Annotated in this window: 112 protein-coding genes and 1 tRNA gene (2 of these 113 running past the window's edge); 40 read left to right on the top strand and 73 right to left on the bottom strand. The window is 61.3% G+C overall.

Translation table 11 applies throughout. The features are described from left to right. Positions 1–732, bottom strand: the start of a protein-coding gene (gene recJ, locus AC1M7R_RS16475) for a single-stranded-DNA-specific exonuclease RecJ (protein ID WP_076405385.1). It extends 978 nt beyond the left edge of the window; the window shows 732 of its 1710 coding nt (coding positions 1–732); it begins with the start codon at positions 730–732; its stop codon lies beyond the left edge, outside the window. A 95-nt stretch (positions 733–827) separates the two neighbouring features. Then, a complete protein-coding gene (locus AC1M7R_RS16470) occupies positions 828–1370 on the bottom strand; it encodes a YaeQ family protein (RefSeq protein ID WP_072388076.1) in 543 nt (180 codons plus the stop codon). 248 nt (positions 1371–1618) lie between these two features. Here AC1M7R_RS16470 and AC1M7R_RS16465 point away from each other — a divergent pair, with 248 nt between their 5' ends. Then, positions 1619–2818: a CaiB/BaiF CoA transferase family protein gene (locus AC1M7R_RS16465; RefSeq protein WP_072459260.1), complete on the top strand. Its 1200-nt coding sequence runs from the start codon at positions 1619–1621 to the stop codon at positions 2816–2818. 198 nt (positions 2819–3016) lie between these two features. Here AC1M7R_RS16465 and AC1M7R_RS16460 read toward each other — a convergent pair whose 3' ends face one another. From AC1M7R_RS16460 to ffh, 11 genes are all read right to left on the bottom strand, one after another. Next, positions 3017–3304, bottom strand: coding sequence for a DUF3509 domain-containing protein (locus AC1M7R_RS16460; protein WP_072388080.1), 288 nt, complete (start codon positions 3302–3304; stop codon positions 3017–3019). 185 nt (positions 3305–3489) lie between these two features. Continuing rightward, positions 3490–4848 (bottom strand): transporter substrate-binding domain-containing protein, encoded by a 1359-nt coding sequence (locus AC1M7R_RS16455; protein WP_072388082.1) that lies wholly within the window; start codon positions 4846–4848, stop codon positions 3490–3492. Between the two features lie 122 nt (positions 4849–4970). Then, positions 4971–6380, bottom strand: coding sequence for a threonine synthase (gene thrC / locus AC1M7R_RS16450; RefSeq protein WP_072388084.1), 1410 nt, complete (start codon positions 6378–6380; stop codon positions 4971–4973). A gap of 104 nt (positions 6381–6484) precedes the next feature. Then, on the bottom strand, positions 6485–7789 hold the full coding sequence (locus AC1M7R_RS16445) for a homoserine dehydrogenase (protein ID WP_072388086.1): 1305 nt from the start codon (positions 7787–7789) through the stop codon (positions 6485–6487). A 132-nt stretch (positions 7790–7921) separates the two neighbouring features. Further along, positions 7922–8653: a DsbC family protein gene (locus tag AC1M7R_RS16440; RefSeq protein WP_072388088.1), complete on the bottom strand. Its 732-nt coding sequence runs from the start codon at positions 8651–8653 to the stop codon at positions 7922–7924. Between the two features lie 169 nt (positions 8654–8822). Then, a complete protein-coding gene (gene xerD / locus AC1M7R_RS16435; protein WP_072388090.1) occupies positions 8823–9719 on the bottom strand; it encodes a site-specific tyrosine recombinase XerD in 897 nt (298 codons plus the stop codon). A 131-nt stretch (positions 9720–9850) separates the two neighbouring features. Further along, complete coding sequence (gene rplS / locus AC1M7R_RS16430) at positions 9851–10201, bottom strand: 50S ribosomal protein L19 (protein ID WP_003175895.1); 351 nt, start codon at positions 10199–10201, stop codon at positions 9851–9853. Positions 10202–10210: 9 nt separating this feature from the next. Then, positions 10211–11020, bottom strand: a complete 810-nt coding sequence (trmD, locus tag AC1M7R_RS16425) for a tRNA (guanosine(37)-N1)-methyltransferase TrmD (RefSeq protein WP_172834632.1) — start codon at positions 11018–11020, stop codon at positions 10211–10213. Then, a complete protein-coding gene (gene rimM / locus AC1M7R_RS16420; RefSeq protein WP_053152601.1) occupies positions 11002–11538 on the bottom strand; it encodes a ribosome maturation factor RimM in 537 nt (178 codons plus the stop codon). Before rimM ends, trmD begins: the two co-directional genes overlap by 19 nt. Before the next feature lie 5 nt (positions 11539–11543). Continuing rightward, positions 11544–11795: a 30S ribosomal protein S16 gene (gene rpsP / locus AC1M7R_RS16415; protein WP_007927680.1), complete on the bottom strand. Its 252-nt coding sequence runs from the start codon at positions 11793–11795 to the stop codon at positions 11544–11546. 228 nt (positions 11796–12023) lie between these two features. Next, on the bottom strand, positions 12024–13400 hold the full coding sequence (ffh, locus tag AC1M7R_RS16410) for a signal recognition particle protein (protein ID WP_072388092.1): 1377 nt from the start codon (positions 13398–13400) through the stop codon (positions 12024–12026). 203 nt (positions 13401–13603) lie between these two features. On the opposite strand from ffh, the gene AC1M7R_RS16405 reads away from it, so the two are divergent. The 8 genes from AC1M7R_RS16405 to cmoB all read left to right on the top strand — a co-directional run bounded on the left by AC1M7R_RS16405 (position 13604) and on the right by cmoB (position 22639). Then, positions 13604–14416 carry a cytochrome C assembly family protein gene (locus AC1M7R_RS16405; RefSeq protein WP_072388094.1) on the top strand — a complete coding sequence of 271 codons (813 nt, stop codon included), beginning with the start codon at positions 13604–13606 and terminating at the stop codon, positions 14414–14416. Positions 14417–14428: 12 nt separating this feature from the next. Then, positions 14429–15643 (top strand): CNNM domain-containing protein, encoded by a 1215-nt coding sequence (locus AC1M7R_RS16400; protein ID WP_072388096.1) that lies wholly within the window; start codon positions 14429–14431, stop codon positions 15641–15643. A gap of 76 nt (positions 15644–15719) precedes the next feature. After that, a complete protein-coding gene (locus AC1M7R_RS16395; protein WP_072388098.1) occupies positions 15720–17036 on the top strand; it encodes an MFS transporter in 1317 nt (438 codons plus the stop codon). A gap of 166 nt (positions 17037–17202) precedes the next feature. Further along, positions 17203–19617, top strand: coding sequence for an endopeptidase La (lon, locus tag AC1M7R_RS16390; protein WP_072388100.1), 2415 nt, complete (start codon positions 17203–17205; stop codon positions 19615–19617). A gap of 142 nt (positions 19618–19759) precedes the next feature. After that, positions 19760–20152: a protease inhibitor I42 family protein gene (locus tag AC1M7R_RS16385; RefSeq protein WP_072388102.1), complete on the top strand. Its 393-nt coding sequence runs from the start codon at positions 19760–19762 to the stop codon at positions 20150–20152. A 2-nt stretch (positions 20153–20154) separates the two neighbouring features. Beyond that, positions 20155–20790 carry a lysoplasmalogenase gene (locus tag AC1M7R_RS16380; RefSeq protein WP_072388104.1) on the top strand — a complete coding sequence of 212 codons (636 nt, stop codon included), beginning with the start codon at positions 20155–20157 and terminating at the stop codon, positions 20788–20790. A gap of 152 nt (positions 20791–20942) precedes the next feature. Further along, the gene (cmoA, locus tag AC1M7R_RS16375; protein WP_072388106.1) at positions 20943–21686 is read left to right on the top strand and encodes a carboxy-S-adenosyl-L-methionine synthase CmoA; all 744 of its coding nucleotides are present in this window, start codon (positions 20943–20945) and stop codon (positions 21684–21686) included. After that, entirely contained in the window at positions 21683–22639 is a 957-nt protein-coding gene (gene cmoB, locus AC1M7R_RS16370) for a tRNA 5-methoxyuridine(34)/uridine 5-oxyacetic acid(34) synthase CmoB (protein ID WP_072388108.1), read from the top strand. Before cmoA ends, cmoB begins: the two co-directional genes overlap by 4 nt. Positions 22640–22799: 160 nt before the next feature. Here the strand turns inward: cmoB and tadA are convergent, their stop codons facing one another. From tadA to AC1M7R_RS16345, 5 genes are all read right to left on the bottom strand, one after another. Then, on the bottom strand, positions 22800–23297 hold the full coding sequence (tadA, locus tag AC1M7R_RS16365; RefSeq protein ID WP_072388110.1) for a tRNA adenosine(34) deaminase TadA: 498 nt from the start codon (positions 23295–23297) through the stop codon (positions 22800–22802). Further along, positions 23297–24673 (bottom strand): multicopper oxidase family protein, encoded by a 1377-nt coding sequence (locus AC1M7R_RS16360; RefSeq protein ID WP_072388112.1) that lies wholly within the window; start codon positions 24671–24673, stop codon positions 23297–23299. Before AC1M7R_RS16360 ends, tadA begins: the two co-directional genes overlap by 1 nt. A gap of 111 nt (positions 24674–24784) precedes the next feature. Beyond that, positions 24785–25648: a class I SAM-dependent methyltransferase gene (locus AC1M7R_RS16355; RefSeq protein WP_490609758.1), complete on the bottom strand. Its 864-nt coding sequence runs from the start codon at positions 25646–25648 to the stop codon at positions 24785–24787. 26 nt (positions 25649–25674) lie between these two features. Then, positions 25675–26064, bottom strand: a complete 390-nt coding sequence (locus AC1M7R_RS16350; protein WP_072388117.1) for an antibiotic biosynthesis monooxygenase family protein — start codon at positions 26062–26064, stop codon at positions 25675–25677. Between the two features lie 91 nt (positions 26065–26155). Continuing rightward, on the bottom strand, positions 26156–27049 hold the full coding sequence (locus AC1M7R_RS16345; RefSeq protein ID WP_490609757.1) for an NAD(P)/FAD-dependent oxidoreductase: 894 nt from the start codon (positions 27047–27049) through the stop codon (positions 26156–26158). A gap of 106 nt (positions 27050–27155) precedes the next feature. Here AC1M7R_RS16345 and AC1M7R_RS16340 point away from each other — a divergent pair, with 106 nt between their 5' ends. After that, a complete protein-coding gene (locus tag AC1M7R_RS16340; protein WP_490609756.1) occupies positions 27156–27785 on the top strand; it encodes a TetR/AcrR family transcriptional regulator in 630 nt (209 codons plus the stop codon). A gap of 209 nt (positions 27786–27994) precedes the next feature. Here AC1M7R_RS16340 and guaA read toward each other — a convergent pair whose 3' ends face one another. The 4 genes from guaA to AC1M7R_RS16320 all read right to left on the bottom strand — a co-directional run bounded on the left by guaA (position 27995) and on the right by AC1M7R_RS16320 (position 32794). Next, on the bottom strand, positions 27995–29572 hold the full coding sequence (gene guaA / locus AC1M7R_RS16335) for a glutamine-hydrolyzing GMP synthase (RefSeq protein WP_072388122.1): 1578 nt from the start codon (positions 29570–29572) through the stop codon (positions 27995–27997). A 78-nt stretch (positions 29573–29650) separates the two neighbouring features. Further along, positions 29651–31120, bottom strand: coding sequence for an IMP dehydrogenase (gene guaB, locus AC1M7R_RS16330; protein ID WP_072388124.1), 1470 nt, complete (start codon positions 31118–31120; stop codon positions 29651–29653). 290 nt (positions 31121–31410) lie between these two features. Then, complete coding sequence (locus tag AC1M7R_RS16325; protein ID WP_072430818.1) at positions 31411–31959, bottom strand: sugar ABC transporter ATPase; 549 nt, start codon at positions 31957–31959, stop codon at positions 31411–31413. Between the two features lie 67 nt (positions 31960–32026). Next, positions 32027–32794 carry a sulfite exporter TauE/SafE family protein gene (locus AC1M7R_RS16320; RefSeq protein ID WP_072430817.1) on the bottom strand — a complete coding sequence of 256 codons (768 nt, stop codon included), beginning with the start codon at positions 32792–32794 and terminating at the stop codon, positions 32027–32029. 247 nt (positions 32795–33041) lie between these two features. Here AC1M7R_RS16320 and xseA point away from each other — a divergent pair, with 247 nt between their 5' ends. The 3 genes from xseA to leuA all read left to right on the top strand — a co-directional run bounded on the left by xseA (position 33042) and on the right by leuA (position 37286). Next, positions 33042–34421 (top strand): exodeoxyribonuclease VII large subunit, encoded by a 1380-nt coding sequence (gene xseA, locus AC1M7R_RS16315; protein WP_072388130.1) that lies wholly within the window; start codon positions 33042–33044, stop codon positions 34419–34421. 3 nt (positions 34422–34424) lie between these two features. After that, complete coding sequence (locus tag AC1M7R_RS16310; RefSeq protein ID WP_072388132.1) at positions 34425–35246, top strand: peptidoglycan DD-metalloendopeptidase family protein; 822 nt, start codon at positions 34425–34427, stop codon at positions 35244–35246. 360 nt (positions 35247–35606) lie between these two features. Continuing rightward, on the top strand, positions 35607–37286 hold the full coding sequence (gene leuA, locus AC1M7R_RS16305) for a 2-isopropylmalate synthase (protein WP_072388134.1): 1680 nt from the start codon (positions 35607–35609) through the stop codon (positions 37284–37286). Between the two features lie 120 nt (positions 37287–37406). Here leuA and AC1M7R_RS16300 read toward each other — a convergent pair whose 3' ends face one another. From AC1M7R_RS16300 to trmJ, 22 genes are all read right to left on the bottom strand, one after another. Next, positions 37407–37814, bottom strand: coding sequence for a hypothetical protein (locus tag AC1M7R_RS16300; RefSeq protein WP_072388136.1), 408 nt, complete (start codon positions 37812–37814; stop codon positions 37407–37409). Between the two features lie 67 nt (positions 37815–37881). After that, on the bottom strand, positions 37882–38673 hold the full coding sequence (locus AC1M7R_RS16295) for an amidohydrolase (RefSeq protein ID WP_072388138.1): 792 nt from the start codon (positions 38671–38673) through the stop codon (positions 37882–37884). Further along, complete coding sequence (locus AC1M7R_RS16290) at positions 38661–39809, bottom strand: pyridoxal phosphate-dependent aminotransferase (RefSeq protein WP_072388140.1); 1149 nt, start codon at positions 39807–39809, stop codon at positions 38661–38663. The genes AC1M7R_RS16295 and AC1M7R_RS16290 overlap by 13 nt, the downstream gene beginning before the upstream one ends. A gap of 174 nt (positions 39810–39983) precedes the next feature. Further along, positions 39984–41456, bottom strand: coding sequence for a ribosome biogenesis GTPase Der (gene der, locus AC1M7R_RS16285; protein WP_072388143.1), 1473 nt, complete (start codon positions 41454–41456; stop codon positions 39984–39986). Between the two features lie 204 nt (positions 41457–41660). Next, the gene (gene bamB, locus AC1M7R_RS16280) at positions 41661–42812 is read right to left on the bottom strand and encodes an outer membrane protein assembly factor BamB (RefSeq protein WP_072388146.1); all 1152 of its coding nucleotides are present in this window, start codon (positions 42810–42812) and stop codon (positions 41661–41663) included. Beyond that, the gene (locus AC1M7R_RS16275) at positions 42805–43446 is read right to left on the bottom strand and encodes a YfgM family protein (RefSeq protein WP_072388148.1); all 642 of its coding nucleotides are present in this window, start codon (positions 43444–43446) and stop codon (positions 42805–42807) included. The genes bamB and AC1M7R_RS16275 overlap by 8 nt, the downstream gene beginning before the upstream one ends. A 40-nt stretch (positions 43447–43486) precedes the next feature. Then, entirely contained in the window at positions 43487–44776 is a 1290-nt protein-coding gene (gene hisS / locus AC1M7R_RS16270) for a histidine--tRNA ligase (protein ID WP_072388150.1), read from the bottom strand. Positions 44777–44799: 23 nt separating this feature from the next. Next, on the bottom strand, positions 44800–45909 hold the full coding sequence (ispG, locus tag AC1M7R_RS16265) for a flavodoxin-dependent (E)-4-hydroxy-3-methylbut-2-enyl-diphosphate synthase (RefSeq protein ID WP_072388152.1): 1110 nt from the start codon (positions 45907–45909) through the stop codon (positions 44800–44802). 3 nt (positions 45910–45912) lie between these two features. Beyond that, positions 45913–46947: a RodZ domain-containing protein gene (locus AC1M7R_RS16260; RefSeq protein WP_072388154.1), complete on the bottom strand. Its 1035-nt coding sequence runs from the start codon at positions 46945–46947 to the stop codon at positions 45913–45915. Then, positions 46947–47705, bottom strand: coding sequence for a type IV pilus biogenesis/stability protein PilW (gene pilW, locus AC1M7R_RS16255; protein ID WP_072388156.1), 759 nt, complete (start codon positions 47703–47705; stop codon positions 46947–46949). The genes AC1M7R_RS16260 and pilW overlap by 1 nt, the downstream gene beginning before the upstream one ends. 12 nt (positions 47706–47717) lie before the next feature. After that, on the bottom strand, positions 47718–48866 hold the full coding sequence (rlmN, locus tag AC1M7R_RS16250; RefSeq protein ID WP_072388158.1) for a dual-specificity RNA methyltransferase RlmN: 1149 nt from the start codon (positions 48864–48866) through the stop codon (positions 47718–47720). Between the two features lie 27 nt (positions 48867–48893). Continuing rightward, positions 48894–49319, bottom strand: a complete 426-nt coding sequence (gene ndk / locus AC1M7R_RS16245; protein WP_072388160.1) for a nucleoside-diphosphate kinase — start codon at positions 49317–49319, stop codon at positions 48894–48896. Positions 49320–49411: 92 nt separating this feature from the next. After that, positions 49412–49612: a Fe-S cluster assembly protein IscX gene (gene iscX / locus AC1M7R_RS16240; RefSeq protein WP_072388162.1), complete on the bottom strand. Its 201-nt coding sequence runs from the start codon at positions 49610–49612 to the stop codon at positions 49412–49414. 14 nt (positions 49613–49626) lie between these two features. Then, positions 49627–49968 (bottom strand): ISC system 2Fe-2S type ferredoxin, encoded by a 342-nt coding sequence (gene fdx / locus AC1M7R_RS16235; RefSeq protein ID WP_008014719.1) that lies wholly within the window; start codon positions 49966–49968, stop codon positions 49627–49629. A gap of 3 nt (positions 49969–49971) precedes the next feature. Beyond that, entirely contained in the window at positions 49972–51834 is a 1863-nt protein-coding gene (hscA, locus tag AC1M7R_RS16230; protein WP_072430813.1) for a Fe-S protein assembly chaperone HscA, read from the bottom strand. 50 nt (positions 51835–51884) lie between these two features. After that, positions 51885–52406: a co-chaperone HscB gene (hscB, locus tag AC1M7R_RS16225; RefSeq protein ID WP_072388166.1), complete on the bottom strand. Its 522-nt coding sequence runs from the start codon at positions 52404–52406 to the stop codon at positions 51885–51887. A gap of 8 nt (positions 52407–52414) precedes the next feature. Next, complete coding sequence (gene iscA / locus AC1M7R_RS16220; protein WP_030139597.1) at positions 52415–52738, bottom strand: iron-sulfur cluster assembly protein IscA; 324 nt, start codon at positions 52736–52738, stop codon at positions 52415–52417. A 22-nt stretch (positions 52739–52760) separates the two neighbouring features. After that, on the bottom strand, positions 52761–53147 hold the full coding sequence (gene iscU, locus AC1M7R_RS16215; protein WP_003185157.1) for a Fe-S cluster assembly scaffold IscU: 387 nt from the start codon (positions 53145–53147) through the stop codon (positions 52761–52763). A gap of 43 nt (positions 53148–53190) precedes the next feature. After that, on the bottom strand, positions 53191–54405 hold the full coding sequence (locus tag AC1M7R_RS16210) for an IscS subfamily cysteine desulfurase (protein ID WP_072388168.1): 1215 nt from the start codon (positions 54403–54405) through the stop codon (positions 53191–53193). 50 nt (positions 54406–54455) lie between these two features. Further along, positions 54456–54947 carry a Fe-S cluster assembly transcriptional regulator IscR gene (gene iscR, locus AC1M7R_RS16205; protein WP_024777044.1) on the bottom strand — a complete coding sequence of 164 codons (492 nt, stop codon included), beginning with the start codon at positions 54945–54947 and terminating at the stop codon, positions 54456–54458. A 271-nt stretch (positions 54948–55218) separates the two neighbouring features. Further along, positions 55219–55995: a serine O-acetyltransferase gene (gene cysE, locus AC1M7R_RS16200; protein ID WP_072388170.1), complete on the bottom strand. Its 777-nt coding sequence runs from the start codon at positions 55993–55995 to the stop codon at positions 55219–55221. A 1-nt stretch (position 55996) separates the two neighbouring features. Further along, positions 55997–56767: a tRNA (cytosine(32)/uridine(32)-2'-O)-methyltransferase TrmJ gene (gene trmJ / locus AC1M7R_RS16195; RefSeq protein ID WP_072388172.1), complete on the bottom strand. Its 771-nt coding sequence runs from the start codon at positions 56765–56767 to the stop codon at positions 55997–55999. Between the two features lie 144 nt (positions 56768–56911). Between trmJ and suhB the strand changes: the two genes are divergently transcribed. Beyond that, positions 56912–57730 carry a type III secretion system regulator SuhB gene (gene suhB, locus AC1M7R_RS16190; protein WP_072388174.1) on the top strand — a complete coding sequence of 273 codons (819 nt, stop codon included), beginning with the start codon at positions 56912–56914 and terminating at the stop codon, positions 57728–57730. Between the two features lie 355 nt (positions 57731–58085). Here the strand turns inward: suhB and AC1M7R_RS16185 are convergent, their stop codons facing one another. From AC1M7R_RS16185 to queA, 6 genes are all read right to left on the bottom strand, one after another. Then, complete coding sequence (locus AC1M7R_RS16185) at positions 58086–58634, bottom strand: glycine zipper 2TM domain-containing protein (protein ID WP_072388176.1); 549 nt, start codon at positions 58632–58634, stop codon at positions 58086–58088. Positions 58635–58750: 116 nt separating this feature from the next. Next, complete coding sequence (gene secF, locus AC1M7R_RS16180) at positions 58751–59665, bottom strand: protein translocase subunit SecF (protein ID WP_072388178.1); 915 nt, start codon at positions 59663–59665, stop codon at positions 58751–58753. 9 nt (positions 59666–59674) lie between these two features. Next, a complete protein-coding gene (gene secD, locus AC1M7R_RS16175) occupies positions 59675–61543 on the bottom strand; it encodes a protein translocase subunit SecD (protein ID WP_072388180.1) in 1869 nt (622 codons plus the stop codon). Positions 61544–61606: 63 nt separating this feature from the next. Continuing rightward, positions 61607–61942 (bottom strand): preprotein translocase subunit YajC, encoded by a 336-nt coding sequence (yajC, locus tag AC1M7R_RS16170; protein ID WP_007956696.1) that lies wholly within the window; start codon positions 61940–61942, stop codon positions 61607–61609. Between the two features lie 43 nt (positions 61943–61985). Beyond that, positions 61986–63101, bottom strand: coding sequence for a tRNA guanosine(34) transglycosylase Tgt (tgt, locus tag AC1M7R_RS16165; protein ID WP_165887911.1), 1116 nt, complete (start codon positions 63099–63101; stop codon positions 61986–61988). A 14-nt stretch (positions 63102–63115) separates the two neighbouring features. Then, complete coding sequence (gene queA, locus AC1M7R_RS16160) at positions 63116–64165, bottom strand: tRNA preQ1(34) S-adenosylmethionine ribosyltransferase-isomerase QueA (RefSeq protein WP_490609755.1); 1050 nt, start codon at positions 64163–64165, stop codon at positions 63116–63118. Positions 64166–64273: 108 nt separating this feature from the next. On the opposite strand from queA, the gene AC1M7R_RS16155 reads away from it, so the two are divergent. From AC1M7R_RS16155 to AC1M7R_RS16130, 6 genes are all read left to right on the top strand, one after another. Next, a tRNA-Leu gene (locus tag AC1M7R_RS16155) sits at positions 64274–64358 on the top strand. A 287-nt stretch (positions 64359–64645) separates the two neighbouring features. Further along, positions 64646–64975, top strand: a complete 330-nt coding sequence (locus AC1M7R_RS16150) for a hypothetical protein (protein ID WP_490609754.1) — start codon at positions 64646–64648, stop codon at positions 64973–64975. Positions 64976–65017: 42 nt separating this feature from the next. Next, positions 65018–65314, top strand: coding sequence for a hypothetical protein (locus AC1M7R_RS16145; RefSeq protein WP_490609753.1), 297 nt, complete (start codon positions 65018–65020; stop codon positions 65312–65314). Positions 65315–65354: 40 nt separating this feature from the next. Then, the gene (locus AC1M7R_RS16140; RefSeq protein WP_490609752.1) at positions 65355–65642 is read left to right on the top strand and encodes a barstar family protein; all 288 of its coding nucleotides are present in this window, start codon (positions 65355–65357) and stop codon (positions 65640–65642) included. 71 nt (positions 65643–65713) lie between these two features. Then, positions 65714–67051 (top strand): hypothetical protein, encoded by a 1338-nt coding sequence (locus AC1M7R_RS16135; protein WP_490609751.1) that lies wholly within the window; start codon positions 65714–65716, stop codon positions 67049–67051. 201 nt (positions 67052–67252) lie between these two features. Continuing rightward, positions 67253–69295, top strand: a complete 2043-nt coding sequence (locus AC1M7R_RS16130) for a DUF4238 domain-containing protein (RefSeq protein ID WP_490609750.1) — start codon at positions 67253–67255, stop codon at positions 69293–69295. 284 nt (positions 69296–69579) lie between these two features. Here the strand turns inward: AC1M7R_RS16130 and AC1M7R_RS16125 are convergent, their stop codons facing one another. The 6 genes from AC1M7R_RS16125 to AC1M7R_RS16100 all read right to left on the bottom strand — a co-directional run bounded on the left by AC1M7R_RS16125 (position 69580) and on the right by AC1M7R_RS16100 (position 74346). Then, positions 69580–70251: a uracil-DNA glycosylase gene (locus AC1M7R_RS16125; protein ID WP_490609749.1), complete on the bottom strand. Its 672-nt coding sequence runs from the start codon at positions 70249–70251 to the stop codon at positions 69580–69582. Then, complete coding sequence (locus tag AC1M7R_RS16120) at positions 70248–71462, bottom strand: nucleoside triphosphate pyrophosphohydrolase family protein (protein WP_490609748.1); 1215 nt, start codon at positions 71460–71462, stop codon at positions 70248–70250. The genes AC1M7R_RS16125 and AC1M7R_RS16120 overlap by 4 nt, the downstream gene beginning before the upstream one ends. A 61-nt stretch (positions 71463–71523) precedes the next feature. Next, positions 71524–72135, bottom strand: coding sequence for an Nmad2 family putative nucleotide modification protein (locus AC1M7R_RS16115; protein ID WP_490609747.1), 612 nt, complete (start codon positions 72133–72135; stop codon positions 71524–71526). After that, positions 72132–72578 (bottom strand): hypothetical protein, encoded by a 447-nt coding sequence (locus tag AC1M7R_RS16110; RefSeq protein ID WP_490609746.1) that lies wholly within the window; start codon positions 72576–72578, stop codon positions 72132–72134. The genes AC1M7R_RS16115 and AC1M7R_RS16110 overlap by 4 nt, the downstream gene beginning before the upstream one ends. Positions 72579–72915: 337 nt before the next feature. Further along, the gene (locus tag AC1M7R_RS16105; RefSeq protein ID WP_165887789.1) at positions 72916–73281 is read right to left on the bottom strand and encodes a DUF6124 family protein; all 366 of its coding nucleotides are present in this window, start codon (positions 73279–73281) and stop codon (positions 72916–72918) included. A 498-nt stretch (positions 73282–73779) separates the two neighbouring features. Beyond that, entirely contained in the window at positions 73780–74346 is a 567-nt protein-coding gene (locus AC1M7R_RS16100; RefSeq protein ID WP_490609745.1) for a helix-turn-helix domain-containing protein, read from the bottom strand. 150 nt (positions 74347–74496) lie between these two features. On the opposite strand from AC1M7R_RS16100, the gene AC1M7R_RS16095 reads away from it, so the two are divergent. The 5 genes from AC1M7R_RS16095 (at position 74497) to AC1M7R_RS16075 (ending at position 78094) form a co-directional block, all read left to right on the top strand. Further along, on the top strand, positions 74497–75279 hold the full coding sequence (locus AC1M7R_RS16095) for an aldolase (RefSeq protein WP_490609744.1): 783 nt from the start codon (positions 74497–74499) through the stop codon (positions 75277–75279). Between the two features lie 19 nt (positions 75280–75298). Beyond that, positions 75299–76186 (top strand): dihydrodipicolinate synthase family protein, encoded by an 888-nt coding sequence (locus tag AC1M7R_RS16090; RefSeq protein ID WP_072388211.1) that lies wholly within the window; start codon positions 75299–75301, stop codon positions 76184–76186. Between the two features lie 77 nt (positions 76187–76263). Continuing rightward, positions 76264–76524: a DUF2024 family protein gene (locus tag AC1M7R_RS16085; RefSeq protein WP_490609743.1), complete on the top strand. Its 261-nt coding sequence runs from the start codon at positions 76264–76266 to the stop codon at positions 76522–76524. A gap of 1 nt (position 76525) precedes the next feature. Continuing rightward, on the top strand, positions 76526–76792 hold the full coding sequence (locus tag AC1M7R_RS16080; protein ID WP_072388215.1) for a Rho-binding antiterminator: 267 nt from the start codon (positions 76526–76528) through the stop codon (positions 76790–76792). Between the two features lie 216 nt (positions 76793–77008). Further along, on the top strand, positions 77009–78094 hold the full coding sequence (locus AC1M7R_RS16075) for a sensor domain-containing diguanylate cyclase (protein WP_072388217.1): 1086 nt from the start codon (positions 77009–77011) through the stop codon (positions 78092–78094). Here AC1M7R_RS16075 and AC1M7R_RS16070 read toward each other — a convergent pair. From AC1M7R_RS16070 to AC1M7R_RS16060, 3 genes are read right to left on the bottom strand one after another with little or no spacing between them, the layout of a single operon-like run. Continuing rightward, a complete protein-coding gene (locus AC1M7R_RS16070) occupies positions 78078–80447 on the bottom strand; it encodes a TonB-dependent receptor (protein ID WP_072388219.1) in 2370 nt (789 codons plus the stop codon). The genes AC1M7R_RS16075 and AC1M7R_RS16070 overlap by 17 nt on opposite strands. Before the next feature lies 1 nt (position 80448). Then, on the bottom strand, positions 80449–82851 hold the full coding sequence (locus AC1M7R_RS16065; RefSeq protein WP_083714526.1) for a hybrid sensor histidine kinase/response regulator: 2403 nt from the start codon (positions 82849–82851) through the stop codon (positions 80449–80451). Further along, the gene (locus AC1M7R_RS16060; RefSeq protein ID WP_123595499.1) at positions 82851–83639 is read right to left on the bottom strand and encodes a response regulator transcription factor; all 789 of its coding nucleotides are present in this window, start codon (positions 83637–83639) and stop codon (positions 82851–82853) included. The genes AC1M7R_RS16065 and AC1M7R_RS16060 overlap by 1 nt, the downstream gene beginning before the upstream one ends. 211 nt (positions 83640–83850) lie before the next feature. Here AC1M7R_RS16060 and AC1M7R_RS16055 point away from each other — a divergent pair, with 211 nt between their 5' ends. Next, positions 83851–84996: a hypothetical protein gene (locus AC1M7R_RS16055; protein ID WP_148049140.1), complete on the top strand. Its 1146-nt coding sequence runs from the start codon at positions 83851–83853 to the stop codon at positions 84994–84996. A gap of 16 nt (positions 84997–85012) precedes the next feature. Here the strand turns inward: AC1M7R_RS16055 and AC1M7R_RS16050 are convergent, their stop codons facing one another. Both AC1M7R_RS16050 and AC1M7R_RS16045 read right to left on the bottom strand, forming a co-directional pair. After that, a complete protein-coding gene (locus AC1M7R_RS16050) occupies positions 85013–85558 on the bottom strand; it encodes a DUF4256 domain-containing protein (protein WP_072388222.1) in 546 nt (181 codons plus the stop codon). Between the two features lie 59 nt (positions 85559–85617). Further along, positions 85618–86820, bottom strand: coding sequence for a hypothetical protein (locus tag AC1M7R_RS16045; RefSeq protein WP_072388224.1), 1203 nt, complete (start codon positions 86818–86820; stop codon positions 85618–85620). 149 nt (positions 86821–86969) lie between these two features. Here AC1M7R_RS16045 and AC1M7R_RS16040 point away from each other — a divergent pair, with 149 nt between their 5' ends. Next, entirely contained in the window at positions 86970–87374 is a 405-nt protein-coding gene (locus AC1M7R_RS16040) for a DUF488 domain-containing protein (protein ID WP_072458669.1), read from the top strand. Positions 87375–87455: 81 nt separating this feature from the next. On the opposite strand, the gene AC1M7R_RS16035 is transcribed toward AC1M7R_RS16040, so the two are convergent. Further along, positions 87456–87827: a PH domain-containing protein gene (locus AC1M7R_RS16035; RefSeq protein WP_072388228.1), complete on the bottom strand. Its 372-nt coding sequence runs from the start codon at positions 87825–87827 to the stop codon at positions 87456–87458. Positions 87828–88002: 175 nt separating this feature from the next. Between AC1M7R_RS16035 and AC1M7R_RS16030 the strand changes: the two genes are divergently transcribed. Both AC1M7R_RS16030 and AC1M7R_RS16025 read left to right on the top strand, forming a co-directional pair. Further along, complete coding sequence (locus tag AC1M7R_RS16030; protein WP_443201150.1) at positions 88003–88998, top strand: TRAP transporter substrate-binding protein; 996 nt, start codon at positions 88003–88005, stop codon at positions 88996–88998. A gap of 252 nt (positions 88999–89250) precedes the next feature. Further along, positions 89251–91158, top strand: a complete 1908-nt coding sequence (locus tag AC1M7R_RS16025) for an alkaline phosphatase D family protein (protein WP_072388232.1) — start codon at positions 89251–89253, stop codon at positions 91156–91158. Positions 91159–91342: 184 nt separating this feature from the next. On the opposite strand, the gene AC1M7R_RS16020 is transcribed toward AC1M7R_RS16025, so the two are convergent. Both AC1M7R_RS16020 and AC1M7R_RS16015 read right to left on the bottom strand, forming a co-directional pair. Beyond that, entirely contained in the window at positions 91343–92077 is a 735-nt protein-coding gene (locus AC1M7R_RS16020; RefSeq protein WP_072388234.1) for a YiaD family glycine zipper/OmpA-like lipoprotein, read from the bottom strand. Positions 92078–92219: 142 nt separating this feature from the next. Beyond that, the gene (locus tag AC1M7R_RS16015; protein WP_072458671.1) at positions 92220–92672 is read right to left on the bottom strand and encodes a winged helix-turn-helix transcriptional regulator; all 453 of its coding nucleotides are present in this window, start codon (positions 92670–92672) and stop codon (positions 92220–92222) included. Positions 92673–92776: 104 nt separating this feature from the next. Here AC1M7R_RS16015 and AC1M7R_RS16010 point away from each other — a divergent pair, with 104 nt between their 5' ends. After that, complete coding sequence (locus AC1M7R_RS16010) at positions 92777–94009, top strand: MFS transporter (protein ID WP_092180179.1); 1233 nt, start codon at positions 92777–92779, stop codon at positions 94007–94009. Here AC1M7R_RS16010 and AC1M7R_RS16005 read toward each other — a convergent pair. Beyond that, positions 93975–95150, bottom strand: coding sequence for an aspartate aminotransferase family protein (locus AC1M7R_RS16005; protein ID WP_072388743.1), 1176 nt, complete (start codon positions 95148–95150; stop codon positions 93975–93977). The genes AC1M7R_RS16010 and AC1M7R_RS16005 overlap by 35 nt on opposite strands. A 99-nt stretch (positions 95151–95249) precedes the next feature. On the opposite strand from AC1M7R_RS16005, the gene AC1M7R_RS16000 reads away from it, so the two are divergent. The 5 genes from AC1M7R_RS16000 to AC1M7R_RS15980 all read left to right on the top strand — a co-directional run bounded on the left by AC1M7R_RS16000 (position 95250) and on the right by AC1M7R_RS15980 (position 99304). Next, positions 95250–96176, top strand: a complete 927-nt coding sequence (locus AC1M7R_RS16000; protein ID WP_072388240.1) for a LysR family transcriptional regulator — start codon at positions 95250–95252, stop codon at positions 96174–96176. 84 nt (positions 96177–96260) lie between these two features. Next, positions 96261–96860, top strand: coding sequence for a hypothetical protein (locus tag AC1M7R_RS15995; protein ID WP_243750414.1), 600 nt, complete (start codon positions 96261–96263; stop codon positions 96858–96860). A 10-nt stretch (positions 96861–96870) separates the two neighbouring features. Further along, complete coding sequence (locus AC1M7R_RS15990; protein ID WP_143147026.1) at positions 96871–97593, top strand: hypothetical protein; 723 nt, start codon at positions 96871–96873, stop codon at positions 97591–97593. Between the two features lie 124 nt (positions 97594–97717). Next, on the top strand, positions 97718–98461 hold the full coding sequence (locus AC1M7R_RS15985; RefSeq protein ID WP_072388745.1) for a DUF72 domain-containing protein: 744 nt from the start codon (positions 97718–97720) through the stop codon (positions 98459–98461). A gap of 138 nt (positions 98462–98599) precedes the next feature. Next, complete coding sequence (locus AC1M7R_RS15980) at positions 98600–99304, top strand: hypothetical protein (protein ID WP_072388246.1); 705 nt, start codon at positions 98600–98602, stop codon at positions 99302–99304. Between the two features lie 178 nt (positions 99305–99482). On the opposite strand, the gene cyoE is transcribed toward AC1M7R_RS15980, so the two are convergent. From cyoE to hmpA, 7 genes are all read right to left on the bottom strand, one after another. Beyond that, positions 99483–100370 carry a heme o synthase gene (gene cyoE / locus AC1M7R_RS15975; RefSeq protein WP_003178131.1) on the bottom strand — a complete coding sequence of 296 codons (888 nt, stop codon included), beginning with the start codon at positions 100368–100370 and terminating at the stop codon, positions 99483–99485. 11 nt (positions 100371–100381) lie between these two features. Then, positions 100382–100717 carry a cytochrome o ubiquinol oxidase subunit IV gene (gene cyoD, locus AC1M7R_RS15970; RefSeq protein WP_072388248.1) on the bottom strand — a complete coding sequence of 112 codons (336 nt, stop codon included), beginning with the start codon at positions 100715–100717 and terminating at the stop codon, positions 100382–100384. Next, positions 100718–101344, bottom strand: coding sequence for a cytochrome o ubiquinol oxidase subunit III (locus AC1M7R_RS15965; protein ID WP_072388250.1), 627 nt, complete (start codon positions 101342–101344; stop codon positions 100718–100720). A 3-nt stretch (positions 101345–101347) separates the two neighbouring features. Beyond that, the gene (gene cyoB / locus AC1M7R_RS15960) at positions 101348–103378 is read right to left on the bottom strand and encodes a cytochrome o ubiquinol oxidase subunit I (RefSeq protein WP_072388252.1); all 2031 of its coding nucleotides are present in this window, start codon (positions 103376–103378) and stop codon (positions 101348–101350) included. 3 nt (positions 103379–103381) lie between these two features. Then, entirely contained in the window at positions 103382–104329 is a 948-nt protein-coding gene (gene cyoA / locus AC1M7R_RS15955) for a ubiquinol oxidase subunit II (protein ID WP_072388254.1), read from the bottom strand. Positions 104330–105124: 795 nt separating this feature from the next. Continuing rightward, the gene (locus tag AC1M7R_RS15950; protein ID WP_072388256.1) at positions 105125–105634 is read right to left on the bottom strand and encodes a disulfide bond formation protein B; all 510 of its coding nucleotides are present in this window, start codon (positions 105632–105634) and stop codon (positions 105125–105127) included. Between the two features lie 329 nt (positions 105635–105963). Then, positions 105964–107145: an NO-inducible flavohemoprotein gene (gene hmpA / locus AC1M7R_RS15945; RefSeq protein ID WP_072388258.1), complete on the bottom strand. Its 1182-nt coding sequence runs from the start codon at positions 107143–107145 to the stop codon at positions 105964–105966. A 151-nt stretch (positions 107146–107296) separates the two neighbouring features. Between hmpA and norR the strand changes: the two genes are divergently transcribed. The 5 genes from norR to AC1M7R_RS15920 all read left to right on the top strand — a co-directional run bounded on the left by norR (position 107297) and on the right by AC1M7R_RS15920 (position 112423). Continuing rightward, the gene (gene norR, locus AC1M7R_RS15940; protein ID WP_076405527.1) at positions 107297–108853 is read left to right on the top strand and encodes a nitric oxide reductase transcriptional regulator NorR; all 1557 of its coding nucleotides are present in this window, start codon (positions 107297–107299) and stop codon (positions 108851–108853) included. 237 nt (positions 108854–109090) lie between these two features. Then, the gene (locus AC1M7R_RS15935) at positions 109091–109993 is read left to right on the top strand and encodes a chemotaxis protein CheV (RefSeq protein ID WP_072388262.1); all 903 of its coding nucleotides are present in this window, start codon (positions 109091–109093) and stop codon (positions 109991–109993) included. A gap of 148 nt (positions 109994–110141) precedes the next feature. Then, entirely contained in the window at positions 110142–110477 is a 336-nt protein-coding gene (locus tag AC1M7R_RS15930; protein ID WP_072388264.1) for a hypothetical protein, read from the top strand. A gap of 77 nt (positions 110478–110554) precedes the next feature. Beyond that, a complete protein-coding gene (locus tag AC1M7R_RS15925) occupies positions 110555–111304 on the top strand; it encodes a YkgJ family cysteine cluster protein (protein WP_072388747.1) in 750 nt (249 codons plus the stop codon). 147 nt (positions 111305–111451) lie between these two features. Continuing rightward, a complete protein-coding gene (locus AC1M7R_RS15920) occupies positions 111452–112423 on the top strand; it encodes a 2-hydroxyacid dehydrogenase (protein WP_072388266.1) in 972 nt (323 codons plus the stop codon). A 76-nt stretch (positions 112424–112499) separates the two neighbouring features. On the opposite strand, the gene AC1M7R_RS15915 is transcribed toward AC1M7R_RS15920, so the two are convergent. Further along, positions 112500–113325, bottom strand: partial view of a DMT family transporter gene (locus AC1M7R_RS15915; RefSeq protein ID WP_072388268.1) — the 3' portion only. It continues 77 nt past the right edge of the window; the window shows 826 of its 903 coding nt (coding positions 78–903); its start codon lies off the right edge, out of view — the gene reads right to left on this strand; the stop codon is at positions 112500–112502.

The following is a 113325-nucleotide window of genomic DNA, read 5'->3' as shown; positions in this document are numbered from 1 at the left end:
CTGGTGCACCAGGATCCGGTTATTGGCGTCCAGGGGCACCACGTCGGCGACGCTGCCCAGGGCCACCAGGTCCAGCAGCTCGCCGATGTTCGGCTGCGGTGTGTCGGCGTATCGGCCGAGGCTGCGCAGGCGCGCTCGCAGGGCCATCAGCACATAGAAAATGACGCCCACGCCAGCCAGCGCCTTGCTCGGGAATTGGCAGCCCGGCTGGTTCGGGTTGACGATGGCGTCGGCCGCCGGCAGTTCGGGCCCGGGCAAGTGGTGATCGGTGACCAGCACCTTGAGCCCCGCCGCTTTCGCCGCCGCCACGCCTTCCACGCTGGAAATGCCGTTATCCACGGTGATCAGCAATTGCGGCTCGCGGGCCAGGGCGACCTGGACGATTTCCGGGGTCAGCCCGTAGCCGTATTCGAAGCGGTTGGGAACCAGGTAATCGACATGAGCCGCCCCCAGCAGGCGCAGCCCCAGCATGCCCACCGTGCTGGCCGTCGCGCCGTCGGCATCGAAGTCGCCGACGATCAGGATCCGTTGGCGCTGCTCCAGGGCCGCCACCAGCAGGTCCACCGCGGCATCGATGCCCTTGAGCTGCTGGAAAGGGATCAGGCGCGCCAGGCTCTTGTCCAGTTCAGCCTCGGACTGTACGCCACGCGCCGCGTACAGGCGGGTCAGCAAGGGTGGCAGGTCACCAAGGAACGGCAGGGTGTCGGGCAGCGGGCGGGGTTCTATGCGCATGGGGTAGCAGACATTCTTCTGTAGATCATGGGGTCAATTGTGTCGCAGAGGGAGCGGTGCGGGAGCAAGCGCGCCCCCTACACGGTGTCATTCGCTCAACCGCGCTCGCCCAGCAACCATTGCAACTGCACTTCATGCTGCCCACGGTCGTCGGTGACGAAAATCGTCCCTTCGCTGATCATCACATCCCACTTGATCACGCGGGGCATGTCCTGGGCCAGGGTTTCCAGTACCTCTTGCGGAACGGCGGCGATATTGACGTTCTTCAGGCCCTTGACGGCCGGCACAACCTTGCCTTCCCACACCCGCAGGCTGCCATACGCCAGCAGGCTGGTGCGTTCGGTACGACGCGAGCACCAGGTCAGGCGCTCGGCATCGGGCTGGCCGACTTCGATCCAGTGCAGCACCCGATCATCCAGGCTTTTTTCCCACAGTGCGGGTTCGTCGACATCTGACAGACCCCGGCCAAATGACAGCTGCTCGTTGTACCAGAAGGCGTAGGCCAACAGGCGCACGGTCATGCGCTCTTCGGTTTCCGAAGGATGGCGGGCGATGGTCTGCTTCACGTTCTCGTAGATACCGCGATCGAGGTCGGTGAGGTTCAGTTCAAACTTGTAGGTCGTGGACGGCTGGGCCATGAACGGGCTTCTTGAGACGGGGAAAGTCGGCAAGTCTAACCGATGACGCGGGCATTCCGAGAATTGCCGACCATCGACTTGCGCCAGCGAGTGGCCTGCTTGACCCGGTGCGCGCGAAAGGCCCAGGGCGAGTAACCGCCATGGATTGGACGCGAGACATGCCAATGAGCCTGACAGAACATGCCATATAGGCGGCTGGCCTATGATAAAACCTCTATCCGTTCTGCCTTTGTCCTACAGGATCGCTCATGTCGCTCACTGCCAAACCCCTCGCCGGCGTCAAAGTCATCGAACTCGGCACCCTGATCGCCGGCCCTTTCGCTTCGCGGATCTGCGCCGAATTCGGCGCAGAGGTGATCAAGATCGAATCGCCGGACGGCGGCGATCCGCTGCGCAAGTGGCGCAAATTGTATGAAGGCACGTCCCTGTGGTGGTTCGTCCAGGCCCGCAACAAGAAGTCCCTCACCCTGAACCTCAAGCACCCCGAAGGCCTGGACATCCTCAAGAAGCTGATCGGCGACGCCGACATCCTGATCGAGAATTTTCGCCCCGGCGTGCTGGAAAAACTTGGCCTGGGCTGGGACGTGTTGCACGCGCTGAACCCGAAACTGGTCATGGTGCGCCTGTCAGGCTTCGGCCAGACCGGCCCGATGAAGGATCAACCGGGGTTTGGCGCGGTGGGAGAATCCATGGGCGGCCTGCGCTACATCACCGGGTTCGAGGATCGCCCGCCGGTGCGCACCGGGATCTCCATCGGCGACTCCATCGCGGCCCTCTGGGGCGTGATCGGTGCGCTGATGGCCCTGCGTCACCGCGAAGTCAACGGTGGCACCGGGCAAGTGGTGGACGTGGCCTTGTACGAAGCGATCTTCGCCATGATGGAGAGCATGGTCCCGGAATTCGACGTGTTCGGTTTCATTCGCGAACGCACCGGCAACATCATGCCGGGTATCACCCCGTCATCCATCCACACCAGCGCCGACGGCAAGCATGTGCAGATCGGCGCCAACGGCGATGCGATCTTCAGGCGCTTCATGCAGGTCATCGGGCGTGACGACCTGGCCAACGACCCGCAACTGGCCAGCAATGACGGCCGGGACAGCCGCCGCGACGAGTTGTATGGGGTCATCGACCGCTGGGTCAATTCCCTGCCCCTGGACGTCGTCATGGAGCGACTGAACAACGCCGACGTGCCGGCCAGTCGGATCTTCAGCGCCGAAGACATGTTCAGCGACCCACAATTCCTGGCCCGGGAGATGTTCCTGCAGGCCCGGCTGCCGGATGGCAAGCCGTTCAAGATGCCGGGTATCGTACCGAAACTCTCCGACACACCGGGCAGCAGCGAGTGGGTCGGCCCGGCCCTCGGCGAACACAATGCCCAGGTCCTCGGCGAACTGGGCTTCGATGCGCAGCAGATCGCTCGCCTGCGGTCGGAGGGGGCCATCTGAAGGCACTCGGCACCCGAAACGGGTGCCCCCCTTTTCAGCAGGCAAAAAGAAACCCCGAGAAGTGGGGAGACAACTCGAGGTTAAACGTGACCATTCAAGGTCCGTACAACAAGCGACAAGCACCGGAGCACAATGCTCGCTCTTGTTGGTAAAGGGTCTGACTCGTAAGGACGTAGGAAGGTTCCCACGACCTATCATTCAATTCGTTACGGGGATCACCTTGTCACGCGCCAGATTACGCAGTGCCGCAATCACACAGGGCTCCAGGCGCCCCTCGGCAATCATCACATCGCGATGCAGGCCATCGACCACGTCGGTCAGTTGACGTTTGTCGGTCAATTGCGCCTGGTTGAACATCCGCTCAACCATGATGGCCCCGGAGGCATTCCTGAGCGTCACCAGGCATTCACCCTTGGCGCCGGAAGGCGTCAGTGTGACCTGATAGGGGCTCAAGGCCTCACCCAGCAATAGGCTGATACTTTCCATTCGATCACCCTTCAATAGTCCGAAAACAACTGCATGTGCACAGTAAGTGACCGTGAGCCGCAGCAGAAAGTTCTTCAGCGCACCGAAACGGCTTGCTTCCAACCTGTTCGACCGAGCATGCGCGCCCAATATGACAGGCAAACAACAGTCCTGCCGGGACACGACCGCTTGGTGTCGCGACGCCTTCACTCAGCACGACGCCAGCGCCGCCCCGCATCGCTCCAGCCACCCAGGAGGCCGCGCAACTGCCCATCGGCGCCGTAGAACGGCACCGACCAATGGTAGATATCCCTCAGGCCGCCGTTGAACATCAGTTGGCGATCGATGAACCGAGACTGCCCCGTTCGCAGCTGCTGCATCATTTCCCCATGCAGCAGCTCGGCAGTGGCCGGGGGAAACGCCGTGGAGTCGGTCAGGCGCGTCCCACGCAGCTTTTCGAAGCGGATCGCGAAGTGCTCCTCATAGCTCCTGTTGCACATGAGCAGGCGCCCTTCCAGGTCACGGATGAAGATCGGATCGGGGATGGCATCCATCAACGCCCGCTGGAGCAGCAACTGGTCGTTGAGAATGGCCTCGGCCTTCAGCCGCTGGTCGATCTGTGCCTGCAGGCGCCGGTTCCACAGCAGCGACAGCAGGCCGAACACGCCAATCGCCACCACGCACCAGTAGCCCCATCGGGACACACGCAGCCAGAGCGATGGGGCCTGGCTGGGCACCACACCCGCCATCCATTTGCTGCGCAGGGCACGCATCTCTTCGGCCGGAAACGCTTCCAGAGCCTTATTCAGAATACTCAACAGTGGCAGCAGGTCCTGGCGGACAGCCAGATAATCCGGTTCCCACTTGCCCTCAAGGCTGTTTCCTACCTTCAACTGCCCGGCAGGATACAGGTGGACCCCGGTTTCATTCTCGATGGTGGCGTGAGCCTCACGGCTCTCCACCAGCGCCCTCGCCTCGCCGTAGGTCTTGACCGTGCGCAGTTCGATACTGGGGTAGTCGCGCCTGATCTCCGCCTCCAGGGCGTGCCGGGCCGGCAGCGCCAGGATCTTGCCCTTGAGCTGCTCCAGCGAATGGAGCGCCGAGTCCCCGTCACGCCCGACGAAGACCCAGCCCGAACCGCCGAATGCATGGCTGAAGGCAAGGAAGTCCCGGCGCTCGTCATTCATCGCCAGGGTGGTGGTCATGTCGGCTTGGCGGCCCTCCAGCATCGCCAGCAACTGGTCCGGAGAGAATGACTCCCGGTACACGAATTCCAGACCGGTCATTTGTGCGATGCGCTGGAGAATATCGTGGTTCAACCCATTCCACTGCCCCAGCTCATTCTTGAACAGGTACAGGGGAAACTGCATCGACGCCACGACGACCCTGGGGTGCTCCTCGATCCACTTGAGTTCCTGCGTGTCCAGCGCCAGCCCTTGGCCCGCCTTGAACGGTCGTGATTCCAGGGCCGCCAGTTGCGCCGTGCTCGCCCACTGCATCCAGCACATCAGGGCCAGACCTGTCGCCCAGCTCAGCGCTGGTTTGCATTTGATAAAAAACAACATCTGCATTTCCTTCGAGATGGCTCGCCCCGTCCCTCCAAGGGGCGAAAACCCGACCAGTTTGGCATGCAGAAACAAGAAAGCCCGTCAGGAGACGGGCTTCAAAATGTGACAGGTTTCAGCGGTCAGAGCGGCTTGCCGCGGTTGCCATGCTGGCTGACAAAGGCCTGTACGGCTTTCAAGTCATTAGGCAGCACGGTGCAGCGCTCTTCTCGCTCAAACAAATCAGAAAGGTGTGCAGGTAGTTCAAGCGCTTTTCCTACGCCTGCTTTCTCCACCGCGTCCGGGAACTTGACCGGGTGAGCGGTGCCCAGCACCACCATCGGAATGTCCAGGCTGCGACGGCACTCGCGGGCAGCCTTCACGCCGATGGCCGTGTGCGGATCGAGCAGTTCGCCGGATTGCTCGAATACCTCGGCGATGGTTTCGCAGGTCTGCGCATCATCCACGGCCAGGGAGTCGAACAGCTTGCGGGCCTCGGTCCAGCGCTCGGGCTCGACGCTGAAGCCGCCGCCCTGCCTGAAGCTGTCCATGAGGCCGGCAATCGCCGCACCGTTGCGCCCATGCAGGTCGAACAGCAGGCGTTCGAAGTTCGACGACACCATGATGTCCATGGATGGCGACAGCGTGGCGTGCAGGGTTTCCTTGACGTACTGGTTGCCGCTCATGAAGCGGTGCAGGATGTCGTTGCGGTTGGTGGCGACGATCAGCTGATTGATCGGCAGGCCCATGTTGCGCGCCAGGTAGCCAGCGAAGATATCACCGAAGTTGCCAGTGGGCACCGAGAACGCTACCGAGCGGGCCGGGCCGCCCAACTGCAGGGCCGCGTGGAAGTAATAGACGATCTGGGCCATGATCCGCGCCCAGTTGATCGAGTTTACCGCCACCAGGCGTGTGCCCTTGAGGAAGCCCTGGTCGGCGAAGCTGGCCTTGACCATTTCCTGGCAATCGTCGAAGTTGCCTTCGATGGCGATGTTGTGGATGTTTTCGCCGAAAATCGTCGTCATCTGCCGGCGCTGCACTTCCGAAACACGGTTGTGCGGGTGCAGGATGAAGATATCGACGTTCTCGCAGTGCTTGCAGCCTTCGATGGCGGCCGAACCGGTATCGCCGGAGGTCGCGCCGATGATCACCACACGCTCGCCACGCTTTTGCAGCACGTAGTCCAGCAGGCGACCCAGCAGCTGCAGGGCGAAATCCTTGAACGCCAGGGTCGGGCCGTGGAACAGCTCCATCACCCACTCGTTACCGTTGAGCTGACGCAGCGGTGCGATGGCATTGTGGGAAAAGACGCCGTAGGTTTCTTCCAGGATCTTCTTGAAATCGGCATCCGGGATGCTGCCGGTGACGAACGGGCGCATGACCCGGAACGCCAGCTCGTGATACGGCAGGCCGGCCCAGGAAGCGATTTGCTCCTGGGTGAAACGCGGCAGGTTTTCCGGCACGTAGAGGCCGCCGTCCGTGGCCAGGCCGGCCAGCAGGACATCTTCGAAATTCAGGGCCGGTGCCTGGCCGCGGGTGCTGATATAGCGCATAGGGGCAAACCTTTGGTTTGAGCCTCAAGCTTCAAGCGGCAAGCCTCAAGTGAGAGCAGATCTGCTTTTACCTGGAGCTTGCAGCGTGCTGCTTGCAGCCTTGATTAATTCAAATGCTCGACGCGGATACGGACCACGGGGCCCACCACGCCCTGGAGCGCTTCCAGCGCGGTGATCGCGTCGTTGATGCGCTGCTCGACCACACGGTGGGTCAGCAGGATCATCGGCACCAGGCCATCGTGCTCTTCGACTTCCTTCTGCATGATCGACTCGATGTTGATGCCACGCTCCGAAAGAATACTCGCCACTTGGGCCAACACGCCCGGGTGATCCTTGGCCTGGATACGCAAGTAGTAGGAGCTTTCGCACGCTTCGATCGGAAGAATCGGGTGAGCCGACAACGAGTCTGGCTGGAAGGCCAGGTGAGGCACACGGTTTTCCGGGTCTGAAGTCATGGCGCGAACCACGTCCACCAGGTCGGCCACCACCGAAGAGGCCGTCGGCTCCATGCCTGCGCCAGCGCCGTAGAACAGCGTAGAACCGGAGGCATCGCCGTTGACCATCACCGCGTTCATCACCCCGTTGACGTTGGCGATCAGGCGGTCGGCCGGAATCAGCGTCGGGTGCACGCGCAGTTCGATGCCACTGACGGTGCTGCGTGCCACGCCCAGGTGCTTGATGCGATAGCCCAGGGCTTCGGCATAGTTCACATCGGCGGTGGTCAGTTGGGTGATGCCCTCGGTGTAGGCCTTGTCGAACTGCAACGGAATGCCGAACGCGATGGAAGCCAGGATCGTCAGCTTGTGGGCCGCGTCGATGCCTTCCACATCGAATGTCGGGTCGGCCTCTGCGTAGCCCAGGGCCTGGGCTTCGGCGAGTACGTCCTCGAAGGTACGACCCTTCTCGCGCATTTCGGTGAGGATGAAGTTACCGGTACCGTTGATGATGCCGGCGACCCAGTTGATACGGTTGGCCGAGAGGCCTTCGCGAATCGCCTTGATCACCGGGATGCCACCGGCCACGGCGGCTTCGAAAGCCACGATCACGCCCTTCTCCCGGGCCTTGGCGAAAATTTCATTACCGTGAACAGCGATGAGCGCCTTGTTCGCGGTGACCACATGCTTGCCATTGTCGATGGCCTTGAGTACCAGCTCGCGGGCAACGGTATAGCCGCCCACCAGCTCTATGACGATGTCGATCTCAGGGTTCGTGGCCACTTCGAAGACATCGTTGGTAATCGCAATACCGGTCGTCTGGAACTGAGGCTTTGGCGTGCGCGTGGCAATCTGTGCCACCTGGATCCCACGCCCGGCACGACGAGCAATTTCCTCGGCGTTGCGCTGAAGTACGTTGAAGGTGCCGCCACCGACGGTACCTAACCCACAGATGCCTACTTTGACCGGATTCACTCTTGACTCCCCATGAAACGGCCGACACAAGGTCGGCCGTGAAATACAGCCGCGCAGCTACGCGACTTTGTGTTTAACGGCCCGACGAAGGTTTTCGCCGAGCCGTGATCTTCAACAGCGGATCATTCATGCTCATTTCGCGCCAAGGGCCAGTTTGGCGACTTGTGGCGCCGGCTGGTAGCCCGGAATTACCTGACCATCGGCCAAAACAATTGCCGGTGTACCGTTCACACCTATTGACTGACCGAGGGCAAACTGCTTGGAGACCGGGTTCTCGCATTTGGCGGACTTGATTTCCTTGCCATCGACCATCTTGTCCATGGCCGCTTTCTTGTCCTTGGAACACCATACCGCCTGCAACTGCTCATCGCCCGGCGATCCCAGGCCCTGGCGCGGGAACGCCACATAGCGCACTTCGATGCCGCGCTTGTTCAGCTCCGGCACTTCGGCGTGCAGCTTGTGGCAATACGGGCAGGTGGTGTCGGTGAACACGGTGATGTGGGACTTGGTCTCGCCCACCGCCGGATACACCACGGTTTCGGCCACCGGGATACCGTTGATCAGCTTGGAAATGCCCTGGCGCTCGGTGAGCTCGGTCAGGTTGACCGGCTTGCCGTCCTTGAGCTCGAACAGGTTGCCCTGGACGATGTACTGGCCATCGGCGCTGGCGTAGAGCACACGACTGCCCTTGAGCTTGACTTCATACAGGCCGGACATGGGGCTGGCGGAGATGGCTTCGATCGGCACTTCGATCTGGAGGTTTTCCAGGCTCTTGCGAATAGCCTTGTCGGCCGCGTCGTCGGCGATGGCAAAGGTGCTGGCCAGCGCAAGGGCGGCGGCGGTGAACAACTGGGTCAAGCGCATGGGGACTCCTGAGGCGAACAAATGGGACGAGAAACGCCGACACGAATTCGGGTTCCAACCGCCCACTGTGCAAACCGCCCAAGCCTACCACATAAGGCTGGCGTGACCGAATGCCGCTGACGCACGACAACACGCAATGCATGAGGACAAGACTTGTGGCGAGGGGCGCTTATCCGCGTGGATGATGCTTCGCATGCAGGTCCTGCAGCCGTGCCCGGGCCACATGGGTATAGATCTGGGTGGTGGACAGGTCGCTATGACCCAACAGCATCTGCACCACCCGCAGGTCGGCACCGTGGTTGAGCAGATGCGTGGCGAAAGCATGGCGCAGGGTGTGGGGCGAAAGGGACTTGCCGATCCCGGCCACCTTGGCCTGATGCTTGATACGGTGCCAGAAGGTCTGGCGGGTCATCTGCTCGCCGTTGCGGCTGGGGAACAGGACATCGCTGGGGCGCCCGGCCAGCAGCTCGTTGCGGCCATCGCGCAGGTAACGCTCCACCCATACAATCGCCTCTTCACCCATCGGCACCAGGCGCTCCTTGCTGCCCTTGCCCATCACCCGCAGTACCCCCTGGCGCAGGTTGACCTGTTCCAGGGTGAGGCTGACCAGCTCGGTGACCCGCAGGCCGCAGGCATACAACACCTCCAGCATGGCACGGTCGCGCTGGCCGATGGCTTCACTGAGGTCCGGCGCTGCCAGCAGGGCCTCCACGTCGGCTTCGGACAAGGATTTAGGCAACGGACGGCCCAGTTGCGGCATTTCCACCCGCAGGGTCGGGTCCACCGCGATGAGCTTTTCCCGCAGCAGGTAGCGATAGAACCCACGCAGCCCGGAGAGAAACCGTGCGGTCGAGCGGGGTTTGTAGTTTTGCTCCAGGCGCCACGACAAATGATCGAGGATCAGCTCCCGCCCGGCATGGGCCAGCTCCAGGTCTCTTTCCTGCAACCAGCCATTGAACAGCGCCAGGTCGCTGCGATAGGCGTCTCGAGTGTTATCCGAGAGGCCCTTCTCCAGCCACAGGGCATCGAGAAACTGGTCTATCAGGGGATGATCGATGGCAGGCATAAAGACTCATCAAGGGTGTCGGGGGCACGACATCGAAATGGGAAACGAAAGTAGGCAGGGTGCGCAAAGACCACATTCCAGGCAACAAAAAAGCAGCCCGCAGGCTGCTTTTTTTGCATCGGAAGCTGGACTTAAGCCAGTTTTTCCTTGATGCGTGCTGCTTTACCAGACAGGTCGCGCAGGTAGTACAGCTTGGCTTTACGCACGTCACCGCGACGCTTGACAGCCATGCTGTCGATTTGCGGGCTGTAGGTCTGGAAAGTACGCTCTACGCCAACACCGTTGGAGATTTTACGAACGGTGAAAGCACTGTTCACGCCACGGTTGCGCTTGGCGATAACGACGCCTTCGAATGCCTGCAGACGGGAACGGTCACCTTCCTTCACTTTCACCTGGACGACGATGGTGTCGCCTGGGGCAAAGGTAGGGATTTCTTTGGTCATCTGCTCTGCTTCGAGTGCAAGAATGATTTTGTTGGTCATGCTGTGCTCCTAAGGCAAGTCTTTGGACTTACCATCGATACGTTGTGAACTATCGTCCCGCTCGTGGATATATTCCTCGAGCAGCTTCTTCTCTTCTCCAGAAAGCGAGCGGCTTTCCAGAAGATCGGCGCGTCGTTCCCAGGTCCGACCAAGGGACTGCTGTAAACGCCAACGCCGGATGTGCGCGTGGTTGCCACTCAGCAACACGTCGGGAACACGCTGATCCGCATACACCTCCGGTCGGGTGTAGTGCGGGCAATCCAGCAGACCATCCGTAAAGGAATCTTCCTCAGCGGAATCTGCATGCCCTAAAGCTCCAGGCAGCAGTCGTGTAACCGCATCGATCAGGACCATCGCCGGCAGCTCGCCGCCAGACAGTACATAGTCGCCAATCGACCACTCTTCATCGACATGAGCTTCAATGAAACGCTCGTCAATGCCTTCATAACGGCCGGCAATCAGGATCAATGCATCCGAATTCGCCAGCTCGCGTACCGCCGACTGAGTCAGCTGACGGCCTTGGGGCGACAGGTAGATCACCTTCGCACCCTCCCCGGCTGCCGCCCTGGCCTGAACCAGTGCATCTTCCAGGGGCTTGATCTTCATCACCATGCCCGGACCACCGCCAAACGGGCGATCGTCCACAGTGTGATGCCGATCCGTGGTGTAGTCCCGCGGATTCCAACAGGTCAGCTGCAAGAGCTCCTGTTTCACCGCGCGGCTGGTTATGCCGTACTCGCTGATGGCGGAAAACATCTCGGGAAACAGCGTGATGACTTCAACGCGCAAATTGGCCACGTTCAGAAATCCGCATCCCATTCCACCTTCATCTCGCCTGCCTCCAGGTCGACGGCCAACACGCACTGCCCGGTATAGGGCAACAGGCGCTCGCGATCATCCAGGCTGCCGACGCAAGGCTTTACCACCATGACATCGTTCGAACCGGTCTCGAGCAGGTGATCGATTTTCCCGAGCAGTTGCCCGAGTTGGTCGATGACCTTCAGACCAACCAGCTGGTACCAGTAGTACTCGCCGTCGGTCAGTTCAGGGAACAGGTTGCGCGGCACGCAGATCTCATAACCGGCCAGAAGACGTGCTTCTTCACGATCGTCGAGACCCTTGAGCTTCGCGACCAGGAACTTGTCGTTCCCGCGTCCGCTGACCAGCTCAACCTGCTTCACGCTGCCTTCGCGCTTTAGCGTCCAGGCCTTGTAGTTCAACAGGTTCTTGATCGGATCAGTAAAGGAATAAACCTTCACTTCGCCGCGAACGCCATGTACAGAATAGATTTTGCCGACAACGATCAGATCATCAGCATCTTTTGGCGTCGCGTTCATATTGCTCAGGCCGCAGCCTTAGCCGATTCCTTCAACAACTGAGCAACACGCTCAGAAGGTTGTGCACCAACGCTCAGCCAGTAGGCAACGCGCTCTTGGTTCACGGACAGACGAACTTCCTGACCACGGGCGATAGGGTTGAAGAAACCAACCTGCTCTTTGTGGGAACCGTCACGCGGGTTGCGGCTGTCGGTTACGGTCAGGTGGTAAAACGGGCGCTTTTTGGAGCCGCCAAGGGCAAGACGGATTGTTAGCATGTGAACATCGTTCCTGTAGTCGGTGCTGCAAATCTAAATGCACAGCGGGCATGGGTGCCCGAAAGGCCGCATATTCTAAGGAATATCCAGACTTTTGCAAATGACTTTTTCCGGCGAGTGCCGGCCTGCCATTCAGATCTGCGACGTTCAGCGCCCGCCGGAGACGGGTTGGCTGGAGATCCCGCGTCCCCGCGGGTAACGCCGGCATGAAGCCGGCGGCTGGATTCTTTACAGCTTGGGCATGCCGCCGCCGGGCAACATACCGCCCATGCCGCGCATCATCTTGGCCATCCCGCCCTTGGCGGAGAATTTCTTCATCATCTTCTGCATCTGCTTGTGCTGCTTGATCAAGCGCCCGATGTCCTGCACCTGGGTGCCGGAACCCATGGCGATCCGACGCTTGCGCGAACCGCTGATCAGGTCAGGGTCGCGGCGCTCGGCCGGGGTCATGGAGTTGATGATGGCTTCCATCTGCTTGAACTGTTTTTCAGCCGCGCTCTGGGCATTGCCCATCTGCGCCAGGTTCACGCCACCGATGCTCGGCAGCTTGTCCATGAGGCCGCCGAGGCCGCCCATGTTCTTCATCTGTTGCAGCTGGTCGCGGAAATCCTCCAGGTCGAAGCCCTTGCCCTTCTTCAGCTTCTTGGCCAGTTTGTCGGCCTTTTCCTTGTCGAGGGTCTGTTCGGCCTGCTCGATCAGGCTGAGCACGTCGCCCATGCCCAGGATGCGCGACGCGATACGCTCGGGGTGGAACGGTTCGAGCGCTTCGCTCTTCTCGCCCATACCGATGAACTTGATCGGTTTGCCGGTGATGGCGCGCACCGACAGCGCGGCACCGCCACGGGCGTCACCGTCGACCTTGGTCAGGATCACACCGGTGAGCGGCAGCGCGTCACCGAACGCCTTGGCGGTGTTGGCCGCATCCTGGCCGGTCATGGCGTCGACCACGAAGAGGGTTTCCACCGGGTTGACCGCGGCGTGCAACGCCTTGATCTCGCCCATCATCTCTTCGTCGATGTGCAGGCGACCGGCGGTGTCGACAATGACCACGTCGATGAACTTGAGCTTCGCTTCCCGGATGGCCGCCTGGGCGATATCCACCGGCTTCTGGCTCAGGTCGGAGGGGAAGAACGTCACGCCGATGTCGTTGGCCAGGGTTTCCAGCTGCTTGATCGCTGCAGGGCGGTAGACGTCCGCGGACACCACCATCACCGACTTCTTCTTGCGCTCCTTGAGCAGGCGCGCCAGCTTGCCGGCAGTGGTGGTCTTGCCCGCGCCCTGCAGGCCGGCCATCAACACCACCGCTGGCGGCACGGCGCTCAGGTTCAGGTCCTCGTTGGCAGCGCCCATCAGGCTTTCGAGTTCGGCCTGGACGATCTTCACGAACGCCTGGCCCGGCGTCAGGCTGCGCGACACCTCGGTGCCGACGGCGCGTTCCTTGACCGAATTGACGAAGTCCTTGACCACTGGCAGGGCGACGTCGGCCTCAAGCAACGCCATGCGCACTTCGCGCAGGGTGTCTTTGATGTTGTCCTCGGTCAGTTTCGCCTTGCCGGTGACATGGCGCAGCGTCTGCGAGAGACGGTCGGTTAGGTTTTCAAACATGCGCGATCCTTTCGGGCCCGGATGGGGCCGGGATAATGGCGGCCCAGACCGTGAAGAAATGTGCTCGGCGAGCCTGCGGCGTGGGCAGGTCGCGGATTATAGCGAAGAAGCGTGCGGCGTACACCTGGTGACTCCGGTGGTCTTTCGTACGGTATGGGTTCTATGCCAAACTCAGCGCCTTTCGGGCCTGCCTAACAGGATTTATGCTCCCCTTGTCACCCAGTTTGCTTGCCTCCCTCGCCGCCGCCTGCCTTTATGCCGCTGCGACCCTCTATCAAGGCACCCGCCTGGCCTCCGGTGCCAGGGCGAACAAGCGCCTGCTGGTCACGCTCGGCGTGCTGGCGGTGCTCGGCCACGCGGCCAGCCTTTATACCCACCTGATGACGCCGATCGGCCTGGGCCTGGACTTCTTCAATGCCGCCAGCCTGATCGCCGTGGCCGTGATCGGCCTGACGCTGCTGGCCTGCTCGCGCATCCCGGTGGAAAACCTCCTCGTGCTGCTGTTCCCACTGGGATTGGCCACGGTGCTGCTGGCGCAGTTCGCACCATCGGGTACGGTCCAGATCATCGATGAGGAACCGGGGATCCTGGCCCACATCCTGCTATCGATCCTGGCCTACGGGCTATTCACCATCGCCGTGTTCCAGGCCCTGCTGCTGCTGGTGCAGGACCACCAGCTCAAGCACAAGCACCCTTCCGGGCTGATCCGCAACTTCCCGCCGCTGCAGACCATGGAGAGCCTGCTGTTCGGTTTCCTCTGGGCCGGCTGGACCCTGCTGTCGCTGTCGCTGATCTCCGGCTGGCTGTTCGTCGAGAACCTGTTCGCCCAGCACCTGGTGCACAAGACTCTGCTGGCCTGCCTGGCATGGGTGGTGTTCAGCGTGCTGCTCTGGGGCCGCAACCGTCTCGGCTGGCGCGGCCATAAAGCCATTCGCTGGACCCTGGCCGGCTTCTGCCTGCTGATGCTGGCTTATTTCGGCAGCAAACTGGTCCGCGAATACATCCTGCATATCTGACGGACGGCACTGATGGATAGGTTGCCCGCGGGGCCGCTGCTCGCTGTACTGGTGGTGCTGATCCTCTGGGCGGGGCTGTTCACAGCCATAGAAGCCGCTCGCTCGCACCTGTTGACGCTGCGCCAGGCCTCCCGGAGCGGCGACAAACCCCTGGCGAAGCTGCATTTTCCCCTGACCAGCCTGATCCTGGGCAACACCCTGTGCCGCACCCTAGCGGTGGTGATCGCCACGCTGCTGAGCCTCTTCACCTGGCTGGACAACGGCCCGTGGATCGCCTGGCTCGCCACTGGCGCGGCGTTGCTGGTCCTGGCCGACTACCTGCCTCGCACCCTGGCCCAGCGCTATCCCGATGCGGTGCTGGCGCTGGGCAACGCCCTGCTTGCCGTCCCCTTGAAGCTGGTTTATCCACTGGCCTGGCTGCTGAACGGGCTCAGCGAGCTATTGCTGCGCCCCTTCGCCCGCAAGGCCAGCGCCGTGCAGCAGAGCGATGACGACATGCTCCTGCCCCGCGCCGAACATGACCCTGAACACAGCACCGGGCGTCCCCATCCGGTTTCCGGCATCCACGCCCTGGACAACATCACCGTCAACGACATCCTGGTCCCCCGCAGCGAAGTCGATGGAATCAATCTCGACGACCCCATCGGCGACATCATCGAGCAGTTGCGCCTGAACCGTCGTACCCGGCTGCCGGTTTTCCACAGCGATATCAACCAGGTCGAGGCGGTGCTCAACACCCGCCAGGTCCGCCACCTGCTGGCGGACGCCAGCCTGACCAAGGAAGCACTACTGGCCGCCTGCCACGACCCTTACTTCGTTCCCGAAAGCACACCGCTGCAACTGCAATTGCTGAATTTCCACAAGCAACAGCGCCGCCTGGGCATGGTGGTGGACGAATACGGCGAAGTACTGGGCATCGTCACCCTGGAAGACATCCTCGAGGAGATCGTCGGCGAGTTCGAAAGCGAGCACAGCCTCGACAACCCGCACGTTCATCCCCAGCCCGACGGACGCCTGATGATCGATGGTGCGGCGTCGATCCGCGAATTGAACAGGACCCTGGGCTGGCACTTGCCCTGCGACGGTCCCAAGACCCTCAACGGGCTGGTCACCGAAGCGCTGGAGACCATTCCCGAAAGCCCGGTGTGCCTGAAGATCGGCCGCTACCGGCTGGAGATCATCGAAACCGTGGACAACCGCGTCAGCCAGGTACTGGCCTGGCTGTAGAAACAAACGCTCACCGGTGTTCGACCCATAATAATAAATCGCTCCAACGGAGCACATGACTGTCAGGGATAACCGCATGACGACGACCACCACCTGCAACGACGCTGTGCCCGCCCAACCGACAAACTCCACTACCCGCGTGGCGACCGCGAGCTTCATCGGCACCGCCATCGAATTCTACGACTTCTACGTCTATGCCACGGCCGCCGCCCTGGTGATCGGACCGGTATTCTTCCCGCAGACATCCGGCACGGCACAGATGCTGTCGTCCTTCCTGACATTCGGTATCGCCTTCCTCGCCCGCCCGTTGGGTTCGGCGCTGTTCGGTCACTTCGGCGACCGGATCGGGCGCAAGTCCACCCTGGTGGCCTCCCTGCTGCTCATGGGCATCTGCACCACGCTTATCGGCGTGCTGCCCGGCTACGCCAGCATTGGCGCCTGGGCACCGTTGCTGCTCTGCCTGCTGCGCTTCGGCCAAGGCCTGGGGCTGGGAGGCGAATGGGGCGGGGCCGCACTGCTGGCCACGGAGAATGCGCCCAAAGGCAAGCGCGCCTGGTTCGGCATGTTCCCCCAACTGGGCCCCTCCATCGGTTTCCTGGCGGCCAACGGGCTGTTCCTGAGCCTGGCCATGGGCCTGGACGACGAGCAGTTTCGCTCCTGGGGCTGGCGGATCCCGTTCCTGCTCAGCGCCGTGCTGGTGATCGTCGGCCTCTATGTGCGCCTCAAGCTCCATGAAACGCCGGTCTTCGCCAATGCCGTGGCCCGTCAGGAGCGGGTGAAGGTGCCGCTGGTGGAGCTGTTCAGCCAGTATTGGGCACCGACGTTGCTGGGCGCGGCGGCGATGGTGGTGTGCTACGCGCTGTTCTACATTTCAACGGTGTTTTCCCTGAGCTACGGGGTCGCCACCCTCGGCTACAGCCGAGAGACATTCCTGGCCCTGCTGTGCTTCGCCGTGCTGTTCATGGCCGCCGCCACGCCCTTGTCGGCCTGGGCCAGCGATCGCTTCGGCCGCAAACCGGTGCTGATCGTTGGTGGCGTGCTGGCGATTGCCTCGGGCTTTCTCATGGAACCCCTGCTGACCCACGGCTCGACCTGGGCCGTGGCCCTGTTCCTGTGCGTCGAGCTGTTCCTGATGGGCGTGACCTTCGCGCCGATGGGCGCCTTGCTGCCGGAACTGTTCCCCACGCATGTGCGTTATACCGGCGCTTCGGCGGCTTATAACCTGGGAGGCATCGTCGGCGCCTCGGCTGCCCCGTTCTTCGCCCAGAAGCTGGTGGCAATGGGCGGCCTGGGCTATGTCGGTGGCTACGTATCCGCGGCTGCGGTACTGAGCGTGATCGCCGTGCTGTGCCTGAAGGAAACCCGTCATAACGACCTGAACCGGGTTGCCTGACCCTCATCGTGGCGAGGGGGTTCGCTCCCTCGTCCACCCGCCCATCGCCAAACCTGTCACAAAGCTGAACGCCTCCCAATGAAATAACCGCTAACAATCCCCCACCATTGAAACCGCCCCCCACCTGCCCCATCTAAGAGCCATACTCCATTGCGCAGGTGCCCCAATGAGCGACCAGCACTCTACTGAAGCCACGAACGACTACGCAGATTCCGAACACATCGAACATACCGTTTCCGGAACCGGCCTCGCCCTGCCCGGCCAAAGCCTGCCGGACAAGGTCTACATCATTCCCATCCACAATCGCCCGTTCTTCCCGGCCCAGGTGCTGCCGGTCATCGTCAATGAAGAACCCTGGGCCGAAACCCTGGAACTGGTAGCCAAGTCCGAACATCATTCCCTGGCCCTGTTCTTCATGGACACGCCCCAGGAAGACCCGCGCCATTTCGACACCTCGGCCCTGCCGCTATACGGCACGCTGGTCAAGGTCCATCACGCCAGCCGTGAAGCCGGCAAGCTGCAATTCGTCGCCCAGGGCCTGACCCGGGTGCGCATTCGCACCTGGCTCAAGCATCACCGCCCGCCGTACCTGGTGGAAGTCGAATACCCCCACCAGCCGAGCGAGCCGACCGACGAGGTCAAGGCCTATGGCATGGCGCTGATCAATGCGATCAAGGAACTGCTACCGCTCAATCCGCTGTACAGCGAAGAGCTGAAGAACTACCTCAACCGCTTCAGCCCCAACGACCCATCGCCGCTGACCGACTTCGCCGCCGCGCTCACCTCCGCCACCGGCAATGAGCTGCAGGAAGTACTCGACTGCGTGCCGATGCTCAAGCGCATGGAAAAAGTGCTGCCGATGCTGCGCAAGGAAGTGGAAGTGGTGCGCCTGCAGAAGGAGATTTCCGCCGAGGTCAACAGCAAGATCGGCGAACATCAGCGCCAGTTCTTCCTCAAGGAACAGCTCAAGGTCATCCAGCAGGAACTGGGGCTGACCAAGGACGACCGCAGCGCCGACCTCGAACAGTTCGAACAGCGGCTGGAGGGCAAGACACTGCCGGCCCAGGCCCGCAAGCGCATCGACGAGGAAATGAACAAGCTCTCCATCCTGGAGACCGGCTCGCCGGAATACGCCGTTACCCGCAATTACCTCGACTGGGCGACCTCGGTGCCATGGGGCGTGTACGGCCAGGACAAGCTCGACCTCAAGCATGCCCGCAAGGTGCTGGACCAGCACCACGCCGGCCTGGACGACATCAAGGACCGCATCCTGGAGTTCCTCGCCGTTGGCGCCTACAAAGGCGAGATCAGCGGCTCCATCGTACTGCTGGTGGGACCGCCCGGAGTGGGCAAGACCAGCGTGGGCAAGTCCATCGCCGAATCCCTCGGCCGGCCGTTCTACCGCTTCAGCGTCGGCGGCATGCGCGACGAAGCCGAGATCAAGGGCCACCGGCGCACCTACATCGGCGCCCAACCGGGCAAGCTGGTGCAGGCGCTCAAGGACGTCGAGGTGATGAACCCGGTGATCATGCTCGACGAGATCGACAAGATGGGCCAGAGCTACCAGGGCGACCCGGCCTCGGCCTTGCTGGAAACCCTCGACCCGGAACAGAACGTCGAATTCCTCGACCACTACCTGGACATGCGCCTGGACCTGTCGAAGGTGCTCTTCGTCTGCACCGCCAACACCCTGGATTCGATCCCCGGCCCGTTGCTGGACCGGATGGAAGTGATTCGCCTGTCGGGCTACATCACCGAAGAGAAGATCGCCATCGCCAAACGCCACCTGTGGCCCAAGCAGCTGGCCAAGGCCGGCGTGTCCAAGGGCAGCCTGAGCATCAGCGACAGCGCCCTCAAGGCGCTGATCGATGGTTATGCCCGAGAGGCCGGGGTGCGACAGTTGGAGAAACAGCTGGGCAAACTGGTACGCAAGGCCGTGATGAAGCTGATCGAGGACCCGAAGGCCGTGATCAAGCTCGGGCCGAAGGATCTCGAGGCCTCTCTGGGCAAACCGGTGTTCCGCAACGAGCAGGTGCTCTCGGGCGTCGGGGTGATCACCGGCCTGGCCTGGACCAGCATGGGCGGCGCCACCCTGCCGATCGAAGCGACCCGCATCCACACCCTGAATCGCGGTTTCAAGCTCACCGGACAGTTGGGGGAAGTCATGAAGGAGTCGGCGGAAATCGCCCACAGCTACGTCAGCTCACACCTGAAACAGTTCGGCGGCGATCCGAAATTCTTCGACGAGGCCTTCGTCCACCTGCATGTTCCCGAAGGCGCAACCCCCAAGGACGGCCCGAGCGCCGGGGTGACCATGGCCAGCGCCCTGCTGTCCCTGGCGCGCAACCAGCCACCGAAGAAAGCCGTCGCCATGACCGGCGAACTCACCCTGACCGGGCATGTGCTGCCGATCGGCGGCGTGCGGGAAAAAGTCATCGCGGCACGGCGGCAGAAAATCTTCGAACTGATCCTGCCGGAAGCCAACCGGGGCAACTTCGAGGAACTGCCGGACTACCTCAAGGAAGGCGTCACGGTGCACTTCGCCAAGCGGTTCGCGGATGTGGCGAAGGTGTTGTTCTGAGGGTTTTATAGACGCTGTACCGGCCTCATCGCGAGCCTGCTCGCGATGGCGCCATCAGCAACACCACATACCCGCCTGACACACCCGGTAGCATCTTCGGTTATGCTCGCCGTTCGTCGTGAATGCCGGAGCCCTTGCCCCTATGTCCCTCACTCGCCTGTTCGTACCTCTCAGCCTCGCCCTGCTGAGCGCCTGCGCCACGCAAACCAGCAACAACGTGACCGTGGAAAAACTGAGCCAGTGCCCGGTAAGGCTCAACAACGGACAGAACCTGATCCTGAGCCTGCCCAGCAATCCCAGCACCGGTTATCGCTGGGCGGTCCAGGATTCGGCCGGCGGTGTGCTGAAAGCACTGGGCCCCGAGGTGTACCGCAACCCGGAGGACGCCGGTATCGTCGGAGCTGCCGGGGTTTCGACCTGGCGCTTCCAGGCATTCAACCCGGGCACCGGCCGGCTGCGCCTGACTTATCAACAGCCCTGGGCCCCTGAAGTACCGCCCGTGGAGACCTTCGACTGCGCTATCGCGGTGAAATGAGCATGGGCTGGCTGATCCTCGCTCTGATGGGAGCGGCCACCTACCTGTATGGCCTGAGCGTGCATGCCTCGCTGCTGTGCCTGCTGGTCAAGCCGATGCCGGTGCTGGCGCTGCTGGGTTGGCTGCACGATGCGCCGCCCGGCGACTATCGACGCTGGATCAGTCTCGGGCTGATTTTTTCGCTGGCGGGCGACGTACTGCTGGCGTGGCCGGGCGACTTGTTCGTGTTCGGCCTTGGCGCGTTTCTCCTGGCGCACCTGGCCTACCTCAAAGCCTACCTCAGCGATTGCCGCCGACCGGCGCTGCTGCCCTTGGCCCTGGCCTTGGGCATCGGTGCGGTGCTCCTGGCAATCCTGGTGTCGAGCGGTCTCGGGCCGTTGCTGGTGCCAGTGGTGATCTACGGCCTAGTCATCAGCGCCATGCTCTGGCGGGCGTTGGCACGCCTGGGCACCAACGTGCCCAAGCGTTCGGCAGGGCTGGCCGCCGCCGGGGCGCTGGCGTTTGTGTTTTCCGACAGCCTCATCGGCATCAACCGGTTCGTGCACCCCTTCCATGCCGCGCCTTACCTGATCATCATCAGTTATTGGCTGGGCCAATGGGGCATTACAGCGTCGGCGTTCGCCCGAAAGCCACAGTGAGCCAGATAAGGTGGGAGCGAACTTGCTCGTGATAGCGGTCTGTCAGTCAACATTATGGCCGGCTGAACCATCGCCATCGCGAGCAAGCTCGCTCCCGCAGCATTTTTGGTTAAAATGCCGGCCTTTTCACCACCCATGCCGCTGGAATCGCCGTGAGCAAAGAGTCCGACCGCCTATTCGCCCAACCCCTGGCCCAAGTGCCTGACTTCGCGTTCAACGAGGACGTAGTGCGGGTGTTTCCGGACATGATCAAGCGTTCGGTGCCAGGCTACCCGACCATCGTCGAAAACCTCGGCGTGCTCGCCGCGCAATTCGCCCAGCCGGGCAGCGTGCTCTACGATCTCGGCTCTTCCTTGGGCGCGGTGACCCAGGCCCTGCGCCGTCATGTGCGCACTGATGGTTGCCGGGTGATCGCGGTGGACAACTCGGCGGCCATGGTGGAGCGCTGCCGCGAATACCTCAACGGCCAGGACTCGATGTTCCAGGAGCTGCTGCCGGTGGAAGTGATCGAAGGCGACATCCTGGCCCTGGACTTCCAGCCGGCTTCGGTGGTCGCGCTGAACTTCACCCTGCAATTCATTGCGCGGCCGCAGCGCACCGAGCTGCTGAGCCGAATCCGCCAATCCCTGTTGCCCGGTGGCGCCCTGATCCTCTCGGAAAAACTGCGTTTCAACGACCCCGAGGAACACGCCCTGCTCACCGACCTGCACGTGGCGTTCAAGCGCGCCAACGGCTACAGCGAGCTGGAGATTGCCCAGAAACGCAGCGCCATCGAAAACGTCATGAAGCCCGACAGCCTCGAAGAACACCGCGAACGCCTGCTGGCGGCCGGGTTCTCGAAAGTCGTGCCGTGGTTCCAGTGTCTTAACTTCGCCTCGTTGATTGCCCTGCCATGATCGATCTGTCTCCCCTCGCCCGCCGTCTGGCCGGTACACCCCTGGCCGACTGGGCCGCGACGCTGCAGTCGCAGCTCGATATCAAGATGCAGAAAGGCCACGGCGATCTCGAACGCTGGCAGAACGCCCTGGATGCCCTGCCGTCGCTGCAACCGACCCGGATAGACCTGCTGAACAGTCTGACGCTCGACACCGAGTGCAGCGATGAAACCCGCGCCCAGATGCGCACCGCCCTGATGGGCCTTTCCCCATGGCGCAAAGGCCCGTTCGATCTGTTCGGCGTGCACGTGGACACCGAATGGCGTTCGGACTGGAAGTGGTCACGGGTGGCACCGCACCTGGACCTCAAGGGCAAGCGCATCCTCGATGTGGGCTGCGGCAACGGCTACTACATGTGGCGAATGCTGGGGGCCGGGGCCGACACCGTGATCGGCGTCGACCCCAACTGGCTGTTCTTCTGCCAGTTCCAGGCGGTGCAGCGCTACCTTTCGCAGCCCAACGCCTGGCACCTGCCGTTCCCCTTCGAAGACCTGCCGCCGGACCTCGAAGGCTTCGACACGGTGTTTTCCATGGGCGTGTTCTACCACCGCCGCTCCCCCATCGAACACCTGCTGGCCTTGAAGGACTGTCTGGTGAAAGGCGGCGAACTGGTGTTGGAAACCCTGGTGATCGAGGGTAACGAGCATCAGGTGCTGGTCCCCGAGGACCGCTATGCGCAGATGCGCAACGTCTGGTTCCTGCCGTCGGTTCCAGCCCTGGAGCGCTGGCTGCGCCGGGCCGGGTTCAGCGATGTGCGGTGTGTGGACGTGAGCCTGACGACCGTGGAAGAACAGCGCAGCACCGAGTGGATGAAGTATCAGTCGCTGAGCGACTTCCTTGACCCTGCTGACCATGGCAAGACCATCGAAGGGCTACCGGCACCGATGCGGGCGGTGATCGTGGCGCGTAAATAAATCGCCCAACCACCACGAACCTCTGGAAGCGAGCCGGCTCGCGAAGGCAGTGGTTCAGTCACAGGGATGTCGGGCTTGCCGGCCTCATCGCGAGCAAGCTCGCTCCCACAGGTTTTTGTGTGGTGTGCGGATGCTGTGAATACACACAGCGGGCCGGTATCTAGTCTGTGGCCTTGGCTCTACGCGCCTTGAAGAACTCGCTCAGCACCGTGCTGCACTCCTCGGCCAGCACGCCGCCTTCGTACATCACGCGATGGTTCAGGAAACCCTGGCTGAAGAACTGCCCTTGGCTCTGCACGATGCCGGCCTTGGGCTCCAGGGCACCATAGACGACCCGGGCAATGCGCGAGTGAACGATCAGGCCGGCGCACATGCTGCACGGTTCCAGCGTGACGTAGAGGGTGCTGCCGGGCAGGCGATAGTTGCGCATGGCCTGGGCCGCGGCGCGGATGGCGACCATTTCCGCATGGGCACTGGGATCGTGACCGCTGATCGGGCAATTGAAGCCGCGTCCGATGATCTCGCCGTCCTGCACCAACACCGCTCCCACCGGCACCTCACCCAGGGCGGCACCCTGGGCGGCAAGGGCCAGGGCTTCGCGCATGAAATCCTGGTCACGGCTGCGGTCGATGATCCTGGCGGGACGAATCTGGCGCATCACGCCACCTCGATGGCGGCCATCAGGCCGGTTTCCATGTGATCAATCACATGGCAGTGGAACATCCACACCCCAGGGTTATCCGCCACCAGCGCCACCTGCGCCCGCTCGTTCTTGCCCAACAGGTAGGTGTCGGTGAAATACGGCACGACCTTGTGCCGGTTGGACGCGATCACCTTGAAGCTCATCCCGTGCAAATGGATCGGGTGCTGGTACTGGGTCATGTTCTTCAATTCGAAAATGTAGCTCTGGCCTTTCTTCAGGGTAGCGATCGGCCGATCGGCGCAGGTCTTGTCGGTGATGTCCCAGGCCTTGCCGTTGATCTGCCACAGGCTCGGCGGCTTGCCGTTGTCGACATTGACCGACACCGAACCGACCCACTCGAAATTGAAGTTGAGTTTCTCGGCATTGGCCAGGTCCGGCTCGGCCACCGGGTTGGCCGGCAATGCTGGCGGCCAGGCAGTGGGGGCATCGCTGTTGGCGACCGACCGCAAGGTGCCCAGGCGTACCGGGCCGTTGCGCAACGACAACTCTTCTCCGGCCGCCGGTGCCTTTATGGCCAGGCAGATGCGCATGCCCGGGCCCAGCCAGTACTCCTTGCCCAGCGGGCGCGGCTCGACGGGGTTGCCGTCCAGGGCGTAGATCTGCGCCTCGACGCCGGGAATGTTGATGCGATAGGTCAGGGTGTTATCCAGGTTGAGCAGGCGCACCCGGGTGATCTGCCCCGCCGGCAGGTCGATCACCGCCTGCGGCACGCCGTTGATGGTCGAAAGCCGTCCGGCCGTGCCGCCACGGGCGGCCTCGCGAGGGATGCTGAACTCCACGAACTGGCCTTGCTCGTCTACATGCCAGCTCTTGAGGCTCAGGGTCTGTTCGTACTTGAAGCCAGTCGGCTCACGCTCTTCGATGATCAACGGTCCCACCAACCCCCGTCCGAGCTCTTCGCTGCTGTTGACGTGAGGGTGATACCAATAGCTGCCGGCGTCCGGCACACGGAACTTGTAATCGAAGTATTCGCCCGGCAGCACCGGCAGTTGCGAAACGTACGGCACGCCATCCATTTCCAGCGGCAGACGGATTCCGTGCCAGTGGATCGTGGTGGCAACCGGCAGGCGATTGATGAAGCGCACGCGCAACCACTCGCCCTGACGTACCCGCAGCTCGGTGCCCGGGGCCGACGGACCGAACGCCCAGGCCTGGGTCTTGTGCCCGGCCACCAGCTCGACGTCCAGGGGCGCCGCGATCAGCTCATAGTCATGACCGGCCTGGGCATCGGCCATCCTGCCCAACCAATACCGCGAAGCCCCTCCCGCCCCGACGCCAACGACAACAAGACCGGCCAGGCCACCGAGTATTTGGCGACGGGTAAAGGACATGAACGCAACCACCTATTGAATCTGCGGCGAACCGGCAGGTCCGCAAAAGGCGAATACGATACACCCGCGATTGAGAAATATTAAGTGAAGGATTGTCGCGGATAAGTAATGTCAGCTAGCCGATTTGCGTGCCGTGACAATCCATGCCGCGCCGTCGATCATCACCGACCGCTCGCCGGGGAGACCCGCGAAGGCGGCGCGAACCGCGGCCCAGGCGTGGGCACGGATGTCGTCGGGCTGATCAGCGAGCACAAGCGACAGCGGGCCACCCTCGAATGCCATCTTCACGGCGTCGTCGATCGCCGCGTCCCAAGTCTCGCCTTGGCCGAACGAGATGGAAGCATCGAAGGGCGCGATAGTGATATCGGTGAAGCCGGCCGTTGTCAGGATGCGCTCCACGCGCCCCCGGTCGCCGAACGAGAATGGGCCGGGCACGTCGGGACCGGGCGGCGCGGGCAGCGGGACAATGTCCTTGATCGCGATCATGGGCAGACGCACCCAATCGTTCTCGGCCACGCCGCGCCAGCAGACGAAAGCGACCCGCCCGCCCGGTCGGAGCGCGCGTCGCATATGAGTGAACGCCGCTGTCGGATCGTCGAAAAACATCACGCCGAAACGCGAGAACAGCATATCGAACGCGCCCTCGGGCAGCTCGGCGCTGCTGGCGTCGGCCACTTGGAACAGGACCGGCGTATCCTGTGGCGCAAGCGCGCGCGCACGGCCAATCAACGGCTCGGATATGTCCACGCCCAGCACTTGGCCGCCCGCGCCGACGCGGGCGGCCAGATCCAGACTCGATGCGCCCGCGCCACAGCCGACGTCCAGCACCCGCTCACCCGTCGCGGGCGCGGCGGCTTCGATCGCGGCCTGGCCGAATACCGCAAACATGGCGTCGAGCCGGGCCTGGTTGACGGCCCAGTACTCCCCGCTTTGGCCATTCCAGTCGGCGACCTGATAGGTTTTTTGCTCTGTCATGACATTTCCTCATTTTGACGCATTCTTCAGGCCACGCAAAAGCCGGGGACGGCGACCTTCTGGAACAAGTGCGGGCTGCCTACGACGGATGACGGATAGGCCGAAAGCTTCGCGACGAACTCGGGATGAGTGAGACCGGCGCGGACCGTCTCGGTGGACTCCCACACCACATAGTTCAGGTAAGTCGGGCTATCGCCGATCGCTCGATGCAGCTGCATGGAAATGAAGCCCGGTTGCTTCGTTATGATCTCGGCAGCCACCTTGAAAGCGTCCAGGAAGCCCGCTTCGTCGGCATAATCGAGCGTGAAGAGGTTGATGAGCACAACTGGCGCGGCAGTGATGCCGAGTTGACGCTCAAGCGGGAATTTATCGTCTAGCGGTTTGAATTTACGCTCTTGCGGCTTTGGGTCGGCCATGGTGGCACTCCCGTCTAATGGGAAAATGAAACTACCGTAATCGATGCTGCTTCGAAGCAACCTTTAAAAGCCTGCGCCAACCGAAGTGCCCTCAAACCAGCATCGACTGCTGGGCGCAGATGCCCGCCGTCGAGCCTTGCCATGATGCCGTGGTGACCGAGGGCATTGCGGGGTTGGCGAGGTCGCCGGCGGCGTAGATGCCGGGTACGCTGGTTTCGCGGCGCTCGTCGACCTTGAGGACGATGCCCTGGGGCGTATCGACCGTGGCGAGCCCCAGCGATTCATGCAGGCGTGCGGACGGCTTGTTGCGCGGATGCGCGAACAGGATGTCGACCGCAACAGAGGGGCCGGCGTCGAGCCTGACGGTGGCGTTATGGCTCTCGTCATGGTCGATTTCGGTGACCCGGCCATCGACGACAGGGATGCCACGGCGAGCCAGATCGGCCCGGATCTCGGGTGGAATGTCGTGACCATTGGCGAAGACCGTCAATGTGTCAGTCCAATCGTGGTATAGCCTGACGTAGTTGTGCGACATTGGGCCGGACCAGACGAGGCCCCAATGCCGGCCGGCAACTTCAAAGCCGTCGCAATACGGGCAAGGCACGATGGAGCTGCCCCAGCCTTCGGCAAAGCCGGGAAGTTCAGGCATCTGGTCGGCGACGCCATAGCTCAGGATCAGGCGGCGCGCCCTCAGGGTTGCGCCCTCGCCAGTGAGGACGGAGAAATCGTCGAGGGCGTCGGAGACGCTCTCGGCCCGGGCATTGACCAGCTGGATCGTGGGATAGCGTGCCAGTTGCTGCCGCGCCTCGGCCAGTATCTCCAGCGGTGGCTTGTGGTCATGGCCGAGCAGGCCATGGGAGTGGTCGGCGAAACGATTGCGCGGCAGGCCGGTATCGAGAACCGTGACCTTGCGGCGGGCACGGCCGAGTTGCAGGGCGGCGGCAAGACCGGCAAAACTGCCGCCGATGATGATGACGTCATTCATGATGATGGGCTCCGCGCTGTGGATGAAGGGAGATCGGCTTGCAAAATTAAGATACTCACGGGTACCATAATTTACAAATTTAGATACTGTCAAGTACTGGAATTTTATGACCGAACACAGTCAGGCCCGACGCGGCCGGCCCGCCAACGATGCGCTAGGCCAGACGATCATTGACGCCGCGGGCGAACTTTTTGTGGAATTGGGTTTTCAAGCGGCGACAATGGACAAGGTCGCCCAGCGGGCGAAGATATCCAAGCTCAGCATCTACCGGCACTTCGAGAACAAGGAGGCGCTGTTCAGTGCGGCCATTGCGGCCCACTGCCATCAGTTTGCACCCCAAGCCCTTATTGAAGGCGTCGGCGGTTCGGCGGCAGATCAGCTCATGGCGGTGGGAACATCCCTGCTTCGCACGTTGCTGAGCCCCGACGTGCGCAGTGTCGAAGCCATGATCATGGCCGACAAGACGAATCAAAAATCGTTAAGCAAGCGCCATTACGAAGCCGGTCCCGCCTATGTCATTGCCCAGATCGAGGCCCTGTTGCGTCAGTTGCACGCGAAGGCGGTTCTGAACGTGCCCGATCCTCGCCAGTCCGCCCGTTTGTTTGCCGCGCTTTTCAAAGGGTCCGATCTGCTGATGATCGCGCGCTTCGATGAGGCCAGGGCAGAGGACGACAACGAAATCGAATCCTATTGCCGGGCAGCCGTCGCCATGTTCATCGCCGCGCACGAAAAATAAGACCGTGCCCGGAAAAGCACTCATGCATCACGAGAGAACCCAACGAAACCGGGCTGATCAACAGATTTGATCCCAGGCCCCTTCCCTGCCGAGGCGACAGGGTATCGAGCACCCCGCAGGGCATTTGCCCCAAAAAGCCAAAAGCCCGCAATTACGCGGGCTTCAGGGCATTTCCTGTTAATGGGTGCCGGACAACGCCGGACGCCCAATCATTCCCACTCAATCGTCGCCGGCGGCTTGCTCGACACGTCATACGTGACGCGAGAGATACCTTCGATCTCGTTGATGATCCGGCCGGAAACGGTTTCCAGCAGTTCGTAGGGCAGGTGCGCCCAACGAGCGGTCATGAAGTCGATGGTTTCCACGGCACGCAGGGCCACGACCCAGGCGTAACGACGACCATCGCCCACCACGCCCACCGATTTCACCGGCTGGAACACCACGAATGCCTGGCTGACCTTGTGGTACCAGTCGGCCTTGCGCAGTTCTTCGATGAAGATATGGTCGGCGCGACGCAGCAGGTCGGCGTATTCCTTCTTCACTTCACCGAGGATCCGCACGCCCAGGCCAGGGCCCGGGAATGGGTGGCGGTAGACCATGTCGTACGGCAGGCCCAGCTCCAGGCCAAGGCGACGTACCTCGTCCTTGAACAGTTCGCGCAGCGGCTCGACCAGCTTGAGGTTCATTTCCTCTGGCAGGCCGCCGACGTTGTGGTGAGACTTGATCACGTGGGCCTTGCCGCTCTTGGCACCGGCCGACTCGATCACGTCGGGGTAGATGGTGCCCTGGGCCAGGTACTTGATGTTTTCCAGCTTGCAGGACTCGGCGTCGAACACGTCGATGAAGGTACGGCCGATGATCTTGCGTTTCTTCTCGGGGTCGGATTCGCCGGCCAGGTTGGCCAGGAACTGATCCTCGGCGTTGGCGCGGATCACCTTGACGCCCATGTTCTCGGCGAACATCGCCATCACCTGCTCGCCTTCATGCAGGCGCAGCAGGCCGTTGTCGACGAAAACGCAGGTCAGTTGGTCGCCGATGGCCTTGTGCAGCAACGCAGCGACCACCGAGGAGTCCACGCCGCCGGACAGACCCAGCAGCACGTTATCGGTACCCACCTGCGCACGCACCTGGGCGATGGCGTCTTCGGCGATCTTCGACGGGGTCCACAGGGCCTCGCATTCGCAGATGTCGAGGATGAAGCGCGACAGGATACGACCGCCCTGCTTGGTGTGGGTCACTTCCGGGTGGAACTGGACGCCGTAATAGCGGCGATCGTCGCTGAACATGCCGGCAATCGGGCAGCTCGGAGTGCTAGCCAGGATATGGAAGTCTTCCGGCATGCGGGTGACCTTGTCACCGTGGCTCATCCACACGTCAAGGCCGAACAGGCCGTCGGCATCGATATGGTCTTCGATGCCGTCCAGCAGGCGGCTCTTGCCGACCACGTCCACACGGGCATAACCGAACTCGCGCAGATCGGAGCCTTCCACCTTGCCGCCCAGTTGCTCGGCCATGGTCTGCATGCCGTAGCAGATACCGAAGACCGGCACACCCAGGTCCCAGACCGCCTGGGGCGCCCGAGGGCTGTCGGCGACGTGCACGGACTCCGGGCCGCCGGCCAGGATGATCCCTTTTGGCGCGAATTCGCGAATCGCTTCGTCATCCATATCGAACGGATGCAATTCGCAATACACGCCGATTTCACGCACGCGGCGGGCGATCAGCTGGGTGTACTGGGAACCGAAGTCGAGAATCAGGATGCGGTGAGCGTGAATGTCGAGGGCCATGACTCATTCTCATATAGGGAATCAGAAACAACTCGGGGCTGAATGAACAGCCCCGGTGATTACGTTTGCAGGAAAGCCTTAACCTACGCGGTAGTTCGGCGCTTCCTTGGTGATCTGCACGTCGTGGACATGGGACTCGGCCATGCCCGCGCCGGTGATGCGGACAAATTCCGGCTTGGTGCGCATCTCTTCGATGTTGGCGCTGCCGGTGTAGCCCATGGAAGAACGCAGGCCGCCCATCAGTTGATGGATGATGGCGCTCAGGGTGCCCTTGTAGGGAACGCGACCTTCGATGCCTTCCGGCACCAGCTTCTCGGCACCTGCGGAGGAGTCCTGGAAGTAACGGTCGGACGAGCCCTGGGCCTGGGACATGGCGCCCAGCGAGCCCATGCCGCGATAAGCCTTGTAGCTACGGCCCTGGAACAGTTCGATCTCGCCCGGTGCCTCTTCGGTACCGGCGAACATCGAGCCCATCATCACGCAGGACGCACCGGCCACGATGGCCTTGGACAGGTCACCGGAGAAACGGATACCGCCGTCGGCGATCAGGGGAATGCCGGAGCCTTCGAGGGCTGCGGCGACGTTGGCGATGGCGCTGATCTGTGGAACACCGACACCGGCGACGATGCGGGTGGTGCAGATCGAGCCAGGGCCGATACCGACCTTGACCGCGTCGGCGCCGGCTTCGGCCAGGGCCTTGGCGGCAGCGCCGGTGGCAATGTTGCCGCCGATCACCTGGACGTCAGGGAAGTTCTGCTTGACCCAGCGAACGCGGTCGATCACGCCCTTGGAGTGACCGTGGGCGGTGTCGACCACCACCACGTCCACGCCGGCATTGACCAGGGCGGCGACGCGGTCACCGGTGTCCTTGCCGGTGCCGACCGCGGCACCGACGCGCAGACGACCCTGATCGTCCTTGCTGGCCAGCGGGTAGGCCTTGGCCTTTTCGATGTCGTTGACGGTCATCATGCCCTTGAGGGCGAACTTGTCGTCGACGATCAGCACGCGCTCGATGCGGTGCTTGTGCAGCAATTCGCGGACTTCGTCCTTGCTGGTGCCTTCCTTGACCGTGACCAGGCGCTCTTTAGGCGTCATTACCTGGCGCACGGTGGCATCCAGGCGGTTCTCGAAACGCACGTCGCGGGAAGTGACGATGCCGACCAGGTCGCCATCGTGCAGCACCGGAACGCCGGAGATGTTGTGCATGCGGGTCAGTTCGAACAGATCGCGCACCGTGGCATCGGCCTCGATGGTGATCGGGTCCTTGACCACGCCGGCCTCGAACCGCTTGACCTTGCGCACTTCGGCGGCCTGCTGTTCGATGGTCATGTTCTTGTGGATGATACCGATGCCGCCTTCCTGCGCCATGGCAATGGCCAGGCGGGCTTCGGTCACGGTGTCCATGGCGGCGGATACCAGCGGAATATTCAGCTCGATGCCACGGGTAAGACGGGTTTTGAGACTGACTTCGTTAGGCAGTACCTCGGAATAACCGGGCACAAGGAGAATGTCGTCGAATGTCAGGGCTTCTTGGCTGATACGCAGCATCGCGGGGGCTCCCGAGCGGGAAAATGGAAGCGCGCCATTATACTCATGGACCCCGTCTCGCTCAATGTAAAACTCTGCCTATTATTGCCGGGCAGATTGACGGGGCTGATCCCCTCACTGCGACTGTACATCGCCCCTGTGGCGAGGGGATTGATCCCCGCTGGACTGCGCAGCAGTCCCGAAGCGGCCGACTCGATATGCCAGATGACCGCATAGCCCGGTTCAGGGCCGCTTCGCGCCCCAGCGGGGATCAATCCCCTCGCCACAAAAACAGTCCGCCGTGTGCCTATTTACAACTCCACCTTCACCCAACTCACCGGCTGGTCCAGCCAATCGGCGAATTCATCGAGGAAATCCTGCTTGAACCCGGCCTCGAGCCAGTTGTTGAAGATGAACCCCAGGTTGGAAAAGGCGCAGGGCTGCAGGAACAGGAACCCGTTAATGTCATCTTCATGCCCGCATTCGGGACAGGTGAAATTGTCGGTGCGGCCTGGCATCCAGTCTTCCAGGCTTTCGAACAGCGCTTCGCCGATTTCCCTGCGGCACTCGGCGCAACCCGCCTCCTCGAGGAATCCCTTGGCCGGGGTATAGATACAGCGCCGGGTAATGATCTCCAGGCCGTTGACGGGCTCGCCGAACGGCAAGGCTTCGGGGTACAGGGCCACCTCCCGGGCGCCAGGGGCAATGGCGTGGCCCATGCGGTTGCCGGTGCGGCCGCAGGTGGTCAACTGTTCCTGGACAATATTCTTGCGTACCAGCCAGCGCACGATCGCACGGGCCCGGGGTTCGTGGACCGGCAGCGTGGAGATTTTCGGGACGATGATGCTTTGCGAATTCATGGCGAGGCCCGCTGTTTCCCTTGCTGAGCGAATGAAGGCCGGCAGCTTAATCCCTGGCCGGGTCAGGTCAAGCACTCAGGTAGCGCACGATCAACGCGATGCCGCTGGCGAGCACCAGCCAGGTGACCAGGCGCACGAATGCCTCGCGGGACATCCGCAGGGTCAGGCGACGCCCAACCCACAAGCCCAGCGCCATGGCCGGCAACAAGCACAGCGCCAGTACCAGCAAGGGTAGCTCGGCATATACCCCGGCGATGACGAACAGCGTCAAGCGCACCACGGTACTGCAACTGATCAGCGCGCTTTGCGTGGCGCGGGCCGGGTCCTTGGGCAAGCGGCTGTTCAGATAGATGGCGTATAAAAAGCCGCCACTGCCAAACAGCGCACCGAACATCCCGCCCACCGTCCCCATCGGCAGCGCCCACAGCGCCGACAGCTGCGCCGGCCGGGCCTTTACCCACAGGCTATAGATCGCATAGGCGCTGATGAACAGTCCCATCAATAACAGCAGCAGGTCGGATTTGAGGTTGAGCAGGAATATCACCCCCAAGGTGCAACCCAGGGCCATGCATGGCAGCAAGCGCAGCAGCTCCGACCGGGACACGTCCCGCCGCGACGGCAGCAGGTTGCCGAATGCGGCGACGAAATCCAGCAGCACCAGCAGCGGCACGATTTTCGACAGGGGCATGAACAGCAACAGAATCGGCGCGGCCACCAGCGCCGTCCCGAACCCGGCGATGCCGAACACGATGTAGGCCAGGGCTATGGCCGAGCCGATCACCAGCCATTCCAAGGGGGCAAATGCCCACTGGCCCAACCACGACAGCAGATTCATCCGACACTTCCTTGCTGAGGAGAGCGGGGACTTTAGCCAGTTGTGTCACGGCATATCCAGCATTTGTGGTGACAGGTGCACCGCTATCGCGAGCAAGCTCGCTCCCGCTAATGGCTCCCTGGTGTTCACAAAGCTTGCGACCACCCAAGATCCCTGTGGGAGCGAGCTTGCTCGCGATGAAGGCAACCCGGTCCGATTTGTCTTCACTCATGGAGATTCACCGACGAATGCCCTTATCATGCCGCCCATGATTAAAGATCCCTTTGCCCGACTGGGCCTGGACCGCGAGGTCCTGACTGTCAGCCAGCTCAACGGCCGTGCGCGGGTGTTGCTTGAAGACGTGTTCAGCAATATCTGGGTCGAGGGGGAAATTTCCAACCTGGCCCGGCCCGCCTCCGGCCATGTGTATTTCACCCTCAAGGACAGTGGCGCCCAGGTGCGTTGCGCGCTGTTCCGGCAGAACGCCGCGCGGGTGCGCCAGGCCCTGAAAGACGGGTTGGCGGTCAAGGTGCGCGGCAAGGTCTCGCTGTTCGAAGGGCGCGGCGACTATCAACTGATCCTCGACACCGTGGAGCCGGCCGGCGACGGCGCCCTGCGCCTGGCTTTCGATGCCCTCAAGGAAAAGCTCAGCGCCGAAGGCCTGTTCAGCGCCGAGCGCAAGGTGCCGCTGCCGGCCCATCCGCAACGCATCGGCATCATCAGTTCGCCCACCGGCGCGGTGATCCGCGACATCATCAGCGTGTTCCGCCGCCGGGCGCCGCAGATCGCCCTGACGTTGATTCCCACCGCCGTACAGGGTCGCGAAGCCACCGCGCAGATTGTCCGCGCCCTGAAACTGGCGGATACCCGCGGTTTCGACGCGCTGATCCTGGCCCGGGGCGGCGGTTCGCTGGAGGATCTGTGGTGCTTCAACGAAGAGGCCGTGGCCCGGGCGGTGGATGCCTGCGTCACGCCAATCGTCAGTGCCGTCGGCCATGAGACCGATGTGTCCATCAGCGATTTCGTCGCCGACGTGCGTGCCCCCACCCCCTCCGCCGCCGCCGAACTGCTGGCGCCGGATGCCGGCGAACTGGTGCGGCGGGTCGAAAGCCTGCACCGACGCCTGGTGATGCGCATTCGCGACCGCCTGATGCGCGACCAACTGCGCCTCGAAGGCCTGACCCGGCGCCTGCGTCATCCGGGCGAGCGCCTGCGTCAGCAGGCCCAGCGCCTGGACGACCTGGACATGCGTCTGCGCCGGGCCTTCGAACGCAGCCTCGATAACCGTCGCGAACGCCTGATTCGCCTGGAAACCCGCCTCACCGGACAGCATCCGGGCCGCCAGCTGGCTTTGTTGCGTCATCGCCTGGACAGCCTGGCCGAGCGCCTGCCCCGGGCCATGAACGAAGGCCTGAAGGCGCGTCGCCTGCAATTGCAGAACCAGATGCAGACCCTGCACATCGTCAGCCCCCTGGCGACCCTCGGCCGGGGCTATAGCATCCTTTTGGACGAACGCGGCCATGCGATCCGCAATGCCGGGCAGACCCACACCGGCCAGCGCCTGACCGCCCGGCTCGGCGAAGGCGAACTGCTGGTGCGGGTCGAAGACAACCACCTGACGCCGGTCACCCTTTCTCTACTGGATTGATTCATGCCGCGATCTATCGCCCCCCTGCTGTTGCTGTGCCTGACCATCAATGCCCACGCCGACAGCTACATCACCCGTCTGCTGAACAAACCGGTACCCGGCGGCGTGGCCGTGGTGGACCTGGGCAGCGCGACCCAGGCCCCCAAAGTCAGCTACCAGGGCAAACCGGTGCTGGTGGTCAAGGAACAGCAGAACTGGCTGGCGATCGTCGGCATCCCGCTGACGGTCAAGCCCGGCACCGAGCAGATCAAAAGTGGCGGCAGCACCCAGCCCTTCGTGGTCGGCTACAAGAAGTACCCCGAGCAACACATCACCTTGAAGAACAAGCGCCAGGTCAACCCGAACCCGGCGGACCTCAAGCGCATCGACGCCGAACTGGCCGTACAGTTGAAGGCCTACCGCACCTTCAGCCCGAACATTCCCAGCAACCTGTTGCTGGACAAGCCTGTCGATGGCCCACTGTCGAGCAAGTTCGGCGTGCGCCGCTTCTTCAATGGTGAAGAGCGCAACCCGCATTCGGGCCTGGACTTCGCCGTACCCGCCGGGACGCCCATCAAGACCCCGGCCGCAGGCAAGGTGATCCTCACCGGCAATTACTTCTTCAACGGCAATACGGTGTTCGTCGATCACGGCCAGGGCTTCATCAGCATGTTCTGTCATATGTCGAAAATCGATGTGAAGGTCGGCCAGCAGTTGGCCAGGGGAGCGGTCGTGGGCAAAGTGGGTGCAACCGGACGGGCAACAGGGCCGCACATGCACTGGAACATCAGCCTGAACGATGCGCGAGTGGATCCGGCGATTTTCATCGGGGCGTTCCAGCCCTGAGTTCATGGTGGGGCTACTGGCCTCAGACCCATCTTCCGTGAATTGCCAAGCTCAAAACATCGACGCAATTTCCAACATGGAAGCTCCAGATATTCGCGATTAAATCTCGCAAAATCGCTCGAAATCAGAACTTCTCTCAATTTTTTTCGATTGCTTGCGATCCTCTGCCCACCCGGTTAGGGTTGAGGGCATGAAAACCTCTCACACCCTCATCCAGCTTCGCCAGCACCGCAGCCTGTGCCTCGTCAGCGCACGACTGCCGGGCTGAATCGCGGCACCTCGTTCCGGCTGAGAAGCCACCCCGTTCGAACCACCGGCAGGCCGCCTTTTTTCGGCCACGACAATAAAAGGATTCCGCCCATGAGCATGCTCAAAGACCCGTCTTCCAAATACCGCGCCTTCCCGACCATCAACCTGCCGGATCGCACCTGGCCGTCGAAGACCATCACCACCGCGCCGATCTGGTGCAGCTCCGACCTGCGCGACGGCAACCAGTCGCTGATCGAACCGATGGACGCGGTCAAGAAACTGCGTTTCTGGAAAACCCTGGTCGCCGTCGGCGTCAAGGAAATCGAAGCTTCGTTCCCGGCCGCTTCCCAGACCGACTTCGACTTCGTGCGCACCCTCATCGAGGAAGGCCACATCCCGGACGATACCACCATCCAGGTGCTGACCCAGGCTCGTGAAGACCTGATCGCCCGCACGTTCGAATCCCTGCGCGGCGCGAAAAAAGCCATCGTCCACCTGTACAACGCCACCTGCCCATCGTTCCGCCGCATCGTGTTCAACCAGGACAAGGAAGGCGTGAAGGAAATCGCGGTGAACGCGGCCAAGCTGTTCGTCAAATACGCCGCCCAGCAGCCGCAAACCCAGTGGCAGTTCGAATACTCCCCGGAAACCTTCAGCGCCACCGAGCTCGAGTTCGCCAAGGAAGTCTGCGATGCGGTCATCGAAGTGTGGAACCCGACGCCCGAGCGCAAGGTGATCCTCAACCTGCCCGCCACCGTGGAAGTCGCCACGCCGAATGTCTATGCCGACCAGATCGAATGGTTCGGCCGCAACATCACCCGTCGCGACAGCGTGATCATCAGCCTGCACACCCACAACGACCGTGGCACCGGTGTGGCCGCCACCGAACTGGGCCTGATGGCCGGCGCCGACCGTGTCGAAGGCTGCCTGTTCGGCAACGGCGAGCGTACCGGCAACGTCGACCTGGTGACCGTGGCACTGAATCTCTACACCCAGGGCATCGACCCTGAACTGGACTTCTCCGACATCGACGGCGTGCGCAAGGTCGTCGAGGAATGCAACCAGATTCCGGTGCACCCACGCCATCCGTATGTCGGCGACCTGGTCCACACCGCATTCTCCGGCTCCCACCAGGATGCCATTCGCAAGGGCTTCGCCCAGCAGAAACCGGACGCCCTGTGGGAAGTGCCCTATCTGCCGATCGACCCGGCCGACATCGGCCGCAGCTACGAGGCGGTGATTCGTGTCAACAGCCAGTCGGGCAAGGGCGGCATCGCCTACCTGCTGGAACAGGAATACGGCATCAGCCTGCCCCGCCGCATGCAGATCGAATTCAGCCAGGTGGTGCAGCGCGAAACCGATCGCCTGGGCCTGGAAATGACCGCCCAGCAGATCCACAGCCTGCTGCAACGCGAATACCTGCAAGCCAACACCCCGTATGCGCTGGTCAGCCATCGCCTGCAGGAAGAAAACGGCCACAGCGCCGTGGAAGTGGAAGTGGCCAGCAAGGGCCAGGGCGAAACCAACCTGCACTGGCGCGGCAAGGGCAACGGCGCCCTGGAAGCGCTGGTGGCCGGCCTGCCGATTCCCGTGGAAATCATGGACTACAACGAACATGCCATCGGCGCCGGCACCAACGCCAAGGCCGCGGCCTATATCGAGCTGCGGGTCAACGGTGAGCGCGCGGTACACGGCGTAGGCATCGATGAGAACATCACCACCGCCAGCTTCAAGGCTTTGTTCAGTGCGCTGAACCGCTCCCTGAGCCAGCCGGAAGCCAAGGCGGCCTGATCCTGGGCTGACATGCAAAAAGGCCCCAGGGTGTGAATCCTGGGGCCTTTTTGTTTGACTTGGGATATGGGTTGCCGTCCGGGACCTGCTCGCGATAACGGCCCACCGGGCTACCCCCTCTCAGGCATGGGTATCGATCCCGACCGTCATGGCCTGCAATAGCGCCGCTCGAAGCGTCTGCAGGGCCGCCTGGGTCCCCATGATCTGGGTCTGGATGGCCATGGCCTGCTGAGCCTTCTGCTCTTCGCTGGCCTGGCTCTTCTGCACGCGAGCCAATTGCACCTGTTGCTGGGCCAGCAGTTTCTCGGTCTGCTCGATCTGCTTCTTGATCTGCTCGATCACATCCACACCCGTGCTGCTGGGTGCGCCGGCGACGTTAGCACCGCTGGTATCGACCTTCAGTGACTTTTCCTTCTCGCTGCCGGCGTCCGTGGTCGCGTCCGCAGTCTCCTCGGTCGTACCTTTGATCGACACCTTAGGGGCCGACATCGGATACGGGTTTACGGTCGTTGCGCTGATAGTGGTCATGAGCATTCTCCTTGGCTGACCGTTTATCGGCACGCAATAGCCGTTCTTGAGGGTTGAAACGATTCAATCAGATGAATTCGAAACGATCGGCATCCAGGTTCGCCGGAAACCGCGCACGATACGCCGCCAGGTCCGCCGCATTGAGATTCACCATGAACACGCCATCGGCCTCTCCCACGCTGAGCAAGGTCTCGCCCTGGAAGTCCAGCACCTGACTGTCCCCAGTGTAGGCAAAACCCTTGCCGTCGGTGCCGATGCGGTTCACTGCCGCTACGTAACACAGGTTCTCGATGGCCCGGGCCGGCAGCAGGCGGTTCCAGTGCAAGCGCCGGGCGCCAGGCCAGTTGGCGGTGTACAGCAGCAGGTCGGTGTCCTCGGCGTCGCGGCTCCAGGCCGGGAAACGCAGGTCGTAGCAAATCAACGGGCGCACCCGCCAGCCCTTGAGTTCGAAGAGCACCTGACGCTCACCCGGTGTGTAGTGGTTGTGCTCCCCGGCCATGCGAAACAGATGGCGCTTGTCATAGTGCAGCACCTCACCGTCCGGACGGGCCCAGAGCAGGCGGTTGCGATGGCTGCCGTCGGCGGCCTGGACAATCAGGCTGCCGGTGATCACCGCATCCAGCCTCGACGCCTGCGTCCTGAGCCAAACGCTGGTAGGCCCGTGCTCCGGTTCGGCCAGGGCCTGGGATTCCATGGAAAAGCCGGTGGTGAACATTTCCGGCAAAATCACCAGGTCGGCCCCGCGGGCCTGTTCCAGCAGACTTTCGAAATGCTCCAGGTTGGCCTCGCGGTCGTGCCACGCCAGGGTGGTCTGGATCAGGGCAACATTGAGATTGGGCAACATACTCAGATCACGCATAGCTTTTGCGCCGCTTCGCGCAGCGTCTCCTCGCGTTTGGCGAAGCACAGGCGCACCAGGCGCTGTCCCTCGGGAGGGGTCTGGTAGAACACCGACACCGGGATCGCCGCCACCCCGTGCTCACGGGTCATCCAGACCGCCATGTCGACGTCATTCAGGTCCGGGCGGATCCGGGAATAATCCACCAGTTGGAAATAGGTGCCGGCCACCCGCTTGAAGCTGAACCGCGACGGGGCCAGCAAGTCGCAGAACAGGTCGCGCTTGGCCTGGTAGAAATCGGGCAATTGCTCGACATGCTCCGGGTGGTCGGCCATGTAGTCGGCCAGGGCGTATTGCAGCGGTGTCACCCCGCAAAAGCTGACGTACTGATGCACCTTGCGCAGCTCGGCGGTGAGGGCCGGTGGCGCCACGACGTAGCCGGTCTTCCAACCGGTGACGTGGTAGGTCTTGCCGAAGGAGCTGACCACGAACGCGCGCCGATACAGCTCCTCATGGGCCAGGACACTGGCATGGGGCACGCCGTCGAAGACCAGGTGTTCATACACCTCGTCGCTGACCAGATAGATGTCGCGATCATGGATCAACGCCGCCAACTGATCCAGCTCGGCCCGGCTGATCAGGGCCCCACTGGGGTTGTGCGGTGTGTTGAGAATGATCATGCGCGTACGCGGCCCCAGGGCGTCACCGAGCTTCTGGAAGTCGATGGCAAAGTCATCCAGGCCCAGTTGCACGTGCACGCACCTCCCACCGGCCAACTGCACCGCTGGCTCGTAACTGTCGTAGCTGGGGTCGAACACAATCACTTCGTCGCCGCTTTGCACCACCGCCGCGATGGCGCAGAAAATCGCCTGGGTCGCGCCTGGGGTCACGGTGACCTCCTGGTCGGCGTCGACATCGACGCCATAGCTGCGGGCGATCTTCGCCGTGATCTGCTGACGCAACGCCGGCAGGCCGGTCATGGGCGAATACTGGTTATGGCCTTGGGCGATGTGCCGGCCGACCGCATCGCGCAGCGCCTGGGGGCCATCGAAATCGGGAAACCCCTGGGACAGGTTCAGCGCACCGGTCTGGGCGGCAAGCTGGGACATCTGGGTGAAGATGGTGATGCCGACATTCGGCAACTTGCTGGTGATCATCGAGGGTTCCCTGCTCTACACCCGGCTCTGGCGCGGCGCGGGAGAGTTCGAGGATAGCCCAATCGCCAGGTATGAAAAAGGGTGCCACCCAGGGCACCCTTTCTTATGCTGACACAACTCAAACCTTGTGGAGCGAGCTTGCTCGCTCCACAGTGGATCTGCGGTGACTATCAATCAGCGCTTGTCGCGGCGCTTCTTGTCGGCCTTCTTGTGGTGCGACATCAAGCGACGCTTCTTGTTGACCTGCCGGTCGGTGAGCGTGTTCTTGTTGCCTTCATACGGGTTCTCGCCGCCCTTGAACTCGATACGGATGGGCGTACCCACCAGCTTCAGGACGCGACGATAGGTGTTTTCCAGGTACCGAACGTAGGATTTGGGTACCTTCTCGATCTGGTTACCGTGGATCACGATGATCGGCGGGTTGGCGCCCCCCAGGTGAGCGTAACGCAGTTTGATCCGGCGGTTGTTGACCATCGGTGGCGCGTGCTCGCTGACGGCGTCTTCCAGGATCTGGGTCAGGCGGTTGGTCGGCCAGCGGGTGACCGCCGACTTGAACGAGTTCTGCACCGACGCGTAGAGGTTGCCCACGCCCGTGCCGTGCAAGGCCGAGATGAAGTGGATATCGGCGAAGTCGACGAAGAACAGCCGGCGCTGCAATTCCACCTTCACAAAATCCCGCTCGCTCGGGGTCATGCCGTCCCATTTGTTGATGGCGATGACCAGCGCACGTCCGGCCTCCAGGGCGAAGCCCAGCAGGTTCAGGTCGTGATCGACCACGCCTTCGCGAGCGTCCATCACGAAGATCACCACGTTGGCGTCCTTGATCGCCTGCAGCGTCTTGACCACGGAGAACTTCTCGACTTCCTCGTGGATCTTGCCGCGCTTGCGCACACCGGCGGTGTCGATCAGCGTGTACTTCTCGTCGTTACGTTCGAACGGGATGTAGATGCTGTCGCGAGTGGTACCGGGCTGGTCGTACACGATGACCCGGTCTTCGCCGAGCATGCGGTTGACCAGCGTCGACTTGCCCACGTTCGGGCGGCCGATGATGGCGATCTTGATCCCGTCCTTCTCGCTCGGGCCCGGAATGCGCTTGGCTTCCTCGCCTTCGGCAACGATCTCTTCCTCGCCTTCTTCCGGCTCGTCTTCATCGTCTTTCGGGAAATCCGCCAGGGCGACTTCCAGCAACTGGCTGATGCCGCGACCATGGGCGCCGGCAATCGGGATCGCCTGGCCCATGCCCAACGGCGCGAACTCGGCGCGGGCCATGTCCGGATCGATGTTGTCGACCTTGTTGGCGACCACATGGGAGCGCTTGTTACGCTTGCGCAAATGCTCGGCGATCATCTGGTCGGCGGCGGTAAAACCGGCCTTGGCGTCTACCAGGAACAGCACCACATCCGCTTCTTCGATGGCCAGCAGCGACTGCTCGGCCATTTTTTCGTCCATGCCGTGTTCGTCACCGGAGATGCCACCGGTGTCGATCAGGATGTAGGTACGCCCTTGCCACTTGGCCTCACCGTATTGGCGATCACGGGTCAGACCGGACAAGTCGCCGACAATGGCGTCGCGAGTCCTGGTCAGGCGATTGAACAAGGTGGACTTGCCGACGTTCGGTCGGCCCACCAGGGCGATTACGGGAACCATGCGGCTCTCCACTTCGTTATTTCAGAAAATACAAAAGCCGCTGCGAGGCAGCGGCTGGTGCTCGGAGGCAGTCCCGTGGGATCGGGCTTGCTCGCGAAAGCGGTGTGTTCAGTCGACAACAGTTTTCTTCTGATACACCGCATTCGCACGCAAGCCCGCTCCTGCACAGGACGGGCCGCTTGGGATCTAGCCCCAAGCATAGTCTTACTTAATGGTCAGGGCTTCCAGTTTGCCGCTGTTGCCATACACATAAATCATGCTGCCCACCACCAGCGGACGGGCACGCAGGCCATCGCTGTCGATACGCTCACGGCCGACGAAGCGACCGTCCACCTGGCTGAGCAGGTGCAGGTAACCTTCCAGGTCACCGACTGCGACGTAGCTGGAGAACACTTCCGGGGCCGACAGCTGACGACGGGCCAGGGAATCGTTGCTCCACAAGGCGGTGGTGGAACGCTCGTCGACGCCTTCGACCGTGCCCGAGGCCAGGCTTACGTAGACGCTGCCGAAACCCTGGGCGACACCCGCGTAGCTGGACGCGTCGCGCTGCCACAACGGACGGCCGGTTTCCAGGTCCAGTGCCGCGACGCGACCCTGGTAGCTGGCGACATACAGCGTGCCGCCGGACAGCAGCAGGCCGCCGTCGATGTCGACCACGCGCTCCAGTTCCGAACGGCCCTGGGGAATGGCGACACGCTGTTCCCACACCGGCACGCCGTTGGAAACATCCAGGGCAACCACTTTACCAGTGGACAACCCGGCCACCGCGAGGCGGTTGGTCACGATAGGGGCGCTGGTGCCGCGCAAGGTCAGCACCGCCGGGGTGCTGTCGTACAGCCAGCGCTGGCTGCCGGTGGCGGCATCCAAGCCGATCAAGCGGTCATCCTGGGTCTGGACCACAACCACGTCGCCATTGGTGGCGGGCGGTGCGAGCACTTCGCTGGTCACCCGGGCACGCCATTTCTCTTCGCCGCTGCTGGCGTCCAGGGCCACGATCTCGCCCTTGAGGGTACCGATCATGACCAGCCCGTAACCCACGCCAACGGCACCGGATACAGGCAGTTCGAGATCCTTTTCCCATTTGACGTCGCCGTTCATGCGATCCATCGCCATGACGACACCCGTCACGTCGCCGGCATAGATGGTATCGCCATCGATGGCCGGCACCAGCATGTTGTAGGTTTCGCCCTGGCCGTCACCGATGGAGCGGCTCCACTGCTTCTGCAGCACGACTTCTTCTTTGAAGTCGGTCAGCTCGGCCGGTGGCAGTTCTTTCTTGCTGTTGCTGCTGCAACCCGCGGCCAGAATGGCCAGAGCCAGCAATGCTGCATGTTTCCACTGGATCACGTCACGCATCCCCTTTGGCCAGGTCGTCCAGCTTGATTTGCAGGCCACCGACCGCGGCTTCATCCGACAGCGCAGCCTTGGCTTTTTGGTAGGCCGCGTGGGCCTCGTCGGCACGACCCAGCTGTACCAGCAGGTCGCCCTTGAGTTCTTCGCGGGTCGCCAGGAACGCCTTGTCGGCGTCGCCGGCCAGCAGCTTCAGCGCGTCTTCGACCTTGTTCTGTGCCGCCAGCACCTGGGCCAGGCGCTGACGTGCCACTTCGCCCAGGGTCGGGTTGGCCGGCTTGTCGACGATAGCCTTCAGCTCGGTGGCCGCGTCGTCCAGCTTGCCGCTGTCTACCGCTACCTTGGCCACGAACAAGCTGCCGTACTGGGCGTAGGCGGTGCCGCCGAATTCCTTGTTGAGCTTGCCGGCCAGGTCCGCCACGCGAGCAGCGTCAGGCTTGCCGTCCGGGGTCAGCGTGGTTTCCAGCAATTGCTGGTAGAGCACCGAGGCGCCTTGCGACTGGTTGCTCTGGTATTTCTGGTAGGCCTGCCAGCCGAACACGATGACCAGCGCCAACAGGCCGCCAGTGACCAGCGGCTTGCCGTTGCGCGTCCACCAGTCCTTCAAATCCGCCAGCTGTTCATCTTCGGTACTCGACACCCCAATACTCCTTAATCGCTAAATCGGCTGTTTGACAGCTTCAACCCTGCACGACGCAGGTGGCCAGGTGTGCAGCAAGCGCATCCCAGGCAATGCTTTGTTGTTCGCCCTGGCCACGCAGGGGTTTGAAACCTACCACTTGTTGGGCCAGTTCGTCGTCACCCAGGATCAGTGCGTACAGCGCACCGCTCTTGTCGGCCTTCTTGAACTGGCTCTTGAAACTGCCGGCGCCGGCATTGACCTGCAGGCGCAGGTTGGGCACCTGGTCGCGGATCCGCTCGCTCAGGGCCAGGGCCGCCAGCTCCGCCGCTTCGCCGAAGGCGCAGAGGTAGACGTCGACCTGGCGGGCCAGCTCTTCAGGCACTTTGTCCAACGCTTCGAGCATCAGCACCAGGCGCTCGATACCCATGGCAAAACCCACGCCGGGGGTGGGCTTGCCGCCCATCTGCTCCACCAGCCCGTCGTAGCGGCCGCCGGCGCATACGGTGCCCTGGGCGCCGAGCTTGTCGGTGACCCATTCGAAAACGGTCTTGCTGTAGTAATCCAGGCCACGCACCAGCTTGGGGTTGATCACGTAGGGAATGCCGACAGCGTCGAGACGCGCCTTCAGCCCTTCGAAATGCGCACGGGACTCGTCGTCGAGGTAATCGGCCATCTTCGGTGCATCGGCCAGGATCGCCTGGGTATCGGCGTTCTTGGTGTCCAGTACGCGCAGCGGGTTGGTCTTGAGGCGGCGCTGGCTGTCTTCGTCGAGCTTGTCCAGGTGGGCGGAGAGGAACTCCACCAGCGCTTCGCGATAGCGAGCGCGGGATTCACTGGTGCCCAGGCTGTTGAGCTCGAGCTTGACCGCATCACGCAGCCCCAGCTCGCCCCACAGGCGCCAGGTCAGCACGATCAGTTCGGCGTCGATGTCCGGCCCTTCGAGGTTGAACACCTCGAGACCGATCTGGTGGAACTGGCGATAGCGGCCTTTCTGCGGGCGCTCGTGACGGAACATCGGGCCGACGTACCAGAGCTTCTGCACCTGGCCACCGCCGGTGATGCCATGCTCCAGGACCGCGCGCACGCAGGCCGCCGTGCCTTCGGGGCGCAGGGTCAGCGAGTCGCCGTTGCGGTCCTCGAAGGTGTACATCTCTTTTTCGACGATATCGGTCACTTCACCGATGGAGCGCTTGAACAGCTCGGTGAACTCGACGATCGGCATGCGGATCTGCCGGTAACCGTAGTTATCCAGCAAACGCGCCACGGTGCCCTCGAAATAGCGCCACAGGGGCGTCTGTTCGGGCAGGATGTCGTTCATGCCACGGATGGCTTGCAGGGACTTGCTCACAGAATTTCCTTAAATTCGTTCGATCAGCCGCGTGCGATGACCGCTGCGTCGGCTTCGACCTTTTCGGCCGCCTTCTCGCGGATCAGCTTTTCCAGCTCGTCCACCAGATTGTCATTCGTCAGTTTCTGCGACGGCTTGCCGTCGATGTAAATCAGATTCGGGGTACCGCCGGTAAGGCCGATATGCGCCTCCTTGGCTTCGCCCGGCCCGTTGACCACGCAACCGATCACCGCGACATCCAGTGGCACCAGCAGGTCTTCCAGGCGCCCTTCCAGCTCGTTCATGGTCTTGACCACATCGAAGTTCTGCCGCGAGCAACTCGGGCAGGCAATGAAGTTGATCCCACGGGAACGCAGGTGCAGGGACTTGAGGATGTCGTAGCCGACTTTCACTTCCTCGACCGGATCGGCCGCCAACGAGATGCGGATGGTATCGCCAATCCCTTCGGCGAGCAGCATACCGAGGCCGACGGCGGATTTCACCGTGCCCGAACGCAACCCGCCGGCTTCGGTGATGCCCAGGTGCAGCGGCTGGACGATTTCCTTGGCCAGCAGACGGTAGGCCTCGACGGCCATGAACACGTCGGAGGCCTTCACGCTCACCTTGAAGTCCGGAAAATTAAGGCGCTCAAGGTGCTCCACATGACGCAGGGCCGACTCCACCAGCGCGGCCGGGGTCGGTTCGCCGTATTTCTTCTGCAGGTCTTTTTCCAGGGAACCGGCGTTGACGCCGATGCGGATCGGGATGCCCCGGTCGCGGGCCGCATCCACCACGGCGCGCACGCGGTCTTCGCGGCCGATGTTGCCCGGATTGATGCGCAGGCAATCGACGCCCAGCTCGGCCACGCGCAAGGCGATGCGGTAGTCGAAGTGGATGTCGGCCACCAGGGGCACCTTGACCAGTTGCTTGATCCTGCCGAACGCCTCGGCGGCGTCCATGTCCGGCACGGAAACCCGCACAATGTCGACGCCGGCGGCTTCCAGGCGATTGATCTGCGCGACCGTGGCGGCCACGTCGTTGGTGTCGCTGTTGGTCATGCTCTGCACAGCGATAGGCGCATCGCCGCCCACGGGCACGTTACCGACCCAGATCTTGCGGGATTCGCGACGTTTGATTGGAGATTCGCCGTGCATGACTTATTGACCCAGCTTCAGGCGAGCAGTCTCGCCAGTGGTGAACGGAGCCACGTCGACCGGCTGGCCGTTGTAGCTGACCTGCGCGCCACGGGCATAGCCCAGGCGTACGGCAAAGGGTGGCTTGCCATTGACTGAGGTGCTGTCGCCCTTGCGCTTGAGGCCGCTGAACAGCACCTTGCCGTTGCCGTCGGTGATCTGCGTCCAGCAATCGGCCGTGAATTGAATCTGTACCTGGCCTTCGCCGGCGGCAGGTGCCACGGGCGCAGCGGAAGGCGTAGCCGGCGCAGTCGGAGCCGCCACGGTCGGGGTCGGGGTGGCCGGTGCAGGAGCGGGCGCTGCAGGGGTGGCCGGGGCCGGGGCAACCGGCGCGCTGGTACCGGGTGCAGGCGTGGCTGGCGCGGCCGGAGCGGTTGGTGTCGCAGGAACGCTTGGCTCGGCGCCGGCCTCGGCATCGGCACCGTCCTGACCCTGCGGCAGCGCCAGGCTGGTTTCGCCCTCCGCCTGGCCCTCCAGCACGGCCTGGTCTTCCGGCTCGTCCAGCGGATGGATCCGGGTGGTGCCGTCGGCCCCCTCCACTTCCACATGCTCGGGGGCCATGGCCACCGGTTCCTTGGTGCGCAGGGAGGTCTGATCCTGCCACCAGACGAAACCGCCGCCGATCACCGCGATCAGCAACAACAGGCTGACGATTCGCAAAATAGTGTGGGAAACACGCACCGGCTCCTCGATGCGGCCCAGGCTGTGTACGCTGCTGCCTTGGGCGTCGGAACCGGTGTACTGGTCGAATTGCTGGACCAGTACGGTCTGGTCCATGTCGAGCAACTTGGCGTAGGCACGGATGTAGCCCCGGGCAAAGGTATGCCCTGGCAGCTTGTCGAACGCACCCGCTTCCAGGTTGCTCAGGGAAGCCACGGTGAGATTGAGCTTGAGGGCCACTTGGGCCAGCGACCAACCATTGCTTTCGCGGGCTTGACGCAGGGTCTCACCGGGATTTACGCGAGTCGCTGCTACAACTTCAGGATGCGCCGCTTTCATCATTGCTCCGACAGGTATTGCTGATATTCCGGCGTACCGGGATAGAGTCTTTTGAGTTGCAGGCCATAACTTGCGGCCTTGTCGCGATCTTCAAACACATGGGCCAGCCGAACGCCGAGCAATAGACTACGTGCATTTTGCTCGCTGAGCAGGCTAAAACGCTCGTAATAGTCGCGCGCCGGCACATAATGCCTGTCTTCGTAAGACAACTCAGCCATTTCCAGCAAGGCCCGGGGCTGCTGGCGGTTGAGCCGCAGCGCCTTTTCCAGCTGCTGGCGGGCCAGATCGCGCTGGCCGAGCTTGGCGGCCGTCATGCCAAGGTTCTCGAAAACCCGCGAACGCTCAGGATAAAGGGTATCGGCGGCGGCCTGCTCGAAGCGCTCGTAGGCCTCTTTGTAACGTTGCTGCTCGTAAAGGAAGCTGCCGTAGTTGTTCAGGATCCGAGCATCCTGAGGCCGGGCGGACAACGCCTTGCGAAAATGCTCGTCGGCCAGCTCGGGTTCCAGCTCGGCCTGGAATACCAGGGCCAGGGCCGCGTTGGCATCGGCATCGGAACTGTCCAGCTCCAGGGCCTTCTTGAGCGGAACCTTGGCCCGTTCGGTCATGCCCTGCTGCAGGTAGCCGATGCCCAGCTGCACATAGGCCTCGCGCGCCTCGTCGCGCCCCTTGCTGGTCTTCATCGGGTTGTAGTCGCCCGACAGGACACAACCGGAGCAAAGCCCGGCCAACAGCAACAGCAGCGCGAAGCGCAAGGACATAGAGTTCCTCTCTTAGTGGCTGTTCGCAGCGTTCTGCGCCACATCGTCGGCGGCGTTCAATTCGCGCACGGCAATGTAGCGTTCGCTGCGACGGGTGCGATCCAGCACCTGCCCTACCAATTGACCACACGCCGCATCGATGTCTTCGCCGCGGGTAGTGCGGACGGTGACGTTGAAGCCGGCGTGATGAAGCTGATCCTGGAAGCGACGAATCGCATTGTTGCTCGGACGCTCGTAACCGGAGTGCGGGAACGGGTTGAACGGGATCAGGTTGATCTTGCACGGAATATTCTTGAGCAGTTCGATCATCTCGACCGCGTGCTCGACTTTGTCGTTCACATCCTTGAGCAGGGTGTACTCAATGGTGAGCACACGCTTTTCACCCAAGGCCGACATGTAGCGCTGGCACGAGTCCAGCAGCATCTTAAGCGGATACTTCTTGTTGATCGGCACCAATTGGTTACGCAATGCGTCATTGGGTGCGTGCAGCGACAACGCCAGGGAAACGTCGATGTGCTTGGCCAGCTCATCGATCATCGGCACCACGCCGGAGGTGGACAGGGTCACGCGGCGCTTGGAGATGCCGTAGCCCAGGTCGTCCATCATCAGGTGCATGGCGGCAACGACGTTGTCGAAGTTCAGCAGCGGCTCACCCATGCCCATCATCACCACGTTGGTGATGGCACGGTCGACGGTCGCCGGGACGCTGCCAAAGGATTTGTTCGCGATCCACACCTGGCCGATCACTTCGGCGGCGGTGAGGTTGCTATTGAAGCCTTGCTTGCCGGTGGAGCAGAAACTACAGTCCAGGGCACAGCCTGCCTGGGACGAAACGCACAAGGTGCCGCGCTTGCCCTGGGGAATGTAGACGGTCTCGACGCAGCTGCCGGACGCCACGCGCACGACCCACTTGCGGGTACCGTCGCTGGAAATGTCCTGGCTGACCACTTCGGGACCACGAATCTCGGCAACGGCCTTGAGCTTTTCGCGCAGGGCCTTGCCGACATTCGTCATGGCGTCGAAATCGTCGACGCCAAAGTGGTGGATCCATTTCATTACCTGACCGGCACGGAAACGCTTCTCCCCGATTGAGTCGAAGAATTTCTCCATTTCCGGCTGGGTCAGACCCAACAGGTTAGTCTTGCCGATCGATGCAGTCATGGTCTCACCCTCACTCACCAGCTTTACTTAGCGAGTGGTTACTTCAGTAGCGGCGAAAAAGTAGGCGATTTCGCGAGCAGCGGCGGCTTCGGAGTCCGAACCGTGGACGGCGTTGGCGTCGATGGACTCGGCGAAGTCAGCGCGGATGGTGCCTGGAGCAGCTTCCTTAGGGTTGGTGGCGCCCATCAGCTCACGGTTGCGAGCGATGGCGTTTTCGCCTTCCAGCACCTGAACGACAACCGGACCGGAGGTCATGAAGGCAACCAGCTCGCCGAAGAAACCGCGGGCGCTGTGCTCAGCGTAGAAGCCTTCGGCTTCGGCCTTGGACAGTTGCTTCATTTTCGAAGCGACAACGCGCAGGCCGGCGTCTTCGAAGCGGGTGACGATCTTGCCGATCACGTTTTTAGCAACGGCGTCAGGCTTGATGATGGAAAAAGTACGTTGAACAGCCATGGTGTAACTCCAGAAACGGTAATTTGCGAAAAATTAAACCCGCGAATTATACGCGGGTTATCGGGTATTGCCTAACTGCGTACAGTACAGACTCAATCTGCTTCTTCGATCCAGGCGGCTTGAATGGCCTCAAGCACTTTCTCGCCGCCACGGGACGGATCATCGCTGAACTCCGGCAAGGCCAGCACCCACTGGTGCAGATCGACGAAGTTCACGTAACGCGGGTCTACATCAGGCTTGGTCTCGGCCAGCTGGATCGCAATCTCCAGCACATCAACCCATTTCAGACTCATGTTGGATTCCCGGATCAGTGCGGCGCTTCGGCAGCGTGGTTGAGCGAGTATTTGGGGATTTCGACGGTCAGGTCTTCCGTACCGACGATAGCCTGGCAGCCAAGGCGCGATTGCGCCTCCAGCCCCCAGGCCCGGTCGAGGAAGTCCTCTTCCAGTTCGTCCGCCTCTTCCAGCGAGTCGAAGCCTTCACGGATGATGCAATGGCAAGTGGTGCAAGCGCAGACGCCGCCGCAGGCACTTTCCATTTCGATATGGTGCTCATGGGCGAGCTCAAGGATGGAGATCCCAGGTTCAGCCTCCACAACCATGCCCTCGGGGCAGAACTTCTCGTGGGGCAGGAAAATCACCTGTGGCATCAATTACTCCTCGATTTCATTCAGGTTGCGCCCCGCCAGGGCGGCCTTGACCGTCGAGTCCAGGCGGCGGGCGGCAAAGGCATCGGTGACTTGCGACAGACGCTTGGTCTGCTGCTCGATGGCATGGCCATCGGTACCCTTGATCAATTCGGACAATTCCTGCATCTGCAGCTCGATGACCATGCGCTCTTCGGCGTCGAGCAAACGCTCGCCGTCCGCTTCAAGGGCGCCCTGCACGGCCTCGATCAGGCGCTGGGCATCCACTTGCTGCTCGCGCAGTACGCGGGCCACCTTGTCGTCGCCGGCGTGCTGGAACGAATCCTTGAGCATGCGGGCAATTTCGCCGTCGGTCAGGCCATAGGACGGCTTGACCTGGATGCTCGCCTCGACGCCCGAACCCAGCTCGCGGGCGGAGACATTGAGCAGGCCATCGGCGTCGACCTGGAAGGTGACGCGGATCTTTGCCGCGCCAGCCACCATGGCTGGAATGCCGCGCAATTCGAAGCGCGCCAGGGAGCGGCAGTCGCTGATGAGCTCACGCTCGCCTTGCAGCACATGGATCATCATGGCCGACTGGCCGTCTTTGTAAGTCGTGAAGTCCTGGGCGCGGGCGACGGGGATGGTGGTATTACGCGGAATCACCTTCTCCATCAGGCCGCCCATGGTTTCCAGGCCCAGGGACAGCGGAATCACGTCGAGCAACAGCAGTTCGCCGCCATCGCGCTTGTTGCCGGCCAGGGTATCGGCCTGGATCGCGGCGCCGATGGCGACCACCTGGTCCGGGTCGATTTCCGTCAGCGGCTGGCGGCCAAAGGCCTCGGCGACGGCTTCGCGAACCCGAGGCACGCGGGTCGAACCGCCCACCATGACCACGGCCTTGACGTCTTCGAGCTCCACGCCGGAATCGCGCACGGCGCGGCGGCAGGCCTTGAGGCTGCGGGCCACCATGGGTTCGATCAGGGCATCGAAGACTTCGCGGGTCAGCGAGGCCTTCCAGTCGCCGTAAGCGACTTCAACCGCGGCGGCATCGGTCAAGGCTTCCTTGGCCGCACAGGCGGTTTGCAGCAGATGACGTTGCGCGCCCGGGTCGAGGTCAGCGGACAGGCCCGCCTGCTCGATGATCCAGCCAGCGATGGCATGGTCGAAATCATCGCCGCCCAAGGCGCTGTCGCCGCCGGTGGCCAGTACTTCGAAGACACCGCCCGTCAGGCGCAGGATCGAGATATCGAACGTGCCGCCGCCCAGGTCATAGATGGCGACGAGGCCTTCGGCATGCTGGTCCAGGCCGTACGCCACCGCAGCCGCGGTGGGCTCGTTCAGCAGGCGCAGCACATTGAGGCCGGCGAGCTTGGCCGCGTCCTTCGTGGCCTGGCGTTGGGCGTCATCGAAATAAGCCGGAACAGTGATGACCGCCCCTACCAGCTCACCGCCGAGGGCGGCCTCGGCCCTTTGGCGCAGGACCTTGAGGATGTCGGCGGAAACCTCTACCGGGCTTTTCGGCCCCTGTACGGTTTCGATGAACGGCATGTGCGATTCGCCGCCCACGAAGCGGTACGGCAGTTGGTCGCCCAACTGCTTGACGTCGGACAGACCCCGCCCCATCAGGCGCTTGACTGACACAATGGTATTGAACGGATCGGTGGCCGCGGCCAGCTTGGCCTCTTCGCCCACTTCGACGCGGTCGGCGTGATATCGCACGGCGGACGGCAGGATGACCTGGCCGCGCTCGTCGGCCAGCGGCTCGGAAAGGCCGCTGCGCACTGCAGCGACCAGGGAATTGGTGGTACCCAAGTCGATTCCGACAGCCAGCCGACGCTGGTGCGGTTGTGGACTTTGGCCGGGTTCGGCGATCTGCAGTAGGGCCATCGTGATCAGGACTTATCTGTAATCAGGCGTGCGACCGGAGCGGCACTGGGTTAATCGTCGAGGCGCTCTTCGAGCTGGCGCACTTCATAGGTGAGCTTGTCGAGGAACTGCATGCGCCGCATCAGGCGCTCGGCCTGTTCGCGTTGCGCAGCATCGTTCCAACAGGCCGCGAAGCTTTCGTTCAGGGTTTGCTGGGCGTCCTTGAGGCGGCGCTTGAACGCCGCGACGCCTGCCAGGTCGGCGCTGTCCTGCAGGTCCTCGAGCTCTTCGCGCCACTGCATCTGCTGCAGAAGAAACTCGGGGTCGTGCACCGTGACTTCCAGGGGCAGCTCATGACCACTGATGGCGAGCAGGTATCGCGCGCGCTTGGCAGGGTTCTTGAGCGTCTGGTAGGCCTCGTTGAGGTTCGCGGATTGCTCGAGCGCCCGGCGCTGCTCAGCCTCGGAGGCATCGGCGAAGCGATCCGGATGGACGCCACGGGCCAGTTCGAGATAACGCGCAGACAGCTCGTCGAGATCCAGGCTGAAACCTGGCTGCAACTGGAACAACGCAAAATGACAAGGAGTACCCACGAGCCGCCTCAGATGTTGAAGCTTTCGCCGCAGCCACATTCACCGCGTACGTTGGGGTTGTTGAACTTGAAGCCTTCGTTCAACCCTTCCTTGACGAAATCCAGCTCGGTGCCGTCCAGGTACGTCAGGCTCTTCGGATCGATGATCACTTTCTGACCATGACTCTCGAAAACCTGGTCGTCTTCGCCCACTTCGTCGACGAATTCCAGTACGTAGGCAAGGCCAGAGCAGCCTGTGGTGCGAACACCCAGGCGGATACCCTCGCCCTTGCCGCGCCCCGCCAGGGAGCGCTGCACATGCTTAGCTGCCGCTTCTGTCATCTGGATAGCCATGGAAACTCCTTACCTGTACAGATCAGATCAAGCCTTTCTTCTGCTTGTAATCGCGAACGGCGGCCTTGATGGCGTCTTCGGCGAGTACCGAGCAGTGGATCTTCACCGGCGGCAGGGCCAGCTCTTCAGCCAGCTGGGTGTTCTTGATGGTTTCGGCTTCATCAAGGGTCTTGCCCTTCATCCACTCGGTGGCCAGGGAACTGGACGCAATGGCCGAACCGCAGCCGTAGGTCTTGAACTTGGCGTCTTCGATGATGCCTTGCTCGTTGACCTTGATCTGCAGGCGCATTACGTCGCCGCAAGCCGGTGCACCGACCATGCCGGTGCCGACATCAGGATCCTGCGCGTCCATCTTGCCGACGTTGCGCGGGTTCTCGTAGTGGTCGATGACCTTTTCGCTATATGCCATTTGCTTCAATCCTCATCAGTGGAGCCGCTCTGGTGGCGACTTCTCAGTGCGCCGCCCATTCGATTTTCGAAATATCGACGCCGTCTTTGTACATGTCCCAAAGCGGCGACAAGGCGCGCAGCTTGGTCACTGCCTCGCAGACTTTCTGCGCGGCATAATCGATTTCTTCTTCGGTGGTGAAGCGGCCGAAGGTGAAGCGGATCGAGCTGTGGGCCAGTTCGTCGTTGCGGCCCAAGGCGCGCAGTACGTACGACGGCTCCAGGGAAGCCGAGGTGCAGGCCGAACCGGACGACACGGCCAGGTCCTTGAGCGCCATGATCAGCGACTCGCCTTCGACATAGTTGAAGCTCAAGTTCAGGTTGTGCGGTACGCGGGCGGTCATGCTGCCGTTTACGTAGAGCTCTTCCAGGTGCTCGACCTGCTTGAAGAAGCGCTCGCTCAGGGCCTTGATGCGCACGTTTTCGGCAGCCATATCTTCCTTGGCGACGCGGAAGGCTTCGCCCATGCCGACGATCTGGTGGGTCGCCAGGGTGCCGGAACGCATGCCGCGCTCGTGACCACCGCCATGCATGGTGGCTTCCAGGCGAACCCGTGGCTTGCGGCTGACATACAGCGCGCCGATACCCTTGGGACCGTAGGTCTTGTGGGCCGAGAAGGACATCAGGTCGACCTTGAGCTTCGACAGGTCGATGTCGACCTTGCCGGTGGACTGGGCCGCGTCGACATGGAACAGGACGCCCTTGGAACGGGTCAGTTCGCCGATGGCCGCGATGTCGTTGATGGTGCCGATTTCGTTGTTAACGTGCATGATCGAAACCAGGATGGTGTCTTCACGCAGCGCGGCTTCGACCATGGCCGGGGTGATCAGGCCGTCTTCACCTGGCTCGATGTAGGTGACTTCGAAACCTTCACGCTCCAGCTGGCGCGTAGTGTCCAGGACCGCCTTGTGCTCGATCTTGGAGGTGATCAGGTGCTTGCCCTTGGTGTGATAGAAATGCGCGACACCCTTGATTGCCAGGTTGTCCGACTCGGTGGCACCGGAGGTCCAGACGATTTCACGCGGGTCGGCGTTGACCAGGTCGGCGACCTGGCGACGGGCATTCTCGACCGCTTCCTCGGCCTTCCAGCCGAACACGTGGGAGCGGGACGCCGGGTTGCCGAAGTTTCCGTCGACCAGCAGGCATTCACTCATTTTTTGCGCGACACGCGGATCAACCGGGGTGGTCGCAGAGTAATCAAGGTAAATCGGCAATTTCATGGACTCTCTCCTAAATCAGGCTGGCTGGCGTTCCGCTTGCTCTGCGGCAGTCATTCGACGGCGGACGCTTCAATCTTGTCCAGGTGCGGCGCCTTGCCATTGCAACGGCGCTGGTCCTGACGCTGGGCTACTTCCTGCACCTCACGGCGGGTGACAAGGTCAGCCAAGCTGATACCGCTCAGAAATTCGTGGATCTGCAGGCTCAGGTCGCACCACAGATGGTGGGTCAGGCAAGTATCGCCGCCATGGCAATCGCCCAGCCCCTGGCATTTGGTCGCATCGACCGATTCGTTCACGGCGTCGATCACCTGGGCGACCTGGATGCCCTGCATGTCACGCGACAGTTGATAACCGCCACCGGGACCACGCACGCTGGAAACCAGGTTGCTGCGGCGCAGCTTGGCGAACAGTTGTTCAAGATAGGACAGGGAAATGCCCTGGCGCTCGGAGATATCGGCCAGGGACACCGGCCCGTGCTGCGCATGCAATGCCAGGTCCAGCATCGCGGTCACGGCGTATCGGCCTTTTGTAGTCAGTCGCATGGACAATTACCACGGAGTTCGGAATGGGGGCGAGTATGCAATTCCCGAGTGTTTAAGTCAAGTATAAGACCTAGTAGGTTACTCAGGTTTACCCGCGAAAGAGCGCGCGCATGATAGCAAAGGCCGGCCGGTGGCGACCAGCGATACCGCGTTGTGGTTTATCGCGAACAAGCTCGCTCCCATCAGGGAGGGCTTCGGTGGATGCACAATGAGTGCACACCACAGCCCCCCCCTGTGGAAACGAGCTTGCTCGCAATGAGACCAGCCGGCTTTAGCTGGCCCGGGTTTCGTCCTTGTCCTTCACGCAGGCGAAATCTTCTTCGCGCAGCTCAGGCAGGTCCTTGGCACAGTAATTACTGCCCAGGTCCTTCAGGGCGCCGCACATCCCCTCCAGGCGCCCATCGACGGCCTGCAGGTGATCGAGCAGTTGATTGATGGCGCGGGCCACCGGGTCGGGCATGTCTTCGCCGACACCGTAGGCATCGAAGCCGATCTTCTCGGCCATGGCCTTGCGGCGAGCATCCTGCTCGTCATCGGTTTTGACGATGATCCGCCCCGGGATCCCCACCACGGTGGCACCAGGCGGCACCGCCTTGGTCACCACGGCATTGGAGCCGACCTTCGCCCCCGCGCCCACAGTGAACGGCCCCAGCACCTTGGCACCGGCACCCACCACCACGCCATCACCCAGGGTCGGGTGGCGCTTGCCCTTGTTCCAGCTGGTGCCGCCCAGGGTGACACCCTGGTACAGCGTCACGTCGTCGCCGATCTCGGCGGTCTCGCCAATGACGATGCCCATGCCGTGGTCGATGAAGAACCGGCGACCGACCTTGGCGCCCGGATGAATCTCGATGCCGGTGAGCCAGCGACCGAAGTTCGAGACCAGCCGCGCCAGCCACTTCCAGCCCATGTTCCACAACGCGCCGGACAGGCGGTGGATCCAGATCGCGTGCATTCCCGGGTAGCAGGTCAGCACTTCAAAGGCGTTGCGCGCCGCCGGGTCACGATGGAAAACGCTTTGGATATCTTCACGCAAACGATCGAACATTTTATTCCTTCCGCTTAATCAGCTCGCCACGGGCCGCTTTCTGGGTTTCCGTGAGGATGCCGCGCAATATATTCATCTCCGCTCGGCTGACCGAGCTTCGTCCGTACAACCGACGCAGGCGCGCCATCAAGTGCCGCGGCTTTTCCGGGTCGAGGAATTCGATATCCACCAGGGTCTGCTCCAGGTGTTCATAGAATCGCTCCAGCTCATCCATGGTCGCCAGTGTCTCACTGCGCGGCGACGTCGCCTCGAATTTTTCGACCTTGCTTGGCTTGCCTTCGGCGGCCAGCCAGGCCATGCGCACTTCATAACTCAACACCTGCACCGCCGCCCCGAGGTTCAGGGAGCTGAACCCGGGGTCGGAAGGGATATGCACGTGGAAATGACATCGCTGCAGCTCTTCGTTGGTCAGGCCGGAATCTTCGCGGCCGAACACCAGGGCGATCTCGACGCCCTGCGCGGCCTCCTCGACCACTTTTGTCCCGCACTCGCGGGGGTCGAGCAGCGGCCATGGGATACGGCGATCACGGGCGCTGGTGCCCAGCACCAGGCTGCAACCCACCAGGGCATCCTCCAGGGTGGCGACGACCTGGGCACTGGCCAGGATGTCACCGGCGCCGGACGCCCGGGCATCGGCTTCATGGTGCGGAAACGAGCGAGGCTCGACCAGCACCAGGCGCGACAGGCCCATGTTCTTCATGGCCCGCGCAGCCCCGCCGATGTTTCCCGGATGGCTGGTATTGACCAGGACGACACGAATGTTCTGCAACAAGGGAGGCGCTCTCGAACACGATAAAGGGAGCAAATCTTACCTAAGCACCTACCGTTAAGCTATGAAAGCGAACGCCAACCTTCTCCTCGGAAAAGTTTCTGATAGAATGCGCGGCTTTCTTTAACAACCTTAGGTGACACATCCATGCAGCCCATGCTGAATATCGCGCTGCGCGCCGCCCGCAGCGCCAGTGAACTGATCTTCCGCTCCATCGAGCGCCTGGATACCATCAAGGTCGATGAAAAAGACGCCAAGGACTATGTGTCCGAGGTGGACCGCGCCGCCGAACAGAAAATCGTCGACGCCCTGCGCAAGGCTTACCCGAACCACTCGATCATGGGTGAAGAGACTGGCATGCACGCCGGTACCGGCATCGAGGGTGAAGAGTACCTGTGGATCATCGATCCGCTGGACGGCACCACCAACTTCCTGCGTGGCATTCCTCATTTCGCTGTCAGCATCGCCTGCAAATACCGTGGCCGCCTGGAACACGCCGTCGTGCTGGATCCGGTTCGCCAGGAAGAATTCACCGCCAGCCGTGGCCGTGGCGCCCAGTTGAACGGTCGGCGCCTGCGCGTCAGCGGCCGCACCAGCCTGGACGGCGCCCTGCTGGGTACCGGCTTCCCGTTCCGCGATGACCAGATGGACAACCTGGACAACTACCTGGGCATGTTCCGCGCCCTGGTCGGCCAGACCGCCGGCATCCGCCGCGCCGGTGCCGCGAGCCTGGACCTGGCTTATGTGGCTGCCGGTCGTTTCGATGCGTTCTGGGAGTCGGGCCTGTCCGAGTGGGACATGGCGGCAGGCGCCCTGCTGATCCAGGAAGCAGGCGGCTTGGTGAGTGATTTCACCGGCGGCCACGATTTCCTTGAAAAAGGCCATATCGTTGCCGGCAACACCAAATGCTTCAAGGCTGTGCTCACTGCTATCCAGCCACATCTGCCGGCTTCGCTGAAGCGCTAAGCAGCCCGGCTATAGAAAAAGCACCTTTCAGGGTGCTTTTTTTATGCCTGCCAGAACCTGCCCATGCAAGCAACTCCCTTTGCGGCGAGGGGATTTATCCCCGCTGGCACGCGAAGCGGCCCTAAATGCTGGCAACCCGGTATGCCAGGCAATTGAATCGGCTGCTTGTGGAGGGGGCTACTACGCAGCCCAGGCGGGGATAAATCCCCTCGCCACAATGGATGTCACCCAGAACACGGATGCAGACTGACCCACTGCAATCGCGAGCAAGCTCGCTCCCACAAGGGGTTGGCGTGAGTCGTGGATCACGGGCACAAAAAAGCACCCCGAAGGGTGCTTTTTTGTAGCGGTTGGATCACTGGGCTGGTTCGTTCTGCCCCAGGATCAGTTGGCCTTCCTTGTTCACCGGGATCTGGTTGCCCGGATCACGATCCATGCGGACCTTGCCTTCCTTGCCGTCGAGCACGTAGCGAACGTCGTAGCCGACCACCTTGTCGCTGATGTCGTTGACGGTGTTGCAGCGCGTCTGGGTGGTGGTGTAGGTGTCGCGCTCCTGCATGCCTTCCTGAATCTTGTTACCGGCATAACCACCACCGGCCGCACCTGCCACGGTGGCGATCTTCTTGCCGGTGCCGCCGCCGATCTGGTTACCCAACAGGCCGCCGGCCACGGCCCCCAGGACGGTACCGGCGATCTGGTGTTGATCCTGGACCGGCCTCTGCCGGGTCACGGTGACATCCTTGCACACTTCACGCGGGGTCTTGATCTGGGTCTTGACCGGTTCCACGGCCAATACTTGCGCATACTCAGGGCCACTTTTTACCAAGCTGTAGGTGGCGACCGCACCACCGGCAGTAACACCGACAGCACCCAATACCGCACCAACCAGCATCGATTTGTTCACTTGAACCTCCTGACCATCACAAGCGGGATTAACCCGCGCTTCTCCCAGCCTTGGAGCACAAAAAAAGGCGCGAGTTCAACTCGCGCCTTTTGAGCGGTGACGGACGGGGCGAAGCCTTATGGACGGTCGTCCACTTCCGTTTCGGTGGCCGCGGGCGGAATCAGGTCCTCGGTATTCAGGTTCAGCCAGATCAGCACCACGTTGGCGATGTAGATCGACGAGTAGGTACCCGCCATCACGCCAATGAACAGGGCAATGGAGAAACCGAACAGGTTGTCGCCACCAAAGAACAGCAGCGCAGCAATCGCCAGCAAGGTGGAGATCGAGGTCGCCATGGTCCGCAGCAGCGTCTGGGTGGTCGAGATATTGATGTTCTCGATCAAGGACGCCTTGCGCAGCACACGGAAGTTTTCACGCACCCGGTCGAAGACCACGATGGTGTCGTTGAGGGAGTAACCGATGATCGCCAGCACCGCCGCCAGCACCGTCAGGTCGAAGGTGATCTGGAAGAACGACAGGATACCCACGGTCACGATCACGTCGTGGATCAGCGAGACAATCGCGCCCACCGCGAACTTCCACTGGAAGCGGAAGGCCAGGTAGAGCAGCACGCCGCCCAGCGCCATCAGCATGCCGAGGCCGCCCTGGTCGCGCAGCTCTTCACCGACCTGCGGACCGACGAACTCGACACGCTTGACCTGGGCCGGGTTGTCGCCGCCTGCCTTCTGCAAGGCCTCGGCAACCTGGTGTCCCAGCTGCGGGTCTTCGCCCGGCATACGCACCAACAGGTCGGTGGTGGCACCAAAACTCTGGACGACCGCTTCACCGTAGCCCGATGTCGCCAGTTGCTCGCGCACCTTGGTCACGTCGGCCGGACGCTCGTAGGTCAGCTCGATAAGCGTACCGCCAGTGAAGTCCAGGCCGTAGTTCAGGCCCTTGGTGGCCCAGCTGAACAGCGCCAGGACCGTAAGGAACAGTGTGACGCCGAACGCAACGTTGCGAACGCCCATGAAGTTGATTGTACGTAACATGGCAGCCCCTTAAATCCACAACTTCTTGAAGTCACGTCCGCCAAAGATCAGGTTGACCATTGCGCGGGTCACCATGATGGCCGTGAACATCGAGGTAAAGATCCCGAGGGACATGGTCACTGCGAAGCCTTTTACCGGGCCGGTGCCCATGGCAAAGAGAATCCCGCCGACCAGCAAGGTGGTCAGGTTGGAGTCGAGAATCGCGGTGAATGCCCGGCCGAAGCCTTCGTTGATTGCACGCTGGATCGACATGCCCGCGGCGATCTCTTCACGTATCCGCGAGAAGATCAGCACGTTGGCGTCCACCGCCATGCCCATGGTCAGCACGATACCGGCGATACCCGGCAGGGTCAGCGTGGCCCCAAGCAGCGACATCAGGGCCAGCAGCAACACCATGTTCACCGCCAGTGCAACCGTGGCGATCAGGCCGAAGAAGCGGTAGATGGCGATGATGAACAGCGAGACGAACAGCATGCCCCACAGGGATGCATCGATACCCTTGGTGATGTTGTCGGCACCCAGGCTCGGGCCGATGGTACGCTCTTCAGCGAAGTACATCGGCGCGGCCAGGCCACCGGCACGCAGCAGCAGGGCCAGTTCCGAGGACTCGCCCTGGCCGTTCAGGCCGGTGATACGGAACTGACTGCCCAGCGGCGACTGGATGGTCGCCAGGCTGATGATTTTCTTCTCTTCCTTGAAGGCTTGCACCGCGACGTCTTTCTCGACGCCGTCGACCACTTGCCTGGTATAGGTGGTGATCGGCTTCTGCTCGATGAAGATCACCGCCATGCTGCGACCGACGTTGCTGCGCGTGGCGCGGCTCATCAGTTCGCCGCCGTGGCCGTCGAGGCGGATGTTCACCTGCGGGCGACCCTGCTCGTCGAAACTCGCCTGGGCATCGGTAACCTGGTCACCGGTGATGATCAGGCTGCGCTCGATCTGTGCCGCCGGGCGGCCGCCCTCACGGAACTCGAAGCTCTCGGAGGTGGCCTTGGACGCGCCCGGCTCGGCGGCGAGGCGGAACTCCAGGTTGGCGGTCTTGCCGAGGATACGCTTGGCTTCGGCGGTGTCCTGCACGCCTGGCAGCTCGACCACGATGCGGTTGGCGCCCTGGCGCTGCACGATCGGCTCGGCCACGCCCAGCTCGTTGACCCGGTTGCGCACCGTGGTCAGGTTCTGCTTGATGGAGTATTCGCGGATTTCCGCCAGCTTGGCCGGGGTCATCGCCAGACGCAGCACCGCCTGACCGTTGAGGTCGGCCGGTACGATGTCGAAATCGTTGAAATTCTTGCGGATCAGCGCACGGGCCTGCTCGCGGGCATCTTCATCGCTGAAGCCCAGCTGGATGGCACCGTCGAGCTGCGGCAGGCTGCGATAGCGCACGCGCTCCTTGCGCAGCAGGCTCTTGACGTCGCCTTCGTAGACTTTCATTCGCGCGTCGAGGGCTTTTTCCATGTCCACTTCCAGCAGGAAGTGCACACCACCGGACAAGTCCAGACCCAGCTTCATGGGGTGCGCGCCAAGCTTGCGCAGCCATTGCGGAGTGGTCTGGGCCAGGTTCAGGGCCACGACGTATTCGTCGCCCAGCGCCTTGCGCACCACGTCCTTGGCCGGCAGTTGGTCCTCAGCCTTGACCAGGCGCAACAGGCCGCCCTTGCCGTTTTCGGCGATGGACGCAGCCTTGACCTCGATATTGGACGCCTTGAGCGCTGCGCTCGCACGGTCCAGATCGGCCTGGGTGACCTGCAACGCCGTGCTGGCGCCGCTGACCTGAATGGCCGGGTCATCCGGGTAAAGATTGGGAGCGGAATAAATCACACCGACCGCCAGCACCGCCAGGATCAGTACGTATTTCCACAGAGGGTATTTGTTCAGCATCACGCCGCCCGCTTATGACGCGGGGCGCCTTGCGCGCCCCGTCGATTGAAGAGAAGTTGTTACTTAGATCGCTTTCAGCGTGCCTTTTGGCAGCGTGGCCGCGATGGCGCCCTTCTGGAACTTCATTTCAACAGTGTCGGACACTTCCAGAACCACGAAGTCGTCGGCCACTTTGGTGATCTTGCCGGCGATACCACCGGTGGTCACCACTTCATCGCCTTTCTGCAGGCTGCTGAGCAGGTTCTTCTGCTCTTTGGCGCGCTTGGCCTGTGGACGCCAGATCATCAGGTAGAAAATCACCAGGAAGCCGACCAGGAAAATCCACTCGAAACCGCCACCCATAGGCGCAGCTGCAGGTGCAGCGGCATCGGCCATGGCGTTAGAGATAAAAAAGCTCATTTAGCACTCCAGTTGCAAGTATTGAATCTTAGGATCGGAAAACTCAGTCCAAAGGCGGAACAGGCAACCCGCGCTTGGCATAGAAGGCCTCGACAAAGGCGGCCAATGTACCCTGTTGGATAGCCTCGCGCAAACCAGCCATAAGCACCTGATAGTGGCGCAAATTATGGATGGTATTGAGCATACTGCCGAGCATTTCGCCGCACTTGTCCAAATGATGCAGATAAGCGCGAGAGAAGTTCTGGCAGGTGTAGCAATCGCACGTCGGATCCAGCGGCGAATCATCGTGGCGATGAAACGCGTTACGGATCTTCAGCACGCCGGTGTCGATGAACAGATGCCCATTGCGGGCATTACGGGTTGGCATCACGCAATCGAACATGTCCACCCCGCGGCGCACACCCTCAACCAGATCTTCCGGTTTGCCAACGCCCATAAGGTAACGAGGTTTGTCAGCCGGCATCTGGCCCGGCAGGTAATCCAGCACCTTGATCATCTCGTGCTTGGGCTCACCCACCGACAGGCCGCCGATGGCCAGGCCGTCGAAGCCGATCTTGTCCAGGCCTTCGAGGGAGCGCATGCGCAGGTCCTGGTGCATACCGCCCTGGACGATGCCGAACAGTGCCGCCGTGTTGTCGCCATGGGCGTTCTTCGAACGCTGGGCCCAGCGCAACGACAGCTCCATGGACACCCGCGCCACGTCTTCATCGGCCGGGTACGGCGTGCATTCGTCAAAGATCATCACGATGTCCGAGCCCAGGTCGCGCTGCACCTGCATCGACTCTTCCGGGCCCATGAACACCTTGGAACCGTCCACTGGAGAGGCGAAGGTCACGCCCTCCTCCTTGATCTTGCGCATCGCGCCCAGGCTGAACACCTGGAAACCGCCGGAGTCGGTCAGGATCGGGCCTTTCCACTGCATGAAATCGTGCAGGTCGCCGTGGGCCTTGATCACTTCCATGCCCGGGCGCAGCCACAGGTGGAAGGTGTTGCCCAGGATGATCTGCGCACCAATCGCCTCGATGTCCCGTGGCAGCATGCCCTTGACCGTGCCGTAGGTGCCCACCGGCATGAACGCCGGGGTTTCCACGGTACCGCGGGGGAAGGTCAGACGACCGCGACGAGCCTTGCCATCGGTGGCGAGCAACTCGAAGGACATGCGACAGGTGCGACTCATACTGTTTCCTCGGGTCCGCGTGGCGCGGGGTTACGGGTGATGAACATCGCATCACCGTAGCTGAAAAAGCGGTATCCATGCTCGACGGCGGCCTTGTAGGCGGCCATGGTTTCGGGATAACCGGCGAACGCCGAAACCAGCATCAACAACGTGGATTCGGGCAGATGGAAGTTGGTGACCAGGGCATCGACCACATGGAACGGCCGGCCCGGGTAGATGAAGATATCGGTGTCGCCACTGAACGGCTTGAGCACACCATCGCGAGCAGCGCTTTCCAGGGACCGCACGCTGGTGGTCCCCACCGCCACCACCCGCCCACCGCGCGCGCGGCAGGCCGCCACGGCGTCCACCACTTCCTGGCTCACTTCCAGCCATTCGTTGTGCATGTGGTGGTCTTCGATACGCTCGACCCGCACCGGCTGGAACGTACCAGCGCCAACGTGCAACGTCACGAACGCGGTCTCCACGCCCTTGGCGGCAATCGCCTCCAGCAATGGCTGATCGAAATGCAACCCCGCCGTCGGCGCCGCCACCGCCCCCAGGCGCTCGGCGTACACGGTCTGATAACGCTCGCGGTCCGAGCCTTCATCGGGACGGTCTATATAAGGAGGCAACGGCATGTGCCCGACACGGTCGAGCAGCGGCAACACCTCTTCGGCAAATTCCAGCTCGAACAACGCATCATGCCGCGCCACCATCACCGCCTCGCCGCCGCCGTCGATGAGGATCGACGAACCGGGCTTGGGCGACTTGCTGGAGCGCACATGGGCCAGCACACGATGACTGTCCAGCACCCGCTCCACCAGAATCTCCAGCTTGCCGCCGGAGGCTTTCTGACCAAACAACCGTGCCGGAATCACCCGGGTATTGTTGAACACCATCAAATCGCCCGGGCGCAAATGCTCAAGCAAATCAGTGAATTGACGGTGAGCCATGGCACCGCTGACCCCATCCAGGGTCAACAGTCGACTGGCGCGACGCTCGGCCAGAGGGTGGCGAGCGATCAGCGAATCCGGGAGTTCGAAGGTAAAGTCAGCAACACGCATGATGGGGTTCGTCTAGCAGGGCCGGAAAGTCTAGCGGAATTATCAAAAATTGACCATGAAACGTGATTGACCAACGGTAGGCACCTCTCTATACTTCGCCGCCATTGAGCCCTGATGGCGGAATTGGTAGACGCGGCGGATTCAAAATCCGTTTTCGAAAGGAGTGGGAGTTCGAGTCTCCCTCGGGGCACCATCTTAAAGAAAGACCTTGAAATTCAAGGTCTTTTTTTTCGTCTGCAGAAAAGTCACCCGATCCATTTGTGGCGAGGAGATTTATCCCCGCTGGGTCGCGAAGCGGCCCCAACCACCAAATCTGTGGCAAGGAAGAATCTGTGGCTAGTAGGAACCTGTGGCGAGGGAGCTTGCTCCCGCTTGAGCGCAAAGCGCTCACAAAAATGTCACTGCCCCCACCAATGCTCCGCCTTGCGACGCCCAGTTGACCCACCGCCCCTCCTCACCCGCTGACAAAGGATTCACCCCATGGAATTGCTGCTGGAAACGGTCGCTCTTTACTCGCTGAAGCTGGCTTATGAGACGGAGGGGCATAGTCCGATTTTGCGGGATGATCCGTTGATGGGAGGTTGTGATCGGGAGGTTTTTGGGTTGTTGGTGCGGCGGCGGGATGTGGCGGGGATTCAGGGTGAGATCGGTCGATGCTTGGATTTAGCGTTGGTGGCGGTTGGTGGGGTGGATACGGTGCTGGGGCAGGAGCTGAATCGTCTGGCAGAAAATCTCCGAGTCATACCAACGGTGGCACAACTGGAAACGCCGCTTATCGCGCTTAGAGACTATTTGAAGAATATTCTGTGAACGGCCAGATTCCCCTTCTCCTAACCTTTGCATGGGTGTCAGATGAGTAAACTCCAAGAGTTGATCAAAAGAGCCAGATCAGGCTTATCAATCCAAGAGAACATCTCCGATGAAGGCTGGCAGGCAATTGCCACGCAATGTGGCGCCGCTGAGCTCGCAGAGATTCAAGAGCGTATCGTCAAGCTACGTGCGGAACGTGAGGCTGTTGAAGAGTGGGACGGAGATACTCAAGACGACCTGTATTTCGCAATTACCACTCTTACCAGGCTAATGGAATCGGTGACAATCGCTTTATCTGGACCAAAGCTTAAAAGCAGCGTGGGAGAAGGGCCTGATTAAGCCGATCGCTGAAACTGTTAAACACCTTGAGCCCTGAACGATGACTCGCCCACAGCTAATAGAGATTGACCTAAGCGCAGTGATGAGTTCCGACGAACTCCACTCCACCCTAAGTGATGCGCTCGGCTTCCCCGGCTGGTACGGCCATAACTGGGATGCCTTCTGGGACGCTATTACCGGCTTGGTGCAGATGCCCCATGAACTGCAATTTTTGAGCTGGACCGATCTGTCCAGACGCCTACCTGAAGATGCGAAGCTCATGCAAGATTGTCTCGCAGACATGAAGCTGGAATATCCAGAGTTGGCCCCCCAAGTGAAATTCGACTAAGCATCCCTCCGCCCTTTTTTCACTCCTTTCTACATAACCAAGGACGACTACAGATTGAAGGACTCAAACAGATGTTATTTTCGATAGAGGATTTCTTCTACCCTTACCTAAAATTTCTCCACGGCGCGGCCTACAACCTACACCAGATCCTGGAAGGCCTTGGCGTCGTATCATCGACCTTCACCGGGCGTAACGACGCCGGGCAGATCACCGGAACTTACTGGTCGCCCGATGAAGCCATGGTGATCACGCTGGGCTATCTGATGATGCTGTCACTGTTGCTGATTCCCTTGCTGGCAGCAGCGGCCTTTACCGTGAGCAAGAAGCGAGGCGTGTTCATCTTCTTCGCGCTCCTGTTCCTACCCGGTGTGTTGAACTGCCTGGGCCTTTTCCCAACCATCAATTACCTGCCCATCCGCTACACCATCAATGGCGTTGGAAAGCTGGGCAGCGAAGTCGGGCTGATTCCCCTGTTGATGCTTTGCACCCTCACCGGATGGGCTGTCATGGTCCTTATTTATGACAACCTCAACCTCACCGAACGCTTCCGACAGCTATACGATCACTTCTGGTTTCCGCTGGCATTGGTCGCAGCGGTGTTCTTTGTGGCGGACAACGGCGCCAATGAAGACGCCGCATTGCTGAAGGAGGCGACAGCGAGCATCCAGGACGCCAGCGTGTTCCTGTTGGGCCAGATCAGGCGCTACGATGATTACTGTAAGGCCAATGGCTTGGGTAGCCTGAAGTCGTGCCAGTGGAGCAGCGATTCACAGTGGACCTTTACTCACATCAAAGAAGGTGAAGCCAGCTACTTCATAGGTTACGCACCGGACGACTCCAAAGGGTTCTACGCCGCGACTAGAAGAACCCTAAGCGACGAGGATGTGATCGCCATCCGCAAAGAGATCAACGACTACAACCAACGGTTGTGCCCCGTGAAGCACTTTTCCAATGGCATGTCGCGCTCATCGCCGCTTTCCAGCACCTGTGAGTACGTCCCCCGTGGCTATTGCTCGGTCAACCCTGATGCTCCGCCGGGACTTGTAGACAAAAACATCAGCAGCCACACCGTAGCCTTAGCCAGCGAATGCATCATTCCCTGGCTCGCCGGTGCCAAGCCTTCCTTGAAGCAGCTGTCGGCACTAGTCAGCCAACATGACAAAGCCAAGAATCAGCGTTGGCTGTATTTCCTTGCTGTCGCCGTAGCGGTCGGAGCAAAAGTGGCGTTGGCGACTACCAAGCTATGTTTGATTGATGCGCGACCTGCGGCGGATAGGCGTCGCGTTCTTAGGGCTGCACGGCATCGCTTGGGCCAGTGCCTCCGTGCACTGAAGCGCCTGCTGGTTGGTTCTGGCCGCTTAGCATGGTGCGCTGCGACCCGCGTATCCAAGCTGCTTAAACGAGGGTAGCACGGGAAGACTAATACTTTACCGCTAGGCATATTGAGCGCCGGGCGTTTACGCCAGGCTAATTTAGATAACGAAGGAGACGGACCAGCCCAGCCTGTCTAGCTCTGAAATAGGTATACACCCCCCTGATGCCCGGCGCTACGCTAAGAAATCGAAATAGAGGAACGACCTTAACTTCAACAGAATCATCATAGGCGCGACATGGCAGGAAAACGACAACATTATATTCCCAGGTTTCTTCAGCGAGGGTTTCTCGCTGAGCGTAGCGGCGATGCAGAGCGGACGTGGCTGCATCGGCGAGGTACCGCAGCGCGACTGGTAGGTATCAAGGACGTTGGGGTCGGAGAATTCTTCTACTCGAAGCTTGGGGCTGCAGACGAAGAAGTGCTCGACGACCTGATCACAGCTCTTGAATCTGATATCCATACCAGTCTCCGAGAGCTCCAACATACCCCCCGAGGGGCCAGCGTGGACCCACGAATTTCAGCTCGCATCACGACGCATCTTACGTTAAGAACAGCGCATGTACGCTCCACTTTTCTGCAAGGTGCTGAACAGCTCTTAGAACAGATGTTCGCACTAGTCGCTGACTCGGATGAACTGCGCCAAATGATGGGGGTAGACAGTTCGGGCATGAGCTTGTCCCTCGCAGCAATCGATGAAGAACTGAATACTTCTCTCCTCGGAGAATTACTGCCGCGCCCTTTCGCTAGGAGGGCAATGGCCTTTTTGCTTCGTGAGTCATTCAACGGGTTCCACTCATCTCATATGCCCATGGTCTCCGAAGTTCTCACCAAGCTCGTCAAGTCGCTTCCTACCATTATTCGGGACAGTCATAACAATGCAATGAAAGTAACCCAAGCGAACCAGTGGGAAACCGAACTTGCGCAGTTATCATGGAGAACCTGTAGCGTTGTGGATGCGATCCTTCCGGACTGTATCGCGTTGGCACAGAGCGGCTCTGACTCACTAACCGCTCTCACTTGGAGAGAGCGCCAAAGACCTGATGTAATTATTTTACCGATTGCTCACGATTTGTTGCTCGTGGGGTCAAGAGGAGAAATAAAAGATATTGAAATAGAAAAAATCAACGCCGCAAGTGCTTCCTGTAGCGACAGTTTTTTTATTGCCCGCAGTTCCTGCGACTCGACCGACCTTGCAAGCTTGATCGGTCAGCGCTGCTCCCTCTCAATCAAGAAAGTTATTGCAGAGGCTATAACAGAGATCAGGCAGTGCGATTCCTCACAGCCAAGCAAAAGGCCTGATATTGCCCCTATCGCTTTATCCGATCACACCGATAGTTTCAGCTTCTCTCTAGCGTGCCAAGGGTTTGCCGATGGCGAAACTGCGTCCAAGCTTGGTGATGTTATGCGGGCTGTTGCCCAAGAAATGAGCCGTGACTTGCCACTTTCACAGCTAGATGGTGTTACGTTCGCGGCAAACTATGAGGCGGCTCTGGAGACTCTGGACAGGGGTGATGCAACGCTTCCCCCTGCCAAAACCCGTCCGCGAACTTATGGTCAAGCCATAGCCAAATGCGTTCATGTAATCCGCGGCGGGAAGCGCAAAGAGCATCTTGTGCTCAATGCAAGTATTGCCGTTGCACTGCTCAATGCTGAGGGTGGAAACACAGCATGGGCGTTACACGTCATTGTTGGAATGCTCGCCGACGTCGCGCATAGCGCGAAGTATGAGCAGCGTCTTCCTACGATGTCGGAGATCCCTTTTGATAGTATGTCAAGGCGGCTGCACGTAGCATCATCTGCCTGCCCCGGCAGGTATTTCGCGGCGCGAACCAGCGCTTTTGCCGATATCAATGCCGGTGAACGATTTGCCACTTTATGTTCGGATAGTCTGTTCTCAGCACAACAAGAGATCCGATGTGCGAAGCAGGCCTACCTCATTGATCAAGCAATGGATCAACTGCTAGACACAGCCCTTCTACATATCTCTTCCGTACTTGATCATGCAGCCGAATGGTTGGGACACAGGGATGGACTTCCAACGCAGGAGTCGTTCCCCGGCTCCTCCCTTCCGGAGAGTTTGAAAGATCAGGGCCTTCGTGATTGGCTTGAGCTTTTCGGGCTCGACTTACGACGACTTTATGACGCAGACGACCAGTTCACAATCGAGAACATCCTTGCGCTTTCAAGACATGTCGAGCGGCTTCTATGGATGACGGGCATGTTTCCGTGGCCGACTGAAGATGGAGGCCTATACATGTCTTTGGGCCCCATCACGTGATAGGTCCCGGGGTGCGAAGGTCTGATTTTCGCTGGAAAGCGGTCCACGAGGGGGCCCCGACTTATGTTACGGCCGATTGCGGCTCTTCCGCGAAGGCTTGCAATGGGCCGGAGAGCTGTCTTGCTTGACCGGTGGTTGCCAATCGAATAAGACAGATTTATTTCAGCCTGATAATAAATCTGCCCGCCTTTCTTCGTCAGCCTTCTTTCAGATGCCCTGAGATATTGAAGCTGTCGGTAGCACTCGTGCCGCAAAAAAGAGATGCTTATCGTCACAGATCAACCTTAGAACAATGAACGCTGACGCTTTGGGTTGAGCACCTCTACTGGAATGTCGTATAGAGCGCTCATCCCGTTGCGAAAATCCTTGATTCCACCATAGCTAGGGTGACGGATCGCAACTACCTCGATGCCGAACCGGCTGGCGTAGCTGAAGGCGTCCTGCCCAATCGCAACCACCCGACGAACCTTCAGCCATTTGATCAGCGTCTCGTTCAGCATGTCGACCTGCCGAAGCTCGCGGGCCGTAAACTTTCGGTTGGTGAAAGGATTTCCAGGCTCATGTGGATGAAATGGAAACACGTTCCATAGCAGGGGCGGCAGATCAACAGCGCGCAACACTGACCAGATTTCAGACGCAGTGCGCTCCGCCAGTGCCGGGCCAATGGTGGCCTGTTTGAAGTTCGAGCCTGGGTACCTCTGAGTCATTTCGGAGAGATGATACTCATCAGTAAGCGCGAGGCCCGTTCGACGGCCACCGCGGTAACCTAGATCACGCCCCATCCAAATCGTATCTACGCCGATCTCTGCAGCTGCTTTGAGATAACCACGTAGATTGCGACGGCGCGCCGATACAGCATCCGAGCGGTCGTGGACGGGGCATGTGTCAGCGTATGGGTTGAACACGTTGTCCAGTTTTAACTCAGACAATGCATTCACGAAGGCTGTGGGGTTCATTGCGACTCATTTTTCACAGGGGGTTCAAATTGCATGGAGTGCGCACGCACGTTGACAATTACGGTACCGCCGCGATGCGTCTGCAATTCTCGGAAGATCTGAAAGCCAGTCAGTATGGCTTTTTCCCATTGCCATAACTTGCATTTTTCAACCTCGTAGCCCTCGACCATGCTCTTGATCTGTTTTAGGACCCCGTAATCAAGGGCCCCTGGTTTGGCTCCGACGTAGAAGTTATGGCCTTTGGCGTGGTTGAAGATCCAGGTTGCAATGCCTTCTTCAATGATCATCGCCCGAGCGCCGTCCTCGTTCTCATCCTTCTTCGCATCGGATTTGCGTTTGCGTTTGAGCAACGATCGGAGCACCGGGGACCATCCTAGAAAGGCAACGTATGCTAAGTGGAACACGTCGTGAAAGCGGTAGTCATCAGGTTCGTTGCTGTTATCCGTCAGACGGTCGCCGATGAAAACGCCTCTTAGGCTCTGGACCACATATCCGTTTGCCGAGGTTCCGCGCTCAATGAACTCCACGGCTAGGTCGGACGGAAATTGCTCGTGCTCCGGAGCATCACTGTCAAAGGCTAGTGGGTAGACAGTGTCATCTTCCGGCCACCTACTGTGGATTTTTTCCAAGTTCGCCCGAGCTATATCTTCCAGCTTCAGATTGAAGCTTGCACATACAATTGAAAGCTCCGCGAGGTGCATGCCAAGATTTTCGCCTCGACTGTGCGGAGGCATGGAGATGTAATTATGATAATTCATCTCAGCCATTGAGCCAGCGTGGTTTGCTAGCTTTCCAAGCTGCACCGATCGATCGATCGACTCGGGACTTCGGCGAATCTCCATTAAGCTGTCGATGTGACGGAATGTCACAGGGGTAACTGGGTCCTGCTCTTTCTCTCCGTAGCGAGAACGCAAAATGGCGATGCAGTACTCCCCAATTTGGTTGGGTTCGATGTCAACTAAACTCGCGATATTTATCAGATACCAAAGAGCATCTCCCAGTTCTTCAGCTGCCAGCTCAGTAACCGTCGTCGCCAAATTGTCGCGACGCACTTTTTTGACTGCCGATAACAAGCCGCCGACTTCACCGAAATAGCCGAATTTGAGCTGCTGGAAACCCTCAGCGTCCCGATCGAATTGGTTGGTCTCTGCGGCCTTTAGCCTGTACTCAAGGATAGGTAGCGCTGCGAGCTGCGGAATAGGTTTGGTCATGGAAAGTCCCTTCGTCCATTTTGTTCCTTTGTGTAGGTGACGCTTCCAGCAGGAGCCAATTTTAGGGCCAAGAAGCCGGTCGACTCCGATAGCCACGTAGAGGAAGTGATTCGAACCAGCTAACCACTTCAGCCCTAAAATTTTCCGAAAACTTACTCCGACAGCCACGGGGCGGCGGGTAAAGATCTTCTCCCCCGAAGTTACGTAGCTGATTAGGTATCGCTACCGCATCGCTTCCCCAATAGACGAAATCGTTTCCGATAAGAACATTGTTCGAACTGGTATCTCTCCCGAGGTTAGCTTGATTGATCCGACCGTCGGCATGACTGTGATGGGAGTCTTCTTGCACCCAGGCATCGTTCACACGGTGATAAATATTGTCTCCGTACGCCATGCTCTCGCTGGTGTAGAGGTCCGGCCGTTTTACCCTGAATCTCTCGTCTTCCCAATATTGCTGGAACGAGAGTTTCTCCGAAACTCTCATTGCAAAAATGAGTCTTTCAGGACGTTTAAGGCCAACGCTTCCACAACCGACGATAATATCGCCCACCTGAGCCGCTTTCCTGATTTGCGGTTTGCATGTTCCTAGTGTGCAAATGCCGTGAAAGGGATTCGGGGCGAAACCATAATCTCGTACGAGTCTGTAGGAGAACACCCTCGGTACTCGATTCATTGGCACTCGATCCGCTTGATCTTACGTTTTGGACTTGAACTGCCATCCGCACGCTCCCAGACCTGTTTGCCCTTAATTACGTCTCTCAGATGTGGACTATTTACGATGAGTACAGAACTGGCGAGGTCATCGAAAATCTGCGGTAGAGATTCAACGTTCTGCGCAACTGCGACAATCCTTTTCCCCGATGTCCCGGCGTGCCCTGCCGCACCGGTCAGACACTCATTTACATCTTCAGGAATCAGGAATATGCAGATGACCGCATTATCAATGCAGCTCTTGATTTCTTCTGGTACAGCGCCTGATTGCGAGGCTTCTACGATCTCGCGATCGGCCTCGGCCGTGCAAACGTCAAAGCCTTCTTCAGCAAGCTGCTCGGAGACTGACTTCATCTCTGCGTCCATACCGGTCGCGAAAATGACGCATGCTTTTTCATTGCCCATGGTTCAATTCCTTTTAACTGCCTGCTATTAACAAAGCAACAAAGGCAACGGATTTATTCAAAAGACCCGCTGCGAATCCATTCCTGAAAGAATCGTTATCCTGAATGTCATTTGCCGTCGCGCCGAATATGCTCGAATCATGTATAGCAGCAAAACGCCACTGCTGCCCTGCGAACATTTGTCACACCTCAGCTAGCAGGAAAAAAGCTCGCATGGATGAAGAATGCGGACCTTTGAGGCCTCAGGCTTGCTGAAGCACTCAGCCTCCCTCGGACACAAAAAAAGGCCTTGCTGGGCAAGACCTTTTTTAACCCGAGCGGCACGTAGCTCTGCAGCCCTACCTCACCTCAACAATATCCAAAGCCCGATTCGCCAGCAGCTCACTCACCTCAATCACCTGCAAAATCCCCAACGCAACCCGCCGCCTTGACCCATCCAGATCAAACGCCAAATCGCTGATCATGGCATTCGCCGAAGCCAGGTTCTCACTGAGATTCGCAAGCAAACACTCAGAATCAACTCCCGGATCAATCCGAAAAATAGAGTCGGACTTGTCAGACGTTTCGCCCTTAGGCTTGGGCTTCAGGTAGTAATCCAACGCACGGGTGGCCGCGTCGTCGAGCTTCTTGTTGCGAGCAGACTGGGCACGGGATGTGGGTTCGTCTGAATCTGTAACTGGAGGGTTCGGTGTAATTTTGACCATGGTCTTAACTCTCTGGTTGAGGCCACGACCCGTTCGCTGCTAAACGAATTGGGAGGCAGCTGTACGCAGGTTAGCAGACCGACGAGTTAAGAAATCGGCGCGTCCGAGGACGCCCTGCGCACAGCCACCATCAAGTGCAGGAATGGGGATTCCTGTCTGATGACGCGTTGTGCGACTTAACTCGGCGAGCTGCTAAACCCGATCACTGATCATCAGTGACAGGTCCAAAACTACCGACGCAACCCTAGGCGCACAAGCCGGCGGATTCTGGCGTAGTTGTAGGCAAAGGCGCAAGGCGCTGTGGCTTGGCGGGCCTTCGTCGCTGGTGTCTGTCGGTCTTTACTGACAGACGCCGCTCGACTGGTCCGGGCAGGTGCTCGATGCCGTTCAATGAGGCTGTCGGAAGATTTGTGGCGAGGCGTCCATAGGAAGGGGGCTGCTGCGCAGCCCAGCGGGAGCAAGCTCCCTCGCCACGTTGGTTACCTGCGATTGGAGCTGTTAGGCGCTCTCTTCCTTCTCCGACGACTCATCGCTGTGCACCACCACCAGCAACTGCGCCTGAACATCCCCCACCGAACGCAACCGATGGGGTTTCTGCGCATTGAAATGCAACGCATCACCACGGTTCAGCAGCACACGCTCGTTCATGAAGTCCACTTCCACCTGCCCCTCATGCACGAACAGAAACTCCTCCCCGGTGTGTTCCTTGAACGCGTGATGCGCTGTGAACTCACTCGCCGGGTAAAGGATGAAGGGCAGCAGGCTGCGCTCGGACACTTGATGGGCCAATACCGCGTATTCGGAGCTGCCGCTGCTCGCCGCGAGGGATTGGCGGTCTTCGCTGCGCACCAGGCTGTAGCTGTCGAGGGAGACGTTTTCTTCGGAGAACAGCTCCTCGACTTTCACGCTCAGGGCCTTGGCGAGCTTGAGTGCTGTGGCGATGGAGGGCGTGCTCAAGCCCCGTTCCACCTTGGACAGGTAGCTCTTGGTCATCCCGGTTTTTTCGGCCAGGACGTCCAGTGTCATGCCGAGTTTTTTCCTGAGCAATTTCAAACGAATGGACATAGGTAACCAACATTTCCAGAGAAACGGACAATCTGCGATTGCAAATGACACTTTGTGTCATATAGTCTATTTAGTGTCATTAGCACCTCCACTTCACAGCTTCCATGACGCGGATCAAGAACGGTCAAAGAACGAATCAGGAGAACGGATATGAGCAAGACACTGGCGACGCCCAAGGACCAGTTGGTCCAGCATGCTGTTAACCAGATGCAGAAAACACTGCCGGATAATACGTGGACTGTACGACAAAAGCTGGCCCTGACCTGTCGCATCCTGTTCGAGAACGGCCACGACTCAGGGCTGGCGGGGCAGATTACCGCGCGCGGGCCGCAACCGGGCACCTATTACACCCAGCAACTGGGCCTGGGCTTCGATGAAATCACCGCTGGCAACCTGTTGCTGGTCAATGAAGACCTCGACGTGCTGGAGGGCCATGGCATGCCCAACCCGGCCAACCGCTTTCACACCTGGGTCTACCGCGCCCGGCCGGATGTGAATTGCATTATTCACACTCACCCGACCCACATCGCCGCGCTGTCGATGCTGGAGGTGCCGCTGCAGATTTCCCACATGGACCTCTGCCCGTTGTACGAAGACTGCGCCTTCCTGGAGGGCTGGCCGGGTGTGCCCGTGGGCAACGAGGAAGGCGAGTTGATCGCCGGTGCCTTGGGTGACAAGCGCGCCATTCTGCTTTCCCACCACGGCCAGTTATCCACCGGTGCCACCGTGGAAGAAGCCTGCAACATCGCCCAACTGATCGAACGCGCCGCGAAGCTGCAATTGCTGGCCATGGCCGCCGGCGAGGTGAAACCGATCCTGCCTCACCTGGGCCGCGAAGCCCACGACTGGATCGCCCGCCCCAAGCGCCACGCGGCCGCCTTCAACTACTACGCCCGGCAGACCCTGCGTCAACACGCCGATTGCTTGAACTGAACCCACCAGGAGCGAAGCCATGTCTACCCCCAACATCCACGGCATCATCGGCTACACCATCACGCCCTTCTCCACCGACGGCCAGGGCTTGGACCTGGACGCCTTGGGCCGGTCCATCGACCGTCTGATCGACAGCGGCGTGCATGCCATCGCGCCCCTGGGCAGCACCGGTGAAGGTGCCTACCTGAGCGACGCCGAGTGGGACCAGGTAAGCGAGTTCAGCATCGCCCGCGTCGCCGGCCGGGTGCCCACCGTGGTCAGCGTGTCTGACTTGACCACCGCCAAGGCGGTGCGCCGCGCACGCTTTGCCCAGGCGAAGGGCGCCGATGTGGTGATGGTGTTGCCGGCCGCTTACTGGAAACTGAGCGAGGCGGAAATCCTGGCGCACTACCAGGCCATCGGCGCCAGCATCGACCTGCCCATCATGCTCTATAACAATCCTGCCACCAGCGGCATCGACATGTCGGTGGAGCTCATCCTGCGGATTTTCAACGCGGTGGATAACGTCACCATGGTCAAGGAAAGCACCGGCGACATTCAGCGCATGCACAAGCTGCAGTTGCTGGGCGAAGGCCAGGTGCCGTTCTACAACGGTTGCAACCCCTTGGCGCTGGAAGCCTTCGCGGCCGGCGCCAAAGGCTGGTGCACCGCCGCGCCGAACCTGATCCCGCAGCTCAATCTCGACCTGTACGACGCTGTTTTGGCCAACGACCTGAGCCGGGCCCGGGCGTTGTTCTATCGTCAATTGCCGCTGCTGGACTTCATCCTCAAGGGCGGTTTGCCCGCCACCATCAAGGCCGGTTTGCGAACTCTTGGCCTGGAGGTCGGCGATCCGCGTCTGCCGGTTTTTCCATTGGATGAGGCGCGTAACCAGCAACTGCAGGCGATGTTGAAACAACTGCTCTGATTCGCTCTGACTTCGCGACGGACAGGTGGCGCCCCAACCTGTCCGCTCGCTCCATTGGCTGTCACCGGGAGAACACCATGACCCTCAAAGTCTATGACACCCACGTACGCACCCAAGGCGGGCGCTACCTGCATTTCGATGTGCTGATAGACCGTAACGACCAGGCATTCGCCCAAGCCTGCGCGCGACGTTTCCTCGCCGAACAGGGTATCGAAGACCAGGACATCATCTTGAACGACTGCCGCTTCTGCCATGTCGAGCCGGGCAACCCCGCAGTAGACGAGGCCATCGCCCGGCAAGGTTTCTTCATCCTCAAGCTGCAAGGTTGCGAGGCCTGACATGAGCACCTATCGACCGCTGGACTGCGACCTGCATGACTACCTGGAAATTGCCTGCCTGTACGGCTACACGCTGGAGATCGAACTGACTGACGGCCAACGCCTGACAGCGCGTGCGATCACCACGCGTACCGCCCCCACGCGAGAGGAATTTCTCGAGGTGGAAACTGCCGATGGGCACCAGGAGATTCGCCTCGATCGGTTGCTGGCGATTACGCCGCAGGATCGCAGCGCTCGGTTTGGTCGGGTTGTGCTGGCGAGTGGGTGACGGGGCCACTCGCTGTACAGATGATGCAGGGAGCGGGCCTGGCGATGGTCAGCCGGCTCCGCCCTTCGATCAACACGCTCCCTTCCCGCAAAAAAATTTTCGACCCGTCCCTTCCCGCAAAGCTGTCATCCGCTCCAGCAAAGTCCTGCGCGTATTGCCGCCTCGATAATGCCTTCTTCACTCTCTGGCGTTACAACCAAGCACCGTGTACCTCCCATGAACCTACGCACCTTCGTTCGTCGCTACTGCCTCGACTCCAGGCTCGTCACGAATGCCCTGATCCGCCTGCACAAGGCACTGTCTGCCCTGGTGAGTTCTCTGGCGCAGCAGGGTTTCGATTCCCAGAGATGGCCAGCGACCCGTGATGAAGACGCGCCGGACCGGCGCATTGGCTCCATCTGCCCGGAGCTGGCCGCGACGGTGTTCAGCCACGGGCGGGAGGGGGTCGCCCTTGTCGATCCGTACGGTCGGGTCATCGACGTGAACGAGGCTTTCACGCGCCTGACCGGCTACGGGCAAGACGAGGTCAGGGGCCGGGAGTTGAACGCTCATCGCATGGTGCGTCGGCTCGCGGCGTTTTATGCGCCGATGAAGAATGCGCTGGATTTCCATGGGCATTGGTCGGGTGAAATCCAAAGCAGCCATAAGGACGGTCGGGAGATGACGTCGCGCATCAGCATCAGTGCCGTGCATGACCGTCACGGGAATGTTCAGCACTATGTGGCGCTGCTCAGCGATATGACGCAGGTGAAGCAACGCCTTCAGTTACTGGAGCGCGATGCCCGTTATGACGCGCTCACGCAGTTGCCCAATCGGTTGCTGTTGGCCGAGCGGATGCGTCAGGCGTTGGGCAAGGCGCGGATTCACCAGCACCAGGTGGCCATCGCGTTCATTGATCTGGATGGGTTCAAGGCGCTCAACGACAGTTATGGGCATGACTGGGGTGATCGGGTATTGCAGATTGTCGCGGCGCGGATCAATGCGACGCTGCGGGAGGGCGATACGTTGGCGCGGCTCGGTGGCGATGAATTCGTGGCGGGGCTGGTGGGTTTGCAAGAGGTGGAGGACAGCGAGCCTTTGCTCAAGCGGATGCTGGCGGCGGCCAATGCGCCCATCTTGATCGGTGCGCAAACAGTGGAGATTGCCGCGAGTATCGGCGTGGCGTTCTTTCCTGAGCATGGGCAGGAAGTCGATGCGTTGATCAGCAAGGCGGACCAGGCCATGTACCTGTCGAAAAAAGCCGGGGGCAATCGCCTGGCGTTTTGTCCGACCCGCTTCATTTCGGTCAATAGCGAAGCCTGACGGTGGTGCCCAGGGTTCGTTCGCTGCCGGTCATGGCGCCGTAGTCACCCGCGCCCAGCAGCGAGTACACGGCAGTGATGTAGTGGCGGTCGAACAGGTTGCGTGCCCAGCCTTCCACTTCCCAGGCACGGTCCTGGCTGCGCAGGCCCAGGCGCAGGTTGGTGAGGCCGTAGCTGGGCTGATAACTGCCTTCGCCCCCTTCGAGGGTGCCGTAGTAGCCGGTGCGAAAGCTGTAGTCGACGCCGCTGTAGACCTCCAGCCCGTACGGCAACGGATGGCGATGGTCCAGGCCGCTGCTGAGGTTCCATTCCGGCGCGTTGTAGAGGCGATCGCCGCTGAGGTCGCAAGTCCATTGGCCCGAGGCCGGCGGGCACGGGGCGTTGGGAAAACTGCGGTAGCGCGCATCGCTCCAGGCCAGGCCAAGGCGCCCGGTGAGCCAGGGAGCCAGTTGCCAGGCCGAATCCAGCTCGACACCACGCAGGCGGACCTTGCCGACGTTGATCAGATTGTCCCTCAACGGTGGCGCGAGCACGGAGGTCGGCGGGCTGTAGGTGAGCGCCTGGTAGTTGTCGACATCGGTCTGGTAGACCGCCAGGTCGAGCATCGCCCGCTCATCCCACAAGCGTGTCTTGATGCCCAGTTCCAGGGACGTGGCGCGCTCCGGTTCGAAGGTGGGCTCGGCGAACGGGCCGACCACGTCGAAGTTGATGCCGCCGGCCTTGTAGCCGCGAGACCAGCTGACATAGCCCATCACCGCATCGCTGAAGCGATAGCTGGCGCTGAGCAGGCCGGAGAGGTTGTCCTCTTCGATCGAGTCCTCACGGTAGTAACTGCCCCCCAGGGCGATGTCGCGCAGCAACTGGCCGCCGGCCTGGAACGTCGGCGGCAAACCGTCCAGCGAAGCGAGGTTGCTGACGTCGCGGGACACCCAACCGTCCTTGCGCTCCTGGCTGTAGCGCAGGCCGCCGGTGAGCTCGAGAGGGTCGACGGGGCGCCAGGAAACCTGGCCGAAAATTGCCCGGCTGTCGCCCTTCTGCTCGCCGTCGTAATGCTGCCGGGCACCTTCCAGCAACTGCGCCGGCACCTGGCTCGGATCGGTGAAGGTGATGCCATAGAGTTTCTGCAACAGCGCCAGTTGGTCGCCCACGAACCAGGGTGCGGCATCCTTGCCGAACGCCACGTCGATCTCGCGATCGAGCTGCTGGCGCAAGTAATAGAGCCCAGCGACATAGTCGACGGACGAGCCGGCCGTGCCGGACAGTCGCCATTCCTGGCTGAACTGCCGATGCCCCAGCTGCGCCTCGGACTGCGCCACCGCCAACGCGGTGCTGTCGCCGTCCCGCGTGGCGCGGTAGTCCCAGTCACGATAAGCCGTGATGCTGGTCAAGCGCATCGCCTCGTCCAGGTCCCAGTTCAGCTCAAGGGAAACACCGTCCTGCAGGGTTTGCGGACGCCCCGGCGCGTCAATGCGCACCTCGCGCCGGTAAGGGTCGGGCTCCGCCAGCGGATAGCCGAGGAACCGGGCGCGCTTGCGGGTCTGTGGGCTGTAGTGATTGACCAGCAGCACGTTGCCGGCCTCGTTCTGCTCGGCATAGTCGGCGATCAGACGCGCGCTGAAGGCCTCGGTGGGCGTCCATAGCAATTGCCCGCGCAGGCCTTGGCTGTCGGCGTCGCCGAGGCGGGCGCCGTCTTCCAGGTTTTCCACCTGCCCATCCACCGAGCGTTCGAAGACGTTGAGCCGCCCGGCCAACACCTCGTCGCGCAGCGCTCCGGAAATCGTCCCGCGGTATTCGCCCAGGCCATGCTCGCCGTGGCTGGCTTCCAGGCTGGCCTCGGATTGGAACGTCGGTGGGCGGGTGACGATGTTCAGCGCCCCCGCCGTGGTGTTCTTGCCGAACAAAGTACCTTGGGGCCCACGCAGCACTTCGATGCGCTCGATGTCCATCAGCTCGGTGAAGGCCATGCCCTGGCGCGCCAGGTAGACGCCATCGACGTAGGTGCCGACGCTGCCCTCCAGACCGTCGTTATAGGCGGTCGCGCCAAACCCGCGCAGGCCGAAGCCGGCATAACGCGCATCGTGCCCGGACACCACCAGCCCGGGCACCCGTTGCTGGATGTCCTGGAGGGTGTGCAGGCCGGCTTCGTCCAGTTGCTCGCCATAGAGGACATTGATGGGGATCGGCACGTCCTGCGGGTTTTCCTCTCGGCGCCGAGCAGTCACCGTGGTTTCGTCGAGCACCAGTGAGCTGGGCGACGCGGGGGTGGATGGCTGCGCTGGCCCGGCGTTGACCGATGCCCAGGGCAATGCCGCCAAGCTGCCGAGCAAGAGCAGCCTGCAACGCGGACCCGGCATGCTATCGCTCCCAGGCCATGGCGCGAGGCACCGTGTCCAAGCCCGCCAGTGTCTTGACCCACGCCAGCAACTCGCGGCTGTCGGCCGGCTTGAGCAGGACCGCATCGAAGACCAGATCCGGCGGATAGCCCTGCGGCCTGCGCGCAGGCACCGCCGAGTAGAGCATCACTGGCAGACCGCGCCAATGCTCACGTACCCGCTGCAGCAGTTCCCAGCCATCCATGCCAGGCATCATCTGGTCGCTGATCAACAGATCGACCGGCTGCTGCGCCAGGCAGGCCAAGGCGTCCTCGCCGTTGGCCGCGATGCTCACGTCGAAACCGTAGCCGGCCAGCAGGTCATACAGCCATTCGCTGTTCTGCTCGATATCGTCCACCAGCAGGACCTGCTTGCCCTGGCCATCCAGCGGCGCGGCATTGTTATCGACGATGCCGTTTTCAAGCTCGTCTTCCTGGGCGCATTTCAACTGCAAACGAAAGCTGAAGCGGCTGCCGCCCTGCCCCGTGGCCTGGGGTTGCAAACGGCTGCCCATGCGCTCCAGCAGTTGGGTGACGATGGACAGGCCCAGCCCGCTGCCTTCGAAGCGTTGCGCATTGCGGCCGCGGCGAAACGGTTGCAGCAGCTGTTCGAATTCCTGTGGATCGATGCCGATACCGCTGTCGATCACGCTGAACGTCAGCTCGACAGTCTCCGGGCCGGCTCCTGGACAAGCATTCACTTCAAAGCGGATCTGGCCATCACGGGTGAATTTCGCCGCGTTCGCCAGCAGGTTCATGAGGATCTGCCGGAGGCGTTTGAAATCGGCCTCCACCAGCGCCGGCAGGTCATCCGCCAGGACGGCTTCAAAGGTATTGCCCTGCCGCGCGGCGAGGAAGGCCGCCTCATCGGCGACCTCCCTGAGGAACCCGTACAGATAGCCGGGCGCGAGGGTCAGTTGCATCTGCTCCAGCTCGCCGCGGGAGAACTCGAGCATCTCGTCGATCAGCTCCAGTTGCTGGCGGGCATTGCGCTCGATGCTGGCCGGGTATTCCCGGTTGGGCCCGCCGTGCAACAGCCGTGCGTAGTCGATGATGCGCACCAGCGGCGAACGCAGGTCGTGGCTGATGCGGGCCATCAACGCACTGCGGGCCGCCAGGGATTCGCGCAACTGGGCGGTGCGTAGCGCCACGGTGCTTTCCAGGCGCTCATGCTCGGCCTGGCGCTGTTGTTCGAGGCTCGACAGCGCATGCTTCTCCCGGTGACGGCTGCGGCTGACTTCCATGATCAGCGTGCACACCAGCAACGCCACGCCCGGCAGAGTCGAGGACAGGCTGTTCTTGCTTTGCGGCGATTGCCAGGGCAACTGTTCCTGGGGGAAGAAATACCGCATCAGCAATTGCGAAAACAGCAGTGCCGGAACCAGCCACGCCATCCAGCTGTAGCTGAGCCGCCTGCGCCAGGCCATGAACAACGTGGCCAGGAGCACGCCGTAGAAACTCAACAGGGAGGCCTGGATCATCTGCGCCCCCTGGATCGGATCGACCTTCAGCCACCAGACCCGGCCAAGGGCACATCCCAGCAGCGGTACCCAATAACTCCAGCCAATGAAGGCGGGCAGCCGGGCCACCTGCAGCAGCACGCGCATGTAGGCGAGGAACAGCACGAAGGAGATCACGCTGGCGCAGGTCAGCAGTTCCCGCGTCCAGCCCAGCGCCGAGGGCCAGTAGACGAGGTAGCCGTTCAAGATACAGGTCAGCAGGATATAGCTCAGGACCGCGCCCGCATTCACGCTCAGCAACCGGGAACGCAGGATCCAGCCGACGATAAGGCCGAACGGGACCACCAGCAGGACGATGCCCAGGGTGAGGCCGTCGCTCAGGTACGTCTGCTGCTGACTGCGCAGCAATGCCGGTTCGGACCATAGCTGCGGCTCCAGCAGCATCTGGAAGTGGCTGGTGACCCGGATCAACAACGTGGTGCCCTGCCCTGCCGCCAGCGACACCGCAAACGCCGGCTGACGCGCCGCTGGTTGGGGCCATTCGGCCAACGGATGGGCACTGCCGGCATGGGCTTCGCGCCAGCGCCCCTCTGAAGGCTGGTAGACACGGATGTCTTCCAGGCGCGGCGCTCCGATCACCAACAGGCGCGAACAGGCCGTATCGTTCGGATTGGTCAGTTGCACTTTGAGCCAGAACGCCGAGCGGCTATAGCCTTGCGCCGGCCAATCCGGAGTCGCGATGCTGAATCGCGTTTCGGGCAACCGGGCAACTTCATCCACGCTCAACCTGGCCTGCTCGTCCTCGAAAACCTGCATCGAGGGCATCAGGTCCAGGCGTTCAACCTGGCAGAAGCCCATGGGTGCCGCACGCAAACGGTCGGCGCACAACAACGCCAGCGCCAGCAGCACAAACCGTAGAAGCCGCATCAGGTGCGCCCGGCCGACTCTGTATCAGCGATGCCCAGGGTCTGCTGGCGAAACTGGCTGGGGGTCATGCCGATTCGCTGGCGGAAGGCCGTGGTGAAGTTGCAGGCATTGCGAAACCCCACCAGTTCGGCGACGTCTTGCACACTCATGGCGCTTTCGCCGAGCAACTCCTGGCCGCGACGCAGCCGCGCATCGCGAATATAGGCGAACACAGTCAGGCCCAGATGCTCGCGAAAAATCCGTGAAAGGCGTTTCTCATGGGTGCCGACCTTGTGCGCCAGTTGCACCAGGGAAGGGATGTCGTCGAGGTGATTTTCGATCAGCCGCATCGCCGCGCGCAGGACGATCTCGTCACCCTCGGGCTCCGGCTCCGCCGGGCTGTGCCGGTTGGTCGGCGGTGCGCGCCAGGTCAATTGCAGGTGGATCCTGATACGCGCCAGCACTTCCTCGGGGGCGCAGGATTTGGGAATGTAATCGACCCCGCCGACGGTCAGCCCCTCCAGGCGCTCGACGGTGCTGTTGGCCGAAGACAGGAAAAGAATGGGGGTCTGGCGGGTCGCCGGTGCCTCGCGCAACAGCCTGCACAGGCTGAAACCATCCATCTGCGGCATGTGCACGTCCAGCACGATCAGGTCCGGACGCAACGCCAAGGCTCGCTGGTAGCCCTGGTGGGCGTCGCTGGCCAGGGATATGCGCCAGGGTTGCGCCTTGAGCAGGACGAGGGTTGCCCGGAGGTCCTCGGGCTCATCGTCGATAAGCAGGATATGCTGCAGCGGCCCGGATGACACAGCCGCATCCCCAGCCGCCCGCCTTTCATATCGTCCGTCGTCCATACGCTGCGTTCTCTTATCGTGCCTTTGCCAGGCCTGTGCCGAAAAAGCAGAGGCATCGCAAAGGCAATCGATGGATCGGTAAAAATCGTTATACCGATAGCGGCAGGTCAGGTGAAGACTTGAAGGCGTAGCGCAGGGACGACATTGTTTCCTCAAGGTCGTTTGCATGAAAAAAGGCCTTGCCGGGCAAGACCTTTTTTATGCAAACGACATCCGTGGTGAACATCGGACAGGACATGGCGGGAGGCGTCGAAGATTTGTTGTCGAAACGCAGCCCAGCAATATAGCATCGAGCCATCATTCGAAAGGACGCCTGAACCATGCACGGATCGCTACACGACTCCACACCCCCAACCGCTCCGGCGGTCCCATCGTGAGCGCCCTGGACTCCAGCACCATCGGGCAGTTGAGCACGTTCCTGATCATCTCGCTGTCCTTGCTTGCCGTCCTTGGAATCGCAAAGGCCTTGAGCAAAGCCAATCGGAAAACAAATCCCGACTCTCAGGTTTTCCTCTACGGCACCCTTGCGGTTTCATTGCTGATCATCGTCTCGGCAACGCTGATCTGGGACAAGAGTAATCTTCCCGCATGGCTCCAAGGTATCGGCAGTATCTACGCGATCATTGTGGCGATACTCGTCTCCCGGCACGAAAGTAGAAACTCCGAAGCGCGAAGCCGACAGGAGAGAGCCGACGACCACAGACGCGAAGCCCAGCGGCTGATCGAGGAGAAAGTAGAGGCCACCCGAGCCATCTACCAGATGGTGCTTCGGGCGTTCATGTGTTTTAGCTACGTACGTGAAAACGCCTATGACAAAAGCCTGACGTGCAAGGATATCGGCCCCCGCAAGGGGAAGCCGGAGCTCAAGATCAATGCCGGAAAAAAATGGATTTCGCTCGGGTTCAAGGCATCCGACATCCGGGTACAGCTCCGACAGCTTGAAGCGTTCACGCAGCAATTGGAAAAGATATCGCCCTTCGATCACAGAGACGCTGTCCTGGCCTTGCTGACGTCTGAGTTCTGTGCCTCGATCAAGGTATTGTTTGCCGATCTAGCGACGGGCTGGAACATCAAAAGCACGCTTGCGCCCCCCGATGCCAATGCCGATACAACGATCAAGTATCCACCTTGCGAAAGAAACGCCACCTACACCGAAACCGAGAAGCTCATTGGGCTGAGCGAGTTTCTCGCCCACGGCATATTCCACCTGTATTTGGACGAGCCGGAATGCAATCGCATCGAGGAGGTTTTTCTCCAGTGGGAGAAACGGGCAGATGAGATTTTTGCCAGCGGCGGTTCCACCACAGCCTGATGCAGAGGCCAATGAGCTATAGGCTCAACATCCCCCGGAACCCTCTCGCCGCGTAATACGACTGAACCCCGTTGTGGTAGATGAACACCCGTCCATAACGGCAGTCCCCGAATATCGCCCCACCCAGCGCACGTACTTCGGGGGGCGTCGCCAGCCAACTGGAGGTTTTCAAGTCAAACGCCTCCAGCGCCTGGAGTTCGCGGTACTGCTCCTCGGTCAATAGCGCCACGCCCATCTCGGTCGCCATGTCCAGGGCATTGCCCTGGGGCTTGTTTTCCTTGCGCGCATCCAGGGCCGCGCGATCGTAGCAGAGGCTTCGACGGCCGGTGGGGGTCTCCCTGGCGCAGTCGCAGAAGGTCACGCGCCCGGTGTGCGGGTCGTGGCCAATGACGTCGGGCTCGCCTCCGGTGGCTTCCATGGCGTGGAGGGTTTTCAACGCGGCGCGGTTGCCTTCGAGGCGGGCCAGGACGTCGGACCATTGAAGGCCAGGGTGGCGCTGGGGATTGCGTTCGAAGCGGGTCTTCAGGGTGTCGAGAAGGTCATTGTGTTCTTGTTTTTTCATGAGGCTAAAGTCCCAGGCTCTGTACGAGAAGCCTAGTGCGATGTTTGAGAAGCACCACACTAGAACAAGGCGCCACTGAACACCGGGGCATTATGGAACCGCGTATGGCCTGCCACTGCGTTCGTATACTGCTCGACCAGGTCGTATTCCCCCAGGTCCACCATTTCGATCGAATTGGGCACGGTGACCGACTTGGTCATGGGCTGGATGACCAGGCCCTTGACCACGGGTGGGCCCGGATTGATCAAGGCGTCGAGAATTTTCCTGACCATGGTGGTCTTGGCGAACACATCCGTGGTGGACGTGCTGGCCAGATTCCCGTTTGTGCCCAGCAGGCCGATCAGGCAGTAGAAAACCCAGCAGGGCGACATCTGCCAGCCGTACTGGGCTTCGTTCAGGGATGCATCCACGCTGCCTTTGCACTCGACGATGATGTACTCCTCAACCACGCCGCTGAGCAGATTGCGCTTGACCCAGATCTGGTCGATGCCGTTATTGCGCCCCGATGAAGCCTTGCCGATCTTCATCTGGTACTCATTGCCGAGCACGGTGATCAGAAGCTTGGCGGCGGCATATTCGCCACGGGTTTCACTGGCGAAATGGATGGCTTTGGAGTTTTCCAGGTTCTGGAAGTGGTTCTGGATCCGGTCGCCTGACTTGCGGTCATGCACCGAGAACTTATGGGAAATGCCTCCGTAGGCTTGCAACCAGTTGTACACCTTCGCCTGTGCGGCAGGATCCATGCCCAGCAGGTTCCAATAGTTCAGCGCGGTCGGGTCGGGCACAGGCTGGAACAGCGCGGCCCGGCGCTCGATGACCTGCTGGGCGGCAAAGGTCGAGACGGGATTGGTCGTTCCGAATACCTGCTCGACATCGGGGTGGTAATAACTGCCCTTGGTGAATTGCTTGTCCCGTGCGACCGCTTCCTTGATCTTCACGGCGTCCAGGGTGTCCAGCAGGACCAGCTGATCGGCCCTGTGGGGGTTGTTGTAGTCCGACGTGAGGCCATGCCGGTTGGTGATCTGGTTCAGTACGTGCCGCCACTCCTGGCCCAGGCTGTCCACTTTCGTGATACCCAGGCTGCCGATGGGCGTGAACGGATAGCTGCCTGTCGTCAGGGTCAGGGGCTTGGAATCGAACTCGGTATCGGAAGTGAAGAACAAGGTGGTTTTCTTGCCATCGCGCTTTTCCTTGGGCGCCAACTCCATGATCTTCACGTTCAATGGCTCGGTCAGGCTCGTGTAGTCATTCAATTGATTCATCGGTATCCCTCCCCGTCATCCCGGCGCGAATAATTCACTCTAGGCGGCGGAATTCGGGACGTCCAGGGATCGGAAAACAGTCCTTCAGGGGTGCGGCATTGCCTTGGAGGACCTATGCTGGCGCGTGTCCCTTTGACAGGCCGCCCGTCATGATCCAATGCAAACGCGCCTATGATGCCCCGGCTCCCGAGGACGGCAAACGCGTGCTGGTGGACCGCCTGTGGCCACGCAACTGCCGCAAGGATGAACTGCACCTCGATGAGTGGCTTGCGGACGTCGCGCCCACCCATCAATTGCGCAGGGCGTTCAAGGCTGGGGACCTTTCCTTTGCCCAGTTCAAGGCCGCGTATCGCCAGGAACTGAATGCCCGGCCGCAGCATTGGTGGGCGCTGGTGGACATCGCCCGCAGCGGCAATCTCACGCTGGTCCATGCCGCCAGGTCCACAGTGGAGAACAACGCCGTGGTGCTGGCCGAATGGCTGGAGGATGAGTTGGAGAAACGGGCAGAGATGAGCTCGCCGGCCTGTTATCTATCGGAGTTTCCCGGAGACTGAGACGCCCAGGCAGGGCGGCTGGGCTGGCGTCTTCGCGGGCGAGCCCGCTCCCACCGGGACGGATCCGGGAGAACAGTTTTTTCAGCCCAGGAGATGCTTGGAGATCAACCTGGATATCTCAACGATGCCGGTCTTGCCGGTGAATTCGAATTTCACCTTGCCCAGGGATGAAAAGTAGATCTCAAGCTCCGAGTCCAGGTCGAAGGTGCCGGACGTTTCGATCGAGTAGGCGACGATGTTCTTGTAAGGCAGGGAAGTGAAGTCTTTCTTGCTGCCGGTAATGCCTTGCACGTTCACCGCGATGATGCGTTTGTTGGTGAACACCACGCCGTCGCGCATGGACTTGTAGGCGTCGATGACCTGTTCGCCTTCCAGCAGCAGGGCCGTGACGCGTTCGGCGTATTCGTCGTTCTGCTTGAGCTTGAAGAAGCCTTTGTTATTGAAGTCGATCATGGGTTCGATCCTTGTGGGGTTGGAAAGCGTTCCAGGCTTCCTGGGCCGGTGCTGGCTGGATTCTGCTTCAGTCGACATCCGGATCACAAGGACATGCGTTTTTTCTCCTAGACTTGCCGTTGTCCCGGCTGCGGAATGAGCCCGGGCCGTCCATGAAAGCAGAGGGAACCTGGCAATGCTCAATGTTTTTTGGAAAACACTCGTCTTTGGCCTGGCTGTCGGTCTGTTGGGCACGGCCATGGCGGCTGACCCCATTGTGATCAAGTTTTCCCATGTGGTGGCCGAGCAGACGCCCAAGGGCCAGGGCGCGCTGATGTTCAAGAAACTGGTGGAAGAACGCTTGCCGGGCAGGGTGAAAGTCGAGGTGTACCCCAATTCCACGCTGTACGGCGATGACAAGGAAATGGAGGCGTTGCTCCTGGGGGAGGTGCAGATCATCGCCCGGTCCCTGGCCAAGTTCGAGCAGTACACCAAGTCGGTGCAGCTGTTCGACTTGCCATTCCTGTTTGACGACATCGCCGCCGTGGACCGTTTCCAGCAGAGCCCTGAAGGCCAGAAGCTGCTCAAGTCCATGGAAAAGAAGAACGTTACCGGCCTGGCCTATTGGCACAACGGCATGAAGCAGTTGTCGGCCAACAGGCCCCTGCGGGTGCCCGAGGATGCACGGGGACTGACGTTCCGGATACAGACCTCCGCCGTACTGGACGAACAGTTCAAGGCGGTAGGCGCCAAGGCCCAGCCGATGATTTTTTCGGTGGTGTACCAGGGGTTGCGTACCGGTCTGATCAACGGCACGGAAAACACCTATTCGAACTTCTACAACCAGAAGCTCAATGAAGTGCAGAAGTACGTCACCGAGTCCAACCATGGCATCCTCGACTACATGTTGATCACCACTTCGGACTTCTGGAACGACCTGCCGCCGGATATCCGCAGCGAACTGGACAGGATCGTGGTGGAGTCCACCGCTCATGCGAACAAGGAAGCGGAACGGTTCAACCAGCAGGACAGGCAGCGGGTCCTGGATGCCAAGACCACCGAGATCATCACCCTCACCCCACAGGAGCGCAGCGCCTGGCGTGACAGGATGAAGCCGGTGTGGACGAAGTTCGAAAAAGAGATCGGAGCGGACTTGATCAAGGCGGCCGAGGCGTCCAACACCACTCAGTGACGCGACCGGGCCACGACAGCGTCCTTGGGCGAGCCATCTGAAGAGAGGTTCCGCGCTCGGCGTGGGCAGGCCTCCCATGAGGCTTGGCGGCACCTGCCGCAAGCGGAACGCGGAGCGTACCTGGCAGTGGTCCCACGCGGCGCGTGGGCACGGTGGAGTCCGCGACATTTGCGCCAGGCTGGCCTCTCCCCAGTTTTGAGGCCCATTGCGTTATGATCCCCGCCTCCACCCGAACCTGAGCTCTACCCGCGAATGCTGCCGTCCAGTCCCGACACGTCCCCTGCCCTGCCTCCTGTCCTGGTCGGCCCGCTGCTGCGGCGGTTGGAACCCACGCGGCTGGTGATGTGGCTGGTGGGAACACGTCCGTTGGCATTGACGCTGCGTGTGGATGGCCTGGGCGACCTTGCGCTGGATGCATCGCGCTGCACGGTGGTGCCGGTGGGACAGCAAGCGTTCGTGCACCTGATCGATGTGCGCCTCCAAGCCCCCCTGCCCCAGGACGTGGCGATCGAATACGACCTGCTGGTGGATGGATCGCCCATCGCCGAATGGGCGCCGCATCTGCTGTACGGCCAGGCGCAATGCCCGAGTTTCGTGCTGCATTCGCGCATCGGGCAGCTGGTCCATGGCTCGTGCCGCAAACCGCATCATTACGCCAACGACGGCTTGCTGTGTGTCGACCGACTGTTGGAGCAGGCCCCGGAACAGCGGCCGGCGCTGTTGATGATGAGCGGCGACCAGGTCTACGCCGATGACGTCGCCGGGCCGATGTTGCGGGCCATTCATGCGCTGATCGAGCGCCTGGGACTGTTCGAGGAATGCCTGGACGGCGCGGTGGTGGAAGACAGCGCCAAGCTCTATCGACACCCGGCCAGCTATTACCATCGCGCCGATCTGCTGCCGGCGCTGGAGAGCAACGAAACCCTGCGCGAGCGGTTCTTCGGCGGCGCGCGCAAGCCGATCTTCACCAGCAGCAGCGCCGATAATCACCTGGTGACGTTCGCCGAAGTCATGGCGATGTATCTGCTGGTCTGGTCACCGGTGCCATGGACCCTGGTCGACCCGCAGCCACCGGAGCTGACCGCCGAACGGCGCCAGCGCTACGACCTGGAACAGCAACGCATCGATGGCTTCAAGGCCGGACTGGGCGGTGTGGCACGGGTGTTCGCACACCTGTCGTGCCTGATGATCTTCGACGATCACGACATCACCGACGACTGGAACCTGTCCGCACAATGGGAGGAAACGGCCTACGGCCATCCGTTCTCCAAGCGCATCATCGGCAACGCGCTGATCGCCTACCTTCTCTGCCAGGGCTGGGGCAACAACCCGGACGCGTTTGAGGAGGTGATCCGGCACACCGTGGCCCTGGGCGAGACCGCCCGGGACCGCTACCTCGACAGCGAGCCCCAGGACAAACTGATCGACAGGCTGCTGGGTTTCCAGCAGTGGCATTACGTGCTGCCCAGCAGCCCGGCCCTGGTGGTCCTCGACACCCGCACCCGCCGCTGGCGCAGCGAGCGCAACCTCAGGCACCCCTCGGGCTTGCTGGATTGGGAGGCCCTGAGCGAACTGCAGCAGGAGTTGCTGGACCATCCCTCGGCCATCATCGTCTCGCCGGCACCGATCTTCGGGGTGAAGCTGATCGAAACCGTGCAGCGGGTGTTCAGCTGGTGCGGCTATCCGCTGCTGGTGGACGCCGAGAACTGGATGGCCCATCGCGGGGCGGCCCAGGTGATCCTGAATATTTTCCGACACTCACGTACACCCGGTAACTACGTGGTGCTGTCGGGGGATGTGCATTATTCCTTCGTCTATGAAGTGCTGATTCCGCACCGCAAGGGCGGCCCGCGGATCTGGCAGGTCACCAGCAGCGGCATCAAGAATGAATTTCCGCCGAGGCTGCTGGAATGGTTCGACCGCCTGAACCGCTGGCTCTACTCGCCTCGCTCGCCCCTGAACTGGTTCACCCAGCGCCGACGCATGCGCATCATTCCCCACACCCCGGAACATGCCGAGGCCGGGGAGCGCTTGTGGAACTCGGCGGGGATTGGCCAGGTGTTCTTCAACGAACAGGGGCAACCGGCCCGGATCTACCAGCACAACGCCAACGGCGCACCGCCGACGCGGATGCTGACACCACAATCGCCTCCGGACTGAGGCTGGAAAGCGTCGCCTCCCGGTCCGCGTCGGCATCGGTGCCGTCGACAAATCCGCTTTCGCGGGCAAGACCGCGCCCACAGGTTGGGTGATGAGCACAGCTCGGGACCGGATGGAAACGAGACCATGAAAAAAACGGGGGGCCATGTTTGCATGGCCCCCCGTTTTCATCCACTGCCGGCAATCAAGGGTATTGCTGGTAAGTCTGCCCCTGCTGTTGCGGAGCCTGGTACTGCTGGCCAGGGATCGCCTTGAGGTTCACCTCGACGCGACGGTTCTGGGCACGGCCGTTGACGTCGGCGTTGCTGGCGACCGGGTTGTCCGGGCCGGCGCCACGGGCACTCAGGTTGGCACTGCTCACCCCTTGGGAAGTGAGGTAGGTGGCGACGCTTTGCGCACGACGCTGGGACAGGTCCATGTTGTGCTGGCGGCTACCGGTGCTGTCGGTATAGCCCACGATCTCGATCTGGTTCTGGTTGAACTCCTTGAGGGAGTTGGCCAGGTTATTCAGCGGCTGGTAGAAGCTGGGCGCGATGTTGGCCGAATCGGTGGCGAAGGTGATGTTGCCCGGCATGATCAACTTGATCTGGTCACCCTGGCGCTGCACTTCCACGCCGGTATTGGCCATGCTGGCCCGCAGTTTCTTTTCCTGCTGGTCGGCGTAGTACCCGTAGCCGGCGGCGGAAGCACCCACGACTGCGGCGCCGATCAGCGCCCCTTTGCCACGGTTATCGTGACCGATGGCTGCACCGGCCAAGGCACCGGCCAGGGCGCCGAGGCCGCCGTACTTGGCCGTCTTGCTCATCCCTGAGGACTCAGTGGAAGCCTGGCCCTGGTTGTCATAAGGATTAGGCGACGCGCAGCCGGACAACAGGGCCACGGCGGTAGCGACAACGATCAAGCGACGCGAGGTGAACATGGGGACAAGCTCCTGGTTTTTCAGTCTGATGTGCCAGGGCATGGGCAATCGACTCTGGCTGGCGTTGGAACGCGGCAAAGGTTGAAAATTCCGTGCAGTGGCGAAGGTTTACCAAGAACTTACAAATCGAAAGGGCCCCCCTTCAAGCCTTGGCCACGCGACGGCGATGGCAATCGCCCGCCTCGAGTTTCCTGCCATCGAGCGAACGAACCTCGAGCAACGCCACCGGCTCGTCCCGCTCATTGTCCAGCAGCACCGAGTACGTTTCCCCGGCCTTGAACAAATGTCGCTCACCCCACTGGCGCAGGGAAACCACGATGGGGAATACCTCGCGCCCCTTTTGCGTCAGTACATATTCCTTGTAGGCGCTGCCATCGGAGGCAGGCCTCGTCTCCAGCACCCCCACCTCCACCAGCGCCTTGAGGCGCGAAGCGAGGATGTTCTTCGCCAGCCCGAGGTTCTTCTGGAATTCACTGAACCTGCGCACGTCGTCGAATGCGTCGCGAACGATCAGCAGCGACCAGCGATCCCCAATGACCTCCACCGCCCGGGCCACCGGACACTCATGGCTGCCTGACCCTGTCTGCTGCGTCATCTGAATCACTCCCGCCGGAAAAACTGGTTGCAGATTAAAACCTGAACAGTTAGAAATCAAACAAGTGGTTTCAAATCAAAACCTGAATCTGCCAAGGAAGCACCATGACGTCACATGATTCCACCTTCCCCCAGTCGGACCGGACAACCGCTCCCGGGCTCACCCGGGGGCTGACGCTGCTGTTCTCCCTGGCCTGCGCCCTGGCCGTGGCGAATGTCTACTTCGTCCAGCCGTTGCTCGACTCCATCACCCAGGACCTGCGGATCGCCCCTGGCTTGGCCGGCACCGTGGTGACCGCTACCCAGGCCGGCTACGCCGTGGGCCTGGTGTTCATCGTTGCCTTGGGGGACCGGGTCAACCGCAAGCACTTGATGGTCTGCCAGACGCTGCTATCGGCCGTGGCGCTCGCTGTCGCCGGCTGCGCCAGGCAATGGCCGGTGCTGTTGGGTGCGATGGTCATGGTGGGGATGCTGGCGGTGCTGGTCCAGGTCATCGTCGCCTATGTCGCCGCCCTTGCCTCGCCGCAACAGCGCGGCCGGGCCGTGGGGTCGGTCACCAGCGGCGTGGTGGTGGGCATTCTGCTGGCCCGTCTGGTGTCGGGGGGCATTGCCGACCTGGCGGGATGGCGCACGGCGTATTTCGTTTCGGCGGGACTGATGCTGACCCTGTGCGTCGTGCTCGCCAGGGCGGTCCCGGCGATCAGCACACCCAGGCCCGACATGTCCTATGTGAGGTTGATCGGCTCGTTGTTCGCACTGCTCGTCACGGAGCGCACCCTGCGGACCCGGGGCCTGCTGGCCTTGTTGATCTTCGCCGCATTCAGTGTGTTATGGACCGCGATGGTGTTGCCTCTCAGCGCTGCGCCGCTGTCGTTGTCCCATACCCAGATCGGCCTGTTCGGCCTGGCCGGCGTGGCCGGTGCCCTGGCCGCCTCGAACGCCGGACGCTGGGCCGACCGGGGACTGAGCCGACGCACCACGGGCATTGCCCTGGCCTTGCTGACGCTGTCGTGGCTGCCCACGGCCTTCCTCCAGGTGTCATGGCTGGCATTGATTGCCGGGGTGATCATGCTGGATTTCGCCGTTCAGGCCGTGCACGTGACCAACCAGAGCCTCATCTTCGCCGCCCGCCCCGATGCACAGAGTCGCCTGGTGGGCGCGTACATGTGCTTCTACTCCCTCGGCAGCGCAGTGGGCGCCAGCGCCGCGACCCAGGTCTATGCCCAATGGGGCTGGGGCGCGGTCTGCCTGTTGGGCGCGCTGATCAGTGCGACGGCCCTCGCCTGGTGGGCCTGGACTGACCTCAGGCCTGCGCGAGCACCCGGCTCACGCCCCTGACGATCATTTCCACTTCCCGCTCGTCGACCGTCAACGGCGGCAGCAGGCGGATGACCTTGCCCCGGGTGACGTTGATCAGCAGGCCGTGGTCCCGGGCGGCGCAGAGGGCCAGGTCGCGGACCGGCTGCTTGAGTTCGATGCCGATCATCAGGCCCCGACCGCGAATCGCCAGCACGTTCGGGTTGTCCGCCAGTTCCGCCCGCAACCGGGTCAGCAACCGATCGCCCTGGACGCCGGCATTGTCCACCAGGCCTTGCTCTTCGATGATATCCAGCACCGTGCAACCAACCCGACAGGCCAGGGGGTTGCCACCAAAGGTACTGCCATGGCTGCCGGGGGTGAACAGTTCGGCCGCCTTGCCCCGGGCCAGGCAGGCTCCGATGGGCACTCCATTGCCCAGGCCCTTTGCGAGGGTCATGACGTCCGGCACGATGCCCTCGTGCTGGAACGCGAACCACTGGCCGGTACGGCCGATGCCCGTCTGGATCTCATCGAGCATCAACAACCAGGCCCGGCGGCTGCACAACTGCCGCAACGCCTTGAGGTAGCCCGGCGGCGCGAGCTGCACACCGCTTTCGCCCTGGATCGGCTCCACCAGTATCGCGACGATGCGTTCGCCGTGGGCTTGCTGGAGTGTTTCCAGGGCCTGTAGATCACCGAACGGCACCTTGATGAAATCCCCCGGCAAGCGGTTGAAACCCAACCGTACCGCCGGCCCATCGCTGGCGGACAGCGTGCCTAGCGTGCGCCCATGGAAAGCGTTCTCCATGACCACCACCAGCGGCTGCTCGATGCCTTTGTGCCAGCCATACAGGCGCGCCAGTTTCAACGCGGTTTCGTTGGCCTCGGCCCCCGAGTTGTTGAAAAACACCCGCTCCAGGCCGGAGAGCTGCGTGAGCCTGAGCGCCAGCCGCTGCTGCCAGTCGATGCTGTACAGGTTGGAGGTGTGCAGCAGCAGGCCGGCCTGCTCGCTGATGGCAGCCACCAGCCGGGGATGGGAGTGCCCGACATTGGTCACCGCCACGCCGGCCACGGCGTCGAGGTACTCGCGACCGTCCTGGTCCCACAGGCGCGTACCCAACCCGTGGGAAAAATTCAGCGCCAGGGGTTGGTAGGTGCTCATCAGGCAGTCGGCAGTCATGACATCGGGCTCCATCAGGGTGGTTTTTTCCAGTATGGTTAGCCACCCTTGATGGATAAACGCCGCTTTACTTCATTCATTTAAAAGCAGGAATTGATAATGGACCTGTTCCAGGCCATGAACGTCTACGTCAAGGTGGTGGAGGCCGGCAGCCTGACCGCCGCGGCCCAGGCGTGCGAGATGTCCACTACCATGGTGGGCAATCACCTTCGCGCACTGGAGCAACGTCTCGGTGTGCGGCTGATCAATCGTACGACCCGTCGCCAGCGACTGACCGAATTCGGCTCGACCTACTATCAGCGTTGCCTGGAAGTGCTGGGGCTGGTGGCCGATTCCGAGCGCCTGGCCGAGCAGACCCAAGGCGAGCCCACTGGCACCCTGCGCATCACGGCGCCGCTGACCTTCGGCACCGAACGCCTCGCCCCGGCGCTGGCGCAGTTCAGCCAGCGCTGCCCCCAGGTCAAGCTGGACGTGGTACTGACCAACCAGCGCCTGGACCTGCTCGACCATGGCTTCGACGTCGCCATTCGCCTGGGCCTGCCGGATCCCAAGCTGATCGCCCGACCGTTGATGGACTACACCCTGACCATCTGCGCCTCCAGGGCCTACCTGGCACGCCGTGGCACCCCGCGACAACCGGCCGACCTGCAACAGCACGACTGCCTGTCCTTCGCCTACTCCGCCGGGGACGAGTGGCGCTTCGCCCAGGACCACTGGCCCATCAACGGTCCGGAGGGGGAAATCAAGGTGCCGGTCAACGGACCGATGCTGATCAACAGCTCCTCGGGCCTGCACCGCGCCGCCCTGGCCGGCATGGGCGTGGTGATGCTGCCCGATGCGCTGGTGGAACAGGACTTGAAGGACGGGCATCTGGTGGCTCTGCTGCAGGACTACCAACTGCCCCATCGGCCGATGAACCTGATTTACGCCCAGGACCGCTACCGCTTGCCCAAGCTGCGCAGTTTCGTGGAGTTTGCGTTGGAGAAATGGGCAAGATCTGCTGACGAGACGAAAAGTAGCCTTTAAAGGCTACTATTGAAGAAGTAGCCTTTAAAGGCTACGTTACGGCATCCCATGACAGGATTAAGTGCAATGAAGCTAGAGGCGGTCTTGACCGGCGACCTGATCCACTCGCAAAGCGCAGGGGATACGCTCGCCTACATCTCTGGCTTGAAAGCCGTGCTCAAGCAATTGGAAAAACGCTACAAGGCAAAAGCGGAAACCTTTCGCGGCGACGGTTTCCAGCTTTCGCTGGATCGGCCCGAACAGGCTCTTCACTGCGCCATTGCTCTGCGGGCAGCCCTGGTTGCAGCCAGCCCCGAAGGAGAGCGCTGGGATGCGCGGATCGCCGTAGGCATCGGTTCCGCGCAGCAATCGCAGACCTACCGCGAAGCCTTCGTCTTGTCCGGCCAAGGACTCGACAATATGAAGAAAAACACCCTGGCGATATTCAGCAACCATCAGGCATTCCAGGAACGTACAGAACTGCTGACAGAGTTCGTCGCCGCCATCCTTGAGCAGTGGACAGCTGTCGAAGCTCAAACCTATGCCATTCACCTGATCGAAGCCACCGACCAACAGAGCATTGCCGACGCCCTGGGTAAATCCCGCATCACCGTCAACAAAGCGTTGCAACGTGCCCAGGCACGTTTGCTGGATAAATACCTGGCGTATATCAGCCGGCTGATCGGAGAGCTGTCCGATGGTTGATGCATCGGCCTTGCTGGTCATCCTGTTGTTGGCACACGTACTACTGGGTTTCTGGATACCGCGCTACAGCAGCTTCCAACCGCCCCACCGCTTTAGCCAAAAGGTCATCATCAACCTGTTGATTGCAGGCCTCTATTTCGTCGCGTTTACCTTGGTGATGATCCTGTTGCGCGATGATGACGCCTTCGCCTGGAAGGCCGGGCTGCTCATGGCAATTGCCAGATTCCTGACCCTTATCCTGACTCCGAATTCACCCAAATCACCGACCCTGGCTTTGCTGTCCAGGGAAGCCGTCCTGATAATCAGCCTGGTTGCGGTCTGGCTGGTTTGCGAGAACAACATTGCCAAGCTCCAGGTTTCCCTGGCCAAGCTGCTCACCCTGCCAGTGCTTGCTGTCGGGCTTGCCTATGTCGCCATGCTGCGTCCCGCTTCCGCCTTGATAAGCACGATACTCAGCCCGTGGATCAAGGAGATCGACAAAAGTGGCTCCCTGGCAAACGCCGGGACATTGATCGGTTATCTGGAACGGCTGCTGATTCTGACGTTTGTATTGCTCGAACAATGGGAGGCGGTCGGTTTCCTCCTGACGGCGAAAAGCATTCTGCGCTTCAATGAAATCCAGAACGCCAAGGTTCGTTCCCTGAGTGAGTACGTATTGCTGGGAACCCTGCTGAGCTTCAGCTTGAGCATCGCAGTGGGACTGCTCGTGACGTACATCCTGAAACCGCAATGAACATTTGTAGCCTTCTGAGGCTACTTTGGGCGATGTAGCCTCAGAAGGCTACATTGCAAAAGTTTGCAGCTTTGAGGCAAGTGCAACGGTCATAGATTGACCCTTGCAACCCGAGGCTCCGCCCTTGCCGACTGCTTTTCCCTCTCGCTCATGCCTTTACCTGGGCTGCGCCGGCTGGTCGCTGCCCCGGGAGCAATGGCCAGAATTCCCCGAGGACGGTACGCATTTGCAGCGCTACAGCGCCCGCTTCCCGACCGTGGAGATCAACAGTTCGTTCTACCGGCCGCACCGCCCCGCCACCTATGCCAAATGGGCGGACAGTGTCGCGGCGCACTTCCGGTTCTCGGTCAAGGTGCCCAAACAGATCACCCATGAACGGCGACTGCACGATTGCGAAGGGCTGCTGGATGAGTTTCTCGGGCAGTGTTCGCAGTTGGGAGAAAAGCTGGGCTGCCTGTTGATCCAGCTACCACCGTCCCTGGCATTCGAAGCTTCGGTGGCCCGCGCGTTCTTCACTGCCCTGCGCGACCGTTACCAGGGCTTGGCGGTGCTCGAACCCCGGCACCCGAGCTGGCTCGCGGCGCATGTCAGCACGCTGCTGTATGAGCAATGCATCGGCCGCGTCGCCGCCGACCCATCGCCTTTGCCCGATTGCGATCGGCCCGGTGGCTGGCCTGGCGTCCGCTACTACCGGCTGCATGGCTCGCCGCGAATCTATTACTCCGGTTATGAACAGACCTGGCTGGAGCAGCTTGCCCGGCAATTGAAGCACGAGCCCGACACACCGACCTGGTGCATTTTCGACAACACCGCCGCCGGCGCCGCGGTGCCCGATGCATTGCGACTGCAAGCGCTCATGGAGCGTTGAATTCCCTCCGGGGTAACAAAAAACGACCTGCCGCCGGTTCAACCGTGACAACATCGCCCGCCTCCAATAGATTAGGCGGCCGAAAAAAGCCGTATGCCTTTCTCGCCTCATCCCGCTAACAGAAGTAGTGAAATTTCAATGTCCGATTCCAACACCGCTGAATCCGTAGTCACCCTGTCGTCCAAAGCGGAATACGAAAACTCCATCAATCTTTCACAGCATCTGCCCCAGGCCAAAAGCATCAGCGAGATGGTGCTGGACGCCTTCCAGTCGAATCGCGAAAGCGACCAGATCCGCGAACTGCGCAGCGCCATCCGCCAGGCTCACGATGCATTCGACGATGACAAGGCCTATGAACTGATGGGTCAGCTCAAGCAGCTCAAGGACGCCGAAGCCGCCGATTTCGCCGCCCTGGAAGACTTGAGCAGTCGCTTCCCCATCAGCCGCATCCTTTCCAGCTACAAGGACGATCCGGCCTTCCAGGAACTGGTCTACGGCCTGGCCCTGAAGGTGCTGAACCAGACTCACCAGGCCATCAGCAATCCGGGTGGCGGCAAAGGCAAGGCCTCGCGGGCCAAGAAGGAAGCGGAAGTGTTCGTCATCAGCAAGGACGGCATCAGCGTCACCCTGCCCTTGCGCACCCCACGCTCCAAGCCGAACGTCGACCGCGAAGCCTACGAGTTCCTGGGCTTCAGCTTCGTCGGCGAGGGCGACGACGCCGAGCTGGAAAACGAAACCTTCCTGGACAGCGACGGCACCGAACAACCGGCCACCCGCAAGAGCATCGTCACTGCCCTGCAACAGCAAAAGGCATTCGACGGCTACAGCATCACCCAGCAATAAATCTCACTGTGGGAGCGAGCTTGCTCGCGATGAGGCCGTCACCTTCAACACTCATGAAAGCTGAGCCACCGCTATCGCGAGCGGCTCGCGCCCACAGGAACATCGACCGCCCGCAACGCCCATGAAAAAAGCCCCGCGCTTCTCTCGAAGGCGGGGCTTTTCGTATAGCGCCTGAAGCTTAAGGTGCGTAAGTGAGCAGCAGCTCGCTCGGCACTTTGAAGTCCAGGGACATCATGACGCTCAGGGCGGTGATGGTGAAGATCGAGAACACGAACAGCTTGCGTGCCCAGACCGTGTCATCCACCGCCTTGTAGCCGGTCCAGGCCATGTACAGCCAGTACATGCCCATGGCAGCGGCGACGGCGAGGTAGCTCATGCCGGCGTAGCCGCTGAAGGTCAGCATCAGGGTCGCCACCAGGAACGCCAGGATGTAGAGCAGGATGTGCTTCTTGGCCACGCGGATGCCGCGCTTGACCGGCAGCACCGGAATCGACGCTGCCAGGTAGTCATTGAAGCGGAAGATCGCGATGGCATAGGAATGCGGCATCTGCCACAGGCTGAACATCACCAGCAGCGTCAGCGCAGCCATGTCGAAGCTGTTGCTGACCGCCACATAGCCGATCACCGGCGGCATCGCCCCCGACAGACTGCCCACCAGCGTGCCGTGCACCGACTTGCGCTTGAGGTACAGGCTGTAGAGGCCGACGTAGATGACGAAACCGATCACCGCGAACAGCGCCGCCAACGGGTTGGCCACCCAATACAGCAACGCCACCCCGGCCACGCCCAGCACCGTGGCGAACGCCAGGGCCAGTTGCACCGGGATCAGCCCCTGGACCAGGGCACGGTTCTTGGTGCGCTCCATCTTGATGTCGATGTCACGGTCGATGCAGTTGTTGAACACGCAACCGGACGCCACCACCAGGGAGGTGCCGATCATCGCCGCCAGGAAGATGGCCAGATCGACATGCCCCTTGGAGGCCAGGAAAAAACCGCCTGCCACAGAAAGCACGTTACCGAAAATGATCCCCGGCTTGGTGATTTGGATAAAGTGCTTCAGGGACATCCGGAATTTCCTCAGTGCGCCATCATGTTGGTGTGGATGCTGAACATGATCCACAACGACAGGCCAACCAGCAGGACGATCACCAGCGCGGCGAAGATGAACGCAATCACGTTGTTACGCTGGGCGGCGGAACGATCCAGATGGAGGAAGTACACCAGGTGCACCAGGACCTGGACCACGGCGAAGATCAGGATGATCCACAGGGTCAGGCTCTTGGGCAGCGACGGGTACATCACCAGGCCGAACGGGATGACGGTCAGGATCACCGACAGGATGAAACCGATGGCATAGGACTTGACGCTGCCGTGGCCGGCGTCGTGGCCATCATGGGAATGTGCGTTAGCCATTTACAGGGTCCCCATCAGATAAACAACGGTGAATACGCAGATCCACACCACGTCCAGGAAGTGCCAGAACAGGCTCAGGCAGCTCAGGCGGGTCTTGTTGGTGGCGGTCAGGCCATTCTTCTGGACCTGGTACATCATGATCGCCATCCAGATCAGACCGCTGGTCACGTGCAGGCCGTGGGTACCGACCAGGGTGAAGAACCCGGAGAGGAAGCCGCTGCGGCTAGGACCGAAGCCTTCGGAGATCAACACGTGGAACTCGTTGATCTCCATGCCGATAAAGCCCGCACCGAACAGGAAGGTCATGCCCAGCCAGCCCAGTACCTGGTTTTTCTTGCCCTTGTACAACGCCAGCATGGCGAAGCCGTAGGTAATCGAGCTGAACAGCAGCAGAGCGGTCTCGCCCAGTACGTAGGGCAGCTCGAAGATGTCGTGGCCCGACGGGCCACCGGCGACGTTGTTCACCAGCACCGCGTAGGCCGCGAAGATCGACGCGAACAGAATGCAGTCGGTCATCAGGTAGAGCCAGAAACCGAATACGGTCATCTCGCCCGAGTCATGGTGATGGTCATCATGCCCATGGTCATGACCATGGGCGTGTCCAACATTGGTCACTAAGTTCGACATGGTTTAAGCCTGTTCCAACGAGGTTTCAACACGGGTGGCGGTGGCTGGGACTTTCCCGGCCGCTACCAGACGTTTGTGCTGCTCGGCTTCGATGCGCTCGATGACATCCACCGGCACCATGTAGCCCTGATCGTCACGGGCGGCATGGATGGCGAAATACACCACGGTGCCGACCAGGCTGGCGATGGCCAGCCACCAGATGTGCCAGATCATCGCGAAACCGAACACGGTCAACAGGCCGCCCATGACCACGCCGGTGGCGGTGTTGTTCGGCATGTGGATCGGCGAGTACTTGGCCGGAACCTGGTACGCGGTACCGTTTTCCTTGGCTTCGGTGAACGGGTCGATGGTGTCGGCTTTCGGCAGCACGGCAAAGTTGTAGAACGGGGGTGGCGAAGAAGTCGACCACTCCAGGGTATGGGCATTCCACGGGTCGCCGTGTTCGCACATGTTTTCCGGCTTGTTGCGGTCACGCACGCTGACGTACAGCTGGATCAGCTGGCAGGCGATACCGACGGCGATCAACACCGCACCGAACATGGCGACGTACAGGTACGGCACCCACTCAGGGTTGGTGGTGGTGTTCAGGCGACGGGTCATGCCCATGAAGCCCAGTGCATAGAGCGGCATGAACGCGACGAAGAAGCCGGTGATCCAGAACCAGAACGCGCCCTTGCCCCAGCCTTCGTGCAGCTTGAAGCCGAACGCTTTCGGGAAGTAGAAGGCGAAGCCGGCGATGTAGCCGAACACCGCGCCGCCGATGATCACGTTGTGGAAGTGCGCGATCACGAACAGGCTGTTGTGCAGGACGAAGTCAGCACCCGGGATGGCCAGCAGTACGCCGGTCATGCCGCCGATGGCGAAGGTCACCATGAAGCCCAGGGTCCACATTACATGGCTGGTGAAACGCAGGCGGCCCTGATAGATGGTGAACAGCCAGTTGAACAGCTTCACCCCGGTCGGGATGGAGATCAGCATGGTCGCCAGGCCGAAGAAGGCGTTGACGCTGGCACCCGACCCCATGGTGAAGAAGTGGTGCAGCCAGACCATGAAGCCCAGTACCGAGATCGCGCCCGAAGCGTAGATCATCGAGTGGTGGCCGAACAGTTTCTTGCCGGAGAAGGTCGAGATGACTTCGGAGAAGATACCGAACGCCGGCAGGATCAGGATGTACACCTCAGGGTGACCCCAGGCCCAGAACAGGTTCACGTACATCATCGGATTTCCACCCAGTTCATTGGTGAAAATGTGGAAATCCATGTAACGGTCAAGCGTCAGCAGTGCCAGGGTAGCGGTCAGGATCGGGAAGGAAGCGACGATCAGGACGTTGGCCCAGGTGCAGGTCCAGGTGAAGATCGGCATGTCCATCAGCTTCATGCCTGGAGTACGCATCTTCAGCACGGTGGCCAGGAAGTTGACCCCCGTGAGCGTTGTCCCCAATCCGGATAGCTGTAGCGCCCAGATGTAGTAGTCCACCCCCACGCCCGGACTGTACTGCAGCCCCGACAACGGCGGATAGGCAACCCAACCGGTCTTGGCGAATTCGCCGACGCCCAGGGAAACGTTGATCAGCACAACGCCGGACACCAGCAGCCAGAAGCTCAGGGAGTTCAGGAACGGGAAGGCAACGTCGCGCGCGCCGATCTGCAGCGGCACGGCCAGGTTCATCAGGCCGGTGAAGAACGGCATCGCCATGAAGATGATCATGATCACACCGTGGGCGGTGAAGATCTGGTCATAGTGTTCAGGCGGCAGGTAGCCAGGCGAACCCTCGGTGGCCATGGCCAGCTGGGTACGCATCATGATGGCGTCGGCAAAGCCGCGCAGCAGCATGACCATGGCGACGATGATGTACATCACGCCGATTTTCTTGTGGTCGACCGAGGTCAGCCACTCGGTCCACAGGTAGGTCCACTTCTTGAAGTAAGTGATCCCGGCGAACAGCGCCAGACCACCGAGCGCGATGATGGCGAGGGTCACCATGACAATCGGCTCGTGGAATGGGATCGCTTCCCAACTTAATTTACCTAACATCGTTTACTCCTCTGCCCCGGCAGCTGAATGCGAACTCATGTCCATCCCTTCCATGTTGTGCGCCACTTCCTTCTCTTTCTTCTCGTGGTGCATTGGCTTGCCCGGGTTCATCCCTTCATATTTATCGATGATGGTCTGGAACAGGTTCGGCGTGACCGACGAGTAGAGTTCGACTGGGTTGTTCTGGCTCGGTTTGGAAAGGGCTTCGTATTCAGCTTTTTCAAGCTGTTTAGGTGCCTTCTTCACATCGTTGACCCAGGCGTCGAATTCTTCCTGGGTCGTGGCGATTGCTTTGAACTTCATGCCGGTGAAACCCGCGCCGCTGTAGTTGGCCGAGATACCTTCGAGTTCAGTGTTCTGGTTGGCGATCAGGTGCAGCTTGGTCTGCATGCCGGCCATCGCATAGATCTGGCCGCCCAGGCCCGGGATGAAGAACGAGTTCATCACGGTGTCGGAAGTGACCTTGAAGTTGATCGGCGTGTGGGCCGGGAAGACGATCTTGTTGACTGTGGCGATGCCCTGTTCCGGATAGATGAACAGCCACTTCCAGTCCATCGAAACCACTTCGATGGTGACCGGCTTGACGTCGGAATCCAGCGGACGATAAGGGTCCAGGGCATGGGTCGACTTGTAGGTGATGTAGCCCAGGGCAATGATGATCAGGACCGGAATGGTCCATACGGCCACTTCGATCTTGGTGGAGTGCGACCACTTCGGCGTGTACACGGCCTTGGTGTTGGAGGCGCGGTACTTCCAGGCGAACAGGAACGTCATGACGATGACCGGCACGACGACCAGCAACATCAGCAGCGTGGCGGTGATGATCAGGTTTCGTTCATCCAGGCCGACCTGGCCCTTGGGATCGAGCAGGGTCATGTTGCAGCCTCCCAGCAACAACGTGCCGAGCAGCGGCAACAAGCCTAGTAATCGGGGGTACCTGTTTTTACTCATCTCACGACCTCTAAAGCAGCTTGCGCAATGCAGTTGGGTTTTGATCGCCAACACTTCACCCTGCCAAGGGTTGGCATTTTCTTGGATTTGAATAAGGGCTGCCCGTCGAGCGTCAGACGCTGTTCGACACATCCTGGGCCAGCAGTGAGTTCTTATTCGAATTCGTCGGTAAAAGGCCTTGTTACAGCCCAATTCCATTTGGTGCGGGTAGTTGGAAGGCACCGACACCTTGGGATCGCATGGGGCGCTGGCGCCCTTCGACCACCTCTCGCGCTCAAGCCTGAGCCGGGCCGGATATTCGGTGCGGGCGATTGTAGTGAGCTGAAGCGCTGTAGACCATGTCTCATCCCGAAATAATTTTTATCCGAACCGGCAACAATCTATGGCGGATTCTGCAACAGACGCCCATGTTATCGAAAACAGTTCTCAACAAGAACCCCAAAAAACGTAGGTCTACTAAGCCCGATTTAGACAGGCCGCAAGGGGTTCACAGACTTTTCAGGCCACGCAAGCGCCCAGTTTTCGGGGCCTTTGCCCCATGGCGCGATATTGTTAAAAATGCCTGCCCTACACAGGGAAGCGATGGCGAAAGCAGGGCACTCGAGGCCTTTTTTTGTTACAGGACAAGGCGACTATTGGCGTCGTGGAAGACGTGTCAGAGGCAGGATGTGTGACAACGTGTCGCAGATTGTCGCAGAGCATTCTTGTCCGGGATCAAGGCCATCGCCGTGGACGACTGAAACGAAAAACGCCCCGGCTCTTCGGATGAAAAACCGGGGCGTTTACGTCAGCCATTCAGCGAAGCGATTTGCGATTGCGCAACACCAGCAGCGGCACCAGCACCACGATCAGCACGAAGGCCACCAGGGCCCATTGCGCCAGGGACAAGCCCAGGATCGGCGGATAGGGCGTGGAGCAGAAACCGTCGACCTGGAACCCCAGCGGGAAGATCTTCGCCAGCGGCAGGTCGTCGACGATCGGCTGCAGCACATCGACTCCGCAGCTCACCGCCGGAAAGAACTGGGTATAGACGTGATGCCCCGCCACTCCCGCACCGGCCAGGGCGCAAAGCACCACGATGCCTTCAAGGATTGTCAGGCTGCGACGTGTGCGCATGGCCGCGCCGATGAAGGCGAAGATCGCGATCAGCAACAGCGCGTAGCGCTGCAGGATACACAGCGGGCACGGTGCTTCGCCGAGGGCCACCTGCATGTACAGCGCGCCGCCGATCAGCGCCAGGCAGATCAGGCCCAACAGCACCAGATAGCGCCGCTCGCGGCCCAACCGCATCATTTCCTCACTCATTGGGTTTCCCTTTGTCATACATGGATCGACGCACAGCCTTGCGAACTCGGCGCGCTGTCGGATGGCCGAAGTCTACACGCTGGCCATGACAGTGAACGAGCGGTTGTCGTCGACTTTCAAGGGAATAGACAGGAAGAAGGTTAAGCGCCGATTAATTGCCTGGAAGCAGGCCTGCCGGTGGGCGTCGAGCTGATCGTCGTGATCGCAAGCAGGCTCGTCCCCACACGTTGGTTCGAGTTGTTCACGAAGTCGCGTCCAACACGAATCTTCCTGTGGGAACGAGCCTGTTCACAAAGCGCGCAACCCGGTTTCCCGGGCCGGCCGATGACTTATTCCAGGGCCGCAGCCGGTCCGAAGAACTCGTAACGGCTCTGCCCGGCCGGCACACCCAGGTTCTTGAGGTGGCGCTTGACCGCCGCCATGAAGCCCTTGGGTCCGAGGAAGTAGGCGTCCAGATCCCGCTGTTCCGGCAACCACCTGGCCAGTTGTTCCTGGCTCAACAAACCCACGGTGTCAGCCGCCGGGCTCGAACCGTCGTCTTCGTCATAGCAATAGAACCGCTTGAGTTGCGGGTGCCGACGGGCAAGGTCGTCGATCCAGTCGCGGAAAGCATGGACACGACCGTTGCGCGCGCAGTGGATGAAATGCACCGGCCGTTCGGTTTGCAGCGCCGCCTGCAGCATCGCCAGGGTCGGCGTGATGCCGACGCCGCCGCTGATCAGCACCAGGGGCTTGTCGCTGGCGGTCAGGTAGAAATCCCCGGACGGCGGGAACAGCTGGATGCGGCTGCCGACAGGGAAGTCGTCGTGCAGGTAGTTCGACACCCGCCCACCGGCCTCGCGCTTGACACTGATCCGATACTGGCCGTTGTCGGCCAGGGCAGACAGCGAATAGTTGCGCCGTACCTCTTCACCGTCCAGCACCAGCTTCATACCGATGTACTGGCCCGGCTCGGCCACCAGGATCGGCCCCTTGTCCACGGGCTCGAAGTAGAACGAGGTGATCTCATCACTCTCCTGCACCCTGGCCGCCAGTATGAATTCACGCTCGCCCCGCCAGCCGCCCGGTGCCGCGGCTTTCTGGTCGTACATGCCGGCTTCGGCACCGATCAGGATATCGGCCAGCTGGTTATAGGCCGCGCCCCACGCGGCAATCACCTCGGGAGTGGCGATTTCCTCGCCCAGCACCTCGGCAATGGCCCGCAACAGACAGGCGCCAACGATCGGGTAATGCTCTGGCAGGATCTGCAAGGCCACATGCTTGTTGACGATTTTCGCCACCAGGTCACCCAACTGGTCGAGCTGGTCGATGTGCCGCGCATACATCAATACGCCATTGGCCAGGGCGCGGGGCTGGTCGCCGCTGGCCTGGTGAGCCTGGTTGAACAGGGGACGCACCTGGGGATATTCGGACAGCATCATGCGGTAGAAATGGGTAATGAGCGCTTCACCACCGCTTTCCAGCAATGGAACAGTGGAACGGATGATGGCGCGTTCTTCTTGGCTGAGCATTGGGTGACTCCATGCAAGGACTTGATAACAACTGCCTTGTCCTATCAGATTTCATGCCATGATTAATTTCGTTATTTTTCAATAACTTAAAATCAGAGTAGTCATAAAGACACAAGACTCGATATAGTCTTTCGGACTACATGGAGTCTTTATGACCGCAACCTCTCTGCTGACAGCCTTGTTGCCACTGGTGGCGGACCTGTCCCGGGAACTGCCTGAAGGCGAGCGCTATCGCCGCCTGCTGGGAGCCCTGCGCGCCTTGTTGCCCTGCGACGCAGCCGCACTGTTGCGCCTGGACGGAGACTGCCTGGTGCCCCTGGCGGTGGACGGCTTGAGCACCGACACCTTGGGCCGACGCTTCCGGGTCAGCGAGCACCCGCGCTTCGAAGCGCTGCTGGCCAATCCGCACCCGACCCGGTTCGCCACCGACAGTGACCTGCCCGATCCGTACGACGGGCTGGTCGAAGGCCTCGACGATCATCTGGAAGTCCACGATTGCATGGGCTGTCCGCTGTTCGTCGATGAACGACCGTGGGGACTGCTGACCCTCGACTCACTGGATCCGGGCCGCTTCGAGCCGATCGACCTGAGCGCCTTGCAGGCCTTCGCCAGCCTCGCCGCCGCCACGGTCAGCGCGGCCGAACGCATCGAGCGCCTGGCCTTGAAAGCCGAAGACGAACACCGCCGCGCCGAGGTCTATCGCCAGGCCAGCGGCCATCAGCACCGGGACATGGTCGGCCAGAGCAAGGCCCATAAACGCCTGGTGGAAGAAATCAACCTGGTGGGCAGCAGCGACCTGACGGTACTGATCACCGGCGAAACCGGCGTCGGCAAGGAACTGGTCGCCCAGGCCATCCATGCCGCCTCGAAGCGCGCCGAGCAGCCGATGATCAGCCTCAACTGCGCCGCCCTGCCGGACACCCTGGTGGAAAGCGAACTCTTCGGTCACGTGCGCGGCGCCTTCACCGGGGCCACCGGTGATCGGCGTGGCAAGTTCGAACTGGCCGACGGTGGCACGCTGTTCCTCGATGAAGTGGGCGAGCTGTCCCTCACCGTCCAGGCCAAGCTGCTGCGAGTGCTGCAGAGCGGCCAGTTGCAGCGCCTGGGCTCGGACAAGGAACACCGGGTCGATGTGCGCCTGATCGCCGCCACCAACCGTGACCTCGCCGAGGAGGTGCGCAACGGTCGCTATCGGGCCGACTTCTATCATCGCCTGAGCGTCTACCCCCTGCAGGTACCGGCCCTGCGCGATCGCGGTCGCGATGTGCTGTTGCTCAGCGGCTTTTTCCTGGAGCAGAACCGTTCGCGCATGGGCCTTGGCAGCCTGCGCCTGAGCAGCGACGCCCAAGCCGCGCTGTTGGCCTATGACTGGCCAGGTAACGTGCGCGAACTGGAACACCTGATCGGTCGCAGCGCCCTCAAAGCCCTGGGCCGCTGCCCGGTGCGGCCGAAAATCCTCAGCCTCGGCGCCCAGGACCTGGATTTGCCCCAGACCGGCGAACCGCTTTCAGCCTCGGCCCCGGCCAGCCCGACGCCCGCCACGGAACCGGCCACCGGAGATATGCGCGAAGCGGTGGACGATTTCCAGCGCCGGTTGATCACCGCCAGCCTGGAGCGCCACCGGCACAACTGGGCCAGCGCCGCCCGGGAACTGGGCCTGGACCGCGCGAACCTGGGGCGGATGGCCCGGCGACTGGGGCTCAAGTAGCTCCCCTTCCCCCTGCTCGGACCCAGAACAAGAGTGGGCACCTTGTGGCCAGGGGATTTATTCCCTGGCCACAGATCAATCCCGCGTCACAGGATAAGCGTGCGCAGGCCGCTGACTTGAAATTGGCTGACGACAGCTTTCGTCCTAAAGCCTGCCCCCAACAAGTCGATAACCCAATATCAAAAGCTGTTTTGGCGATCTTCATGCTCGCCCCACCTTTTTACACAGAAGGTTTTTATGTCTTCCAACAAAGCCCGCGCAGATTCACTTTCGCTTCTGCTGTTTACCTTGCGCAGCGGCAAGCTGATGGCAATCAACCTGCTCAAGGTCAGTGAAATCATCCCCTGCCCGCCACTGACCAAACTGCCGGAGTCGCACCCCCATGTAAAAGGCATCGCGACCCTGCGTGGCACATCGCTGTCGGTGATTGACCTGAGCCGCGCCATTGGCGAGCGCCCCCTGGAAGATCCCGATGGCGGCTGCCTGATCGTCACCGATGTCAGCCGGTCCAAGCAGGGCCTGCATGTGCAGGCAGTGAGCAAGATCGTGCATTGCCTGACCACCGATATCAAACCGCCGCCCTACGGCTCCGGCGGCGTGCGGGCGTTCATCACCGGCGTGACGTCGGTGGACGGCACACTGGTGCAAGTACTGGATATCGAAAAAGTCATCCATGGCATCGCCCCGGCGCAGATCGAGACGGCGCCCACCGAATTGAGCATGGAAGACGCCGAGGTATTGGGTAACGCGCGGATCCTGGTGGTGGATGACAGCCAGGTCGCCCTGCAACAATCGGTGCACACCCTGCGTAACCTGGGCCTGCAATGCCACACCGCCCGCAGCGCCAAGGAAGCCATCGAGTGCCTGTTGGAACTGCAGGGCACCGCACAGGAAATCAACCTGATCGTCTCGGACATCGAGATGTCGGAAATGGACGGCTACGCCCTCACCCGGACCTTGCGCGAAACCCCGGACTTCGCCCATCTCTACGTGCTGCTGCACACCTCCCTCGACAGCGCCATGAACAGCGAGAAAGCCCGGCTGGCCGGTGCCAACGGCGTGCTCACCAAGTTCTCTTCGCCGGAACTGACCAAGTGCCTGATCACGGCGGCCAAAGCCGTTGCCGAACAAGGACGCTGAGGACAAAGACGTCGTTACCCGCTGATGGGCACCGCCTGTGGCGTGCCCCCGGACGGCCCCCCAGTCACGCCTGGAATCACGTCGCCGTGTCACGCGCTCGCCGTTGTGGGCTTATAGTGCAGGCTCCCCTGGCGCTCTGGAGTCGAACATGAACAGTACCGCACGAACCGCTCTTTACCTGGTCGCCCTGACCTCCCTTGCCTTTCACGCCCACGCCTCGAGCCCCAGCGCCTGGGCAGCTCATGACAAAGAGGTGCTTGCCAGTTGCCTGAAAGCCAGCGGCCTGAAGGACGCGGCGCCCGTGGGCAGCGCCGCGCAATTCGATGACCGGGTGGGCTACACCGCGCTGTTGCTGCAAGGCCACTATCCGCAGAAACACATGAAAGGCGCGAACGGCACCGAACTGTGCCTCTACCACAAGCAAGCCAAGGTCGCCTACGTCACCGAATGGGATTCGATTCGTCCAGCCACGACCTCGCACTGAGTGGCGCATAATTTGCTATGCAGGGCTTGGCACGGCGTATTTCTGTCGCCGCTTTCAGCCTCGCATCCGGGCAATCGATGAACACGACATTTTCCTGCGTAGGGTGTGGCAAATGCTGCACCGATCACCACGTCCCCCTGACACTCGACGAGGCCCGAATGTGGGCTGATGACGGCGGCCAGGTGATCGTCCTGGTGGAAGCCTTCCTGCCCAATGGCCTGGGCCTGCCGGCGGGGCAACGCGAGCATGCCGAACGGCGTTCGGCGGTGGTTCGCACCGGCAGCACCGAAGCGTTCGTGGCGATCACCTTCGCCGCCTACAACGCTGGCCGTTGCAGGAACCTCGACGAAGAAAACCTGTGCCGCATCTATGAGCGCCGGCCATTGGTTTGCCGCATCTATCCCATGGAAATCAACCCGCACATTCCCCTCGACATCGCCGTCAAGGAATGCCCGCCGCAATCGTGGGAAACCGGACCGCAGTTGATCCTGGGAGGCGAACTGGTGGACCAGGAACTGGCACGGCTGATCGAGCGTTCGCGCCAGGCCGATCGCGACGAGATCCGGATCAAGGAGCGGGTCTGCGCTCGCCTGGGCATCCATGTCACCGCGCTCAAGGGCGACGGGTTCACCGCCTACCTGCCGGACATGGCGGCGTTCGCCTCGGCGATCGACCAGGTGCGCTCCCAGCCCCTGGAGCAACAGGCCAACGAGTGGCAGCTTCACCTGTCCGGTGCCGATGTGGCCGACCAGGTCCAGGCCAGCGGTGCATGCGTCGCCACGGAAACGCCGGCCAACTACGCCTTTATTTCGCTGCGGGCGGCATAGCGGCAGATCGTGACGAACCCTCCCGTGGGAGCGGCCTGGTCCGCTCTCACACGGTGTCTTCATGGCTTGCGATCACTTCCCCTCTCGCCTAACCCTCGGCAAGAATGTTAGCGTGCTTGGTATTCTCTGCCAGACGAGCCTTGCACGATGAAAAAAACCGTACTTGCCTTCAGCCGTATCACGCCCCAGATGGTCGAGCGCCTGCGACAGGATTTCGACGTGATCGTGCCCAACCCGTCGAACGGCGACATCAATGCCCAGTTCAACGAAGCCCTGCCCCAGGCGCACGGACTGATCGGCGTGGGACGCAAGCTTGGCCGCGAACAACTGCAAGACGCCGCGAACCTGCAAGTGGTGTCCAGTGTGTCGGTGGGCTACGACAACTACGACCTGGCCTACTTCAATGAGCGCGGGATCATGCTTACCAACACGCCCGACGTGCTCACCGAAAGCACCGCCGACCTGGCGTTCGCCCTGCTGATGAGCAGCGCCCGGCGCGTCGCCGAACTGGACGCCTGGACCAAGGCCGGTCAATGGCAGGCCACCGTCGGCCCGCAACTGTTCGGCAGCGATGTGCACGGCAAGACGCTGGGCATCGTCGGCATGGGCAACATCGGCGCGGCCATCGCCCGGCGTGGCCGCCTGGGCTTCAACATGCCGATCCTCTACAGCGGCAACAGCCGCAAGACCGAACTGGAAAACCAGTTGGGCGCGCAATTTCGCGAACTTGATCAGTTGCTGGCCGAAGCGGACTTCGTCTGCCTCGTGGTGCCCTTGAGCGAGAAGACCCGTCATCTGATCGGCCAGCGCGAACTGTCGCTGATGAAGCCGAGCGCCATCCTCGTCAACATCTCCCGCGGCCCCGTGGTGGATGAACCGGCGCTGATCGAAGCCTTGCAGAACAACCGCATCCGCGGCGCCGGGCTGGATGTCTACGAAAAAGAGCCCCTGGCCGAGTCGCCGCTGTTCCAGCTGAAAAACGCCGTGACCTTGCCCCACATCGGTTCCGCCACCCATGAAACCCGTGAAGCCATGGCCAACCTTGCGGTGGAGAACCTGCGAAGCGCCTTGATGGGCGAGCGGCCCAAGAACCTGGTCAACCCGCAAGTCTGGAAATAAGACTCGCCGGGTATCACGAGCCCTGTGGCGAGGGAGTTTGCGCCCTCGCCACGGGATATTCGCCAGCCACTGCGCCTCAGCGCGCACCCAGCGCGACTTTCGCGGCCACCGGCCGCGGTTTGCGGAACACCAGCACGTTCCCCAGCATCACCAGCACCAGCCCGACCAACGCCGGTGCCGTCCATTGGTAGCCCTCGGCGAACGCCGAGACATTCAGCGCCACCACCGGAAACAGGACCGTGCAATACGCTGCCCGCTCCGGCCCCATGCGCCCCACCAGCGTCAGGTATGCGGTGAAGCCGATCACCGATCCCGGGATCACCAGGTACATCAACGAGCCGATATAACGAGTATTCCATTCCACCTCGAAGGGGATGTCGTTGAACAGGCACCACACAGCCAGCATCGCCGCGCCATAGGCCATCCCCCAGGCATTGGTCGTCAGCGGCTTGAGCCCGGCTTTCTGTTGCAGGCTCGACAGCATGTTGCCGGCCGAGAAACACAAGGTCCCCAGCAGCGCCAGCGCCAACCCGAGCAACGTCTGTGGGCTGGCCTGGTGGCCGGCCAGTTCCGGCCAGAACAGCAGCCCCAACCCCGCCAGCCCGAGGGCACCGCCCAACAGCACGTTACGCGCGATACGCTGGCCGAAGAACACGCGTGCGTTCAAGGCATTCCACAGCGTGGCGGTGGAGAACACCACGGCCACCAGGCCGCTGGGAATCCACTGGGTGGCGGTGAGGAAGCACATGAAGTTGATGCAGAACAGACACAGGCCCTGGGCCAGGCAAATCAGATGGCCACGGCGATTCATGACCTGCAGGCGCCGGCTGAGCAAGAGCATTGCGAACAGGATCAAGGCCGCGAGGCCGAAGCGATAGACAATCGACACCGCAATGGCGACG

Source organism: Pseudomonas sp. MS01C9 (genome assembly GCF_058202755.1).
The sequence above is the reverse complement of the archived record's forward strand: the minus strand, read 5'-3'. Positions and strand labels throughout refer to the sequence as shown.

Excerpts from the sequence above, each read along its gene's own strand:
- AC1M7R_RS16470 (WP_072388076.1), bottom strand. The coding sequence starts at position 1,370 with ATGGCCCAGCCGTCCACGACCTACAAGTTTGAACTGAACCTCACCGAC.
- AC1M7R_RS16465 (WP_072459260.1), top strand. The coding sequence starts at position 1,619 with ATGTCGCTCACTGCCAAACCCCTCGCCGGCGTCAAAGTCATCGAACTC.
- AC1M7R_RS16460 (WP_072388080.1), bottom strand. The coding sequence starts at position 3,304 with ATGGAAAGTATCAGCCTATTGCTGGGTGAGGCCTTGAGCCCCTATCAG.
- AC1M7R_RS16455 (WP_072388082.1), bottom strand. The coding sequence starts at position 4,848 with ATGTTGTTTTTTATCAAATGCAAACCAGCGCTGAGCTGGGCGACAGGT.
- thrC (WP_072388084.1), bottom strand. The coding sequence starts at position 6,380 with ATGCGCTATATCAGCACCCGCGGCCAGGCACCGGCCCTGAATTTCGAA.
- AC1M7R_RS16440 (WP_072388088.1), bottom strand. The coding sequence starts at position 8,653 with ATGCGCTTGACCCAGTTGTTCACCGCCGCCGCCCTTGCGCTGGCCAGC.
- xerD (WP_072388090.1), bottom strand. The coding sequence starts at position 9,719 with ATGCCTGCCATCGATCATCCCCTGATAGACCAGTTTCTCGATGCCCTG.
- rplS (WP_003175895.1), bottom strand. The coding sequence starts at position 10,201 with ATGACCAACAAAATCATTCTTGCACTCGAAGCAGAGCAGATGACCAAA.
- trmD (WP_172834632.1), bottom strand. The coding sequence starts at position 11,020 with ATGGGATGCGGATTTCTGAACGTGGCCAATTTGCGCGTTGAAGTCATC.
- rimM (WP_053152601.1), bottom strand. The coding sequence starts at position 11,538 with ATGAACGCGACGCCAAAAGATGCTGATGATCTGATCGTTGTCGGCAAA.
- rpsP (WP_007927680.1), bottom strand. The coding sequence starts at position 11,795 with ATGCTAACAATCCGTCTTGCCCTTGGCGGCTCCAAAAAGCGCCCGTTT.
- ffh (WP_072388092.1), bottom strand. The coding sequence starts at position 13,400 with ATGTTTGAAAACCTAACCGACCGTCTCTCGCAGACGCTGCGCCATGTC.
- AC1M7R_RS16405 (WP_072388094.1), top strand. The coding sequence starts at position 13,604 with ATGCTCCCCTTGTCACCCAGTTTGCTTGCCTCCCTCGCCGCCGCCTGC.
- AC1M7R_RS16400 (WP_072388096.1), top strand. The coding sequence starts at position 14,429 with ATGGATAGGTTGCCCGCGGGGCCGCTGCTCGCTGTACTGGTGGTGCTG.
- AC1M7R_RS16395 (WP_072388098.1), top strand. The coding sequence starts at position 15,720 with ATGACGACGACCACCACCTGCAACGACGCTGTGCCCGCCCAACCGACA.
- lon (WP_072388100.1), top strand. The coding sequence starts at position 17,203 with ATGAGCGACCAGCACTCTACTGAAGCCACGAACGACTACGCAGATTCC.
- AC1M7R_RS16385 (WP_072388102.1), top strand. The coding sequence starts at position 19,760 with ATGTCCCTCACTCGCCTGTTCGTACCTCTCAGCCTCGCCCTGCTGAGC.
- AC1M7R_RS16380 (WP_072388104.1), top strand. The coding sequence starts at position 20,155 with ATGGGCTGGCTGATCCTCGCTCTGATGGGAGCGGCCACCTACCTGTAT.
- cmoB (WP_072388108.1), top strand. The coding sequence starts at position 21,683 with ATGATCGATCTGTCTCCCCTCGCCCGCCGTCTGGCCGGTACACCCCTG.
- tadA (WP_072388110.1), bottom strand. The coding sequence starts at position 23,297 with ATGCGCCAGATTCGTCCCGCCAGGATCATCGACCGCAGCCGTGACCAG.
- AC1M7R_RS16360 (WP_072388112.1), bottom strand. The coding sequence starts at position 24,673 with ATGTCCTTTACCCGTCGCCAAATACTCGGTGGCCTGGCCGGTCTTGTT.
- AC1M7R_RS16355 (WP_490609758.1), bottom strand. The coding sequence starts at position 25,648 with ATGACAGAGCAAAAAACCTATCAGGTCGCCGACTGGAATGGCCAAAGC.
- AC1M7R_RS16350 (WP_072388117.1), bottom strand. The coding sequence starts at position 26,064 with ATGGCCGACCCAAAGCCGCAAGAGCGTAAATTCAAACCGCTAGACGAT.
- AC1M7R_RS16345 (WP_490609757.1), bottom strand. The coding sequence starts at position 27,049 with ATGAATGACGTCATCATCATCGGCGGCAGTTTTGCCGGTCTTGCCGCC.
- AC1M7R_RS16340 (WP_490609756.1), top strand. The coding sequence starts at position 27,156 with ATGACCGAACACAGTCAGGCCCGACGCGGCCGGCCCGCCAACGATGCG.
- guaA (WP_072388122.1), bottom strand. The coding sequence starts at position 29,572 with ATGGCCCTCGACATTCACGCTCACCGCATCCTGATTCTCGACTTCGGT.
- guaB (WP_072388124.1), bottom strand. The coding sequence starts at position 31,120 with ATGCTGCGTATCAGCCAAGAAGCCCTGACATTCGACGACATTCTCCTT.
- AC1M7R_RS16325 (WP_072430818.1), bottom strand. The coding sequence starts at position 31,959 with ATGAATTCGCAAAGCATCATCGTCCCGAAAATCTCCACGCTGCCGGTC.
- AC1M7R_RS16320 (WP_072430817.1), bottom strand. The coding sequence starts at position 32,794 with ATGAATCTGCTGTCGTGGTTGGGCCAGTGGGCATTTGCCCCCTTGGAA.
- xseA (WP_072388130.1), top strand. The coding sequence starts at position 33,042 with ATGATTAAAGATCCCTTTGCCCGACTGGGCCTGGACCGCGAGGTCCTG.
- AC1M7R_RS16310 (WP_072388132.1), top strand. The coding sequence starts at position 34,425 with ATGCCGCGATCTATCGCCCCCCTGCTGTTGCTGTGCCTGACCATCAAT.
- leuA (WP_072388134.1), top strand. The coding sequence starts at position 35,607 with ATGAGCATGCTCAAAGACCCGTCTTCCAAATACCGCGCCTTCCCGACC.
- AC1M7R_RS16300 (WP_072388136.1), bottom strand. The coding sequence starts at position 37,814 with ATGACCACTATCAGCGCAACGACCGTAAACCCGTATCCGATGTCGGCC.
- AC1M7R_RS16295 (WP_072388138.1), bottom strand. The coding sequence starts at position 38,673 with ATGCGTGATCTGAGTATGTTGCCCAATCTCAATGTTGCCCTGATCCAG.
- AC1M7R_RS16290 (WP_072388140.1), bottom strand. The coding sequence starts at position 39,809 with ATGATCACCAGCAAGTTGCCGAATGTCGGCATCACCATCTTCACCCAG.
- der (WP_072388143.1), bottom strand. The coding sequence starts at position 41,456 with ATGGTTCCCGTAATCGCCCTGGTGGGCCGACCGAACGTCGGCAAGTCC.
- bamB (WP_072388146.1), bottom strand. The coding sequence starts at position 42,812 with ATGCGTGACGTGATCCAGTGGAAACATGCAGCATTGCTGGCTCTGGCC.
- ispG (WP_072388152.1), bottom strand. The coding sequence starts at position 45,909 with ATGCACGGCGAATCTCCAATCAAACGTCGCGAATCCCGCAAGATCTGG.
- AC1M7R_RS16260 (WP_072388154.1), bottom strand. The coding sequence starts at position 46,947 with ATGAAAGCGGCGCATCCTGAAGTTGTAGCAGCGACTCGCGTAAATCCC.
- pilW (WP_072388156.1), bottom strand. The coding sequence starts at position 47,705 with ATGTCCTTGCGCTTCGCGCTGCTGTTGCTGTTGGCCGGGCTTTGCTCC.
- rlmN (WP_072388158.1), bottom strand. The coding sequence starts at position 48,866 with ATGACTGCATCGATCGGCAAGACTAACCTGTTGGGTCTGACCCAGCCG.
- ndk (WP_072388160.1), bottom strand. The coding sequence starts at position 49,319 with ATGGCTGTTCAACGTACTTTTTCCATCATCAAGCCTGACGCCGTTGCT.
- iscX (WP_072388162.1), bottom strand. The coding sequence starts at position 49,612 with ATGAGTCTGAAATGGGTTGATGTGCTGGAGATTGCGATCCAGCTGGCC.
- fdx (WP_008014719.1), bottom strand. The coding sequence starts at position 49,968 with ATGCCACAGGTGATTTTCCTGCCCCACGAGAAGTTCTGCCCCGAGGGC.
- hscA (WP_072430813.1), bottom strand. The coding sequence starts at position 51,834 with ATGGCCCTACTGCAGATCGCCGAACCCGGCCAAAGTCCACAACCGCAC.
- iscA (WP_030139597.1), bottom strand. The coding sequence starts at position 52,738 with ATGGCTATCCAGATGACAGAAGCGGCAGCTAAGCATGTGCAGCGCTCC.
- iscU (WP_003185157.1), bottom strand. The coding sequence starts at position 53,147 with ATGGCATATAGCGAAAAGGTCATCGACCACTACGAGAACCCGCGCAAC.
- AC1M7R_RS16210 (WP_072388168.1), bottom strand. The coding sequence starts at position 54,405 with ATGAAATTGCCGATTTACCTTGATTACTCTGCGACCACCCCGGTTGAT.
- iscR (WP_024777044.1), bottom strand. The coding sequence starts at position 54,947 with ATGCGACTGACTACAAAAGGCCGATACGCCGTGACCGCGATGCTGGAC.
- cysE (WP_072388170.1), bottom strand. The coding sequence starts at position 55,995 with ATGTTCGATCGTTTGCGTGAAGATATCCAAAGCGTTTTCCATCGTGAC.
- suhB (WP_072388174.1), top strand. The coding sequence starts at position 56,912 with ATGCAGCCCATGCTGAATATCGCGCTGCGCGCCGCCCGCAGCGCCAGT.
- secF (WP_072388178.1), bottom strand. The coding sequence starts at position 59,665 with ATGTTACGTACAATCAACTTCATGGGCGTTCGCAACGTTGCGTTCGGC.
- secD (WP_072388180.1), bottom strand. The coding sequence starts at position 61,543 with ATGCTGAACAAATACCCTCTGTGGAAATACGTACTGATCCTGGCGGTG.
- yajC (WP_007956696.1), bottom strand. The coding sequence starts at position 61,942 with ATGAGCTTTTTTATCTCTAACGCCATGGCCGATGCCGCTGCACCTGCA.
- tgt (WP_165887911.1), bottom strand. The coding sequence starts at position 63,101 with ATGTCCTTCGAGTTGCTCGCCACCGATGGCAAGGCTCGTCGCGGTCGT.
- queA (WP_490609755.1), bottom strand. The coding sequence starts at position 64,165 with ATGCGTGTTGCTGACTTTACCTTCGAACTCCCGGATTCGCTGATCGCT.
- AC1M7R_RS16150 (WP_490609754.1), top strand. The coding sequence starts at position 64,646 with ATGGAATTGCTGCTGGAAACGGTCGCTCTTTACTCGCTGAAGCTGGCT.
- AC1M7R_RS16145 (WP_490609753.1), top strand. The coding sequence starts at position 65,018 with ATGAGTAAACTCCAAGAGTTGATCAAAAGAGCCAGATCAGGCTTATCA.
- AC1M7R_RS16140 (WP_490609752.1), top strand. The coding sequence starts at position 65,355 with ATGACTCGCCCACAGCTAATAGAGATTGACCTAAGCGCAGTGATGAGT.
- AC1M7R_RS16135 (WP_490609751.1), top strand. The coding sequence starts at position 65,714 with ATGTTATTTTCGATAGAGGATTTCTTCTACCCTTACCTAAAATTTCTC.
- AC1M7R_RS16130 (WP_490609750.1), top strand. The coding sequence starts at position 67,253 with ATGGCAGGAAAACGACAACATTATATTCCCAGGTTTCTTCAGCGAGGG.
- AC1M7R_RS16125 (WP_490609749.1), bottom strand. The coding sequence starts at position 70,251 with ATGAACCCCACAGCCTTCGTGAATGCATTGTCTGAGTTAAAACTGGAC.
- AC1M7R_RS16120 (WP_490609748.1), bottom strand. The coding sequence starts at position 71,462 with ATGACCAAACCTATTCCGCAGCTCGCAGCGCTACCTATCCTTGAGTAC.
- AC1M7R_RS16115 (WP_490609747.1), bottom strand. The coding sequence starts at position 72,135 with ATGAATCGAGTACCGAGGGTGTTCTCCTACAGACTCGTACGAGATTAT.
- AC1M7R_RS16110 (WP_490609746.1), bottom strand. The coding sequence starts at position 72,578 with ATGGGCAATGAAAAAGCATGCGTCATTTTCGCGACCGGTATGGACGCA.
- AC1M7R_RS16105 (WP_165887789.1), bottom strand. The coding sequence starts at position 73,281 with ATGGTCAAAATTACACCGAACCCTCCAGTTACAGATTCAGACGAACCC.
- AC1M7R_RS16100 (WP_490609745.1), bottom strand. The coding sequence starts at position 74,346 with ATGTCCATTCGTTTGAAATTGCTCAGGAAAAAACTCGGCATGACACTG.
- AC1M7R_RS16095 (WP_490609744.1), top strand. The coding sequence starts at position 74,497 with ATGAGCAAGACACTGGCGACGCCCAAGGACCAGTTGGTCCAGCATGCT.
- AC1M7R_RS16090 (WP_072388211.1), top strand. The coding sequence starts at position 75,299 with ATGTCTACCCCCAACATCCACGGCATCATCGGCTACACCATCACGCCC.
- AC1M7R_RS16085 (WP_490609743.1), top strand. The coding sequence starts at position 76,264 with ATGACCCTCAAAGTCTATGACACCCACGTACGCACCCAAGGCGGGCGC.
- AC1M7R_RS16080 (WP_072388215.1), top strand. The coding sequence starts at position 76,526 with ATGAGCACCTATCGACCGCTGGACTGCGACCTGCATGACTACCTGGAA.
- AC1M7R_RS16075 (WP_072388217.1), top strand. The coding sequence starts at position 77,009 with ATGAACCTACGCACCTTCGTTCGTCGCTACTGCCTCGACTCCAGGCTC.
- AC1M7R_RS16070 (WP_072388219.1), bottom strand. The coding sequence starts at position 80,447 with ATGCCGGGTCCGCGTTGCAGGCTGCTCTTGCTCGGCAGCTTGGCGGCA.
- AC1M7R_RS16065 (WP_083714526.1), bottom strand. The coding sequence starts at position 82,851 with ATGCGGCTTCTACGGTTTGTGCTGCTGGCGCTGGCGTTGTTGTGCGCC.
- AC1M7R_RS16055 (WP_148049140.1), top strand. The coding sequence starts at position 83,851 with ATGAAAAAAGGCCTTGCCGGGCAAGACCTTTTTTATGCAAACGACATC.
- AC1M7R_RS16050 (WP_072388222.1), bottom strand. The coding sequence starts at position 85,558 with ATGAAAAAACAAGAACACAATGACCTTCTCGACACCCTGAAGACCCGC.
- AC1M7R_RS16045 (WP_072388224.1), bottom strand. The coding sequence starts at position 86,820 with ATGAATCAATTGAATGACTACACGAGCCTGACCGAGCCATTGAACGTG.
- AC1M7R_RS16040 (WP_072458669.1), top strand. The coding sequence starts at position 86,970 with ATGATCCAATGCAAACGCGCCTATGATGCCCCGGCTCCCGAGGACGGC.
- AC1M7R_RS16035 (WP_072388228.1), bottom strand. The coding sequence starts at position 87,827 with ATGATCGACTTCAATAACAAAGGCTTCTTCAAGCTCAAGCAGAACGAC.
- AC1M7R_RS16030 (WP_443201150.1), top strand. The coding sequence starts at position 88,003 with ATGCTCAATGTTTTTTGGAAAACACTCGTCTTTGGCCTGGCTGTCGGT.
- AC1M7R_RS16025 (WP_072388232.1), top strand. The coding sequence starts at position 89,251 with ATGCTGCCGTCCAGTCCCGACACGTCCCCTGCCCTGCCTCCTGTCCTG.
- AC1M7R_RS16020 (WP_072388234.1), bottom strand. The coding sequence starts at position 92,077 with ATGTTCACCTCGCGTCGCTTGATCGTTGTCGCTACCGCCGTGGCCCTG.
- AC1M7R_RS16015 (WP_072458671.1), bottom strand. The coding sequence starts at position 92,672 with ATGACGCAGCAGACAGGGTCAGGCAGCCATGAGTGTCCGGTGGCCCGG.
- AC1M7R_RS16010 (WP_092180179.1), top strand. The coding sequence starts at position 92,777 with ATGACGTCACATGATTCCACCTTCCCCCAGTCGGACCGGACAACCGCT.
- AC1M7R_RS16005 (WP_072388743.1), bottom strand. The coding sequence starts at position 95,150 with ATGACTGCCGACTGCCTGATGAGCACCTACCAACCCCTGGCGCTGAAT.
- AC1M7R_RS16000 (WP_072388240.1), top strand. The coding sequence starts at position 95,250 with ATGGACCTGTTCCAGGCCATGAACGTCTACGTCAAGGTGGTGGAGGCC.
- AC1M7R_RS15980 (WP_072388246.1), top strand. The coding sequence starts at position 98,600 with ATGTCCGATTCCAACACCGCTGAATCCGTAGTCACCCTGTCGTCCAAA.
- cyoE (WP_003178131.1), bottom strand. The coding sequence starts at position 100,370 with ATGTCCCTGAAGCACTTTATCCAAATCACCAAGCCGGGGATCATTTTC.
- cyoD (WP_072388248.1), bottom strand. The coding sequence starts at position 100,717 with ATGGCTAACGCACATTCCCATGATGGCCACGACGCCGGCCACGGCAGC.
- AC1M7R_RS15965 (WP_072388250.1), bottom strand. The coding sequence starts at position 101,344 with ATGTCGAACTTAGTGACCAATGTTGGACACGCCCATGGTCATGACCAT.
- cyoB (WP_072388252.1), bottom strand. The coding sequence starts at position 103,378 with ATGTTAGGTAAATTAAGTTGGGAAGCGATCCCATTCCACGAGCCGATT.
- cyoA (WP_072388254.1), bottom strand. The coding sequence starts at position 104,329 with ATGAGTAAAAACAGGTACCCCCGATTACTAGGCTTGTTGCCGCTGCTC.
- AC1M7R_RS15950 (WP_072388256.1), bottom strand. The coding sequence starts at position 105,634 with ATGAGTGAGGAAATGATGCGGTTGGGCCGCGAGCGGCGCTATCTGGTG.
- hmpA (WP_072388258.1), bottom strand. The coding sequence starts at position 107,145 with ATGCTCAGCCAAGAAGAACGCGCCATCATCCGTTCCACTGTTCCATTG.
- norR (WP_076405527.1), top strand. The coding sequence starts at position 107,297 with ATGACCGCAACCTCTCTGCTGACAGCCTTGTTGCCACTGGTGGCGGAC.
- AC1M7R_RS15935 (WP_072388262.1), top strand. The coding sequence starts at position 109,091 with ATGTCTTCCAACAAAGCCCGCGCAGATTCACTTTCGCTTCTGCTGTTT.
- AC1M7R_RS15930 (WP_072388264.1), top strand. The coding sequence starts at position 110,142 with ATGAACAGTACCGCACGAACCGCTCTTTACCTGGTCGCCCTGACCTCC.
- AC1M7R_RS15925 (WP_072388747.1), top strand. The coding sequence starts at position 110,555 with ATGAACACGACATTTTCCTGCGTAGGGTGTGGCAAATGCTGCACCGAT.
- AC1M7R_RS15920 (WP_072388266.1), top strand. The coding sequence starts at position 111,452 with ATGAAAAAAACCGTACTTGCCTTCAGCCGTATCACGCCCCAGATGGTC.